101 protein-coding genes, 3 tRNA genes, 3 rRNA genes and 1 pseudogene (2 of these 108 running past the window's edge) are annotated in these 113,564 nt (G+C 65.6%); 38 read left to right on the forward strand and 70 right to left on the reverse strand.

Annotation, left to right across the window (positions count from 1 at the left end; all coding sequences use genetic code 11):
- Positions 1–1,487, reverse strand: partial view of a thymidine phosphorylase family protein gene (locus I4484_RS14250; protein ID WP_234283451.1) — the 5' portion only. The gene continues 106 nt to the left of window position 1, outside the view; 1,487 of the gene's 1,593 nt are visible here — the first part of the coding sequence; the start codon lies at positions 1,485–1,487; its stop codon lies beyond the left edge, outside the window.
- Between the two features lie 206 nt (positions 1,488–1,693).
- Here I4484_RS14250 and I4484_RS14255 point away from each other — a divergent pair, with 206 nt between their 5' ends.
- The gene (locus I4484_RS14255) at positions 1,694–2,638 is read left to right on the forward strand and encodes a 2-dehydropantoate 2-reductase (protein ID WP_197447918.1); all 945 of its coding nucleotides are present in this window, start codon (positions 1,694–1,696) and stop codon (positions 2,636–2,638) included.
- A 90-nt stretch (positions 2,639–2,728) separates the two neighbouring features.
- Entirely contained in the window at positions 2,729–3,496 is a 768-nt protein-coding gene (locus tag I4484_RS14260) for a class I SAM-dependent methyltransferase (protein ID WP_197447919.1), read from the forward strand.
- Positions 3,497–3,583: 87 nt separating this feature from the next.
- On the opposite strand, the gene thpD is transcribed toward I4484_RS14260, so the two are convergent.
- The 3 genes from thpD to I4484_RS14275 all read right to left on the reverse strand — a co-directional run bounded on the left by thpD (position 3,584) and on the right by I4484_RS14275 (position 5,885).
- Positions 3,584–4,495, reverse strand: a complete 912-nt coding sequence (thpD, locus tag I4484_RS14265) for an ectoine hydroxylase (RefSeq protein WP_267956279.1) — start codon at positions 4,493–4,495, stop codon at positions 3,584–3,586.
- A 163-nt stretch (positions 4,496–4,658) separates the two neighbouring features.
- Positions 4,659–5,369 carry a hypothetical protein gene (locus I4484_RS14270; RefSeq protein WP_197447920.1) on the reverse strand — a complete coding sequence of 237 codons (711 nt, stop codon included), beginning with the start codon at positions 5,367–5,369 and terminating at the stop codon, positions 4,659–4,661.
- 39 nt (positions 5,370–5,408) lie between these two features.
- A complete protein-coding gene (locus I4484_RS14275; protein WP_197447921.1) occupies positions 5,409–5,885 on the reverse strand; it encodes a YbhB/YbcL family Raf kinase inhibitor-like protein in 477 nt (158 codons plus the stop codon).
- A 75-nt stretch (positions 5,886–5,960) separates the two neighbouring features.
- On the opposite strand from I4484_RS14275, the gene I4484_RS14280 reads away from it, so the two are divergent.
- Positions 5,961–6,422, forward strand: coding sequence for a flavodoxin family protein (locus tag I4484_RS14280; RefSeq protein WP_197447922.1), 462 nt, complete (start codon positions 5,961–5,963; stop codon positions 6,420–6,422).
- A 72-nt stretch (positions 6,423–6,494) separates the two neighbouring features.
- Here I4484_RS14280 and I4484_RS21065 read toward each other — a convergent pair whose 3' ends face one another.
- The 3 genes from I4484_RS21065 to fadB all read right to left on the reverse strand — a co-directional run bounded on the left by I4484_RS21065 (position 6,495) and on the right by fadB (position 10,201).
- Entirely contained in the window at positions 6,495–6,680 is a 186-nt protein-coding gene (locus tag I4484_RS21065) for a CCGSCS motif protein (protein ID WP_197447923.1), read from the reverse strand.
- A gap of 143 nt (positions 6,681–6,823) precedes the next feature.
- On the reverse strand, positions 6,824–8,002 hold the full coding sequence (gene fadA, locus I4484_RS14290; protein WP_197447924.1) for an acetyl-CoA C-acyltransferase FadA: 1,179 nt from the start codon (positions 8,000–8,002) through the stop codon (positions 6,824–6,826).
- Between the two features lie 24 nt (positions 8,003–8,026).
- A complete protein-coding gene (gene fadB, locus I4484_RS14295; RefSeq protein WP_197447925.1) occupies positions 8,027–10,201 on the reverse strand; it encodes a fatty acid oxidation complex subunit alpha FadB in 2,175 nt (724 codons plus the stop codon).
- Between the two features lie 256 nt (positions 10,202–10,457).
- On the opposite strand from fadB, the gene slyA reads away from it, so the two are divergent.
- Positions 10,458–10,901 (forward strand): transcriptional regulator SlyA, encoded by a 444-nt coding sequence (gene slyA, locus I4484_RS14300; RefSeq protein ID WP_197447926.1) that lies wholly within the window; start codon positions 10,458–10,460, stop codon positions 10,899–10,901.
- A gap of 6 nt (positions 10,902–10,907) precedes the next feature.
- Here slyA and I4484_RS14305 read toward each other — a convergent pair whose 3' ends face one another.
- Positions 10,908–11,444, reverse strand: a complete 537-nt coding sequence (locus tag I4484_RS14305) for a preprotein translocase subunit YajC (RefSeq protein WP_197447927.1) — start codon at positions 11,442–11,444, stop codon at positions 10,908–10,910.
- A gap of 100 nt (positions 11,445–11,544) precedes the next feature.
- Between I4484_RS14305 and I4484_RS14310 the strand changes: the two genes are divergently transcribed.
- Positions 11,545–11,997: a universal stress protein gene (locus I4484_RS14310; protein ID WP_197447928.1), complete on the forward strand. Its 453-nt coding sequence runs from the start codon at positions 11,545–11,547 to the stop codon at positions 11,995–11,997.
- A gap of 3 nt (positions 11,998–12,000) precedes the next feature.
- Here the strand turns inward: I4484_RS14310 and I4484_RS14315 are convergent, their stop codons facing one another.
- Positions 12,001–13,926 (reverse strand): ATP-binding cassette domain-containing protein, encoded by a 1,926-nt coding sequence (locus tag I4484_RS14315; protein ID WP_197447929.1) that lies wholly within the window; start codon positions 13,924–13,926, stop codon positions 12,001–12,003.
- A 100-nt stretch (positions 13,927–14,026) separates the two neighbouring features.
- Between I4484_RS14315 and I4484_RS14320 the strand changes: the two genes are divergently transcribed.
- Entirely contained in the window at positions 14,027–14,920 is an 894-nt protein-coding gene (locus tag I4484_RS14320) for a TatD family hydrolase (RefSeq protein ID WP_234283450.1), read from the forward strand.
- A 1-nt stretch (position 14,921) separates the two neighbouring features.
- Positions 14,922–15,398, forward strand: coding sequence for a hypothetical protein (locus I4484_RS14325; protein ID WP_197447931.1), 477 nt, complete (start codon positions 14,922–14,924; stop codon positions 15,396–15,398).
- Here I4484_RS14325 and I4484_RS14330 read toward each other — a convergent pair.
- Together I4484_RS14330 and I4484_RS14335 are read right to left on the reverse strand one after the other, a co-directional pair.
- Positions 15,384–16,475, reverse strand: a complete 1,092-nt coding sequence (locus tag I4484_RS14330) for an ACP S-malonyltransferase (protein WP_197447932.1) — start codon at positions 16,473–16,475, stop codon at positions 15,384–15,386. The two genes, I4484_RS14325 and I4484_RS14330, sit on opposite strands and share 15 nt — an antisense overlap.
- A complete protein-coding gene (locus I4484_RS14335; protein ID WP_234283449.1) occupies positions 16,472–18,697 on the reverse strand; it encodes an alpha-ketoacid dehydrogenase subunit alpha/beta in 2,226 nt (741 codons plus the stop codon). Before I4484_RS14335 ends, I4484_RS14330 begins: the two co-directional genes overlap by 4 nt.
- Positions 18,698–18,797: 100 nt before the next feature.
- Here I4484_RS14335 and I4484_RS14340 point away from each other — a divergent pair, with 100 nt between their 5' ends.
- Entirely contained in the window at positions 18,798–19,649 is an 852-nt protein-coding gene (locus I4484_RS14340; protein WP_197447933.1) for a LysR family transcriptional regulator, read from the forward strand.
- On the opposite strand, the gene I4484_RS14345 is transcribed toward I4484_RS14340, so the two are convergent.
- Positions 19,607–20,191 (reverse strand): elongation factor P hydroxylase, encoded by a 585-nt coding sequence (locus I4484_RS14345; protein WP_234283448.1) that lies wholly within the window; start codon positions 20,189–20,191, stop codon positions 19,607–19,609. The two genes, I4484_RS14340 and I4484_RS14345, sit on opposite strands and share 43 nt — an antisense overlap.
- A 131-nt stretch (positions 20,192–20,322) precedes the next feature.
- Here I4484_RS14345 and I4484_RS14350 point away from each other — a divergent pair, with 131 nt between their 5' ends.
- The 3 genes from I4484_RS14350 to I4484_RS14360 all read left to right on the forward strand — a co-directional run bounded on the left by I4484_RS14350 (position 20,323) and on the right by I4484_RS14360 (position 23,644).
- Positions 20,323–21,771: an MATE family efflux transporter gene (locus I4484_RS14350; protein WP_197447935.1), complete on the forward strand. Its 1,449-nt coding sequence runs from the start codon at positions 20,323–20,325 to the stop codon at positions 21,769–21,771.
- A complete protein-coding gene (locus I4484_RS14355) occupies positions 21,743–22,795 on the forward strand; it encodes a DUF3080 family protein (RefSeq protein WP_197447936.1) in 1,053 nt (350 codons plus the stop codon). Before I4484_RS14350 ends, I4484_RS14355 begins: the two co-directional genes overlap by 29 nt.
- 135 nt (positions 22,796–22,930) lie before the next feature.
- Positions 22,931–23,644 (forward strand): hypothetical protein, encoded by a 714-nt coding sequence (locus I4484_RS14360; RefSeq protein ID WP_197447937.1) that lies wholly within the window; start codon positions 22,931–22,933, stop codon positions 23,642–23,644.
- 33 nt (positions 23,645–23,677) lie between these two features.
- Here I4484_RS14360 and tusA read toward each other — a convergent pair whose 3' ends face one another.
- The gene (gene tusA / locus I4484_RS14365; protein WP_197447938.1) at positions 23,678–23,935 is read right to left on the reverse strand and encodes a sulfurtransferase TusA; all 258 of its coding nucleotides are present in this window, start codon (positions 23,933–23,935) and stop codon (positions 23,678–23,680) included.
- 29 nt (positions 23,936–23,964) lie between these two features.
- Between tusA and I4484_RS14370 the strand changes: the two genes are divergently transcribed.
- Positions 23,965–24,252 (forward strand): antibiotic biosynthesis monooxygenase, encoded by a 288-nt coding sequence (locus I4484_RS14370; protein ID WP_197447939.1) that lies wholly within the window; start codon positions 23,965–23,967, stop codon positions 24,250–24,252.
- 15 nt (positions 24,253–24,267) lie between these two features.
- Here I4484_RS14370 and rlmM read toward each other — a convergent pair whose 3' ends face one another.
- Positions 24,268–25,353, reverse strand: a complete 1,086-nt coding sequence (rlmM, locus tag I4484_RS14375; RefSeq protein ID WP_197447940.1) for a 23S rRNA (cytidine(2498)-2'-O)-methyltransferase RlmM — start codon at positions 25,351–25,353, stop codon at positions 24,268–24,270.
- A gap of 250 nt (positions 25,354–25,603) precedes the next feature.
- On the opposite strand from rlmM, the gene gdhA reads away from it, so the two are divergent.
- Complete coding sequence (gene gdhA / locus I4484_RS14380; RefSeq protein ID WP_197447941.1) at positions 25,604–26,956, forward strand: NADP-specific glutamate dehydrogenase; 1,353 nt, start codon at positions 25,604–25,606, stop codon at positions 26,954–26,956.
- A gap of 101 nt (positions 26,957–27,057) precedes the next feature.
- Here the strand turns inward: gdhA and sugE are convergent, their stop codons facing one another.
- The 13 genes from sugE to I4484_RS14445 form a co-directional block, all read right to left on the reverse strand.
- On the reverse strand, positions 27,058–27,372 hold the full coding sequence (gene sugE / locus I4484_RS14385; RefSeq protein WP_197447942.1) for a quaternary ammonium compound efflux SMR transporter SugE: 315 nt from the start codon (positions 27,370–27,372) through the stop codon (positions 27,058–27,060).
- Positions 27,373–27,513: 141 nt separating this feature from the next.
- Positions 27,514–27,629, reverse strand: a 5S ribosomal RNA gene (gene rrf, locus I4484_RS14390).
- A gap of 101 nt (positions 27,630–27,730) precedes the next feature.
- Positions 27,731–30,711, reverse strand: a 23S ribosomal RNA gene (locus I4484_RS14395).
- A gap of 214 nt (positions 30,712–30,925) precedes the next feature.
- A tRNA-Ala gene (locus I4484_RS14400) sits at positions 30,926–31,014 on the reverse strand.
- Between the two features lie 17 nt (positions 31,015–31,031).
- Positions 31,032–31,107 (reverse strand) — tRNA-Ala (locus I4484_RS14405).
- Positions 31,108–31,216: 109 nt separating this feature from the next.
- Positions 31,217–31,293: transfer RNA gene (locus tag I4484_RS14410), tRNA-Ile, on the reverse strand.
- Between the two features lie 96 nt (positions 31,294–31,389).
- Positions 31,390–32,929 (reverse strand): 16S ribosomal RNA (locus tag I4484_RS14415).
- Together the 16S, 23S and 5S rRNA genes with 3 tRNA genes alongside form the textbook arrangement of a ribosomal RNA operon.
- A gap of 635 nt (positions 32,930–33,564) precedes the next feature.
- Positions 33,565–35,049, reverse strand: a complete 1,485-nt coding sequence (gene prpD, locus I4484_RS14420) for a 2-methylcitrate dehydratase (protein ID WP_197447943.1) — start codon at positions 35,047–35,049, stop codon at positions 33,565–33,567.
- A 94-nt stretch (positions 35,050–35,143) separates the two neighbouring features.
- Positions 35,144–36,322: a 2-methylaconitate cis-trans isomerase PrpF gene (gene prpF, locus I4484_RS14425; RefSeq protein ID WP_197447944.1), complete on the reverse strand. Its 1,179-nt coding sequence runs from the start codon at positions 36,320–36,322 to the stop codon at positions 35,144–35,146.
- 67 nt (positions 36,323–36,389) lie between these two features.
- Positions 36,390–38,999: a Fe/S-dependent 2-methylisocitrate dehydratase AcnD gene (gene acnD, locus I4484_RS14430; RefSeq protein WP_197447945.1), complete on the reverse strand. Its 2,610-nt coding sequence runs from the start codon at positions 38,997–38,999 to the stop codon at positions 36,390–36,392.
- Positions 39,000–39,073: 74 nt separating this feature from the next.
- On the reverse strand, positions 39,074–40,201 hold the full coding sequence (gene prpC, locus I4484_RS14435; protein WP_197447946.1) for a 2-methylcitrate synthase: 1,128 nt from the start codon (positions 40,199–40,201) through the stop codon (positions 39,074–39,076).
- Positions 40,202–40,250: 49 nt separating this feature from the next.
- On the reverse strand, positions 40,251–41,141 hold the full coding sequence (gene prpB / locus I4484_RS14440; protein ID WP_197447947.1) for a methylisocitrate lyase: 891 nt from the start codon (positions 41,139–41,141) through the stop codon (positions 40,251–40,253).
- Positions 41,142–41,174: 33 nt separating this feature from the next.
- Entirely contained in the window at positions 41,175–41,885 is a 711-nt protein-coding gene (locus I4484_RS14445) for a GntR family transcriptional regulator (RefSeq protein ID WP_197447948.1), read from the reverse strand.
- A gap of 234 nt (positions 41,886–42,119) precedes the next feature.
- Between I4484_RS14445 and pabB the strand changes: the two genes are divergently transcribed.
- Entirely contained in the window at positions 42,120–43,490 is a 1,371-nt protein-coding gene (gene pabB, locus I4484_RS14450) for an aminodeoxychorismate synthase component I (protein WP_197447949.1), read from the forward strand.
- 125 nt (positions 43,491–43,615) lie between these two features.
- The gene (locus tag I4484_RS14455) at positions 43,616–44,233 is read left to right on the forward strand and encodes a phosphoadenosine phosphosulfate reductase family protein (protein WP_197447950.1); all 618 of its coding nucleotides are present in this window, start codon (positions 43,616–43,618) and stop codon (positions 44,231–44,233) included.
- Positions 44,234–44,288: 55 nt separating this feature from the next.
- Here the strand turns inward: I4484_RS14455 and cysB are convergent, their stop codons facing one another.
- From cysB to fdhF, 3 genes are all read right to left on the reverse strand, one after another.
- Positions 44,289–45,260 carry an HTH-type transcriptional regulator CysB gene (cysB, locus tag I4484_RS14460; protein WP_197447951.1) on the reverse strand — a complete coding sequence of 324 codons (972 nt, stop codon included), beginning with the start codon at positions 45,258–45,260 and terminating at the stop codon, positions 44,289–44,291.
- A gap of 147 nt (positions 45,261–45,407) precedes the next feature.
- Positions 45,408–45,893, reverse strand: a complete 486-nt coding sequence (locus tag I4484_RS14465; protein ID WP_197447952.1) for a DUF1641 domain-containing protein — start codon at positions 45,891–45,893, stop codon at positions 45,408–45,410.
- On the reverse strand, positions 45,893–48,856 hold the full coding sequence (gene fdhF / locus I4484_RS14470) for a formate dehydrogenase subunit alpha (protein WP_197447953.1): 2,964 nt from the start codon (positions 48,854–48,856) through the stop codon (positions 45,893–45,895). Before fdhF ends, I4484_RS14465 begins: the two co-directional genes overlap by 1 nt.
- 398 nt (positions 48,857–49,254) lie before the next feature.
- On the opposite strand from fdhF, the gene trxA reads away from it, so the two are divergent.
- A complete protein-coding gene (gene trxA, locus I4484_RS14475; protein ID WP_197447954.1) occupies positions 49,255–49,578 on the forward strand; it encodes a thioredoxin in 324 nt (107 codons plus the stop codon).
- Positions 49,579–49,592: 14 nt separating this feature from the next.
- On the opposite strand, the gene I4484_RS14480 is transcribed toward trxA, so the two are convergent.
- A complete protein-coding gene (locus I4484_RS14480; RefSeq protein WP_111413743.1) occupies positions 49,593–50,753 on the reverse strand; it encodes an AI-2E family transporter in 1,161 nt (386 codons plus the stop codon).
- 177 nt (positions 50,754–50,930) lie between these two features.
- On the opposite strand from I4484_RS14480, the gene I4484_RS14485 reads away from it, so the two are divergent.
- Positions 50,931–51,704 (forward strand): SIMPL domain-containing protein, encoded by a 774-nt coding sequence (locus I4484_RS14485; protein ID WP_330932873.1) that lies wholly within the window; start codon positions 50,931–50,933, stop codon positions 51,702–51,704.
- Here I4484_RS14485 and serS read toward each other — a convergent pair.
- Positions 51,682–52,971, reverse strand: a complete 1,290-nt coding sequence (gene serS, locus I4484_RS14490) for a serine--tRNA ligase (RefSeq protein ID WP_197447955.1) — start codon at positions 52,969–52,971, stop codon at positions 51,682–51,684. The two genes, I4484_RS14485 and serS, sit on opposite strands and share 23 nt — an antisense overlap.
- Positions 52,972–53,161: 190 nt before the next feature.
- On the opposite strand from serS, the gene I4484_RS14495 reads away from it, so the two are divergent.
- Complete coding sequence (locus I4484_RS14495) at positions 53,162–56,398, forward strand: FAD-binding and (Fe-S)-binding domain-containing protein (RefSeq protein ID WP_197447956.1); 3,237 nt, start codon at positions 53,162–53,164, stop codon at positions 56,396–56,398.
- Positions 56,399–56,482: 84 nt separating this feature from the next.
- On the opposite strand, the gene I4484_RS21070 is transcribed toward I4484_RS14495, so the two are convergent.
- Both I4484_RS21070 and I4484_RS21075 read right to left on the reverse strand, forming a co-directional pair.
- Complete coding sequence (locus tag I4484_RS21070; protein WP_368408052.1) at positions 56,483–56,665, reverse strand: ATP-binding protein; 183 nt, start codon at positions 56,663–56,665, stop codon at positions 56,483–56,485.
- Positions 56,604–56,855, reverse strand: a pseudogene (locus tag I4484_RS21075) (ATP-binding protein); the annotation flags it as partial. The pseudogene I4484_RS21075 and the gene I4484_RS21070, both read right to left, overlap by 62 nt.
- Before the next feature lie 105 nt (positions 56,856–56,960).
- Between I4484_RS21075 and I4484_RS14510 the strand changes: the two are divergent.
- The gene (locus I4484_RS14510; protein ID WP_197447958.1) at positions 56,961–58,211 is read left to right on the forward strand and encodes a sorbosone dehydrogenase family protein; all 1,251 of its coding nucleotides are present in this window, start codon (positions 56,961–56,963) and stop codon (positions 58,209–58,211) included.
- Positions 58,212–58,215: 4 nt separating this feature from the next.
- Complete coding sequence (locus tag I4484_RS14515; RefSeq protein WP_197447959.1) at positions 58,216–58,839, forward strand: cytochrome c; 624 nt, start codon at positions 58,216–58,218, stop codon at positions 58,837–58,839.
- Positions 58,840–58,919: 80 nt separating this feature from the next.
- Here the strand turns inward: I4484_RS14515 and trpC are convergent, their stop codons facing one another.
- Genes trpC through I4484_RS14530 form a run of 3 tightly spaced genes read right to left on the reverse strand, consistent with a single transcriptional unit; the run spans position 58,920 to position 61,400 of the window.
- Positions 58,920–59,726, reverse strand: a complete 807-nt coding sequence (gene trpC / locus I4484_RS14520) for an indole-3-glycerol phosphate synthase TrpC (protein WP_197447960.1) — start codon at positions 59,724–59,726, stop codon at positions 58,920–58,922.
- Between the two features lie 43 nt (positions 59,727–59,769).
- Positions 59,770–60,789 carry an anthranilate phosphoribosyltransferase gene (gene trpD, locus I4484_RS14525; RefSeq protein ID WP_197447961.1) on the reverse strand — a complete coding sequence of 340 codons (1,020 nt, stop codon included), beginning with the start codon at positions 60,787–60,789 and terminating at the stop codon, positions 59,770–59,772.
- A 26-nt stretch (positions 60,790–60,815) separates the two neighbouring features.
- Positions 60,816–61,400 (reverse strand): aminodeoxychorismate/anthranilate synthase component II, encoded by a 585-nt coding sequence (locus I4484_RS14530; RefSeq protein ID WP_197447962.1) that lies wholly within the window; start codon positions 61,398–61,400, stop codon positions 60,816–60,818.
- Between the two features lie 357 nt (positions 61,401–61,757).
- Here I4484_RS14530 and I4484_RS14535 point away from each other — a divergent pair, with 357 nt between their 5' ends.
- Positions 61,758–62,744 (forward strand): metal ABC transporter solute-binding protein, Zn/Mn family, encoded by a 987-nt coding sequence (locus I4484_RS14535; RefSeq protein WP_197447963.1) that lies wholly within the window; start codon positions 61,758–61,760, stop codon positions 62,742–62,744.
- An 83-nt stretch (positions 62,745–62,827) separates the two neighbouring features.
- Here the strand turns inward: I4484_RS14535 and trpE are convergent, their stop codons facing one another.
- The 6 genes from trpE to I4484_RS14565 all read right to left on the reverse strand — a co-directional run bounded on the left by trpE (position 62,828) and on the right by I4484_RS14565 (position 68,321).
- Complete coding sequence (gene trpE, locus I4484_RS14540) at positions 62,828–64,312, reverse strand: anthranilate synthase component I (RefSeq protein ID WP_197451059.1); 1,485 nt, start codon at positions 64,310–64,312, stop codon at positions 62,828–62,830.
- A gap of 238 nt (positions 64,313–64,550) precedes the next feature.
- Positions 64,551–65,216: a phosphoglycolate phosphatase gene (locus tag I4484_RS14545; RefSeq protein ID WP_197447964.1), complete on the reverse strand. Its 666-nt coding sequence runs from the start codon at positions 65,214–65,216 to the stop codon at positions 64,551–64,553.
- A gap of 181 nt (positions 65,217–65,397) precedes the next feature.
- The gene (locus tag I4484_RS14550; RefSeq protein WP_197447965.1) at positions 65,398–66,681 is read right to left on the reverse strand and encodes a sorbosone dehydrogenase family protein; all 1,284 of its coding nucleotides are present in this window, start codon (positions 66,679–66,681) and stop codon (positions 65,398–65,400) included.
- Positions 66,682–66,757: 76 nt separating this feature from the next.
- A complete protein-coding gene (locus I4484_RS14555; protein ID WP_197447966.1) occupies positions 66,758–67,087 on the reverse strand; it encodes a GIY-YIG nuclease family protein in 330 nt (109 codons plus the stop codon).
- A 43-nt stretch (positions 67,088–67,130) separates the two neighbouring features.
- Positions 67,131–67,829, reverse strand: a complete 699-nt coding sequence (gene rpe, locus I4484_RS14560; protein WP_197447967.1) for a ribulose-phosphate 3-epimerase — start codon at positions 67,827–67,829, stop codon at positions 67,131–67,133.
- A gap of 33 nt (positions 67,830–67,862) precedes the next feature.
- Positions 67,863–68,321 (reverse strand): GNAT family N-acetyltransferase, encoded by a 459-nt coding sequence (locus tag I4484_RS14565; protein ID WP_197447968.1) that lies wholly within the window; start codon positions 68,319–68,321, stop codon positions 67,863–67,865.
- A 164-nt stretch (positions 68,322–68,485) separates the two neighbouring features.
- Between I4484_RS14565 and I4484_RS14570 the strand changes: the two genes are divergently transcribed.
- Positions 68,486–69,076, forward strand: a complete 591-nt coding sequence (locus tag I4484_RS14570) for a YajG family lipoprotein (protein WP_197447969.1) — start codon at positions 68,486–68,488, stop codon at positions 69,074–69,076.
- Between the two features lie 86 nt (positions 69,077–69,162).
- Here I4484_RS14570 and I4484_RS14575 read toward each other — a convergent pair whose 3' ends face one another.
- The 3 genes from I4484_RS14575 to I4484_RS14585 all read right to left on the reverse strand — a co-directional run bounded on the left by I4484_RS14575 (position 69,163) and on the right by I4484_RS14585 (position 70,939).
- Complete coding sequence (locus tag I4484_RS14575) at positions 69,163–69,804, reverse strand: thiopurine S-methyltransferase (RefSeq protein ID WP_197447970.1); 642 nt, start codon at positions 69,802–69,804, stop codon at positions 69,163–69,165.
- Between the two features lie 14 nt (positions 69,805–69,818).
- Positions 69,819–70,397 (reverse strand): TIGR04211 family SH3 domain-containing protein, encoded by a 579-nt coding sequence (locus tag I4484_RS14580; RefSeq protein ID WP_234283747.1) that lies wholly within the window; start codon positions 70,395–70,397, stop codon positions 69,819–69,821.
- 212 nt (positions 70,398–70,609) lie between these two features.
- Complete coding sequence (locus tag I4484_RS14585) at positions 70,610–70,939, reverse strand: DUF1820 family protein (protein ID WP_197447972.1); 330 nt, start codon at positions 70,937–70,939, stop codon at positions 70,610–70,612.
- 225 nt (positions 70,940–71,164) lie between these two features.
- On the opposite strand from I4484_RS14585, the gene miaB reads away from it, so the two are divergent.
- The 5 genes from miaB (at position 71,165) to lnt (ending at position 76,603) form a co-directional block, all read left to right on the forward strand.
- A complete protein-coding gene (gene miaB, locus I4484_RS14590) occupies positions 71,165–72,508 on the forward strand; it encodes a tRNA (N6-isopentenyl adenosine(37)-C2)-methylthiotransferase MiaB (protein ID WP_197447973.1) in 1,344 nt (447 codons plus the stop codon).
- A 126-nt stretch (positions 72,509–72,634) separates the two neighbouring features.
- Positions 72,635–73,711, forward strand: a complete 1,077-nt coding sequence (locus I4484_RS14595) for a PhoH family protein (RefSeq protein WP_197447974.1) — start codon at positions 72,635–72,637, stop codon at positions 73,709–73,711.
- The gene (ybeY, locus tag I4484_RS14600; protein WP_197447975.1) at positions 73,708–74,223 is read left to right on the forward strand and encodes an rRNA maturation RNase YbeY; all 516 of its coding nucleotides are present in this window, start codon (positions 73,708–73,710) and stop codon (positions 74,221–74,223) included. The genes I4484_RS14595 and ybeY overlap by 4 nt, the downstream gene beginning before the upstream one ends.
- Positions 74,220–75,095: an HlyC/CorC family transporter gene (locus I4484_RS14605; protein WP_197447976.1), complete on the forward strand. Its 876-nt coding sequence runs from the start codon at positions 74,220–74,222 to the stop codon at positions 75,093–75,095. Before ybeY ends, I4484_RS14605 begins: the two co-directional genes overlap by 4 nt.
- A 29-nt stretch (positions 75,096–75,124) precedes the next feature.
- Entirely contained in the window at positions 75,125–76,603 is a 1,479-nt protein-coding gene (gene lnt / locus I4484_RS14610; protein ID WP_197447977.1) for an apolipoprotein N-acyltransferase, read from the forward strand.
- A gap of 77 nt (positions 76,604–76,680) precedes the next feature.
- Here the strand turns inward: lnt and phaC are convergent, their stop codons facing one another.
- From phaC to prmB, 5 genes are all read right to left on the reverse strand, one after another.
- Positions 76,681–78,519, reverse strand: a complete 1,839-nt coding sequence (phaC, locus tag I4484_RS14615; RefSeq protein WP_197447978.1) for a class I poly(R)-hydroxyalkanoic acid synthase — start codon at positions 78,517–78,519, stop codon at positions 76,681–76,683.
- A gap of 169 nt (positions 78,520–78,688) precedes the next feature.
- Positions 78,689–79,147 (reverse strand): phasin family protein, encoded by a 459-nt coding sequence (locus I4484_RS14620; protein ID WP_197447979.1) that lies wholly within the window; start codon positions 79,145–79,147, stop codon positions 78,689–78,691.
- A gap of 201 nt (positions 79,148–79,348) precedes the next feature.
- Positions 79,349–79,732, reverse strand: coding sequence for a DUF6489 family protein (locus I4484_RS14625; RefSeq protein ID WP_197447980.1), 384 nt, complete (start codon positions 79,730–79,732; stop codon positions 79,349–79,351).
- Positions 79,733–79,801: 69 nt separating this feature from the next.
- Entirely contained in the window at positions 79,802–80,887 is a 1,086-nt protein-coding gene (gene aroC / locus I4484_RS14630) for a chorismate synthase (RefSeq protein ID WP_197447981.1), read from the reverse strand.
- 30 nt (positions 80,888–80,917) lie between these two features.
- A complete protein-coding gene (gene prmB / locus I4484_RS14635) occupies positions 80,918–81,871 on the reverse strand; it encodes a 50S ribosomal protein L3 N(5)-glutamine methyltransferase (RefSeq protein WP_197447982.1) in 954 nt (317 codons plus the stop codon).
- 117 nt (positions 81,872–81,988) lie between these two features.
- Between prmB and I4484_RS14640 the strand changes: the two genes are divergently transcribed.
- Positions 81,989–82,567 carry a Smr/MutS family protein gene (locus I4484_RS14640; protein ID WP_197447983.1) on the forward strand — a complete coding sequence of 193 codons (579 nt, stop codon included), beginning with the start codon at positions 81,989–81,991 and terminating at the stop codon, positions 82,565–82,567.
- Here I4484_RS14640 and I4484_RS14645 read toward each other — a convergent pair.
- Genes I4484_RS14645 through I4484_RS14655 form a run of 3 tightly spaced genes read right to left on the reverse strand, consistent with a single transcriptional unit; the run spans position 82,564 to position 85,325 of the window.
- Positions 82,564–83,628, reverse strand: a complete 1,065-nt coding sequence (locus I4484_RS14645; RefSeq protein ID WP_197447984.1) for a patatin-like phospholipase family protein — start codon at positions 83,626–83,628, stop codon at positions 82,564–82,566. The genes I4484_RS14640 and I4484_RS14645 overlap by 4 nt on opposite strands.
- A 15-nt stretch (positions 83,629–83,643) precedes the next feature.
- Positions 83,644–84,513 (reverse strand): alpha/beta fold hydrolase, encoded by an 870-nt coding sequence (locus I4484_RS14650; RefSeq protein WP_197447985.1) that lies wholly within the window; start codon positions 84,511–84,513, stop codon positions 83,644–83,646.
- Entirely contained in the window at positions 84,510–85,325 is an 816-nt protein-coding gene (locus tag I4484_RS14655) for an alpha/beta fold hydrolase (RefSeq protein ID WP_197447986.1), read from the reverse strand. Before I4484_RS14655 ends, I4484_RS14650 begins: the two co-directional genes overlap by 4 nt.
- Before the next feature lie 219 nt (positions 85,326–85,544).
- Between I4484_RS14655 and I4484_RS14660 the strand changes: the two genes are divergently transcribed.
- Positions 85,545–86,492, forward strand: coding sequence for an AEC family transporter (locus I4484_RS14660; RefSeq protein WP_197447987.1), 948 nt, complete (start codon positions 85,545–85,547; stop codon positions 86,490–86,492).
- Between the two features lie 31 nt (positions 86,493–86,523).
- On the opposite strand, the gene sixA is transcribed toward I4484_RS14660, so the two are convergent.
- The 7 genes from sixA to I4484_RS14695 form a co-directional block, all read right to left on the reverse strand.
- Entirely contained in the window at positions 86,524–86,997 is a 474-nt protein-coding gene (gene sixA / locus I4484_RS14665) for a phosphohistidine phosphatase SixA (protein WP_234283741.1), read from the reverse strand.
- Positions 86,994–88,067: an NAD(P)H-dependent glycerol-3-phosphate dehydrogenase gene (locus I4484_RS14670; protein ID WP_197447988.1), complete on the reverse strand. Its 1,074-nt coding sequence runs from the start codon at positions 88,065–88,067 to the stop codon at positions 86,994–86,996. Before I4484_RS14670 ends, sixA begins: the two co-directional genes overlap by 4 nt.
- A 116-nt stretch (positions 88,068–88,183) precedes the next feature.
- Entirely contained in the window at positions 88,184–89,626 is a 1,443-nt protein-coding gene (locus tag I4484_RS14675; protein WP_197447989.1) for an NAD(P)(+) transhydrogenase (Re/Si-specific) subunit beta, read from the reverse strand.
- Between the two features lie 16 nt (positions 89,627–89,642).
- Positions 89,643–91,214: a Re/Si-specific NAD(P)(+) transhydrogenase subunit alpha gene (locus I4484_RS14680; RefSeq protein ID WP_197447990.1), complete on the reverse strand. Its 1,572-nt coding sequence runs from the start codon at positions 91,212–91,214 to the stop codon at positions 89,643–89,645.
- Between the two features lie 281 nt (positions 91,215–91,495).
- A complete protein-coding gene (gene htpG, locus I4484_RS14685; RefSeq protein WP_197447991.1) occupies positions 91,496–93,400 on the reverse strand; it encodes a molecular chaperone HtpG in 1,905 nt (634 codons plus the stop codon).
- Between the two features lie 92 nt (positions 93,401–93,492).
- Positions 93,493–93,963 carry a PaaI family thioesterase gene (locus tag I4484_RS14690; RefSeq protein ID WP_197447992.1) on the reverse strand — a complete coding sequence of 157 codons (471 nt, stop codon included), beginning with the start codon at positions 93,961–93,963 and terminating at the stop codon, positions 93,493–93,495.
- Complete coding sequence (locus tag I4484_RS14695) at positions 93,956–94,477, reverse strand: PaaI family thioesterase (RefSeq protein WP_197447993.1); 522 nt, start codon at positions 94,475–94,477, stop codon at positions 93,956–93,958. The genes I4484_RS14690 and I4484_RS14695 overlap by 8 nt, the downstream gene beginning before the upstream one ends.
- A 195-nt stretch (positions 94,478–94,672) precedes the next feature.
- Here I4484_RS14695 and I4484_RS14700 point away from each other — a divergent pair, with 195 nt between their 5' ends.
- Positions 94,673–96,625: a transglycosylase SLT domain-containing protein gene (locus tag I4484_RS14700; protein ID WP_197447994.1), complete on the forward strand. Its 1,953-nt coding sequence runs from the start codon at positions 94,673–94,675 to the stop codon at positions 96,623–96,625.
- A 14-nt stretch (positions 96,626–96,639) separates the two neighbouring features.
- Here the strand turns inward: I4484_RS14700 and I4484_RS14705 are convergent, their stop codons facing one another.
- Positions 96,640–97,281, reverse strand: a complete 642-nt coding sequence (locus I4484_RS14705; protein ID WP_197447995.1) for a LysE family translocator — start codon at positions 97,279–97,281, stop codon at positions 96,640–96,642.
- A gap of 329 nt (positions 97,282–97,610) precedes the next feature.
- Between I4484_RS14705 and I4484_RS14710 the strand changes: the two genes are divergently transcribed.
- Positions 97,611–97,817, forward strand: a complete 207-nt coding sequence (locus I4484_RS14710) for a cold-shock protein (RefSeq protein WP_111413787.1) — start codon at positions 97,611–97,613, stop codon at positions 97,815–97,817.
- 120 nt (positions 97,818–97,937) lie between these two features.
- Here the strand turns inward: I4484_RS14710 and I4484_RS14715 are convergent, their stop codons facing one another.
- The 3 genes from I4484_RS14715 to I4484_RS14725 form a co-directional block, all read right to left on the reverse strand.
- Positions 97,938–98,738 (reverse strand): hypothetical protein, encoded by an 801-nt coding sequence (locus tag I4484_RS14715; RefSeq protein WP_197447996.1) that lies wholly within the window; start codon positions 98,736–98,738, stop codon positions 97,938–97,940.
- A 132-nt stretch (positions 98,739–98,870) separates the two neighbouring features.
- Positions 98,871–100,778: a M48 family metallopeptidase gene (locus I4484_RS14720; RefSeq protein WP_197447997.1), complete on the reverse strand. Its 1,908-nt coding sequence runs from the start codon at positions 100,776–100,778 to the stop codon at positions 98,871–98,873.
- Between the two features lie 12 nt (positions 100,779–100,790).
- Positions 100,791–101,387: a LemA family protein gene (locus tag I4484_RS14725; RefSeq protein ID WP_197447998.1), complete on the reverse strand. Its 597-nt coding sequence runs from the start codon at positions 101,385–101,387 to the stop codon at positions 100,791–100,793.
- A 179-nt stretch (positions 101,388–101,566) separates the two neighbouring features.
- Here I4484_RS14725 and I4484_RS21080 point away from each other — a divergent pair, with 179 nt between their 5' ends.
- The 4 genes from I4484_RS21080 to I4484_RS14750 are packed head-to-tail and all read left to right on the forward strand — an operon-like array spanning position 101,567 to position 104,128.
- Positions 101,567–103,063 carry a DUF1538 domain-containing protein gene (locus I4484_RS21080; RefSeq protein ID WP_330932872.1) on the forward strand — a complete coding sequence of 499 codons (1,497 nt, stop codon included), beginning with the start codon at positions 101,567–101,569 and terminating at the stop codon, positions 103,061–103,063.
- Positions 103,060–103,410: a transcriptional regulator gene (locus I4484_RS14740; protein ID WP_111413792.1), complete on the forward strand. Its 351-nt coding sequence runs from the start codon at positions 103,060–103,062 to the stop codon at positions 103,408–103,410. Before I4484_RS21080 ends, I4484_RS14740 begins: the two co-directional genes overlap by 4 nt.
- 26 nt (positions 103,411–103,436) lie before the next feature.
- The gene (locus I4484_RS14745) at positions 103,437–103,823 is read left to right on the forward strand and encodes a CBS domain-containing protein (RefSeq protein WP_010627336.1); all 387 of its coding nucleotides are present in this window, start codon (positions 103,437–103,439) and stop codon (positions 103,821–103,823) included.
- Positions 103,824–103,840: 17 nt separating this feature from the next.
- Complete coding sequence (locus I4484_RS14750; RefSeq protein WP_197447999.1) at positions 103,841–104,128, forward strand: hypothetical protein; 288 nt, start codon at positions 103,841–103,843, stop codon at positions 104,126–104,128.
- Positions 104,129–104,205: 77 nt separating this feature from the next.
- Here I4484_RS14750 and pepN read toward each other — a convergent pair whose 3' ends face one another.
- The 5 genes from pepN to I4484_RS14775 all read right to left on the reverse strand — a co-directional run bounded on the left by pepN (position 104,206) and on the right by I4484_RS14775 (position 109,192).
- Entirely contained in the window at positions 104,206–106,839 is a 2,634-nt protein-coding gene (gene pepN / locus I4484_RS14755; RefSeq protein WP_197448000.1) for an aminopeptidase N, read from the reverse strand.
- A 72-nt stretch (positions 106,840–106,911) separates the two neighbouring features.
- A complete protein-coding gene (locus I4484_RS14760; RefSeq protein WP_197448001.1) occupies positions 106,912–107,322 on the reverse strand; it encodes a YbaN family protein in 411 nt (136 codons plus the stop codon).
- 137 nt (positions 107,323–107,459) lie between these two features.
- Positions 107,460–107,990 carry an Hsp20/alpha crystallin family protein gene (locus I4484_RS14765; RefSeq protein ID WP_197448002.1) on the reverse strand — a complete coding sequence of 177 codons (531 nt, stop codon included), beginning with the start codon at positions 107,988–107,990 and terminating at the stop codon, positions 107,460–107,462.
- Between the two features lie 173 nt (positions 107,991–108,163).
- Complete coding sequence (locus I4484_RS14770; protein WP_197448003.1) at positions 108,164–108,649, reverse strand: YajQ family cyclic di-GMP-binding protein; 486 nt, start codon at positions 108,647–108,649, stop codon at positions 108,164–108,166.
- An 84-nt stretch (positions 108,650–108,733) separates the two neighbouring features.
- Positions 108,734–109,192: a GNAT family N-acetyltransferase gene (locus tag I4484_RS14775; protein WP_197448004.1), complete on the reverse strand. Its 459-nt coding sequence runs from the start codon at positions 109,190–109,192 to the stop codon at positions 108,734–108,736.
- Between the two features lie 187 nt (positions 109,193–109,379).
- Here I4484_RS14775 and I4484_RS14780 point away from each other — a divergent pair, with 187 nt between their 5' ends.
- The 3 genes from I4484_RS14780 to I4484_RS14790 form a co-directional block, all read left to right on the forward strand.
- Positions 109,380–110,885 (forward strand): RimK family protein, encoded by a 1,506-nt coding sequence (locus I4484_RS14780; protein WP_197448005.1) that lies wholly within the window; start codon positions 109,380–109,382, stop codon positions 110,883–110,885.
- 367 nt (positions 110,886–111,252) lie between these two features.
- The gene (locus I4484_RS14785) at positions 111,253–112,599 is read left to right on the forward strand and encodes a UDP-glucose/GDP-mannose dehydrogenase family protein (protein ID WP_197448006.1); all 1,347 of its coding nucleotides are present in this window, start codon (positions 111,253–111,255) and stop codon (positions 112,597–112,599) included.
- Between the two features lie 9 nt (positions 112,600–112,608).
- Positions 112,609–113,564, forward strand: partial view of a glycosyltransferase gene (locus tag I4484_RS14790; protein ID WP_197448007.1) — the beginning only. It continues 973 nt past the right edge of the window; 956 of the gene's 1,929 nt are visible here — the first part of the coding sequence; the start codon lies at positions 112,609–112,611; its stop codon lies beyond the right edge, outside the window.

Genomic DNA, 113,564 nt, shown 5'->3' on the forward strand with positions numbered 1-113,564 from the left:
GCATATACCCGGTACAGCGGCTGGCCCCGTTCGACCCGATCGCCGATCTGAGCCAGCAGATCGACCCCGGCCCCCTTGGCCTTGGGCGCCCCGGCCAGGCGCGCGATGCGGGCCAGGCGCAGGTTGTCGATGGCGGTGACGACCCCCGCCTGCGGCGCCAGCACCTCGAAGCGATGCGGTGCCAGCTCGGGGGCGTCGAGGTCGAAGGGCTTCTCGCCCTGGGCACGAATGATCGCCTGCATCTTCTCCAGCGCCCGGCCGGAGTCGAGGATGTCCCGGGCGATGCCGAAGCCGTCACCACCGCGGATGTCGGGGTCGAACTCCAGCATTCGCCCCGCCAGGCGCAGCGATTTCTGGCGCAGGTCCATGGGAGCGTGGGGATGGTTGGTGAGGACTCGCATCACGTCGCGAGCCTCCAGCACGGGGCCGATGCCGCGTCCCACCGGTTGGCTGCCGTCGGTGATCACCACATCCAGCACCAGCCCCATGCGGCCGGCCACGAACTCGAACAGCTTGCGCAGCCGGCGGGCCTCCGGCATGGAGCGGACCTTGGCATGCGGCCCGACGGGAATGTCGAGCAGCAGGTGTGTCGAGCCGGCCGCCACCTTCTTCGACAGAATGGAGGCGACCATCTGTCCCGGCGAATCGATGGAGAGCGGTCGCTCCACCGCGATCAACACGTCGTCGGCCGGGGAAAGCTCGCTGGTGCCGCCCCAGGCCACACAGCCACGGTGAGTACGCACCAACTCACCCAGCTCGTCGAAGGGCACGTCCACCTTGGCCAGCACCTCCATGGTATCGGCGGTGCCCGACGGGGAGGTGATCGCGCGCGACGAGGTCTTGGGGCACAGCAGGCCGTGGGCCGCCACGATGGGCACCACCAGCATGGAGGTACGGTTGCCGGGAATGCCGCCGATGCAGTGCTTGTCGACTACCGGATGCTCGTGCCAGTCGAGTCGACGCCCCACCCGCCCCATGGCGTCGCTGAGGTAGAAGATCTCCTCGCGATCGAGTTCGCCCAGTTCGCAGGCCACCACGAAGGCCGTCAGCTCGATCTTCGAATAGCGCAGCTCGGCGATGTCCTGGACGATCTCGCGGAAATCCCGGCGCGTGAGACGCTCACCGGCGATCTTGCGACGCAGGGCCGGAATCGAAGCGGGCGGCTCTGCCTGCGATACGCTGACCGGGTGCCCTTCTTCCACGCCGAGCAGGGCAAAGGCGTCTTCGGAAAGCCCCAACTGGGTGTGGCCGACGATGGCAACGTCGTCGACCACATTCAGGGTCGCCAGGATGCGTCGGCCATTGGCACGCACCTCGACCTTCGACAGCGCCTGGAAACCCTCGGCACGATAGAGGTCGCACTCGCGATGCAGATAGGCGACGTTCTCGCGGTACGTATCGATGGCCACGCGACACAGCGCGAGCGGTATCCCCGCTTCATCGCTGGGCTTGGCCTTGTTCGAGGCGTGCGGTCGGGTCCTGTTCATGCGGCGAATCGTCTCCCTCGGGGCATGCGCTTCAGTCTGCCGCATTTCTTTCGCCCGGGGCAGCACCAAGGACACCCGACATGACCTAGGGCAAGCGTGTCGATATGCCGGACGCCCGTGTGCGTTCCCGACAAGGAGAGAGGACACACGAATGCCATCTTGCCGCTATGCTCCGAGAGACGAGAGTGAAATCGACAGGAGGCAGCATGAAGTTCGCCATCATGGGTAGCGGCGGTGTCGGCGGCTACTTCGGCGCACGCCTGGCCGAGGCCGGCGAAGACGTCACCTTCATCGCCCGCGGCGAGCACCTCGCCGCCATGTCGAGCCAGGGATTGCGTGTGAGCAGCATCAAGGGAGACGTCATGCTGCCCCGGGTCACGGCCACGGACGACCCCGCCACGCTGGGCGAGGTGGATTGCGTCATCGTGGCGGTCAAGGCATGGCAGGTGAGGGAGGCCGCCGAGTCGATTCGCCCCCTGGTCGGCCCTGACACCCTGGTGCTGCCGTTGGAGAACGGCGTCGAAGCTGCCGACATCCTGGCCGAGGTGTTGGGCGAAGCGCCGGTGCTCGAGGGGCTGTGCGGCATCCTGGCCTGGCGGGAAGCGCCGGGGCACATCCGCCACGCCGGCGTGGACCCGTTCATCCGCTTCGGTGAGCGTGACAATCACAGCAGTGCACGTACGGCACGCCTCAAGGCCGTCTTCGACAAGGTACACGGCGTCAGCGCCGAGATTCCCGACGACATACGCGTCGCCCAGTGGAGCAAGTTCCTGTTCATCTGCGCCATGAGCGGCATTGGCAGCATCACCAGGGCTCCCATCGGGGTCACGCGACAGCTACCCGAGACGCGTGCGCTGATCCAGGCCATGCTCGAGGAGATCGACCAGGTCGCCCGTGGCCATGGCGTCGCGTTTCCTGCCGATGCCGTCGCCCGCGCCATGCAGTTCATCGACGCCATGCCGGCCGAGAGCACCTCCTCCATGCAGCGCAACATCATGGCCGGAGAGCCCTCCGAGCTGGAGTCGCAGAATGGCGCCGTGGTGCGCCTGGGCCGCGCCGTTGGCGTGACGACACCGGTTCACGCCCTGGTCTATGCGGCCCTGCTGCCCCAGGAGCTGGCGGCCCGCGGCGAAACGCCCTCCTACGAGTGAATTCCTTGCGTCGGCAGACGGTGGCATGGTTCGGTTTGGAGTATTCTGATTGAACAGGCCGTGAAGCGCCGATCCGCTGGAGCACCGATTATGAACGACGCCTCCCACCATCCTCGGGGACAGCACTGGAATGCCGCCTCCTACGCCCACAACGCCGATTTCGTCGCCGAGCTGGGCAGTGCAGCGGCCAGGCTGCTGGACCCTCGCCCCGGCGAACGCATTCTCGACCTGGGCTGCGGCGACGGCACCCTGACCGAGGTGCTGGCGAAGTCCGGGGCCACCGTCGTGGGCGTGGACGCCGCCATCGACATGGTCGAAGCCGCCCGGGCACGGGGGCTCGACGCTCGCGTCCTGGACGCTCACAACCTGCCCTTCGAACACGAGTTCGATGCGGTGTTCAGCAACGCCGCCCTGCACTGGATGCTCAACCATGAAGCCGTCGTCGCCAGCATCCATCGCTCGCTGAAGCCGGGCGGGCGTTTCGTGGCCGAGTTCGGCGGTCACGGCAACGTGGCGGCGATCTGCACCGCCCTGCTGGCGGCGCTTCAGGCGCGTGGCATCAGCGGCAAGGCCCGCTTTCCGTGGTTCTTTCCCACTCCCGATGAGTATCGTGAATGCCTCGAAGCGGCCGGGTTCGCGGTCGAGTCCATCGAATCGATCCCACGCCCGACCCGCCTGCCTACGGGCATGACCGGCTGGCTCGCCACCTTTGCCAACCCCTTCGTGCATGGCCTGGACGAAGAGATACGCGAGGCGGTACTGGACGACGCCTTGGCGCTGCTGGCGCCAAGCCTGCGCGACAGCCACGGCAACTGGACGGCCGACTATGTGCGCTTGCGCGTGAAGGCGCATCGCTGAAGCGTCAAGCCCGAGCGGTCAGGTAGTGATACGCCCGGGCCAGCTGCGCCTGGCACGGCAAGCTGTCGCGCCCCGTCGCCCCGCGCTTCAGCCGACCGGCTCGAGCGGGTTCCAGTCCGTGCGATTGGCCAGGAACTCCGGACGCGGACGATTGCCGCAGAATGGGTTCAGCAACCCATTGTCGACGCTGTTGTAGACGAAAAAGAGATTGCTGCGCGGCCAGCAGGACATGTTGGTGTTGGAGCCGTGCATGGTGTTGCATTCGAACATCACCAGGGTGCCGGCCGGCCCCTTCGGCGCCTCGATATCCCCGTCGAGCATCAGCTGGCGCAGGCTGGCATTGTCGGGCACGCCCACGTACTGGCTCTTGAGCGACTCCTTGTAGTTGTCGGTCGGCGTGCGCCCCACGCAGGGGACGAAATACTTGTGCGACCCGGGGATCAGCATCAGCGGGCCGTTGAACTCGCCATTGTCGGTCAGCACGATCGAGCAGCTCAGCGAGCGCATGCGTGGCATACCGTCCTCGCTGTGCCAGGTCTCGAAGTCGGAATGCCAGTCGAAGCCCTTGCCCTTGAAGCCGGGCTTGTAGTTGATACGCGACTGGTGGATGTACACGCCCTTGCCGAGCAACTGCTCGACCATGGCCAGCAGCCGCGGATCGCGGGTCAAGCGGCTGAAGCGCTCGGAAATCTCGTGAATGCCGAAGATCGAGCGGATCTCCTCGCGGCCCGGCTCGAGAATGGTGCCTTCCGAGAGCTTGAGGTCCTCGTCCTCTTCGTAGTCACGCAGTTCCTGGATGAAGGCTTCCATCTCTTCTCGGTCGAAAAAACCCTCAAACGAAAGAAACCCCTTCTCCTCGTATTCGCGTATCTGCTCCTCGCTCAGCGGCCCGTCCCCGCGCTCGGCCCCTTCGGCGTAGACCACGGGGTCGATGCGCTCGAACATGCCGAGCTTGCGCTCCAGTCGCGTAGGGAACAGATCCTGCACGTCATTCTTCATCGCATGCTCCTCCTTGAATCCAAGCGAAACACCAATCCTCCGACTGGTAACAACTCAACTTAGCCCTGGAAACCTTTGCCTGCAAAGCGACTTTGTATCGGCCTATTGCGCCAAGAAAAGTAACCGTAATCATCGGGGTAACGACGACCGCCACGAGACCGGCTCACGCACCGGGCGACACGGAGGAGAACTCATCCTTGCTGTTCAACTGCCGGATCTCACGGCACAACCGGCGGCGCTGCCAGTGCGAGGAGAGCCGCTTGGTGTCCCAGGTTGCCGGTACCAGCCCGCAGTCCGGCTGCTGGTCGATGAACTCGAAGCACCGCTCGGCACCGACCGGCAGATCCTCCGAGCCGTAGATGCAGATGATGCGAATGGTGAGCGAGCGAAACACGACGTCGTTCAGCGGACGATACCCCGCCATCTCGAAGCCGCCATCGTGGGCCAGGCGCCGCGTCAGGGCACCGAAGCTGTCGATATGCACGAAGTGACCCGATCCCAGCGGCCCTTGGTGCGAGCCATCACGCACGATGGGAGACGAATCGGCAGCGAGTTTCGGATCGCTCTCCTGACGACTGTCGTCCCCGTCGCCATAGCTCTCGGTGCGATCGGTCACGTCGACGCGAACCACGCCATGCGAGGTTGCCAGTTCCGCCACGACGTGCTGGATGAAGACCGGCTCGGCGCTCATGTTGCTGATGATGCACAGGGCATCGATGTCCTTCTTGCGCCCCCGGTTGATCAGCAGGCGCGGCCGACGCTGGCGGCGAAAGCTGAAATAGAGCAGCTGGGCGTAGACGACCCAGACGATCAGGGTCCCGACATCCGTCAGCACGGAGACATTGTCCCCGTGCTGGCTGACCCAGTCGAACATGGCAATCCTCCCTGACTGCGACGAAAGCGACGCCAGCGATCAGCCGCGCCGGTAGGTGCCGATCAGCCGGTTCATGCCGAGCAGGTGCGGCTCGAGCTGCTTGAGCAGCTCCTCCAACCCAAGCCCCTCGGGCAGGTCGGTCGGCTTGTCGAGCGCCAGCACCCAGAAGTAATAGTGGTGCACGCCGTGCCCTTCCGGCGGCATCGGGCCACCGTAGCCGAGCTTGCCGAAATCGTTCTTGCCCCTCGTGCCGTCGCTGGTGCCTTCGGCCAGGGTCGTGGTGGAGCCTGGCAGGTTGTAGAGCAACCAATGCACGAAGCCATAGCTGCCATGCTGCACGAGGGGAGCATCGGGATCGTGGCAGATGATCGCATACCCCTTGGTGCCCTCGGGAGCATCGCGCCAGCTCAGCGCCGGCGAGGTATCGTCACCCTCACCGGTATGTCGGGTCGGAATCGCACCATGTGCCTGAAAGGCGGAACTCTCCAGTTGCATGTTCGAAAGTGCAAAGGCCATGAGCGGATTTCCTCCTGTGTGACAAAGCGGATAGGTGCCGAAACAGCGTCGGAAAAAGCCGTTAGACTGTCAAACATGAAACGTCTGCTGATCGTGGCCCATGCGCCCTCGCCCAATACCCGAACCCTGCGAGACGCCGCCGAACGCGGCGCCAGGCATCCCGATGTCGAAACCGTCGAGGTGGTGGTCAAGGCCCCTCTCGAGGCGGGCCCCGAGGACATACGCGCCAGCGATGCCATCCTGCTCGGCACCACCGAGAACCTGGGCTACATGAGCGGTGCACTGAAGGACTTCTTCGACCGCAGCTATTACGCGGTGCTGGAGGAGAAACAGGGCCTACCCTGCGCGCTCTACGTGCGCGCCGGCCACGACGGTACCGGCACGCGCCGTGCGGTGGAGAGTATCGTGACCGGGCTGCGCTGGCGCTGGGTGCAGGAGCCGCTGATCCTGCGCGGGGAGTGGCAGGCAGAGTTCGAGGAACAGATAGAGGAGCTGGGCCTCTATCTGGCGGCAGGACTCGAGGCCGGGGTGCTGTAGCATCTCACCAAAGCAAGGGAGCGGGCATGCCCGGATGAGCATGCCCATTGCTCACCGCCATGTGAAGGCGGGTCAGTGGCTGCACGAGCCGCAGCAGACTCCGGGTTCGCCATGCCTTTTCTTCCCGGCAGCCTCGGCGCTGGCAGGCTCGCCGGCGCTGGCGGCCGCTGCTTCCGGCGCTGGCGCTTCCGGCTCGAACGTGCTGACGGGTTGCTTGTCTTCTGCCTTGTCTCGCTTGAACAGATTCCTGAGCCCCATAGCAGAGCACTCCTCACTGTGGATTTAAAAGAAGCAAAACAAATGCATCTTATTGCCCAGCGATTCGGGCGTCAACGCCCAGACGAAACGGCCCCGCCTGAAAAAGGCGAGGCCGCTGGCCGTGCAGGTTCCTGCTGCTGCGCTCAGTTCAAGCGCTCGAACACCGTCGCCACGCCCTGCCCCATGCCGATACACATGGTGGCCAGCCCCAGGGTGGTGTCCTGCTGGCGCATCACGTTGAGCAGCGTGGTGCAGATGCGTGCGCCGGAGCAGCCCAGCGGGTGGCCCAGCGCAATGGCGCCGCCGTTGAGGTTGACCTTCTCGTCCAGGGCATCGAGGAAGCCGAGGTCCTTGAGCACCGGAATCGCCTGGGCGGCGAAGGCTTCGTTGAGCTCGACGGTCTGGATATCCTCGGACGACAGGCCGGCGGCCTTTAGCGCCTTCTTCGAGGCCGGCACCGGGCCGTAGCCCATGATCGAGGCGTCACAGCCCGCCACGCCGGTGGAGAGCACCCGGGCAATGGGCTCGAGCCCCAGCGCACGTGCGCGCTCATAGCTCATGATCGCCATGGCGGAAGCGCCGACCGAGAGCGCCGAAGACGTCCCGGCCGATACGGTGCCGCCGCGCGGATCGAACACCGGCTTGAGCTTGGCCATCTCCTCGAGGCTGGCGTCGATACGCACCACCTCGTCGTGCTTGAACAGCGTGCGGAAGCCGCGCTCGTCGTGCCCTTCGACCCCCACGATCTCGTTGTCGAAGTGGCCTTGCTGGTTCGCCGCGTAGGCACGCTGGTGCGAGCGCACGCCGAACTTGTCCTGCTCCTCGCGGGTGACGCCGTGCATCTTGCCCAGCAGCTCGGCGGTCAGGCCCATCATCATCGCCGCCTTGGCGGCGTACTTGCTGGCCGCCGGGTTGACGTCGACGCCATGGGTCATGGGGACATGCTCCATGTGCTCGACGCCGCCGATGACGTAGAAGTCGCCCATGCCGGCCTTGATATTGGCCGCGGCGATGTGCAGCGCGGTCATCGAAGAACCGCACAGGCGGTTGACCGTCTGGGCCGGTACCGTGCGAGGGATGCCGGTCATGATCGCCGCATTACGGGCGATGTTCATCGACTGCTCGAGGGTCTGGTTGACGCAGCCCCAGATCACGTCGTCGACCTCGGCCGGGTCGAGCGCCGTATTGCGCTCGAACAGCGCCTGCATCACCGCAGCGGAAAGATTCTCGGCACGCACGTGGCGAAAGGCGCCGTTCTTGGCCTTGGCCATGGCGGTGCGGACGCCGTCGACCACCACGATGTCTCTCGGGTTCAAGCTCATTTCAATACTCCTGTTCGTGGTGGTTCAGCCCTGGGCCTTGGGATAGAAGCGCTCGCCGGCCTCGGCCATCTGGCGCAGCTTGTCGGTGGGGGCGTAGAGTGCGCCCAGCTCCTCGGCCAGGCCGTCGGCCAGCTTGACGAACTCAGCCACGCCCATGGCGTCGATGTAGCGCAACGCGCCGCCGCGGAACGGCGGGAAACCGATGCCGTAGATCAGCGCCATGTCGGCTTCGGCCGGGGTCTCGACGATGCCGTCTTCCAGGCAGCGCACGGTCTCCAGGCACAGCGGCACCATCATGCGGGCGATGATGTCCTCATCGGAGAACGCCTTCTCCTGCTGGACGACCTGCTTGACCAGTTCGTAGGCCTTCTCGTCGCTGACCTTCTTCGGCTTGCCCTTCTTGTCTTCCTCGTAGGCATAGAAGCCCTTGGCGTTCTTCTGGCCCAGGCGCTCGTTCTCGAACATGACCTGGATCGCCGTCTTGCCGTCCCGCGCCATGCGCTCGGGGAAGCCTTCGGCCATCACCTCGTTGGCATGCACGGCGGTGTCCATGCCCACCACGTCGAGCAGGTAGGCCGGGCCCATGGGCCAACCGAACTTCTCCATCACCTTGTCGACGCGCTGGAAGTCGGCGCCCTGCTCGACCAGCAGGCTGAAGCCGCCGAAATAGGGGAACAGCACGCGGTTGACCAGGAAGCCGGGGCAGTCGTTGACCACGATCGGCGTCTTGCCCATGGCCCGGGCATAGGCCACGGTAGCCGCCACCGCGGCGTCGCCGGTCTTCTCGCCGCGAATGACTTCGACCAGCGGCATGCGGTGCACCGGATTGAAGAAGTGCATGCCGCAGAAGTTCTCGGGGCGCTTGAGGTTCTGGGCCAGGCGGGTGATCGAGATGGTCGAGGTGTTGGAAGTGAGGATGGTGTCCTCGCTGACCAGGCCTTCCACCTCGGTCAGCACCGCGTCCTTGACCTTGGGGTTCTCGACCACCGCCTCGACCACCAGGTCGACATGACCGAAATCGCCGTAGGAGAGTGTCGGGCGGATGTGGGTCAGCTTCTCGGCCATCTGCTCGGTGCTGAGCTTGCCGCGCTCCACCTGCTTGGCAAACAGCTTGCGCGACTCCTTGAGGCCCAGCTCGATGGCGTCCTCCTTGATGTCCTTCATCAGGATCGGCGTGCCCTTGGAGGCACTCTGGTAGGCGATGCCGCCACCCATGATGCCGGCCCCCAGCACCGCCGCCTGCTTGACCGCCTTGGCCTGCTTCTCGTACTTGCCGGCCTTCTTCTTGACCACCTGATCGTTGAGGAACAGCCCCACCAGGTTGTAGCAGACGTCGGTCAGCGCCAGCTTGGCGAAGGCCTTGGCCTCGATGGCCTGGGCGCGGGCGCGCTCCTCGCCGGCGCCCTTCTGGATCACCTTGATCGCCTCGACCGGCGCCGGGTAGTGCGGCCCCGCCTTGCCGGCCACGTAGCCCTTGGCGGTCTCGAAGGCCATCATCTGCTCGATGGCGTTGAGCTTGAGCGGCCCGGTCTTCTCGGCACGACGCGCCTGGTAGTCGAGCTCACCGGCGTTGGCTCGCGCGAGGATGTCCAGGGCCGCCGCCTCGAGCTGCTCGTTCGGCACCACGGCATCCACCGCGCCCACCTTGAGAGCGGCATCTGCACGGTTCTCGCCGCCGCCGGCGATCCACTCCACGGCGTTGTCCGAACCGATCAGGCGTGGCAAGCGTACGCAGCCCCCCCAGCCGGGCAGGATACCGAGCTTGGTTTCGGGCAGGCCGATCTTGGCCTTCTCGCTCATCACCCGGAAATCGGTGGTCAGCGTCACTTCGCAACCGCCACCCAGCGCCAGCCCGTTGATGGCGGTGACCGTGGGGAACGGCAGATCCTCGATGGCGTTGAAGATCTCGTGCACCTTGAGGTTCATCTCGACCAGGTACTCCTCGCCCTTCTCGAAGATGCCGTGGAATTCGGTGATGTCGGCCCCGACGATGAAGACTTCCTTGGCGCTGCCGATGACCAGTCCCTTGAGGCCGCTCTGGGCACGGATGGCGTGGACGGCCTCGTCCAGTTCGGCCACCACCGCGCTCGACAGCTTGTTGATGGACTCGTCCTTCAGATCGAAGGTGAGCATGGCGATGTCGTCGCCCCCGCTACTGGTACCGCGTGCCACCGTGATGGCGTTGCCTTGATAGATCATCCACGAATCTCCACACAGAGGTTGGCGTTGGAGGAGTGCCAGTTTCATACGGCCGTTTGATTCCGAAAGCTTGGTGCACTCCGGGCGGCGCGTCAAGCCCCAGAATCGCTTTGTGGAGAATGGGAGGCGAACTCCCGGGGAACCTATCCATTAGCGCGATAATCAAAATGCCAATGGCCGTTACTTGACGAGACAAGTTGCATTACACGCAAGGGGTCCGGACAATTCGGCAAATTCAACGTTTAAGCGGAGTCCCATGCACCAGAACATCGGCTTCCGACTGTCGCGCCTGCCACGCCTGTGGCGTGCCATCATCGACCGGCGCCTCGCTCCGCTGGGCCTGACACAGACGCGCTGGATCACGCTGTATCATCTCTGGCGGCTCGGCGATGGGCAGCCACAGTGCGACCTGGCCCGGGCGATCGGCGTCGAGGCGCCCTCCCTGGTCCGCACCCTCGATCAACTCTCGGAGCAGGGGCTGATCGAACGCTGTCCCTGCGAACAGGACCGGCGCACCAAGCGGGTTTTCCTGACCGCGGCGGCGGACCCGCTGCTCGAGCAGATCGACGAGGTGGTGACCCAGGCCCGGCGCGAGATGCTGGCAGGGCTCAGCGAGGCGGATATCCGTCAGCTCGACGCCCTGCTGGAGCATATCGAGAACAATGGCCTGGCAATCCAGGCCAGGGAGAGCGAAGGCTGAGCGCTGTCAGTCGCCCGACGCGCCTTCACCGAAGCCAGTCCCGACCCGGCGCTGATCGGCACGGCCGGCCAAGGCATCGCGCAACTGGCGGAAATCCTCGACGTAGGTGAGGAAGCGCTCCGCCGTCTGCGACTCCCACCACCACAGGGTGATCGAGGTCTCGCTGGACTCGACCACCAGTGCATCCTGCGGCAGGCGTGTCAAGAGCGCTTCGAGCGGTTCGCGCGCCGATGGCGGCAGGGGGCGGAGCGGCTCGATCCGCCAGCGCCAGTCGGCCACGCAGGGCTTGAGCAGATCGCTGGCTTCACTTGCCCGCACCAGCAGGAAGCGTGGCCCGGGGGCAACGGCCGGATAGCTCCAGCGATACCCCGGCATGGCGGTCTCGATACCGTGCAGAGGGGGCTTTTCCAACACCACCTTGACCCCTGCCTTGGCCGCCGCATTGCGCAGCGGCACGATGCGACGCTGCCGAGGGCTGGGCTTGAGCCACATCACCGGTGAGATCATCAGCAGCAGTGCCGCCAGAATGACTAGCCAGACCATCCCGTTTCTCCCGATTCTTGACGCAAGTCGTTGTCTTGATTCATCAGCCGTCCTAGAGTGAAGGCATATCGATCACAAGCCGTTACGCTGGAGCCCTGCCATGAGCAATGAATACCGCCACATCCTGGTCGCCGTCGATTTGACCAAGGACTCCCACAAGGTGCTTGAGCGCGCCCTGCAGATCGCCGAGCGCAACCAGGCCAAGCTGTCGATCATGCACACGCTGGAGCCGCTGGGCTTCGCCTATGGCGGCGACATCCCCATGGACCTCACCAGCATCCAGGATCAGTTGGATGAACATGCCAAGCAGCGCCTGGCCGAGATCGCCGACCCTCACGTGGCCAAGGAGAACCAGCACGTGCTGGTCGGCATGCCCGACACCGAGATCCATCGCTTTGCCGCCGAGAACGGCGTCGACCTGATCGTGGTCGGCTCCCATGGCCGGCACGGCTTCGCCCTGCTACTCGGCTCCACCTCCACCGGCGTACTGCACGGCGCCCAATGCGACGTACTCGCGGTGCGAGTGGGGAAGAAGGGCGAAACCGCCGAGTAGCGCTTACTCCCCCGCCGCCATGGACTCCAGTTCCATCCACCGCTCCATGGCGGCATCGAGTTCGGCCTGCTTGTCGCTCATGGCCTGCAATGTCTCGGACACGCTTCCCGCGTCCTGTTGGTAGAACGCCGGATCGCCAACCCGGGACTCGAACTCGGCCACCTCGGCTTCGAGCCTCTCGATCTCGGCCGGCAGGGCGTCGAGTTCCCGCTGCAGCTTGTAGGAGAGCTTGGCGGGCTTTTTCGCTGCCGGCGCTGAGGGCGCCGCACTGGCCGGCGCTTTCTCTACCGGCTTCGCCGTAGGCTCCACCTGCTGACGCGCCGCCCCCTCCCAGGGCGCCGGTGGCAGTTTCCCGCCCTGGCGCACCCAGTCGCTGTAGCCACCCACGTATTCACGCACCACGCCGTCGCCCTCGAAGGCCAGCACCCCGGTCACCACGTTGTCCATGAAGGCACGGTCGTGGGAGACCAGCAGCAAGGTGCCGTCGAAGTCGAGCAGCAACTCCTCGAGCAGCTCCAGGGTCTCGACGTCGAGGTCGTTGGTCGGTTCGTCGAGCACCAGCACGTTGGCCGGCTGGGTGAACAGCTTGGCCAGCAGCAGACGGTTGGACTCGCCGCCGGAGAGCGCCTTGACCGGCTGGCGCGCCCGTTCCGGGGTGAACAGGAAATCCTGCAGGTAGCTGATGACGTGCTTGTCCTTGCCGCCCACGTTGACCCTGTCGCTGCCCTGGGCGACGTTGTCGTAGACGCTCTTCTCCGGCTCCAGCCCCGCGCGCAGCTGGTCGAAGTAGGCCACCTTGAGGTTGGTACCCAGCCGCACCTTGCCCTCGCTGGGCTCGAGTTCGCCGAGCAGGATCTTGAGCAGCGTGGTCTTGCCGGCACCGTTGCGTCCGATCAGGCCGATGCGGTCGCCGCGCTGAATCTCGAGCGACAGGTCGCGAACGATCGTCTCGTCGCCGAAACGGTGGGTCACGCCGACGAGCTCGACCACCCGCTTGCCGCTGCGTTCGCCGCTGTCGATGCCGAAGCTGGCACGGCCCTGGACCTCGCGCCGCTGGCTGCGCTCGCGCCGCAGTTGCTCGAGCGCGCGCACCCGGCCCTCGTTACGGGTTCGCCGCGCCTTGATGCCCTGCCGGATCCAGGCTTCCTCCTGGGCCAGCTTCCTGTCGAATTCGGCGTGCTCCCGCGCCTCCACCTCGAGCTCGTGGGCCTTCTGCTGCTGATACTTGGCGTAATCCCCGGGATAGCGCCCCAGCCGGCCGCGATCGAGTTCGAGGATGGTCGTCGCCAGCTTCGACAGGAAGGCCCGGTCGTGGGTGATGAACAGCACCGCGCCGTTGAAATCGAGCAGCTGCTCCTCGAGCCAGGCGATGGTGTCGAGATCGAGGTGGTTGGTAGGTTCGTCGAGCAGCAGCAGGTCGGGCTCGGCCACCAGCGCCCGGGCCAGCGCCACGCGCCGGCGCCAGCCCCCCGAGAGCGAGCTCATCGAATCGTCGGCCGGCAGTCCCAGGCGCGTCAGCACCACGTCGATGCGCTGATGGAAGGACCAGCCGTCGATGGCTTCGAGCCGGCTCTGCAGGGTCGCCATGCGCTTCATGTCGGGCTCGGCCGCCTGCACCAGGCGGTGGTACTCGGCCAGCAGCTCGCCCGCCTGGGGCAGCCCCTGGGCCACCACGTCGAAAATGGTCTGGCCGGAAGCGGCCGGCAGGTCCTGCTCCAGCACGCCGATCTTCAGTCCCGGCGCGCGCCAGATGCTGCCGTCGTCGGGCAGGATCTCCCCCGCCACCAGCTTGAGCAGAGTCGACTTGCCGGTACCGTTGCGCCCGACCAGCGCCAGACGTTCGCCCTTCTCCAGCACCAGGTCGGCGCCGTCGAGCAGCACATGGGTACCATAGGCCAGTTGCAGGCCTTCCAGACGTAGCAGGGTCACGCGCTCACCTCATCGTTCATCAAGGCGGCTAGTGTAACGCATGGCTGGCCCGCCGTGGCTTTGGTTACAATGCGCGAAAGCTGCAAAGGAGCGCTCCCCATTGGCTGATACCGACGCCGCCTTCAACGACGTTCTGCCCGAGGCACTGCGCTTTCGTTCGCCCGCCCCGCTGGTGGACATCGGCGCCAACCTGACCCACGACAGCTTCGGCCGCGATCTCGAGGCGGTAGTGAGGCGGGCGCGGGCGGCCAACGTGACGACCCTGATCGTGACCGGCACCGATCGCACCCATGCCGAGCAGGCCGTGGCGCTGGCCCAGCGCTATTCCGGGTTGTTCGCCACGGCCGGCGTACACCCCCACGATGCCAGTCGCTGGGACGCCTCCCTGGCCGCCGCCATGCGGGAGCTGCACCAACGCCCCGAGGTGCTGGCCGTGGGCGAGTGCGGCCTCGATTTCAACCGCAACTTCTCCACGCCGGCCGAGCAGGAGCGCGCCTTCGAGGCCCAGTTGGGGCTTGCCGCGGAGAGCGGCAAGCCACTGTTCCTCCACGAGCGCGACGCCGGCCCACGCCTGCGCGAGATGCTCAAGGCCTGGCGCGACGACCTCGCCGATGCGGTGGTGCACTGTTTCACCGCCGATCGCGATACCCTCTACGGCTACCTCGACCTGGATCTACACATCGGCCTGACGGGGTGGATCTGCGACGAGCGACGCGGTCATCATCTGCGCGAGCTGGTGCGCGAGATCCCGTCCGACCGACTGATGGTGGAAACCGACTGCCCCTATCTGCTGCCGCGCGATTTACCTGCCAGACTCAAGGGCAGGCGCAACGAGCCTGCACTGCTACCCTGGATCGTACGCGAGATCGCTCACTGGCGAGGCAGCGATGAAGCGGAGCTGGCCCGTGCCACCACGAAGACCGCCCAACGCTTCTTCCGCCTGAACGAGGCAGGCGAAGCCCAGGAGACAGGCCGTGCCCAACAGGAGTCGTGATATGGCCGAAATACCCGGATTCATCGCCGTGGAGACCGGCGACGACAGCGATCTGCCCCTGGCCATTGCCTGGGCACTGCCCGACGGGCGTATCAAGCACACCCTGATACAGCCCGACGAGGACTGGCTCGACGATGAGTTCAACGAGCTCAACGGGTATAGCCTGGAGGAGTTGCACAGCTTCGGCGCGAGCCCCCTGGACGTGATCCGGGAGCTGGAGAGCGACCACTTCAGCGCCACCCTGTTCACCGCCGGCATCAGCGGCGATGAAGCCGCCCTGGCGCGCCTGTTCGACACCTACGGCATCGACCCCTTCGTCGAGCTGGCTCCCGCCGACAGTCTCTATCCCGAGCTGTCCGCCGGCGAATGGAGCCGAGCGCGCAACGAGCTGTTCGGTGAAATGGGGCTCGAGCCGCTACGCCCCGATCACGAGGTCGAGGTGATGCTGCATCTTCACCAGCGTCTAGCCGAGGGCTGATGCTTCCTCGGCCGTCAGCAATCGGTCACGCTGCTCGACAATGCCCATGCACAACAGGCGTGGCTCCTGCTGCTGGCCGGTCTGAAAGGCAGCCTTGTCGCTCCAACCCTGCCAGCCGAGCTGGATCAGCGCCTGGGCCGTGGCGCCACCCAGCGTCGCCCCGGGGCCGGGTATGACGATGCGGTCGGGGGCGAACTCACGCACGCCGACCTTGACGGCCGTGGTGAAGTCGTAGGGGGCGATCAGCTGCTCGCCCAGGGTGTAATCCCAGAGCGCCTGCGGGTCAGTACTCCACGGCGTCCAGATATGGCCGCGGCCGTCGATCATCGGCACTTCGGGAGCACGGAACGGCCCGGCACCAAGCCGCCGACGCGCCTCGCGTTTCACTCCCTCCTGAAGGGGCGTATGGAAGGCGGCGTGCTGATGCAGCCGCAGCGGGAAGCGCTCGCGCGCCGGCAGCCGCTCGGTCAGGCGCGCAAGCCCCGTCTCGTTGCCGCCGAACACCAACATGCCCCCAAGCTCGATCGAGAGATAGAGTTCGGCCCCCGAGCTACCGTGAATACGCCCGATCAGCTCCAGTAGTTCCTGACGCAGCGCCCAGTCCGGCCGCCATGTTTCATCGACCCAAGGATAGATGACCTGGCCGCCGGCCAGGCTCTCCTGCATCAGCCATCCCATGGTGCCGATCAGGTGCATCGTCTCATCGGGCCCCAGGGCGCCGGCCGCCGCAAGGGCAATGTACCAGCCCATGGAGTTGCCGGTGACCGCCACGATCTCGTAGCGCTCACGATCGATCGCCAGCAGGTCGGCCCAGGCGCAGGCATAGATCAGCGGCGAGGCGTGCTCGCCCCGCCCGTGCAGGCTCTGGCGGAAAGGTGTCTCGCCGTCCAACTCGGAGAGCGTCGGCAGATCGGCCTCACGGCGCATGGCATCGAAGCGCCCCAGCCACTCGCTGCCGCCCGCCAGTCGGTTGAGGGTGCCCCACTCCGCGGCATTGTAGGTGCCGCGGCCGGGACAGACGACCAATATGCGCTCGCGGATCGGTTCGCCGTTCATTTTGCTGTCGCTGCGGTTCATGCTTCACCACTCCCTGCCGTGACCTTACCCACCGCCTTCGCGGCCACTTCACCGTGCAGCCCAGGCGCCACGAGGCAACGTCCCTGCGCCACGATCGCTTCCACCGAGGGCAACGTGACCGTGGCTGCCCGCCCCAGGGGAATGAAGCTGTCCTCGGCGGTGAGCCGGTGCAGCCTGTCGCTCGCCATACCGCGCTCCACCAGGCCCGCGATCAGCTCCTCGCTGGGCGAACCGCTGCGCCGACACTCATCGACGACCAGTATCTGGGCGCAGTCGGCGACCCGACGATGCACGGCGTCATGATCGATGGCGGTCAGCCAGCGCAGATCGACGATGCGCAGCGCCACGCCGTCGGCTTCCAACCTGGCGGCAGCCTGGCGCGACAGATAGACACCGTTGCCGTAGGTGACGATGGCAAGCTCACGGCCCTCGCCCCAGACACCAAGCTCGCCCACAGCCAATCGATGCTCGGGCCCGGGATCGGCAAAACACCACCGCTGGTCTCCCTCCTCGAGCAGGTCGCGGGTGTGGTAGAGCGCGATCGGTTCGATCATGACCACCACGCGCTGCTCCTCGTCGGCCAGGCGCACGGCCTCCTGCAGCAAGCCCACGGCGTCGGCGGCGTTCGATGGGCAGGCCACCAGCAGTCCCGGGATGTCGCGTAGCACGGCGATGGCGTTGTCGTTGTGGAAATGCCCGCCGAAGCCCTTCTGGTAGCCGAGCCCGGCGATACGTACCACCATGGGGTTGGTGTACTGGCCGTTGGAGAAGAAGCTGAGCGTGGCCGCCTCGCCACGCAGCTGATCCTCGGCGTTGTGCAGATAGGCCAGGAACTGGATCTCGAGGATCGGCACCAGGCCGTTCTGACCCAGGCCGATGCCGAGCCCGAGGATGCTCTGCTCGTCAAGCAGGGTGTCGATCACCCGATGCGGCCCGAACTGCGCCTGCAGGCGCTGGGTCACGCCGTAGACGCCGCCCTTGCGACCGATATCCTCACCCGCCATCACCAGGTGCGGATAGCGGGTCATCGAGCGCTGCAGCGCCTGGTTGAGCAACTTGGCCATGGGTGCCGGGGTCGCGTCCACCTCGCCCTGCCAGGGTCGCGCACGCCCCGGCCTTGACGGCGGCACGATGCTTGCCATGACCTCGCTGGCCCCCTCCAGCTTGGGCCGGCGAATCGCCTCCTCGGCGACATGCGCGACCCGCTCGGCCACCGAGCGGTAGAGCGCTTCGATGGCAGCGGTATCGAGCACCCCATGGCGCTGGAGCAGACCGGCCGTGACCAGCAGCGGATCGCGCGCCTCATCGGCCTTGATGCGGGCAGGCGTCATATAGGCCTGCTGGGCATCGGAGCCGGCATGACCGTAGAGCCGCACGCAGCGCATGTGCAGGAAGACCGGCTGCTTGCGGCAGCGCGCGATGCGCTCGGCTTCTCTGGCCGCCCGCCAGGTATCGAGCAGGTCGAGACCGTCGCAGGCGAGGTAGTGGAAGCCGGGGCGCGAACGCATGCTGGCTTCGATCCAGCCATCCGGCGTGGGCGTGGAAATGCCGATGCCGTTGTCCTCGCACACCATCACCAAGGGCATCGGCGCCCCCTGGTAGGCGGCCCAGCCGGCAGCGTTGAGCGCCCCCTGGGCGGTGGAGTGATTGAACGAAGCGTCGCCGAAACTGCAGATCGCCACGCTGTCGGCGGGCCACTCGCCAGCGCCGCCCAGCCGCCGCCACAATCCAAAGCTGTAGGCGGCTCCCACGGCCTTGGGCAGGTGCGAGGCGATGGTGCTGGTCTGTGGCGGGATGTGCAGCGCCTTCGAGCCCAGCACCTTGTGCCGGCCGCCGGAGATCGGATCCTCCGCCGAGGCGGCAAAGCTCAGCAGCAGGTCCCACAGCGGCGTCTGCCCCGGCACCGCCCGGCTGCGCTGGATCAGAAAGGCCGCATCGCGATAGTGCAGGAAGGCGGGGTCGGTAGCACGAAAGGCACGCGCAATGGCGGCGTTGCCTTCGTGGCCCGCGCTGCCAATGGTGTAGAAGGCCTCGCCCCGAGCCTGCAGGCGTCGGGCGTGCAGGTCCAGGTGACGGCTCATCAGTTGGGTTTCGAACAGCTCGGCCAGACCGGAAGAAGTGAGCCCGACCTCGTCGAGCTGCCACTCCCGTTGTGGCGCTGGCCAGTCGCCGCTGCGTAGCGCAGCGTAGAATCGCTGCTCCTGTGGAAGAGGTTCGAGCACGGTGCAGACTCCGGGGCTGCCAAGGTAATGGTTACAGCCTAGCGTGCCCGACAGGCAAAGCGATAATATCGATATCCTGCCCCAGATATAGGCTTAGTTTATGGATGTGCGAAGCCTGCGCTACTTCATCGCCGCCTACGAGGGCGGCTCGATCAGCGCCGCCGCACGGCGCTGCCACGTGGCGCAACCCTCCATCTCGACCGCGCTGGTACAGCTGGAGGAGCGGCTGGGCACGCCGCTGTTCGAACGCCACCGTCGCGGCATCACGCCCACCGAAGAGGGACACCGACTCTATCCACTGGCGCGCCAGGTCAGCGAGGACCTCGATGCCATCAGCCGGCTGTTTCGCACCCCGGCACCGCCGACACCGGTTCGTCTGGGGTTGATGCGTTCCCTTGGCGCCAACCGCATGACCGCCCTGCTCAAGGAGTACATCGGCCAGGGCGACAACCTGGCCCTGACCCTGGTCAATCCGGAGGAGCGCTGCGATGCGCGCATCATCGGCGAACAGGACCTGTCGCCAGGCGAGGCCTTCCAACCGATCTGGCACGACAGCTACCGCCTCGCGCTGCCCAGCGGGCACCCGCTGGGCCTGAAGGGCACTGTCTCGCTGTCCGATCTAGACGGATTGCCGTTCATCTGGCGCCACCCTTGCGCCGCCATGCAGCAGCTGGCCACGGCGCTCAGCGATGCCGGCGTGCGCTGCCAGGTCCGTGCGCGCCTGCGTACCATCGAATACACCCTGGGGCTGGTGGCGGCCGGGGTCGGTGCCTCGCTGGTGCCGGCCTGGCCGGAGATCCTCAGTCATCCGGACGTGCAGAGCCGCCCCCTTGCCGAGCTCGATATTCGCCAGACCATCGGCGTCGCCTACCCGGCGCGACAGGCCATGCCTGCTCTCGAGCCGCTGCTTCAGCTCGGCAGAGCGGCGTGGGAGACTCGCGAGCGCAGCTGATCGAATACAGCCAGCCCCGCTGACAGGGCGCTCTGCATGGGCTCGCCCCGTTGGTAGAAGGCCAGCAGCGCAGCGTTGAATGCGGCAGCCCGGCATGGCAGCCCCTCCCGCTCGTAGCGGGCCGCGCGCAGCGCGACGCGGTCATGGAAGGCCTCGCGGTCGACCTCGACCTCACCGCCCAGATTGTCGACGCTGATATGAAAGCGCAGCCCGCAAGCTCGGGAGAAGAGCATTTCCAGTGCCTGCGGCGCCACTTCGGCCTGCTCGAAGCGGCGTTGCTGCTCTGCGTTGCGTCCGTCGGGCAGGTACCAGTAGCCGTAATCCTCCCGCAGACGCCGCTGCTCACCGGCGATGCACCAATGGCTGATCTCGTGCAAGGCGCTCGAGTAGAAGCCTCGCGCGAAGATCACTCGATGCCAGGGAACGACATCGTCGGCGGGCAGGTAGAGCGGCTCGTCGCCGCCACGTACCAGCCGGGTATTGAAACGCTGCTGAAAGAGGCCGTCGAACAAGGCGATCACGTCATCGAGGTGATGCGTCACGGGTTCTCCATGCATGACGAATGGCCCGCCAGTATAGGCGAGTCGTTTGCGCAGCGAAATTCACCGGGAATTGCTAACATATTCGGTTTCCTTGGCATGTGGCCAAGGCCTGAGATGCATGGAGCACCCCCTTGGCAACGTTCTTCACCGACCTGCTGAGCGTCAGCCGCACGGAAACGCGGCCCCTGCTGCGGCTGACCTTGCCGATCTGCGGCGCCCAGCTGGCTCAGGCAGGCATGAGCGTCACCGACGTGATGATGACGGGCCGTGTCAGCGCCACTGACCTGGCGGCGGTCTCCGTGGGCTCCAGCCTGTGGCTGCCGTTGATGCTGTTCATGACCGGCACGCTGATGGGGCTGACGCCTATCGTCGCCCATCTGCTGGGAGGTGGAGCCACCAAGCATATCCGCCCTAACGTCCACCAGGCGCTATGGCTCGCGCTGGCCCTGGGGCTGTCGTCGGCGGCACTGCTGTGGCTCTTGGTGGCCCCTATCTTTCGCCTGTTGGAAGTTCCCCCCGAGGTTGCCCATCGCTCCTCGGCCTATCTCGCCGCCGTCGCCTTCGGCATGCCGGGCGTCGCCCTGTTCCAGGCGTTGCGCGCCTTCTCCGACGGCATGAACCATACCCGTCCCTCGCTGTGGATCAGCCTGGTGGGACTCGGCGTGAACATCCCCAGCAACTTCGTGCTGATCTACGGCGGCGATGGACTCACCGGTTTATTCGGCAGTTGGCTGCCGACCTGGCTACAGGAACTGCCGGCCCTGGGGGCACTGGGCTGCGGCATCGCCACCGCCCTTTCCATGTGGACCATGTGCCTGGCCATGGCAGCGTATACACGTCGCTCCAGGGCCTATGGCGACGTCTCGCTATGGCACTCCCCAACACTGCCCCGCTGGCGCCTGATCGGCGAACTGCTCTATGTGGGCGTTCCCATCGGCGTGGCGATCTTCGTCGAAGTGACGCTGTTCACGCTGATCTCGCTGTTCATCGCCAGCCTGGGAGAAGTGACGGTGGCAGCGCACCAGGTCGCCCTGAACTACACCTCGATCCTGTTCATGCTGCCGCTGGCGCTGAGCATGGCACTTACCGTCAGGGTCGGTAATACGCTCGGCCAGGGCAAGCCCATGCAAGCTCGGATGGTGGCTTGGAACGGGGTGCTGGTCTCGGTGCTGATCGCCCTGTTCAACAGTGCGCTGCTGTGGTTCACGGCAGAGCCTGTCATGGCCCTCTACACTCATGATACGGCCGTCCAGCGCCTGGCCTTGTCGCTGATCCTGCTGGCCATGCTGTATCAGATCTCCGACTCGCTCCAGGTCAACCTGGCCGGCGCCCTGCGAGGCTACAAGGATACAAGGGTCATCATGCTGATCACCCTGCTCGCCTACTGGGCGGTGGGACTAGGCGGCGGTCATTGGCTGGGAACCCGCGGCCTGCCCGGCGGGAGCGGCCCGCTCGGCGTGCATGGTTATTGGATTGGCCTGATCGCCGGGCTCACCGTGGCCGCGGCCCTGCTTGGCGCACGCTTACGGTGCAAGGCCAAGGGAGTCGCGAATGGCAAGCTGGATATCGCTCGGGATTGAAGCGAAACGCTACCTGGCCCCTCTCATGCTCGTACTGTCACTGGTTGGCTGCCGCAGCGAGGAAGAGGCTGAAACCAGACTCGTACGATACCAGCAGGCTCTGGCCGAGGGGTTGGGCCAACCAGCCCCGCAAGCAAGCGCCCCACCCAATATTGGCGCTTTCCCCGACCGCAACGAACGCCTTCACGAAATCCCCGAGACCCGTGAGAGCATTCTCAAGGTCTATGCCCTGCGCGAGTGCCGGATCACCTCCCTAGTCGCCGCACGCAACAATCAGCTCGGTCGGGTGGCGCCACCCAGCCAGCAATGGATCTACGAGCTCGAACTCTGGCGCCGGCTGCACGCCTGCTGGCAAAGCAGCGTGCCGGAGACGCTCGCCGAGGCCGACCGTGAGCGACTCGGGCGGCTCACGCGGACCAAGACCGAGCAGTTACCCATGGTGAGCTGGAACAGTCTGTTCGATTCCGAGGAGTGGGTACGCAACTTCTCCCGCGCAAGCTCACCGCTGGCGCCAGACGACACCCATGGCATCGAGGCCCAGTTCGAGGCGCTGACTTGGCTGCACCAAGCCACCCTCAACCAGTTCAACCCCACCTGGCGTCATGAGTCGTCCACCCTGGAGCACCACCTCAAGTCGCTGCGCAGCCGTCCGCTGACGGCTGAGTTGTTGCGTGCCCTGCTGCTCGCCGAGCAGCGACTGGCAGAAGCTACCGCCATGCTGGCCGACACTCTCACTGCCGATGACACCTGCAGCAGGCTCTCGGCGACGCCCGACGAACTGGGTCGGCGCCAGGCCGCCAGGCAGGCCTTGGACTGGCTGGAACGACTCGAAGCCTTGGCCACCCGCTGGCTGACGATGCTCGACAACCTGATCGAGAGCCACATCCCTCCTCCCGAGACGGTCAGCGCCTATCGGGAACGCTGGCTATCGCTGGAGAACCCCGACGCCCCGCTGCCCGCTCTGCGCCAGGCACGCCGCGAACATCGCCAGCATTGGCATGCCCTGGTCGAGCGCTGTTCATGAAAAGGCGTCGCCGGACTTAACTTGTACGGCGACTCTGTGATATTGGTGATTCGTAAGAGGTAGGAGTCGATCCCGTCAGCCTTGCCGCAGCCGTGACCTTTCCGCTCGGCCCATGCAGAATCTGGAGGGAGAAACATGGGTATGCCACTGTCACCCCGCCCTGCCCGGGTCATCGACCTGGAAACGATGCGCCAGAAACTCCAGGCCAGGCGACGCCTGGTCCGCCTCTCCCCCGAACTCGACGGACTCGAGATGGTCTACAGCCTGTCCTCGGAGCCGGACGCCCTCTACGGCATGCCTATACTCGCCTGGGGGCTGCGTGAGGACGGCGACGTGGTCGGCCTGGTGCCCTGGATGGAAACCTTGACCCCCTGCCACCAGCTCGACGACGCCGAACACGGCTGCTTCGTCGGCTATCGCGATCCCGAAACCGAGGAGCTGCTGGAGTCCCCGCCACCTCACAAGGCCTGCGAGCTGGAGCATGCCGCCGCCTATTTCGACTACGAGGAAACTCGCGAGGTGACGCTGATTCAGCAGATTCCCGATACACAGGGCACTCACGCCTTGTGCATCGACGACGACAGTCACCCCTGGCAGCTCAAGCAAGTGTTCGGCTGGCGCCTGTATAGCGACGGCAACGTGGAGGCACTCCTGGCAGACGAATCCCTCGTCGAATCAACGCCGATCCTGCCCGGCGATGCCTGCCTCTATCCCGGAAAGAGCCGTCACAGGATGGTCTATTTCTTTCAGCGCAGTATCGCCAACCGCATCCGTGAGCAGGACCCCAGCACGCTCGAAGCGTTGGCCCTGATGGTGGTGCCTAGCGCCGCGAAGGAAGCCGATGATTGAGGGGAGGCCCCAGACCAGCGGACTGGCAGTACATCAGCCCAACCGGATAAAGTAGAGGTATTGCCCGTCCGACTCCTGCTGCGAGATCAGCTCATGGCCGAGAAAGCTGCAGAACTTGGGCACGTCACGAGTGGTCGCCGGATCCGTGGCGATTACCTTCAGAATCTCGCCAGGCTGCATGTCGCGCACCTTGTTGTGCATCAACATGATGGGCTCCGGGCAGTAGAGTCCGGTCGTATCCAGCTCAGCCTGATGGGTGGAGGTGGGCTGTGAGTCGGCGGTATTCGTCATCGATCGACCTCGGCGTAGGGAGCTGCTAGATGATCAAGATCATTATCGAACGTCGTATCATGCCTGGCCTGGAGGAGGAATACGAGGAGGCCGCACGTGAAGCCATGCGTCACTCCCTCGGTGCCAGGGGATTCGTTGGCGGTGAAACCCTGGTTGAACGAGGCCATAGCGACCGGCGCCTGATGATCGTGAAGTGGCGGGATTTGCGCACTTGGAACGAGTGGTACGCCAGCGAGGCGCGTGCGCGGGCCATGCAACGCATCCTGCCGCTGCTGACCGAGGACGAGACCATCCGCATCTACGAACCCTCCTACTGAGAGAGCCCGCCCGCGTCAGTCCCGCAGCCGGACGTGCACCGTGACCTCTTCGCGGTCGTGATAGAGATGCCGGCAACGCAACGTGGCGCGCACGCCGGCATCCGCCACTGCATCTTCCAACTGGGCCAGGCAGCGTTCGACCTCTTCCCAGCGCCGCCTCATCGGCAGCTTCAGGTTGAACACTGCCTCCCGGCACCAGCGCCGGGTCAACCAGCGCTGCACCATCGCCGTCACGCGAGCCGGCTTGTCGACGATGTCGCATACCAGCCAATCCAGCCGATACGGCGGCTCCCAGACGAAACCGTCCTCGCGTAGATGCTCGACCATGCCCGTGGCCATCAGGTCGCCTTTCATAGGGCCATTGTCGATGGCATAGACATGCATGCCCCGAGCCACCAGTTGCCAGGTCCACCCGCCAGGTGCCGCCCCCAGATCCGCCGCCTGCATTCCCTCAGAAAGGCGCACGTCCCACTCTTCGCGCGGAATGAACTCGTGCCAGGCCTCCTCGAGCTTTAGCGTCGAACGGCTGGGCGCCGCCGCGGGGAAGCGCAGCCGGCGAATACCGCCAGGCAGTTCGCTGCGGTTACCCGGAAAGCTCATGCCCAACTGCACGAGATCGCCACCCATCCAGAACAAGTGCAAGCGGCGCCCGCCGGCCTTGCGACGAAGGGCACCCCGCTTACGCAGGGCCGACTCTATAGGACGTGTCAGCGCCTTGATCAAACCTGCTAGCGCCTTGCCCTCGTTGGTATCGGGCGTCTCATGCCAGATCGAATCGAAACTCCAGCCGCTCTCCATCACCTGCTTGAGGATGGGAGACAGCCTGTCGTCACGCTTCAGCTGTAGTGACGGCAGCGCCACCAGACTCTGGCGCGCGAAGATGAGCCGCTCGAACGCCAACTGACGATGCAGCTCATTGGCCGGCCGCTCATCGCCGACGACCAAGTTCACGAACCCGGACTGATCGATGAACTCGGCTTTGCCCTGCCAGCCGAGTCGCTCGACGTTTGCCGCCACTTCGGCTGCCACATCGGCCTCGAAACCAGGGCGACAGTAGAAGAGCAGCTGATCGGGCACCATGCGTTCTGCCAGGCTGGACATCGACGTTTCTCTCACGGATTCGTTGGTGCCGCATGGTACCAGCCCCGGCCTTCGCTGTCGGCCCTCTCGGCATCGTTAAAAAATCGTATTTTAAAATTTCCTAATGCTCGATATTGGTGCGCAAAAAACGGCAATTTGAAAGCGATTTCGGCTCATATCAATGTCTAATTCCGACATAGCCTATGCGATTGCTGCATAATGGTGCATTGAATTATAGTGAGCGCACCTAATTAAACTCAGGATGCTCTCAATGACCTACATCCACGACACTCTCGAAGGGCTGCGCAGGAGCAGTCCGGCCCAGGGCGAGTTCTACCAGGCCGCCGAGGAAGTGCTCGAATGCCTGCGTCCCCTGCTGGAGGCCGCGCCACGTTACCACCAACACAGCATCATCGAACGCATCGTCGAGCCGGAACGTCAGATCATGTTCCGCGTCAGTTGGGTCGACGATGCCGGCAAGGTTCAGGTCAACAAGGGCTATCGCATCCAGTTCAACTCGGCACTCGGCCCTTACAAGGGCGGCCTGCGCTTTCATCCCAGCGTCAACGCCAGCATCATCAAGTTCCTGGGCTTCGAGCAGATCTTCAAGAACGCCCTGACCGGGCTACCCATCGGTGGCGGCAAGGGAGGCTCCAACTTCGACCCGAAGGGCAAGTCCGACGGCGAGATCATGCGCTTCTGTCAGTCGTTCATGAACGAGCTGTACCGCCATATCGGGCCGACCATCGACGTTCCCGCTGGCGACATCGGCGTGGGCGCCCGGGAAATCGGCTACCTGTATGGCCAGTACAAGCGTCTCACGGGCCGCTACGAAGGAGTGTTCACTGGCAAAGGGCTGAACTGGGGCGGCTCTCTCGGCCGAAAGGAAGCCACCGGCTACGGTGCGGTCTACTTTGCCCAGAACATGCTCGAAGCGCACGGCGATAGCATTACCGGAAAGACCTGTCTGGTATCCGGTGCCGGCAATGTGGCCATCTACACGATCGAGAAGCTCTACCAACTCGGCGCCCGGCCCATTACCTGCTCGGATTCCCGCGGCACGATCCATCACCCAGATGGGATCGACCTCGACACGCTGAAGCTGCTCAAGGAGGTCAAGCGAACCTCGCTGCGCGAGTACGTCGAGCACCACCCTGAAGCAACGTATATCGATGCCCAAGACTACCCGAGCGACGGCCATGCCGTATGGCGCATCAAGGGAGAAGTTGCCTTCCCCAGCGCCACGCAGAACGAGGTGACCGAGGCCGATGCCAACGCCCTGCTTAACAACGGCGTGCACTGCATCAGCGAAGGCTCGAACATGGCCGCCACCGCCACCGCCGTCGACCGCTTCCTCGAGGCCAGGATCGCCTACGGCCCCGGCAAGGCCGCCAATGCCGGCGGCGTGGCCACCAGCCAGCTCGAGATGGCGCAGAACAGCAGCATGCAGCAGTGGACCCTGGAGAAAGTCGATACCAAGCTGCAGGCAATCATGGCAGATATTCATCGGCAGTGTGCCAGCACCGCCGAGGAGTTCGGCGAACCAACCAACTTGGTACTTGGCGCCAACATCGCCGGCTTCCGCAAGGTGGCGGATGCCATGATCGATCAAGGCGTCGTATAAGCCACCCCATCCTTGCCGCCGAGATTTTCGGCACTACTGATGCAAAAGCCCCTGACCTCGCGGCCGGGGCTTTCATCATATAGATATTTTCTCGCGCCCCGCTACGCAGCCACCTTCAACCCCACCAGGCCGGCAAGGATGAGCACCAGGCTGAGCAGCCGCAGCGGCGAAGCGCTATCGCCATAGATCAGAATACCCAGCAAGACCGTACCCACCGCACCAATCCCCACCCAGATCGCGTACGCGGTACCCACGGGCAGCACCTTCATTGCCTGTGCCAGCAGATAGAAACTGGCCACCATCGCCAGAAGCGTGAGCAGACTGGGAAGCGGTCGGGTAAAGCCGGCCGACGCCTTCAGGCCCAGCGCCCACGCCACTTCGAGAAGACCGGCAACGACCAACATCAGCCAGGCCATTGGAGATTTCCTTCTTGAGGGTCCGAGGCCGTCCCCGGGTTGCAGCACACCATCGGGTCGTCCCGCTGGCGATCAGAGTCGTTTTGGAGCCCCTGAAACGACGAAACCCAGCCTCATTCGAAGCTGGGTTTCTGAAGAGATGCCTGACGATGACCTACTCTCGCATGGGGAGACCCCACACTACCATCGGCGCTGAGCGGTTTCACTGCTGAGTTCGGCATGGGATCAGGTGGTTCCCACTCGCTATGGTCGTCAGGCGAAAACGGTTGGAATCATGCTGCGTGATCGTCTCGCCCGCGCCTACCGGCGCGCTGCGTATCCGTCAATCGTGCGCGATGCGCAGACCCCTTGGGGTTATATGGTCAAGCCTCACGGGCCATTAGTATCGGTTAGCTCAACGCCTTGCAGCGCTTCCACACCCGACCTATCAACCAGCTGGTCTCGCTGGGCCCTTCAGGAGGCTCGAGGCCTCGGGGATGTCTCATCTTGAAGGGGGCTTCCCGCTTAGATGCCTTCAGCGGTTATCCCGTCCGCACGTAGCTACCCGGCAATGCCACTGGCGTGACAACCGGAACACCAGAGGTGCGTCCACTCCGGTCCTCTCGTACTAGGAGCAGCTCTTCTCAAACATCCAACGCCCACGGCAGATAGGGACCGAACTGTCTCACGACGTTCTAAACCCAGCTCGCGTACCACTTTAAATGGCGAACAGCCATACCCTTGGGACCGACTTCAGCCCCAGGATGTGATGAGCCGACATCGAGGTGCCAAACACCGCCGTCGATGTGAACTCTTGGGCGGTATCAGCCTGTTATCCCCGGAGTACCTTTTATCCGTTGAGCGATGGCCCTTCCATACAGAACCACCGGATCACTAGAACCTACTTTCGTACCTGCTCGACGTGTCTGTCTCGCAGTCAAGCACCCTTATGCTCTTGCACTCAATGCACGATTTCCGACCGTGCTGAGGGTACCTTCGTGCTCCTCCGTTACGCTTTGGGAGGAGACCGCCCCAGTCAAACTACCCACCACACACTGTCCTCGATCCGGATCACGGACCTGAGTTAGAACGCCAATGATGCCAGGCTGGTATTTCAAGGTTGGCTCCACCCGAACTGGCGTCCGGGGTTCCTAGCCTCCCAGCTATCCTACACAAGCAACATCAGCGTCCAGTGTGAAGCTATAGTAAAGGTTCACGGGGTCTTTCCGTCTAGCCGCGGGTACACAGCATCTTCACTGCGATTTCAATTTCACTGAGTCTCGGGTGGAGACAGCGTGGCCATCATTACGCCATTCGTGCAGGTCGGAACTTACCCGACAAGGAATTTCGCTACCTTAGGACCGTTATAGTTACGGCCGCCGTTTACCGGGGCTTCGATCAGGAGCTTCGCCCGAGGGCTAACACCATCACTTAACCTTCCGGCACCGGGCAGGCGTCACACCCTATACGTCCGCTTGCGCGTTTGCAGAGTGCTGTGTTTTTAATAAACAGTTGCAGCCACCTGGTATCTTCGACCGCCTCGTGCTCCAGCCGCGAGGGCCTTCACACTAACGCGGCGTGCCTTCTCCCGAAGTTACGGCACCATTTTGCCTAGTTCCTTCACCCGAGTTCTCTCAAGCGCCTGGGTATTCTCTACCTGACCACCTGTGTCGGTTTGGGGTACGGTCCCACTGTATCTGAAGCTTAGAGGCTTTTCCTGGAAGCGTGGCATCGATGACTTCCACCCCGTGGGGTGTTCGTCTCGCCTCTCGGCCTTGGGATCCCGGATTTGCCTAAGATCCCAGCCTACTGGCTTTCACCAGGACAACCAACGCCTGGCCCACCTAGCCTTCTTCGTCCCCCCATCGCAATACAGTGAGGTACGGGAATATTGACCCGTTTCCCATCGACTACGCCTTTCGGCCTCGCCTTAGGGGCCGACTCACTCTGCTCCGATTAGCGTCGAACAGAAACCCTTGGTCTTCCGGCGGGGGAGTTTTTCACTCCCCTTGTCGTTACTCATGTCAGCATTCGCACTCGTGATACCTCCAGCAGACTTCTCAATCCACCTTCATCGGCTTACACGACGCTCCTCTACCGCGAGCATGCATCCTTGATACCACTCTTCCCCTCCCGACTCGACGTTCGGGACGGCTTGGACGTCGCTTCGCGACGCCAATCGAATAGCATCAAGTGATGCATGCTCACCCGTAGCTTCGGTACCTGGTTTAGCCCCGTTACATCTTCCGCGCAGGCCGACTCGACTAGTGAGCTATTACGCTTTCTTTAAAGGATGGCTGCTTCTAAGCCAACCTCCTAGCTGTCTGAGCCTTCCCACATCGTTTCCCACTTAACCAGGATTTCGGGACCTTAGCTGACGGTCTGGGTTGTTTCCCTTTTCACGACGGACGTTAGCACCCGCCGTGTGTCTCCCACGCTTGCACTCACCGGTATTCGGAGTTTGCCTCGGGTTGGTAAGCCGGGATGGCCCCCTAGCCGAAACAGTGCTCTACCCCCGGTGGTGATACGTGAGGCGCTACCTAAATAGCTTTCGAGGAGAACCAGCTATCTCCGAGCTTGATTAGCCTTTCACTCCGATCCACAAGTCATCCAAATCTTTTTCAACAGATCCTGGTTCGGTCCTCCAGTTGATGTTACTCAACCTTCAACCTGCTCATGGATAGATCGCCCGGTTTCGGGTCTATTCCCAGCGACTGGTCGCCCAGTTAAGACTCGGTTTCCCTACGCCTCCCCTATTCGGTTAAGCTCGCCACTGAAAATAAGTCGCTGACCCATTATACAAAAGGTACGCGGTCACCCCACGAAGGGGCTCCCACTGCTTGTACGCATACGGTTTCAGGATCTATTTCACTCCCCTCTCCGGGGTTCTTTTCGCCTTTCCCTCACGGTACTGGTTCACTATCGGTCAGCCAGGAGTATTTAGCCTTGGAGGATGGTCCCCCCGTCTTCAGTCAAGGTTTCACGTGCCCCGACCTACTCGATTTCACGACACTCAGGTTTCGGCTACGGGACTATCACCCCCTATGGTCGAGCTTCCCAGCTCGTTCGCCTACCAGTCGTGCCGCTTAAGGGCTACTCCCCGTTCGCTCGCCGCTACTGGGGGAATCTCGGTTGATTTCTTTTCCTCGGGGTACTTAGATGTTTCAGTTCCCCCGGTTCGCCTCCCAACACCTATGGATTCAGTGTGGGATACCCAGCTGGTGCTGGGTGGGTTTCCCCATTCGGAAATGCCCGGGTCACAGGTTGTTTGCCACCTCACCGAGCCTTATCGCAGGCTACCACGTCCTTCATCGCCTCTGGCTGCCAAGGCATCCACCGTATGCGCTTAATCGCTTGACCATATAACCCGAAGGGGTCTGGTCTGCGATCACGTACGACAATTGCCGGATACGCTTGAAACGTATCACTTTTGCTTTCTCCTTGCGGAGAAAACGTGTCAGCATGATTCACATTGTTAAAGAGCAGACTGTCAATCGACAGTCATAAACCCGACATCGCAAGGTGCGACGATGGCTTATGACTGCAGATCCGATCAGGGTAGACTGCGGGGAAGTGGTGGAGCCAAGCGGGATCGAAGTCGTGCGCGACCCCGGCGCGACCACCTGACGTGCAAGGCAGGCGCTCTCCCAGCTGAGCTCTTCCGGACTTTCCGAAGAAAGTGGTGGAGCCAAGCGGGATCGAACCGCTGACCTCCTGCGTGCAAGGCAGGCGCTCTCCCAGCTGAGCTATGGCCCCACTGATCACCGCATTGCAACTGGCGATGAATTTCGTCGGAGACAAGGCGCTTTGGGCCGACGCATAGCTCGCTATGCGAGGTTCAAAGCAACGCCGTATCCGGCGAAATTGGTGGGTCTGGGCAGATTTGAACTGCCGACCTCACCCTTATCAGGGGTGCGCTCTAACCAACTGAGCTACAGACCCGGCTTACAACCACTGGGTCGTCGACCCAAACAGTCTTTGCTCTGGCCGATCAGGTAATTCATTGTGAGCACTTGCCGCGAGGCGTGATACGTCGTTTAAGGAGGTGATCCAGCCGCAGGTTCCCCTACGGCTACCTTGTTACGACTTCACCCCAGTCATGAACCACACCGTGGTGATCGCCCTCCCGAAGGTTAGGCTAACCACTTCTGGTGCAGTCCACTCCCATGGTGTGACGGGCGGTGTGTACAAGGCCCGGGAACGTATTCACCGTGACATTCTGATTCACGATTACTAGCGATTCCGACTTCACGGAGTCGAGTTGCAGACTCCGATCCGGACTGAGATCAGCTTTCTGGGATTAGCTCACTCTCGCAAGTTCGCAACCCTTTGTACTGACCATTGTAGCACGTGTGTAGCCCTACCCGTAAGGGCCATGATGACTTGACGTCGTCCCCACCTTCCTCCGGTTTGTCACCGGCAGTCTCCCTAGAGTTCCCGACCGAATCGCTGGCAAATAGGGACAAGGGTTGCGCTCGTTACGGGACTTAACCCAACATTTCACAACACGAGCTGACGACAGCCATGCAGCACCTGTCTCTGCGTTCCCGAAGGCACCCCTTCGTCTCCGAAGGGTTCGCAGGATGTCAAGGGTAGGTAAGGTTCTTCGCGTTGCATCGAATTAAACCACATGCTCCACCGCTTGTGCGGGCCCCCGTCAATTCATTTGAGTTTTAACCTTGCGGCCGTACTCCCCAGGCGGTCGACTTATCGCGTTAACTGCGCCACAAAGTCCGCGAAGGACCCAACGGCTAGTCGACATCGTTTACGGCGTGGACTACCAGGGTATCTAATCCTGTTTGCTACCCACGCTTTCGCACCTCAGCGTCAGTGTCAGTCCAGAAGGCCGCCTTCGCCACTGGTATTCCTCCCGATCTCTACGCATTTCACCGCTACACCGGGAATTCTACCTTCCTCTCCTGCACTCTAGCCTGACAGTTCCGGATGCCGTTCCCAGGTTGAGCCCGGGGCTTTCACAACCGGCTTATCAAGCCGCCTACGCGCGCTTTACGCCCAGTAATTCCGATTAACGCTCGCACCCTCCGTATTACCGCGGCTGCTGGCACGGAGTTAGCCGGTGCTTCTTCTGTGGGTGATGTCTTTCCTCCCGGGTATTAGCCGGAAGGCGTTCTTCCCCACTGAAAGTGCTTTACAACCCGAGGGCCTTCTTCACACACGCGGCATGGCTGGATCAGGCTTGCGCCCATTGTCCAATATTCCCCACTGCTGCCTCCCGTAGGAGTTCGGGCCGTGTCTCAGTCCCGATGTGGCTGATCATCCTCTCAGACCAGCTACGGATCGTCGCCTTGGTGAGCCGTTACCTCACCAACCAGCTAATCCGACATAGGCTCATCCGATAGCGCAAGGCCCGAAGGTCCCCTGCTTTCTCCCGTAGGACGTATGCGGTATTAGCCTGGGTTTCCCCAGGTTATCCCCCACTACCGGGCAGATTCCTATGCATTACTCACCCGTCCGCCGCTCGCCACCAGGGAGCAAGCTCCCCGTGCTGCCGCTCGACTTGCATGTGTTAGGCCTGCCGCCAGCGTTCAATCTGAGCCATGATCAAACTCTTCAGTTTCAAATCATTGCGGTTCTTGCTCGCCCCTTCCCGAAGAAACGGACGAAAGCGAACCAAACTCGGCTCAAGGTCAAAGCTTCTCAAAAGACCCGAAGGTCTCGACGAGTCGCTTGCCTTGAAATGGTGTGACTTCTCACCACCTCATCGACAAGCGCCCACATGAATTACCTGATCGATTGTTAAAGAGCAGCTCGCTTGCTGTCGTGGCCGTCGATCCCGTGACCGAGGGGCCTCGCCAGCGCCCTGCGAGGAAGGCGTATTCTACTGAAGCGTCGGAGTTTGTCAACTCTCTTCGAGGCCGTCACCGAGGTGATCCTGACCGCGAAGACCCGCCTGAGCCGGCGACCGCAAGCCCGCTTGCGGACTTGCTTTCGAGTGGGGCGCATTCTACCGAATCCACCGTGGGCGTCAAGCGCGAATCTTGCGAAGCGAGTCGAAAAATTCAAAGCATGACAACCACTTACCACTCCTCCCACCGCTGGCCACGTTGCCCGTCGCCGGCAGCGGATGCGTACTTTAAGGGGTGCCGACCGATGACGCAACCCTCCGCGTCAAAAAAATATAGCTCAGGATTCAGACGTCAGCCATGACGGCGATCAATTTTCTCATGCTCGTACACGCCGTACCACGCGACATCAAATGACGAAGAGGTCGACGAATCGATGTACCGGCGTGGCTTCCAGCTGCGCCCGATCGCTGCACAACGAGAATATTCGCTCGCAGCGCCCGGCGGGGAAGCGCGTGGCCAAGTTGCGCCGAAACTTCTCCTCGAGGATGGGAATGCCTTCGTCGCGACGTCGGCGGTGGCCAAGCGGATACTCCACTTCGATGCACTCCGTGGCGCTGCCGTCGCCGAAGTAAACCTGGATGGCGTTGGCGATTGAGCGCTTGTCGGCGGCAAGATACTCCTGGGTGTAGCGGGGCTCCTCTCTCACCTCCATCTTGTCGCGCAGCGTATCGATCAGCGGATGCTGGCGATGAAAGTCATCCTCGTAGTGTTCGGCGGTCAGATCGCCGAAGATCAACGGCACGGCCACCATGTACTGCAGGCAGTGGTCACGGTCCGCCGGGTTGGCCAACTCGCCCTCCTTGGAGATGATGCGAATCGCCGATTCATGAGTGGTGATGACGATACGCTCGATCTCCTCGAGGCGGCCCTTGACCTGAGGGTGTAAACGCACGGCGGCCTCGCAGGCCGTCTGCGCATGGAACTCTGCCGGGAAGGCGATCTTGAACAGGATGTTTTCCATCACGTAGGTGCCGAATTCGCGCTGGAAGCGAAGCTTCCTCTCCCCTTCCGGCTTGAGCGCCTGGTCCTTGTTGGTCTTGGAGAAGAGCACGTCGTAGAAGCCCCACTGCGGTGCGCTGAGCACCCCGGGGATCCCCATCTCGCCACGCAGGGCAATATCAGCCAGGCGCACGCCGCGAGACGTGGCGTCTCCCGCGGCCCAGCTCTTGCGCGAGCCGGCGTTGGGTGCATGGCGATAGGTACGCAGACTCTGCCCGTCGGCCCAGGCATGCGACAACGCCGACAGCAGTTGCTCCCGGCTCGCCCCCATCAGGTGGGCGGCTACCGCCGTGGATGCCACCTTGACCAGCACCACATGATCCAGCCCGACCCGGTTGAAGGAGTTTTCCAGCGCCAGCACGCCCTGAATCTCGTGCGCCTTGACCATCGCCTCGAGCACGTCGCGCAGGGTCAGCGGTGCCTCGCCCTGGGCGACTCGCTTTTGCGAGAGGTAATCCGCCACGGCGAGAATGGCACCCAGGTTGTCAGAGGGATGCCCCCACTCGGCGGCAAGCCAGGTGTCGTTGTAGTCGAGCCAGCGCACGATGCAGCCGATGTCCCAGGCGGCCTTGACCGGATCCAGGCGAAAAGAGGTGCCGGGCACACGCGCGCCATGAGGCACCACCGTACCCTCGACGAGAGGGCCCAGATGCTTGGTGCATTCCGGAAAGCGCAGCGCCAAGAGGCCGCAGCCCAGGGTATCGATGAGACAGTTGCGTGCGGTATCCAGCGCCTCCTCGCTCTCGATCCGATAGTCGAGAACGTAGTCGGCGATCATCTGCAGTTCAGGGTCGTAATCGGGACGGACGTTGCGTTCGACGGTGGTGCTCATGCTCCCTCCTGTCTCAGGCTCGATGTCGTCTCCTCTCACTATAGAAAACGCCCCAAGCCTTGCGACCCGGGGCGATACCTGGCACGGCGAATGCCTAGAACGAATCGCCGGGCACTCGCACCCACCCTTCCATCAACACCCGGGCGCTGCGGCTCATCACCGCCTTGGTTGCCGTCCACTGGCCATTGGACTGGGAGGCTTCCGCTCCCACTCGCAGGGTGCCGGAGGGATGGCCGAAGTGCACAGAGTTGCGCTCGCCGCCGCCTGCCGCCAGGTTGACCAGGGTGCCGGGCACCGCCGCCGCCGTGGCGATGGCCACGGCTGCCGTGCCCATCATGGCATGGTGCAGCTTGCCCATGGAGAGCGCGCGCACGACAAGGTCGATGTCCGAGGCCATGATCGCCTTGCCGCTCGAGGCGACATAGTCGGCCGGCGGGGCGACGAAGGCCACCTTGGGCGTGTGCTGGCGCTCGGCCGCCTCGCTGACCTCCTTGATCAGCCCCATGCGCACCGCGGCATGGGCGCGAATCGACTCGAACATCGTCAGCGCCCGGGTATCGCCGTTGATCGCCTCCTGCAGCTCGGTGCCGCTATAGCCGATCGCCGCGGCATTGACGAACACTGTCGGAATACCGGCATTGATCATGGTGGCCTCGAGAGTCCCCACCCCCGGCACCTCGAGTTCGTCGACCAGGTTGCCGGTGGGGAACATGGCGCCCTCGCCGTCGGCCGGGTCCATGAACTCGACCGCCACCTCGGCGGCCGGGAAGGTCACGCCGTCGAGCTCGAAGTCGCCGGTCTCCTGCACCTCGCCGTTAGTGATCGGGACTCGTGAGACGATGGTCTTGCCGATATTGGCCTGCCAGATACGCACCGTGGCGATGCCGTTCTCGGGGATGCGCGAGGGATCCACCAGGCCGTTGCTGATGGCGAAGGGACCGACGGCGGCGGAGAGATTGCCGCAGTTGCCGCTCCAGTCGACGAAGGGCTTGTCGATGGAGACCTGGCCGAACAGATAGTCGACGTCGTGATCCGGACTTTCGCTCTTCGACAGGATCACCGTCTTGCTGGTGCTGGAGGTGGCTGCACCCATGCCGTCGATCTGCTTCTGGTAGGGATCGGGGCTGCCGATCACCCGCAGCAACAAGGCGTCACGGGCCGGGCCGGGCCGGCGCGCCGCCTCGGGCAGATCCTCCAGACGAAAGAAGACGCCCTTACTGGTACCGCCACGCATGTAGGTGGCAGGAATCTTGATTTGAGGAACGTGGGCCATGGCACTCGCTTCGTGAAATGACGGAGAACCCCGGCGATGACGCCGGGGCGTTCACGTGATGTGTGGATCAGGCCACCGCTTCGGACTCGAGAAAGTCCTGGGCGAAGCGCTGCAGCACGCCACCGGCGGAGTAGACCGTAACCTCCTCGGCGGTATCCAGACGGCAGATCACCGGTACCCGCTCGACGTCACCGGACTTGCGGTGAATGACCAGTTCGAGCGTTGCCCGAGGCGCCGGCTTGCCTTCGACGTCATAGGTCTCGGTGCCGTCGAGCTTGAGCGTGTGGCGCGTGGTGCCCTCCTGGAACTGCAGCGGCATCACACCCATGCCCACCAGGTTGGTGCGGTGGATGCGCTCGAAGCCCTCGGCGACGATGGCCTCCACGCCGGCCAGCGCCACGCCCTTGGCCGCCCAGTCGCGCGAGCTGCCCTGGCCGTAGTCGGCCCCGGCGATGACGATCAGCGGCTGTCCGCGCTCCATGTAGGTCTCGATGGCCTCCCACATGCGGGTGACCTTGCCTTCCGGCTCGATGCGCGCCAGCGAACCCTGGATCACCTCGCCCTTCTCGTCCCGCACCATCTCGTTGAACAGCTTGGGGTTGGCCAGCGTGGCGCGCTGGGCGGTGAGGTGGTCGCCGCGGTGGGTGGCGTAGGAGTTGAAGTCCTCCTCCGGCAAGCCCATCTTGGCCAGGTACTCGCCCGCCGCGCTGTCCAGGAGAATGGCGTTGGAGGGCGACAGGTGGTCGGTGGTGATGTTGTCGGGCAGGATTGCCAGCGGCCGCATGCCCTTCAGCGCACGCTCACGCGCCATGTTGCCCTCCCAATAGGGCGGACGACGAATATAGGTACTCTGCGGACGCCATTCGTAGAGCGGGCTCTTGGCCTGTTCTACCTCGTCGAGGTTGAACATGGGGATGTAGACCTGCTTGAACTGCTCCGGCTTCACGTACTCGTCGACAATGGCATCGATCTCTTCGTCGCTGGGCCACAGCTCCTTGAGGGTGACGGGGTTACCGGCCTTGTCGTAGCCCAGTGCGTCCTTCTCGATGTCGAAGCGCACGGTGCCGGCAATGGCGTAGGCCACCACCAGCGGCGGCGAGGCCAGGAAGGCCTGCTTGGCGTAGGGGTGGATGCGCCCGTCGAAGTTGCGGTTGCCGGAGAGCACTGCGGTGGCATAGAGGTCGCGGTCGATGATCTCCTGCTGGATCTCCGGGCGCAGCGCGCCGGACATGCCGTTGCAGGTGGTGCAGGCGTAGGCGACGATGCCGAAGCCGAGCTTCTCGAGTTCGGGCAGCAGGCCGGCCTCCTCCAGATAAAGGCGCGCGACCTTGGACCCGGGGGCGAAGGAGGATTTTACCCAGGGCTTGCGTACCAGGCCCAGTTCGTTGGCCTTCTTGGCCAGCAGCCCCGCCGCCACGACGTTGCGCGGGTTGGAGGTATTGGTACAGCTGGTGATGGCGGCGATGATCACCGCGCCGTCGGGCATCCTGCCGGCCCTCTCCTCGGCCAGGGCCTGCTCCAGGTTCACGGCGATGCCGCGCTCGGCCAGCGCCGAAGTCGGCAGGCGACGATGGGGGTTGGAAGGCCCGGCCAGGTTGCGCTCGACGCTGGAGAGATCGAAGGTGAGCACGCGCTCGTACTCGGCATTCTTCAGGCTGTCGGCCCACAGCCCCACGGTCTTGGCATAGTTCTCGACCAACGCCACCTGCTCCGGCTCACGGCCAGTGATGGTCAGGTAGTCGAGGGTCTGCTGGTCGATGTAGAACATCGCCGCGGTGGCGCCGTACTCCGGCGTCATGTTGGAGATGGTAGCGCGGTCGCCGATGGTGAGGCTATCGGCGCCTTCGCCGAAGAACTCCAGGTAGGCGCCCACCACCCGCTCCTGGCGTAGGAACTCGGTGATCGCCAGCACGATGTCGGTGGCGGTGATGCCGGGCTGGCGCTTGCCGGTCAGCTCGACGCCGATGATGTCGGGCAGGCGCATCATCGAGGGACGCCCGAGCATCACGGTCTCGGCCTCGAGCCCGCCCACGCCGATGGCGATGACGCCCAGGCAGTCGATATGCGGGGTGTGGCTGTCGGTGCCCACGCAGGTATCGGGATAAGCCACACCATCGCGGGCCTGGATCACCGGCGACATCTTTTCCAGGTTGATCTGGTGCATGATGCCGTTGCCGGCGGGGATCACGTCGACGTTCTCGAACGCGGTGCGGGTCCAGTCGATGAAATGGAAGCGATCCTCGTTACGGCGATCCTCAATGGCCCGGTTCTTGGCGAAGGCATCGGGGTCGTCGCCGCCGCACTCCACGGCCAGGGAGTGGTCGACGATCAGCTGGGTCGGCACCACCGGGTTGACCTTGGCCGGGTCACCACCCTTCTCGGCGATGGCGTCGCGCAGGCCGGCCAGGTCGACCAGCGCCGTCTGGCCGAGGATGTCATGGCACACCACCCGCGCCGGGTACCAGGGGAAATCCAGGTCGCGCTTGCGCTCGATCAGCTGCTTGAGCGCATCGGTGAGCAGTTCCGGCTCGCAGCGGCGGACCAGCTGCTCGGCCAGTACGCGAGAGGTATATGGAAGGGTGTCGTAAGCTCCGGGCTGGATCGCCTCGACGGCCTCACGCACGTCGAAGTAGTCCAGCGCGGTGCCGGGAAGCGGTTTGCGATATTGAGTATTCATGGGTCGACGGTCTTCGCGTGGTGTGAGATCGGGCGAGGAAGAAGGCGGCCCGAAGGCCGCCTGTACGTGCAGGTTCAGTCACGCTCCTCGATCGGTACCCACTGGCTCTTCTCGGGGCCGATGTAGTCGGCACTGGGACGAATGATACGGTTGTTGGCGCGCTGCTCGAAGACATGGGCACACCAGCCGGTGACGCGCGAACAGACGAAGATCGGCGTGAACAGCTTGGTGGGAATGTCCATGAAGTGATAGGCGCTGGCGTGGAAGAAGTCGGCGTTGCAGAACAGCTTCTTCTCGCGCCACATCACCGCCTCGACGCGCTCGGAAACCGGATAGAGCACGGTGTCGCCCACGTCCTCGGCGAGTTTTTTCGACCACTCCTTGATGATGGCGTTGCGCGGGTCGGACTCGCGATAGATCGCGTGGCCGAAGCCCATGATCTTCTCCTTGCGCTCGAGCATGCCCATGATCTTTTGCTCGGCCTCTTCCGGCGACGTCCAGTTCTCGATCATGGCCATGGCCGCTTCGTTGGCGCCGCCATGCAGCGGGCCGCGCAGCGAACCGATCGCACCGGTCACGCAGGAGTGCATGTCGGAGAGCGTCGATGCACACACCCGGGCGGTAAAGGTCGAGGCGTTGAACTCGTGCTCGGCATACAGGATCAACGAGACATTCATCACCCGGGCATGCAGCTCGGAGGGGGCCTTGCCACGTAGCAGGTGCAGGAAGTGAGCGCCTACCGACTCGTCGTCGGTCTCGGTCTCGATGCGCACGCCGTCATGGCTGTAGCGATACCAGTAGCAGATGATCGACGGCAGCACCGCCAGCAGGCGGTCGGAGACGTCTTGCTGCTGCTCGAAGTTCTCCTCGGTCTCGAGGTTGCCGAGCATCGAGGCACCGGTACGCATCACATCCATCGGGTGCGCGTCCTTGGGGATCTGTTCGAGCACGGCCTTGAGCGCTGCCGGCAGGCCGCGCAGTCCCTTGAGCTTGCTGACGTAGGCGTCAAGCTCGGCCTGGCTGGGCAGCTTGCCCTTGAGCAGCAGATAGGCCACTTCCTCGAAGCGCGCCTTCTCGGCCAGTTCCTTGATGTCGAAGCCGCGATAGGTCAGGCCGGAACCGGTCTTGCCGACGGTACACAGGGCCGTGCTGCCGGCGCTCTGGCCGCGCAGGCCGGCACCACCGATGGGTTTGTCTGACATGTCGTGTCTCCTTGATATGGCGTGTTGTTATCGGCGTAACGGGTCGGACTCAGGTGTCCGCGCCTTTCTCGGCAAACAGCGCATCGAGCTTCTGCTCGAAGGCGTGGTAATTGAGGAAGTCGTAGAGTTCGTCGCGGGTCTGCATCAGCTCGACCACGTCGCGCTGATGGCCGTTTTCCAGGATGCTGCGATAGACCTTCAGCGCGGCCGCATTCATGGCGCGGAAGGCCGACAGCGGATAGAGCACCATGCGACAGCCCACCTCGGCGAGCTCCTCCTGGCTGAACAGCGGGGTGGCACCGAACTCGGTGATGTTGGCCAGGATCGGCGCCTCGACCCGCTCACAGAAGGCGCGGTAATCGTCCAGGGTATGCACCGCCTCGGCGAAGATCGCATCGGCGCCCGCCTCGATGCAGGCGTTGGCACGATCGATGGCGGCGTCGAGCCCCTCTTTCTGGAAGGCGTCTGTACGCGCGATCAGGGCGAAGTCCGGGTCGATGCGTGCGTCGGCGGCGGCCTTGATGCGATCGACCATCTCCTGACTGGAGACGATCTCCTTGTTGGGACGGTGCCCGCAGCGCTTCTGCGCCACCTGATCCTCCAGGTGAACCGCCGCCACGCCGGCACGCTGCATCTCCTTGACGGTGCGCGCGATATTGAACGCACCGCCCCAGCCGGTATCGATGTCCACCAGCAACGGCAGGTCGGTGGCGCCGCAGATGCGATGAGCGTCCTCGACCACATCGTTCATGGTGGTCATGCCCAGGTCGGGCAGGCCGAAGGAAGCATTGGCCACCCCACCGCCGGAAAGATAGATGGCCTGATGGCCGACCCGCTCGGCCATCATCGCGGTATAGGCATTGATGGTACCGACGATGGGCAGCGGCCGGTTGGCGTCGAGGGCGGCACGAAAGCGAGCGCCGGGCGTGGGTTGCGTCATGGATAGGCTCCTGTGTGATCGTTCGAGCCGGCCTCAGGCAGTGGCCTCGGCCTGCTCCTTGAGAATCTCGGCGTAGCGGTCGGCCACGTTGGCCCGCGAGGCGCTGACGTGACGGCGCATCAACAGCTCGGCCAGCTCGGCATCCCCCGCCTCGATGGCATCGACGATGCGGTGGTGTTCGACAAAGGCGCGCTGGGGCCGGGTGCCGCTGGCACTGAACTGGGTGCGATAGAGCCGCACCAGGTAATAGAGGTCGTCGCACAGCATCGTCATCAGCATGCGGTTATGGCTGCCCTGCACGATGCGATAATGGAAATCCAGATCGCCTTCGCGCTGGTAGTAGGCCTCACCGCTCTGGAGATCCGATTGACGCTCATGCAGCGCCAGCACCTCGCGCAGGCCGGCGATCTCCTCGCGGGTCATGTGCTCGGCGGCCAGGCGTGCGGCCATGCTCTCGAGCGCCTCGCGCACGTCGAACAGCTCGAGCAGTTCCTTCATCGACAGCTTGATCACCCGCGCCCCGACGTGAGGCACGCGCTCGATCAGGCGATGAGCCTCCAGGCGACGCATCGCCTCGCGCAGCGGGCCGCGAGAGATGCCGTAGGTCTTCGACAGGCCCGGCTCGGTGATCTTGCTGCCCGGCGCCAGCTCACCGCGGACGATGGCATCCTGAAGCTGGTGAAAGACGCGTTCGGCCAGGGTGCGAACTTCCGGAGAGGTTTGTTCTGGAGCGGCTGAGTTCATGGCAATTGTCGACAATTAGTGAATGAAGTGACTTTAGACACTGCCTCATCTCTGGTCAACCTCCCTGACGGAGCGATATCCTACGCCTTTGGTTGTAATGCGAGAAACTGTCACTGCACTTGATGTCGACAATCTTGCCAGCGTTGACGCGAGGATCGTTAACAAAGCAACGACTCTCACGACAAAACGCACACTGCCCCCTAGAATGGTTGGCCCGTTCCGGAAGGCCCCCTGATGACTGAAAGACTGCAAATCAGCTCGCTTCCCTATCGGGAGGACCCGCGCGCCTACTTCGCTTCCCTGCGCCAGCGCCCGGGAGCCGTCCTGCTCGATAGCGGCAGGCCCGCCGCCTTCGGCGGTCGTTACGACATTATCTCGAGCGACCCCGTGTCGCTGCTGAGCGTCGACGGGCAGGGCAACGTCAGGGTGGACGGCGCCCTATGCGAGCAGCGCAACCCCTTCGTCGCCCAGCAGGCGCTACTGGAGAGTCTCTCGCTCGAGTTCCCCGCCAGCCACCTGCCCTTCCTCGGCGGCCTGATCGGCTACTGGGGCTACGACCTGGGGCGGGCGCTCGAGCCGGTGGGGGACGCCTCGGCCCCCGTGGTGGCGCTACCGACCAGCCGCACCGGGCTCTACGACTGGGCCTTGATCCAGGACCATCGCGAGAAAGCGAGCTGGCTGGTAGCCACGCACGCGAGGCGCGAGCAGGTCCTGGGCTGGTTGCATCAGCCCGCTCCGCCAGGCGCCGATTTTCAGTTGCTCTCTCCCTTCGCCGGCGAAATGGATCGTGCCGGCTATGCCCGGCGCTTCGCCGCCGTCCAGGCATACATTCGCGCCGGCGACTGCTACCAGATCAACCTGGCGCAGCGCTTCAGCGCGCCCTACCGTGGCGACCTCTGGTCGGCCTACCTGCGCTTGCGCCAGGCGACACCGACCCCGTTTGCCGGCTACATGGCCTGGCCGACCGAGCGGGGCGAGCAGGCCATCCTGTCGCTCTCGCCCGAGCGTTTCCTGCACTGCCGAGCCGATGGACACGTCGAGACCCGACCGATCAAGGGCACGCGACCGCGCGGCGCCACGCCCGAGCAGGACCGACGCCTGGCCGATGAACTGAAAGCCAGCCACAAGGATCGTGCCGAGAACGTGATGATCGTCGACCTTCTGCGCAACGACCTGGGCCGCGTGTGCCGCCCAGGCAGTGTACGGGTACCCCAACTGTGCGGCCTGGAGAGCTACGCCAACGTGCATCACCTGGTCAGCATCGTATGCGGCGAACTGGAGGCGGGGCGGCGCCCGCTGGACCTGCTCGCGGCCGCCTTTCCCGGCGGCTCGATCACCGGCGCCCCAAAAGTGCGGGCAATGCAGATCATCGACGAGCTGGAACCGAGCCGACGCAGTGTCTACTGCGGCAGCCTGGGCTTCGTCGACGTGCGCGGCAACATGGACACCTCGATCGCCATTCGCACCGCGGTGGCCGATGGCGAACGCCTCCACCTATGGGGCGGCGGAGGGCTGGTAGCCGACTCCGATGTCGAGGCGGAGTACGTCGAGACGCTGGACAAGATTCGCCACCTCATGGCCGCTTTGGAAGGAGGCAAAGCATGAAATGGAATAAAGCCCGCAACTTTTTTGCCTTTCGGCTATATGCATCCAATGAAACGATATTGGGGAGCGATTCGCTGCCTTTGGTAGGGTAGGGCCAAGATGCCATCAACGACCCTGGAGCCCCCATGGCTGAACTCGACGCTATCAATCAGGAACTTGGCAACGACCCGGATGCGCTGATCCGGTGGGCCCTGGCGCAAGGCCGCAAGCCCATCATCACGACCAACTTTCGCCCCTTCGAAGCCGTACTGCTGCACATGGTGACGCGCCATCTGCCTTCCATCCCGGTGGTGTGGATGGATCATGGCTACAACACGGAGGCGACGTATCGCTTCGCCGATGCACTGGTCGAGCGCCTCGACCTCAACCTGATCACCTATCTGCCGAAGCGCACCCGGGCTCACCGCGAGGCGGTGGAGGGCCCCATGCCGGGCATCGACGATCCGCGCCACGAGGCGTTCACACGTGAGGTCAAGCTGGAGCCGTTCGAACGGGCGCTGCGCGAGATGGCACCGGACGTCTGGTTCACCGCCCTGCGCGCCGAGGACACCCCCGAGCGATCACGCATGCAGCCGGTCAGCAAGAATGCCGATGGCCTGCTGAAGGTGTCCCCGGTTCTCCACTGGAGCGCCAAGCAGATGTACCAGTACCTGCAGCAGCATGACCTGCCCAACGAGTTCGATTACTTCGATCCCACCAAGGTGGAAGAGAAACGCGAGTGCGGGCTGCACCTGCAGCACTGACCCCCTCCGGACCTGGCCCAAGGCGGGACCGAGCAGAGCTCGGCCCGCCTTTTTTCTAGCGCACCGGCAGCTCCACGTGCTGAAACAGCTCGGCCTCGTGACGCGGCCCGGCAGCCAGCGCCGCATCGACCAGGTCCCGCTCGAGATGGCCGGCGAAGCCCTTGACGAAGTCGTACATGTAACCGCGCATGAAGGTGCCGCGGCGAATGCCGATCTTGGTCACCGAACTCTCGAACAGGTGGCCCGCCTCGAGCGCCACCAGATCGTCGTCGAGCATGGGATCGTAGGCCATGTGCGCCACGATGCCGACCCCCAGGCCGAGCCTGACATAGGTCTTGATCACGTCGGCATCGGCAGCGGTAAGCACCACGTTGGGGGTGAGCCCCTTGGCCCGGAAGGCATCATCGAGCTGGGAGCGCCCGGTAAAACCGAACACATAGGTCACGATCGGCTGCTCGGCCAGACGCTCGAGGGTCACCCCCCCCTCACCGGCCAGTGGGTGGCCGCGAGGCACCAGCACGCAGCGGTTCCAGCGATAGCAGGGCAACAATATCAGGTCGGTGAACAGCTCCAGCGACTCGGTGCAAATGGCGAAATCGGCCATGCCGTCGCTGACCATCTGCGCGATCTGCTTGGGAGTGCCCTGCTGCATGTGCAGGGCGACATCCGGATACTTGCGGGTGAACTCGCCGATCACCGGCGGCAGGGCGTAGCGAGCCTGGGTATGGGTGGTGGCGATCGACAGGCTGCCGCGACGCTCGTCGCTGTGCTCCTGCGCCACTTGCTTGATGTTGTCGGTAAGCCGCAGCACCTGCCCGGCCAGCTCCACGATGGCCTCGCCGGCCGGTGTGACGCGGGTCAGATGCTTGCCACTGCGGGCGAAGATTTCCACCCCCAGCTCGTCTTCCAGCAAACGGATCTGCTTGGAGATACCGGGCTGCGAAGTGAACAGGCTCTGGGCCGTTGCCGACACGTTGAGGTTGTGGCGGGTCACTTCCCAGACGTAGCGCAGCTGCTGTAGTTTCATGGTCGACTTTGGCTCCCTGACGCCCGGCAAGACAGATGCAATGGTGATTAGACATCGCTGCCTAATCACCAAATAGCATATCGTCAAAAGAGTATTCCGGCCATGGGAGCGACGCGACCCTGCTCAGGATCTCACCACGAATGTTGCTCAAGGGCCGCTGGTCGGCTTGCCGAAGTAATCGCTGACCGGCTTGTCGACCGGTTTGTCGAGACGCTCGGCGAACGCCTTGAGCCCCTCCACCAGCGGCGCCACCGCCCGCCACAGCTCATCGTCGTTGAGCATGCGGTAGGCCCCGCTGACGCCCGGGGCATCGCCGCCCTCCTCGCCGGGCTGGTGCTGGCCGATCCGGTCCAGCGCCTCCCTGAGGGCGAACGTCACACGATAGAAGCGCTCCGGCGGGATGTCCGAAAGCATCATGCCAAGAATGGCCAGGTTCTGAATGGCATTGAGGGTGGACTCCTTGCCCAGACCATCCATCACGACACTGGCAATCGAGGTATTGGCCCCTACCAGGTCCTTGGCCAGGCGCAGCACGCCATGCTCATGCAGCACCTGCAGTAGCTGCTCGAGCTCCTCGTGGGCATCGGGGCCGATCCTGGGCGGCGTCACGTCATGCGAGATTCGTTCGGCCATTACATGTTCCTCGGGTTGGATTGCCGGGCGGGCGGCAGCGTGTAGTCTCCCCGCGCCCACTTCACCTCGACCTCGACGCCCGTCGTCGGCGTCGGGCGCCCATGGCGGTAGTTGTGGGCGGGAAGCGGCGGATCGCCGCGCTTGTCGAGCACCTCGAGCTTCACCGCGGTTTCCTTGTAGGCCGGGGTCTGCACGTCGGGGTCGTTGTGCTCGCCGGTCAGCGCATTGACCCCCGGCTTGCCGAAGTGAATGGGCATGAACAGCGTCTTGCCGGCGACCCGGTCGGTGATGACCGCCGGGAATTCGATGCTGTCGCGCCGCGATGTGATTCGCACCCAGGTACCCTCCTCGATGCCCCGTTCGGCGGCGAGCTCAGGGCTGACTTCGACATAACCGTGCGGCACCTGGTCCCAGATGCCCGCCGAGCGCCCCGTCTGGTTGGCTCCCTGGAACTGCTCGAGCAGGCGGCCATTGTCGAGGGAGAGGTCGTACTCCGCGTCGGGGGTCTCCTCGGGCTCCTGCCATTCAAGGGGGTAGAGGTTGGCCCTGCCGTCGGGGTTGGGAAAGCCATCGGTGTAGAGCAGTGGCGAGTCGGTACCGTCGGCTGCTACCGGCCACTGCTGTGATTTCCACCCCTCCAGCCGCTCGTAGGAAACCCCCGCGAACATCGGCGAGATCCGCGCGCATTCGGCCATGATCTGGGCGGGATGGGTATAGCCCCAGTCGTGCCCCATGCGTGCTGCCAGCTCGGTGAGGATCCGCCAGTCGGGGCGGCTGTCGCCGAGGGGCTCGAGTACCTGGTAGGCACGCTGGATACGACGTTCCGTGTTCACGTAGGTGCCGTCCTGCTCGACGCTCGGGCAGGCGGGCAACACCACGTCGGCGAACTCGGCGGTGCGGCTAAGGAACACGTCCTGTACCACCATGAAATCGAGCGCTTCGAACGCCGAATGCACGTTATGCGTGTTGGCGTCGGAGAACGCCGTCTCTTCGCCGATGACGTACATCGCCTTGATGCTGCCCTTTTCGGCCGACTGCACCATCAGGAAGTTGCCCTCGCCGACCTTGTCGGAGAGCCGTTCGGGGGGGACCCCCCAACCCTCGGCCCAGCGCTTGCGCGCTGCGGGGTCGGTGACCTTTTCATAACCGGGATACATGTTGCGCAGGCAGCCGAAGTCACTGGCGCCCTGCACGTTGTTGTGGCCGCGCATCGGATAGCCGCCGGTTCCCGGCTTGCCGTAGTTGCCCGTGACCAGCAGCAGGTTGGACAGCGAGGTGCTGATGTCCGACCCGTGGCTGTGTTGGGTAATGCCCATCGCCCAGAGCAGACAGACGCTGTCGGCGCGGCCAATCATCTCGGCGGTCTCGATCAGGGACTGGCGCGAAATGCCGGTGATGTGCTCGGCATATTCCAGGCTGTAAGGGGCTAGCGAGTCACGATATTCTTCGACGTTATTGACCCATTTTTCCAGGAATTCCGTGTCGGCCAGGCCATGGTCGAACATGTAGCGCGACAAGGCCGAGGCCCAGACCAGATCGGTGCTGGCATTGGGGCGCAGGAAGATGTCGGCGCGTTCGGCCATCTCGTGCTTGCGCGGGTCGATCACGATCAGCTTCTGCCCGTGCAACTTGTGGGCCGCCTTGATCTTCGAAGCGATGACCGGATGATTCTCGGCGGTATTGCTGCCGACGATCACCACGACCTCGGCCTGCTCGATATCCGCGATCGAGCCTGCGTCACCGCCATAGCCGACGGTCCGGAACAGCCCCTTGGTGGCGGGGTTCTGGCAGTAGCGTGACGAGTTGTCGACGCTGTTGGTGCCGATGATCAGACGCGCGATCTTCTGTACCAGGTAGGCCTGCTCGTTGCTGCCCTTGCTCGAACCGATGAAGCCCAGGCTGTCCGGGCCGTGGGCGTCGCGCACCTCGAGCAGGCGGCGTGCCACCAGGTCGAGCGCCTCGTCCCAGCCGGCCTCACGGAAGCGGCCGTTCTCACGGATCAACGGCATGGTCAGGCGCTTCTCGCTGTTGACGAAATCCCAGGCGAACTTACCCTTGATGCAGGTGGAGATGCCGTTGGCCGGTGCCTCGGGCACCGGCTGCACCTTGAGGATGTGGCGGTCGCGGGTCCACATCTCGAACGAGCAGCCGACGCCGCAGTAGGTGCACACCGTCTTGGTGCGCTTGGTCTCGGGCTGACGCAGGCGCATGTCGATTTCCGACAGCCCCGATACCGGCACCGCCCCCGTGGTCGTCTCGAGCTTCTTGACGATTTCGATCATCGGCCGCTTGAGCGACCACGGCATGGCGGAGAACGGCCCCGCCTTGCCGTTCATGCTGTTCTCCATCAGCGCGTTGCAGGGACAGACCGTTACGCAGTGACCGCAGTGGACGCAGCTGGAGTCATTGATCTGCTTGCCGCCGTCCCACAGCACACGCGGATTGTCGCTGGCGAAGTCGATGGAGAGCGTTTCGTTGACCTCGACGTTCTGGCACGCCTCCACGCAACGCCCGCACAGGATGCACTGGTCGGGGTCGTAGGTGTAGAAAGGACTGGAGGTGTCCTTCGCGTGGGGCTTGCGCTGGAATTCGTAGCGCTGGATGGGAATCCGCATGTCCACCATGGCGTTGTGGAGCGTGCAGTCGCCGTTGTTGTTCTCGCATACCGTGCAGTAGAGCTCGTGCTTGGCCAGCAGGCGATCCATGCCCTCCTCGCGGGCCGCCCTGGCATGTTCGCCACGGGTCTCGACCTTCAGGCCATCGGCGCTCCTCAGCGTGCAGCCGCGCTTGAGTTCACCCTCGACCTCGACCCAGCAGGCATCGCAGGTCTCGAGTGCCCCCAGCGAAGGGTGGTAACAGACATGCGGCAGGTCGAGGCCGCGCTGCTTGAGGAAATCGATCAATGGCTCGTCGGCGCGGCCGCGCAGACGTTCGCCGTCGAACACAATGGTGCAGTACGTCATGAGCCGGCTCTCCCTATCGCGGCCCGACGACAAGGTCTGCCTGTCTGGTTCGCCTCGTTCTGCCCAGGCCGCTTGGCGTCTTGCACTGTCTCCTCAGCGCCTTCTGCCGACCGGGTCGCGACGATAACCATCAGCACCAGGAGCCGAGCCATATCCGTATAACTTTCACTCCGTGCTAGGCACGTTAGTCAACTTCCCCCGGCTTGTCTAAGCTGACGAACTACTCCCGGTCATGGATGGCTCGGCGCTCACCCGGCTGCCTCATAAAACGAGGCTCGGCGGGGAACGCCACCGGCCATTTGCCAGACACCCGGCCGACCGCTAACATCTGCCGACCGGACATGCCGACGCATGTCACCCGACCCGCTCGATGTAGCGCAACGTAACTGGAGATTCACATGGCCAATAACGTCGATGTCACCAATGCCAACTTCGAGCAGGAAGTCCTGAAGGCAGAGCAACCCGTGCTGCTGAAGTTCTGGGCGCCTTGGTGCGGCCCCTGCAAGGTCATGGCCCCGGTGATCGACGAGGTTGCCGAAGAGCGTTCCGACAGCCTCAAGGTGGTCAGCATCAACGTCGACGATGCGCCCGAAATCGCTGCCGAGCAGGGCGTTCGTGGCGTTCCCACCGTCATGCTGTTCAAGTCGGGCTCAAAGGTCGCCTCCCTGGTCGGCGCGCAGTCCAAGTCACAACTGGTGCAGTTCATCGACCAGAACGCCTGAACGCGGCCAAGTCGTCAACGTTCGTCCCGCCCCGGCTTCGGCCGGGGCGTTTGCGTTTCCGGCGACGACAGGCCCGGCTCGACTTCGATCCGAAACGACGTTCTCTCGTCGATCACGTCACTGACGAACGGGCGCTTTCCCGGCCCCAGCAGGTAGGCGATCCAGCGCGTCTGGGGATGGCTGTCCAGGGCGATCTTCAGGGTCATGGTCAGCACCACCGAGAGCAACATGCCGACCACGCCCAGCAGCCAGCCCCAGACCACCAGCGAGAGGAAAGCGACGAAGGCGGATAACCCCAGCGCTCGGCCCATCAGGCGTGGCTCGACCAGGTTGCCGAGCACGAAGTTGATGGCCAGGTAGGCCATGGCCAGGCCGAAGGCCGGCAACAGCCCGCCGTCCTGGGCCACCAGCAGCAGCAGTACCGGCGGCACGGCCGCGATGGCAGAGCCGATGTTGGGGATGTAATTGAGCGCGAAGGCCAGCACGCCCCACAGCAGGGGGAAGCCTACCCCGGCAAGGAGGCAGGCCAGCCACGCCATGACACCGGTGAGCAGGCTGACGAACGTCTTGACCGCGAGATAACGCTTGAGCGTCTGGCTGAATTCCTGGAAGCGCTGCAGGCTGGCTTCCGGATTGTCGAGCGCGCGGGCCACCTTGCGCCGGAAGCTGAGCGTCTCGAACAGCATGAAGATGACCAGCAGCGCCACTACCACGCTCTGCATCAGCAGGTTGCCAAGCCCCCCCAGCAGGGCCGTGAGCCAGCCGCTCTCGTCTTCGGGTTCGACCAGGCCGGCCAGCGTATCGGGGTCGATGGCCAGGCCCATGGCGGCCAGGCTGTCGAGCAGGTTGAGGTAGTGTTCGTAGAGCCGACCCTCGATGCCGGGCAGCGCTTCGATGAAGGTGCCGAAGGCATTGACCGCAAGCAGCCCCACCAGGGAAAGAAAGCCACCGATCACCAGCAGGGTCACCACTACCGCCAGGCGCAGGCCCAGGCCCAGGCGGTGGAGCCAGTTCACCGGCGACGTGCAGATCACGGCGATGAACAGTCCCAGCAGGATGGGGATGATCAGGTCGGCGCCGGCACGTATGCCCGCAATGATCACCACCAGCGCCGCCAGGGCCAGCGTCAAGGTGAGCGGGCGACCGTATCGCACGTTGTCGTCGCGGTGAAGCATGCCATCTATCCCTGTCCGGCTCGTCCTGCTTATCATGACCGTTACCGGGCGCGTGCACAAACCTGCCCGTCCCGGTGACGGTGGGACGAGGTGCCATACCGCTCCGGGCTGGCCCCTCTATCCCGTCCGGCGCGATCCCGCGCGATTTCGCATGCTTACTGCAAGGAGGCCTACTCGATGTCCTCGATGTCTTCGTTACGCTTACGCTACCTGCTGCTGGGCGGCCTGCTGGCTGTCATCCCGCTGACGGGAACCACCGCACAGGCCGAGGAACCGCGCGCCCGCCTGGACGTCCAGGCCGAAGCCCAGCTCGACGTGGTACCGGATCGCGCCACGCTCAACGCCCGGCTATGGGAGCGCACCCCAGCCGTGGCGCGTCACGATGACGACACCGGTGCCGATGCCCTGCGCCAGGCCCGTGATCGGCTGGAGGAGCGTGCCTCGGCCCTGATCCGTACGCTGGAAGCAGCGGGCGTGGAACGCGACGACATCAGCGCCGGCTCACTCAGCGTGCAGCCCGAGTATGTTCCCGCTCCACGGCAGAGCGACAGCGACAATGGCACGCTGATGCGCACGCGCCTGGACCGCCCCTTCCAGGTTCATGTCGATGACCTCGACCGTCTGCCGCAACTGCTCGATGCCCTGACCGCGGCCGGGGTCAACGCCATGGATGGCATCAGCTACGATCTTGCCGATCGCGATGCCGCGCTCGACGAGGCGCTGGTGAAGGCTCTGGAGAAGGCTCGCCACAAGGCCGAGCTGATGGCGCGCGCCATGAGCGTCTCGCTGGGGGCGGTGGCCTCGATCAGCGAGACGCGCCCTCCCATCTACATGCCGCGCATGATGGCGATGAGCGCCGATGCCCGCGAGAGCGCCGGCCAGGCCGACTACCGCCCCGGGACGATCGTCATCGAGGCGGGGGTCAGCGTCAGCTGGGAGATCGAGAATTGAGCGTGGCGATACCGCCCAGGTAGGGGCGCAGCGCCTCAGGCACGGTGATGGAGCCATCGGCGTTCTGGTGGTTCTCCATCACCGCGATCAGGCAGCGCCCTACCGCCAGCCCCGACCCGTTGAGCGTGTGCAGCAGCTGCGGTTTCTTCTGCTCGGGATGGCGGAAGCGCGCCTGCATGCGCCGTGCCTGGAAGTCCTCGCAGTTGGACACCGAGGAGATCTCGCGGTAGGTCTGCTGGCTTGGCAGCCACACTTCCAGGTCGTAGGTCTTGGCCGCGCCGAAGCCCATGTCGCCGGTGCACAGCGTCACCACCCGATACGGCAGCTCGAGCGCCTGCAGGATCGCCTCGGCGTGGCCGCGCATCTCCTCCAATGCCGCATAGCTCGTCTCGGGCTCCACCAGTTGTACCATCTCGACCTTGTCGAACTGGTGCTGGCGGATCATGCCGCGGGTGTCGCGACCGTGGGAGCCCGCCTCGCTGCGGAAGCAAGGCGTATGGGCGGTGAGCCTGAGCGGCAGCGCCTTGAAGTCGAGGATCTCGTCGCGGGCGAAGTTGGTCAGCGGCACCTCGGCGGTGGGAATGAGGTGATAGCTGCGCTCATCGTCCAGCCGGAACAGGTCCTCGCCGAACTTGGGCAGCTGGCCGGTGCCGAACAGCGAGGCCTCGTTGACCATGTAGGGCACGTAGCACTCCTCGTAGCCGTGCTCAAGGGTCTGCTTGTCGAGCATGAACTGGGTCAGCGCCCGGTGCAGGCGGGCGATCTGGCCACGCATCACGGCAAAGCGCGAACCGGTCAGCTTGGCCGCCAGCTCGAAGTCCAGTTCCCCCTTGAGCGCGCCGAGGTCGACATGGTCGCGTACCTCGAAGTCGAATTCACGCGGCACGCCCCAGCGGTGCAGCTCGACGTTCTCCTCCTCGCTCTCCCCCACCGGTACGCTGTCGTGGGGCAGGTTGGGAATTCCGCTGACCAGCGCCTCCCACTCCTCCTGCACATCGGCCAATCGACGCTTGGCGGCGTCGAGGCGGTCACCGAGGTCGCTCACCTCGTCGAGCAGCGGCTGGATGTCCTCGCCGGCGGCCTTGGCCTTGCCGATCGCCTTGGAGCGGGTGTTGCGCTCGTTCTGCAGATTCTCGGTCTCGGTCTGCAGTTCGCGACGGCGGGACTCCAGCGCCTCGAGACGGCCGGTATCGAGCGTGAAGCCGCGCTTGGCCAGTCGTTGGGCGACCGCATCGAGGTCGCTGCGCAGCAGTTTGGGATCGAGCATGGCATCCAGCCCCTGAGTGAAAGCGAAACGGAAATAGAGGATAAACGGCGAAACATTGTAGGCAAAAGGCTTCCTGGGTGCCACGCTGCAACGTCCGACGGGATGCGCACAGCCTCTCTCTCGCGGTAAAGTAGCGCCATTCCCCTGCCGTCCGACGCATCGGGCAGCGTCACATGACCGAATCGATACCATGATCGCACGACTGGACACCACCGAATCGAGCGCCACCGCCGCGCTCGGCGCCCATTACCTGCGCTTCATCGAGGCACTCGCGGCCGCCGGCTTCGAGGGCGAGATCGCCCCGGACTACGCCAGCCGCACAGTGCTGGCCACCGACAACTCGATCTATCAGCGCTTGCCCCAGGCGGCACTGTTCCCGCGCCACGCCGAGGATCTCGAGCGCATCGCGCGGCTCGCCGCCGAACCTGCGCATCGTCGGGTGGTGCTCACGCCCCGCGGCGGCGGCACCGGCACCAACGGCCAGTCGCTCACCGACGGCCTGGTGGTGGACGTCTCCCGTCACATGAACGCGATTCTCGAGATCGACGTCGAACGCCGCCGGGTGCGCGTACAGGCCGGCGTGGTCAAGGATCAGCTCAATGCGGCGCTGAAGCCCCACGGACTGTTCTTCGCCCCCGACCTGTCCACCTCCAACCGCGCCACCATCGGCGGCATGATCTCCACCGATGCCAGCGGTCAGGGCAGCTGCGAGTACGGCAAGACCCGCGATCACGTGCTCGAACTCGACACCGTGCTGCTCGGCGGCGAGCGCCTGGTCAGCCGCCCGCTGGACGATGCCGAACTGGAGACGCTGTGTCATCGCCACGGCGTGATCGGCGACGCCTACCGCACCGCCCGCGAGATCACCGACACCCAGCGCGAACTGATCGCGGCCAAGTTTCCACCGCTCAACCGCTGCCTGACCGGCTACGACCTGGCGCACCTCAGGGACGCGGAGGGCCGCCTCGATATCAACAGCCTGCTGTGCGGCTCCGAGGGCTCGCTCGGACTGCTCAACGAGGCCGTGCTCAACGTGCTGCCGATTCCCCGCCACTCTACCCTGGTCAACGTCCGCTATGCCGGCTTCATGGACGCCCTGCGCGACGCCAAGGCGCTGATGGCGTCCGCCGCCAGGCCCACCTCCATCGAGACGGTGGACGACAGGGTGCTGCTGCTGGCCATGGAAGATTTCGTCTGGGATAGCGTGGCGGAATTCTTCCCCAGCGAGGCGGCCTCGGACGGCTCCGAGGGCGATACCGCCACGGCCGAGCGTCAGGCGGTGGCCATTCGCGGCATCAACCTCGTCGAGTTCAACGACGACGACCCCGAGCGGCTCGCCGAGCGCGTCGCCGCCTTCTGCCGTCACCTGGAAGCCGACGACAGCGTCGCGCGCCTGGGCTACACCCTGGCCGAGGGCCGCCCCCAGATCCAGCAGGTTTACGGCATGCGCAAGCGCGCCGTGGGGCTGCTGGGCAATGCCCGGGTCGATGCCAAGGGCGAGAAGCGCCCGATCCCCTTCGTCGAGGACACCGCGGTGCCGCCCGAACACCTCGCCGACTTCATCCGCGAATTCCGCGCCGCGCTGGACGCCCGCGGCCTCGCCTACGGCATGTTCGGCCACGTCGACGCCGGCGTGCTCCACGTGCGCCCCGCCATCGACATGAAGGACCCCGAGCAGGAGCGGCTGATCCGCGAGGTCTCCGACGAAGTCGCCGAGCTGACCCACAAGTACGGCGGGCTGCTGTGGGGCGAGCACGGCAAGGGCGTGCGTTCCGAGTATGCACCGAAGTTCTTCGGCGAGCTCTACCCCAGCCTGCAGCGGATCAAGGCCGCCTTCGACCCGCACAATCAGCTGAACCCGGGCAAGATCGCCACGCCGCTTTCACTTTCCACCCCACCCGAAACCGTGGAGAATCCGCCCGAAGCCGCTGAGACCGGCTCGCAGGAAGAAGCCGTCAAGTGGGTCGACCCGGGCCTGCTGACCATCGACGGCGTGCCCACCCGTGGCCAGTTCGACCGCCAGATCGACGAGCGCGCGTGGCAGGCCCACGCCGCGACGGTGTACTGCAACGGCAACGGCGCCTGCTACAACTACGACCCCAACGACGCCATGTGCCCGTCGTGGAAGGCGACCCGCGACCGCATTCACTCGCCCAAGGGCCGCGCCAGCCTCGTCCGCGAATGGCTACGCCTGCAGGGCAACGCCGGAGTCGATCCGGTGGAAGAAGCACGACGGCAGCGCCATGAGGGTGCCTGGGGCTTCCTCAAGCGCCTGCCGGCGCGGGTGCGCAATACCTGGCGCCGTCGCGACGAGCCCGACTTCTCCCACCAGGTCTACGACGCCATGGCGGGCTGCCTGGCCTGCAAATCCTGCGCCGGCCAGTGCCCGGTGAAGGTCAACGTACCTGACTCGCGCTCGCAGTTCCTCGAGATCTACCATGGCCGCTATCTGCGCCCCGTAAGGGACTACCTGATCGGCGGCACGGAGTTTTTCGTCCCCTATCTCGCCCGCGTCGCCCCGCTGTACAACGCCGCGCTGGGCAATCGTCTGGTGAACCGGCTGCTGTCGCAGCACGTCGGCCTGGTCGACAGTCCGCTTCTCTCTCGGGCGCGACTGGCCAGGCAGCTACACGCCTGGGGCGTGGCCGAAGCCACGCCGGTTTCGCTGGGCCTGCTCAGCGAGGCGCAGAAGGCCCGGAGCGTGGTCATCGTGCAGGATGCCTTCACCAGCCACTTCGAGGCAGAACGGGTAAGGGACATCGTCGAGTTGCTCTCGCGGTTGGACGTGAAAGTGTTCGTCGCCCCCTACTCGGCCAACGGCAAGCCGCTGCACGTGCAGGGCTTCCTCGGCGCCTTTGCCCGCACTGCGGAAAAGCAGGCGCGGCGGCTGCGCGCCCTGGCCGAGTTCGGCGTGCCGCTGGTGGGCATCGATCCGGCCATGACCCTCACCTACCGCCAGGAGTACGTGAAGACGCTGGGCCCCGACAGCGTGCCCGAGGTGCTGATGCTGCAGGAGTGGCTGGTGGCCCAGGGCAAGCGCCTGGTGCCGCCCGCCCTGGCCCGGAAGCTGGAAAGCCTCGACGATCCGGGCTTCCGGCTACTCTCCCACTGCACCGAGGCGACCAATGCTCCGGGCAGCCCCAAGGCGTGGCAGCAGATCTTTGCCGCCTTCGGCTTCGAGCTCGAGCTCGTCGCCACCGGCTGCTGCGGCATGTCCGGCACCTACGGCCACGAGGCACGCAATCTCGAGACTTCGAGAACCATCTACGCCCAGTCATGGCAGCCGGTGGTCGAGGACGAGGCCAACCGGGGCCGGCTGCTGGCCACCGGCTACTCCTGCCGCAGCCAGGCCAAGCGCCTTTCCGACCGGGACCTGCCGCACCCGCTGCAGGGGCTGCTGGCCCAACTGCGCCCGCTGAGCTGGTGATGACAGCCAGGCCATGCGGCTTGGCACTCAGTCGGTGACCGTGGCCGCTGGCGCGCTTTCGTCCGCGGCACGCCGGACTGACAATCACAGGGTGAAGGTCGTGCCCTCGCTGGGCCGACTGTCGACCTCGATGCGGCCTCCATGCTTCTGCACGATGCCATAGGAGAGCGACAGGCCGAAGCCGGTCCCCTGGCCCACCGGCTTGGTGGTTAAAGAAGGGGTCGAAGATCCGCGACCGCAGCTCGGCTGGGATGCCGACGCCGTCATCGGCAAAGGCGAGCCAGACCTGGTCGTCCTCGCACACGGTGCGCAGAGTGATGGTGCCGTGCTCCTCGATCGCCTGGGCCGCATCGACCAGCAGGTTGAGGAAGGCCTGGTTGAGCTGCGCCGGTATGCACTCGACTGCAGGCAGCTGGCCGTATTCGCGCACGATCGTGCACCGATAGAGAGAATTCATCGACCCGCCCCGAGGCGAGCTCCTAGGCTGATGTGGCAGGCCTCGCTTGACTTGAGAACACGCCGGCGAGGAAACGAAAACCTGAACAAGAACAAGGAGCCAATGATGTCTCCCTCTCCCCTGCCACGCCGCATCCTGAGCGTTTCCGCCACGGGCCTTCTCGCCGCCGCCTCGCTCGCTGCGCTGGGTGACGAGCACGAGCCCGCCTGGGCCCAGGGCCGTGCCGCCGAGCTCGGCAATTCGCCTCTCTCACCGCACGCCACCCCGCTGACGGTCACCCCGGAGGAGGACATCCCTCTCGACCGTCTGCGCCTGCCGGATGGCTTCAGCGCCGAGCTGTGGGCGCACGGCATGCCGGGGGCACGCATGATGGCACTTGGCGACGAAGGTACGTTGTTCGTCGGTACCCGCGGCATCGGGCGAGTCTATGCGGTGCAGGACAACGGCGACGAGCGCGAACACGTCATCGTCGCCGAGGGCCTGACCCAGCCCAACGGCGTCGCCTTCAAGGATGGCAGCCTCTACGTGGCGGCCATCAACCGCATCTTCCGCTACGACGATATCGAATCGCACCTGGCCGACGGCGACGACATCCCCGAGCCCGAGGAGTTGACCGACGCCTTCGGCCTGCCCGACGATGAGCACCACGGCTGGAAGTTCCTCGCCTTCGGCCCGGACGGGCGGCTCTACGTTCCCGTCGGGGCGCCCTGCAACGGCTGCGAAGTCGACCCCGATACCCATGCCACCATTCACAGCTTCGAGCCGGACGGCAGCGACATGCGCATCGAGGCGCGCGGCGTGCGCAACACAGTAGGCTTCGATTTTCATCCCGACACCGATGAGCTGTGGTTCACCGACAACAACCAGGACTGGATCGGCGAGCACGGTCCCGGCGACGAGCTCAACCGTCTCGGCGAGCCGGGCGAGCACTTCGGCTTTCCCGTGTGTCACAGCGTCGGCATCATCGACCCTGAGCTTGGCAGCGCCGATGCCTGCAATGACAAGACGCTGCCTGCCGCGGTCACCGATCCGCACAGCGCCCCGCTGGGCATGCGCTTCTACACCGGAGAGATGTTCCCCGAGGAGTATCGCAACGCGATCTTCATCGCTCGTCGCGGCTCCTGGAACCGCACCCTGAGCGTGGGCTATGACCTACTGGTGGCGAAACTCTCCGAGGATGGGAGGCGCGCCGACCTGTCGCCTTTCATGGTGGGCCTGCTCGACCCAAGCGAGAACGCTTTCTTCGGACGGCCGGTGGACGTGCTGCAGATGCCGGACGGCGCCCTGCTGGTCTCCGACGAGCAAAACGGCGCGATCTATCGGATCAGCTACGAGACCCCCGACTATGTGGAATGAGGCCGTGCGATGCCTTGCGTGCGCGACGCCCGGACGGCGCGCGCTCGCGCTGTCACTGGTCGGGGGCGGCCTGCTGGCCACGGAGGTGCGTTCGCAGGAAGGGCCGGCGGCGGGGCTGCCTCTGGAGGAGCAGCTGCAAGTATGCGCAGGCTGCCATGGCGAGGATGGCAACGCCGTCGAGTCAGGCGTTCCCTCCCTGGCCGGGCAGCCCGCGCTCGCCCTCACCAACCAACTGATCTACTTCCGTGAGCGCCTGAGGCGTAACGAGGTCATGACGCCCCAGGCCCAAGGGCTATCGGACGAGGAGATACAGGCGCTTGCCGCGCACTATGCCGAGCAGGCCCTGGAACCGCCCGAGGGCGAGCCGGACGAGGCGATGATGGAACGAGGCCGCGAGCTCGCCCGCCAGCACCGCTGCGCCAGCTGTCACCGCACTGACTTCTCGGGCCACGAACAGATGCCGCGCCTCGCGCATCAGCGCGAGGACTATCTCGTGCAGGCCATGCGCGCCTACCGGGAACGCACGCGCGGCGGGCCGGATACCACCATGGTCGACATTCTGCGCAATGTCGATGACGCCGAGATCGAGGCGCTGGCCCACTTCCTCGCCCATTACGAGCGCGGCTAGCCCGACGGGTATCGCGAGAAGCGGAGACACCGCCGGCAGCCCGGGGCTGTCGGCGGTGCTGACGTCCGGCCGGGGATCGCTCAGTAGAACAGTCGCCGCAACGCCTCGCCCGGCTCCTGCTCGCGCATGAAGGCCTCGCCGACGAGGAAGCCGTGCACGTCGTGCTCGCGCATGCGCAGCACGTCGCTGCGGGTGTGAATGCCGGACTCCGTCACCACCGTGACCCCCGCCGGAATGCGCGACAGCAGCTCCAGCGTGGTCTCCAGGCGGGTCTCGAAAGTGTGCAGGTTGCGGTTGTTGATGCCCACCAGGCCGATTCCCAGCTTCAGCGCACGCTCGAGCTCCAGGGCATCGTGCACCTCGACCAGCACGTCCATGCCCAGCGCCGTCGCCTGCTGGTGGAGATCGGCCATGCGCGCATCGTCCAGAGCAGCGACGATCAACAGGATACAGTCGGCGCCGATGGCACGGGCTTCGCTGACCTGGTAGCCGTGCACGATGAAATCCTTGCGAATGACAGGCAGCTCGCACGCCTCGCGGGCCGCGACGAGGAAGTCCTCGTGGCCCTGGAAGAAGTCGGCATCGGTCAGCACCGAGAGGCAGGCGGCACCGCCGGCGGCGTAGCTCGCGGCGATCTCGGCGGGGCGAAAGTCTTCACGGATCACACCCCGGGAGGGGGATGCCTTCTTGATCTCGGCGATCACCGCCGGGTCTCCCTCGGCGATGCGCTGGTCAAGTGCGGCAATGAAGCCGCGCGGTGCACTCTGCCGCTCGGCACGTTGCAACAACTCGCTCTCGGACACGGCGCGGCGGCGCTCGGCCACTTCCTCGTCCTTGCGCGCGAGGATGCGGGTCAGAATGGTCGGGGCGTCCTGGGTGGGGCTCATGATCTCGGCTCTCGATACGGGCGGCAACGGCCGCGAATGGGCGTCAGGAAACCAGTACGCGAGTGAAGTCGGCCAGTTCCTTCATCTTCTCCAGCGGCAGCTTGGAGGCTTGCGCGTCCTGGGCCATCATGACTCCTTCCTTCAGCGTATCGGCAATGCCGGCGCAGTAGAGCGCCGCTCCGGCGTTGAGGGAGACGATGTCCGCCGCGGGCCCGTCGCCTACCAATGCCTCGCGCACCAGCCGCAGGCTATCTTCGGCGCTGACCACCTTCAGCGGCGCCAGCTCCTGACGCTCGATGCCGAAGTCCTCGGGCGCGATGGTGTAGCGGTGGATCTCGCCATCCTTGAGTTCGGCAACCTGGGTCGGCGCGGCCAGGGAGATCTCGTCCAGCCCATCCTCGGCGTGCACCACCATGACGTGGCGACTGCCGAGGTTCTTCAACACCTCGGCCATCAGCGGTACCAGCTCCGCGGCGTAGACCCCCAGCACCTGGTTCGGCGCGGCGGCGGGATTGGTCAACGGGCCGAGGATATTGAACAGGGTGCGGACGCCCATCTCGCGGCGCGGGCCGATGGCGAAGCGCATGGCGGGATGGTGGTTGGGGGCGAACATGAAGCCGACGCCCACCTGCTCGATGCAGCGTGCCACCTGCTCCGGCCTGAGGTCCAGGTGGATACCGGCCATGTCGAACAGGTCGGCGCTGCCGGAGGAGGACGAGACGCTGCGGTTGCCGTGCTTGGCCACATGGGCGCCGGCCGCCGCGGCCACGAAGCTCGAGGCGGTCGAGACATTGAACAGGTTGGCGCCGTCACCACCGGTTCCGACGATGTCCACCACGTTCTCGGCCACCACATGCACCCGCTTCATCAGTTCACGCATGACCTGCGCCGCGGCGCCGATCTCCTCGGCGCTCTCCCCCTTCATCGCCAGGCCCACCAATAGCCCGCCGATCTGGGCGTCGGTGGCCTCCCCGGTCATGATCTGGTGCATCACCGAATGGGTGGCGTCGAAACTCAGGTTCTCGTGGCGCATCACCGCGGCGATGGCGTCTCGCATCTGCATGGGCAGGCACTCCTCTTTCGGGCGGGTCAGCGACGCTTCAGGAAATTGGCCAGCAGCTCGTGCCCCTGACGGGTCAGGATCGATTCCGGGTGGAACTGCACGCCTTCGATGTCCAGCTCGCGATGACGCAGCCCCATGATCAAGCCAGGCGTCACGTCATCGTCGTCGGTCCAGGCCGTGACCTCCAGGCAATCGGGCAGCGTGTCGGCCTCGACCACCAGTGAATGATAGCGGGTCACCTCGAGCGGGTCCTCGAGGCCGGCGAACACTCCCTGGCCATGGTGGCGAATCCGCGAGGTCTTGCCGTGCATCACCTGGGGAGCGCGCACCACCCTGCCGCCATAGACCTGGCCGATCGCCTGGTGCCCGAGGCAGATGCCGAGGATCGGCAGCCGCCCGGCGAAATGCGCGATGGCGGCAAGCGAAATGCCGGCCTCGTTGGGCGTGCAGGGGCCGGGCGAGATCACCAGATGGCTCGGCGCCAGCGCCTCGATCCGCTCCAGCGAGATGGCATCGTTGCGATGGGTGACCACCTCGGCCCCCAGTTCGCCCAGATACTGCACGACGTTGAAGGTGAAGCTGTCGTAATTGTCGATCATCAGCACGGACATGGCGTAAAGTCCTGTTAAAGCGAATCTTTTTTTGGTGTTGCGTATTGCTCGGCCAGCCGTGCAGGGTCTGCTTCGGACACAAAAAAGCCGCCCCGACGGCGGCATTCTCTTCAGTCGTCAGCGTGCCGCCCCTCGCTCAGGAGCGCCACCACTGGATCGACGTTGGCATATGGGCGTTTGCGTTCATGACGCAATAGTGCCGTCGTCGCGGCGGGGCTGTCAACGCAAGATGGCGGCTTGGCGCAACGCCGGCCGATGCGCAGCGCGAGTATGGCAGGGATCGACGGCACCGCTGGCAAGCCTATTGCCCAGTCTCTATCATCGGGGCACGTGCGCTGCGTAAAAAGGAGATTCACGATGCGCTTTACCCGCCGAGCCTGTACTTGGCTGGCTCCCTTCATTGCCGCCATGCTCGGTGGCGCTTCAGCGGCAGCAGCCAATCCCAAGGTGGTCGCCAGCTTCTCGCTCCTTGGCGACCTGGTCAGTCAGGTCGGCGGCAATGATATCGAACTGGTGGTCCTGGCGCCGGCAGGGGCCGAAGTGCATGAATGGGAGCTGACGCCAGACAGCTTCATCGCCCTGGAGGATGCCGACCTCATCTTCTACAACGGCTACCAGCTCGAGCAATGGATGCGCCAGGTCCACGCCACGGTGGGCAACCGTGCGCCGCTGGTGGCAGTCGCCGAGGCGTCGGAATATCCGACCCAGCCGGTCGTGACGGGAGAGTACACCGGCGAACCCGACCCCCACCTGTGGATGGACCCGCGCGCGGTCGCGGCCTACCTGCAGGTCATTGCCGACCAGTTGGCCGAGTTGCACCCTCCGGCCGCCGATAGTTTCCAGGCCAGGGCCAGCGCCGCCAAGGAGAAGCTCGCCGCGCTGCACGATGAGGTGAGCGAGCGGCTGGCGTCGATTCCCGAGGAGCGGCGGATCCTGATCACCACCGAGACGGCGTTCGTCTACTTCGCCGACGCCTATGGTTTTCGCCATGACGGCGCCTGGGGCAGCAATGCCGAGACCGAAGGCTCGCCACCGCAGGCCAAGCGCCTCATCGACCTGATCGAGGAGATCCAGCCGGCTGCCCTGTTCTGGGAAAGCACCCTGTCGGACCGCGATATTCAGGCGATTTCCGCCAACACGGGCGTACCCACGGCCGGCCCGCTGTTCGTCGATTCACTCAGCGAGCCCGACGGCGACGCCTCGAACTACGTGGCCATGATGCGCCACAATGCCAACCTGATCCGCCACGCCCTGATGCAGGAAGAGAGCAAGGAGAGCGAAGCGTGCGCAGAGGGCGAGAAGGAAACGGAACAGGCAGCGGAAGGCGCCAACGTTAGCGAGTGAGCGCTCGCCTGCTTCGATGACCGAGCCCGCTACGTTGAGAGCACGGCCGCCCGCGCCATGGAGGCGCCAGCGGCCGGAGTCGTCTAGAGGTTGTCCAGCCCCTTCTCCGCCATCGCCACGGCGCGGAAAATGGCGCGCCCCTTGTTGAGGGTCTCCTGCCACTCGAGTTCGGGCACGGAGTCGGCGACCACGCCGGCTCCCGCCTGCACGTGCAGCTCGCCGTCCTTGATCACCGCGGTGCGGATGGCGATCGCGGTGTCCATGTTGCCGTGCCAGGAGAGATACCCCACCGCACCGGAATAGATACCGCGCTTGACCGGCTCCAGCTCGTCGATGATCTCCAGCGCGCGGATCTTGGGGGCACCGGAAAGCGTGCCCGCCGGGAAAGTGGCGCGCAGCACGTCCATGGCGGACAGCCCCGGCTTCAGCCTACCGGTGACGTTGGAGACGATGTGCATGACGTGGGAGTAGCGTTCGACGGCCATCTGGTCGGTCACCTGCACCGACCCCGTCTCGCTGATGCGCCCCACGTCGTTGCGCCCCAGGTCGATCAGCATGAGGTGCTCGGCGATCTCCTTGGGGTCGGCCAGCAGCTCGGCCTCGAGCGCGCGGTCCTCCTCCTCGGTCTTGCCGCGCACCCGGGTGCCGGCGATCGGGCGCACGGTGACCTCGCCCTCCTCCAGCCGCGTGAGGATCTCGGGAGAGGAGCCCACCACATGATGATCGTCCAGGTTGAAGAAGAACATGTAGGGCGAGGGGTTGAGGCTGCGCAGCGCGCGGTAGAGGTCGAGCGGCGAGGCCTGGTAGGGGATCGACATGCGCTGCGAAGGCACGCACTGCATGACGTCGCCGGCCAGCACGTACGCCTTGATCTTCTCTACCGCCGCCTTGAAACCGGCCTCGGTGAAGCCCGAGGTGAAGTGCCCCTCCTCCACCGCGCTGCGCCCGGTACCGGGACTGGCGGCCTGCACGCCGGCGCTGCGCAGGCGCCGCTCCAGGCTCTCGAGGCGCGCCACCGCCGTGGCAAAGGCGTCCGGGATGGCCGGATCGGCATGGGTCCACAGCGTCAGCCGCCCCGAGAGGTTGTCGAAGACCACCAGCTCGTCGCAGACCATCAGCAGAATGTCCGGCACGCCGAGCGGGTCGGGTTTCTCGACGCCCCGCAGGCGCGGTTCAATGTAGCGGATGGTGTCGTAGCCGAAGTAGCCCACCAGGCCACCATCGAAGCGCGGCTGGTCGTCGAGGTCGGGCACGCGGAAACGCGCCTGGAACTGCTCGATCCAGGTCAGCGGATCCTCCACCTCCACGCGTTCGAGGCATTCACCTTGGCGCATGTGGCTGACGGTGAAGCCGCGCACTTCGATGCGCTCCTGGCATGGCAGCCCGATGATCGAGTAGCGCCCCCACTTCTCGCCGCCCTGCACCGATTCGAGCAGGAAGGTCCAGGGTTCGTCGGCCAGCTTCAGGTAGGTCGACAGCGGCGTATCGAGATCGGCCAACACCTCGCGGGTGACAGGGATACGGTTGTAGCCGGCGTCGGCCAGCGCACGGAAACGTTCGGGAGTCATCATGACGGGTCCTCGATGATCGGACGGTGACAGCAGGTGATCGGGGCGATGCGTCGGCGAGCGTCACCATCGCCAGCCGGCGGGCTGGGCGGAAAATGGCACCGTCGGGATGACAGCCGGACGCAGGCCGCCACGGGCAGAGGAGTCGTCATGCAGCATCATGCTGTCCATCGAGCGTTCCCGCAGGAATAGGCAAACGGAAGGATTCCGAGGTCATTGATAAGGATCGAAAATCACCCTAAACGAGTTCCGCCAGTGAATCAACCAGCGCATCCGGGCGGCTGTCGCGCACCGGTTCGCCGTGGTTGTAGCCGTAGGGTACGGCCAGCGTACGGAAGCCGGCGGCCCGACCGGCGGCGACATCGTGGCGGGAGTCGCCGACCATCAGGCAGGCCGACGGCGACAGGCCGAATTGAGCGGCCACATGCAGCAACGGAGCCGGATCGGGCTTCTTCTGCGGCAGGCTGTCGCCGCCCAGGCACAGCGCGAAGTGGTCCTCGAGCCCGAACTGCGCCAGGATCGGCCGGATGAACGCGAACGGCTTGTTGGTCACCAGCGTCAGGACCCAGCCGCCCCCGCGCAGGCCATCCAGCGCTTCGCGCACGCCAGGATAGAGCCGCGTGCGCGAGCCGGGGTCGCGGCCGTAGTGTTCGAGAAAGTCCGCGTGGGCGCGGGCCAGCAGCGCCTCGCCGGGTAGGCCGCCCGCAGCATGGGCCAGCGCCCTTTCCATCAACTTGAGCGAGCCGTTGCCCACCCAGTCGCGCACCCGCGCCTCGCCGGCCGGTGGCAGACCGAGCGCGTCGAGGGCGGCATCCACGGCCACGGCGAGGTCGGGTACCGAATCGACCAGGGTGCCGTCGAGGTCGAAGGTGACCAGACGAATATCGGTGAGGATCGGGTGCATGAGAATGCCGGACGGGCCCTCGCGGTGGGTAGCGGAAAGATGCCGGCATGGTACCCGGCCGCGAGGGCGATGCCTACTTCGCCGCCGTGGGGGCCGCGACGAGAAGCCCCCCCTCGCCCGGCCCCCGCCTGACAATCCCCGCGCTGGCAAGCGCACTTCCTGCCCGGGCCATGCGTCGATCTCACTCCTCGTCGGGCTGGGCGGGCTCCCGGTAGGAGATACGGTAGAGCGCCCCCGCCAGGTCGTCGGAGACCAGCAGCGAGCCGTCGCGCAGTTGGGCGACGTCCACCGGGCGTCCCAGATACTCTCCATTCTCGTCGAGCCAGCCCTCGGCGAAGGGCACGGTGTCGCCGGTCACATTGCCCTCGGCATCGACCGGGGTGAACATGACGCGGGCACCGATGGGCTCGGTGCGGTTCCAGGAGCCATGCTGGGCGGAGAAGATGCCGCCCCGATACTCCTCGGGGAACATCCTGCCGGTGTAGAACATCATCCCCAAGTCGGCCGCATGGGCGTCGGTCTCCACCACCGGGAAGACGACGTCTTCCGGCACCTCATCGTTCTTGTACTCGTTGGTGCGCACGTCGCCGCCGCCATACCAGGGGAAGCCGAAGTTCTGGCCGGCAGCGGTCTGGCGATTGATCTCTCCCGGCGGAATGTCGTCGCCCATGCCGTCCACCTGGTTGTCGGTGAACCACAGCTCGCCGGTCTCGGGGTGGAAGTCCTGGCCCACCGAGTTGCGGATGCCGTAGCTGTAGACCTCGCGACCGCTGCCGTCCTGCCCGACACGGATGATGCCGCCGATGCCGACCTCGTTGAACGTTTCCATGTGCTCTTCGGGCGGCACGTTGTAAGGCTGGCCCAGGGAGATATAGAGCTTGCCGTCCGGACCGACGTCGCAGACGCGCGCCGTGTGGTTGTAGCTGACGAACTCCTCGGGGATGAGTTCGCCACCGGCGATGACCGGCACGGCCACCACGTCGGGGCTCTCGTAGAAGAATTCCGCCGCCGGGTAGGCCAGCACGCGATTCTGCTCGGCAATGTAGAGCACGCCGTCCTGCGAGAAGCAGGGCCCGTTGGGGATCGCCTTGGCCAGCGACGGGGCGAAGTTCTTCACCTCGTCGGCGACCCGGTTCTTGCTGCGATCCGTCACCGCCCACACCTCCTTCTTGCGGGTGCCGACGAAGGTGACCACCCCCTGGGGGCCGACCGCCATGTGGCGGGCATCGGGCACCAGGGCGTAGAGCTCGATGGAGAAGCCTTCCGGCAGGCGAATGCGCTGCAGCGTCTGGCGGATCGCCTCGGCGGCCGGGCCATTCTGCTCGACGGTGATGAAGTCGGTGGTGCCGGTCGTCTGGAAGGCGCCGAGACGCTCGAGGGTATCGTCGTCGGCGGCCAGGGCAGGGGCGAGGGAGAGTGCCACCGCCGCGGCGGCGACACCCGCAGAGAGGGCGTTCTTGTGCATTGTTGTGGCCTCCGGTTACGGGTCGGGATCGACCTGTAACAGTGAGTAAAGCAGGTCCCGAAGAAGCGTCAAGTCGTCACTCTGCCCCTTCGCGGGAGCCGCTCACTCGGCGAAGGCCGCACTGATCGAGCGCTTCCTCCGGCCGTCCCTCAAGCGGCATGGCCCCGCCGTTACGGGCTGCGCGGCGGGACAGCCAGGCCCGCTTGTCCGTGGCGGAGAGCCGCTTCACCACTGCCTCGAGGCGCAGCGCCTCGCTGCGGCTGCCCACCGGCTCATGATGTACCAGAGCCAACGGCCCGTGCCCACGCAGGGCCTTGGCACCTCGCCCGGCCTCGTGCTGTGCCAGGCGCCGCGCGACGTCGGTGGTGATGCCGGTATAGAGCCTCCCTTGCCGGGTTTCGATCATGTAGAGGTACCACACAGGCGCCGGATCTCTCATCGCGCGGCGGCTATACCGCTGCCAGCTGCTCGCGGAAGGCGCGGATGACGCTGTCGTAGCGATTCGGGTCGCTGTCGCGGCCGGCATTGAACACCGCCGACCCGGCGACGAAGGTGTCGGCACCGGCTCGGGCGATCTCGGCGATATTGTCGGCCTTCACCCCGCCATCGATCTCGAGGCGAATGTCTCGGCCCGAGGCATCGATGCGACGGCGCACCTCGCGCAGCTTGTCGAGCGTGCCGGGAATGAAGGCCTGGCCGCCGAAACCCGGGTTGACGCTCATCAGCAGGACCATGTCGACCTTGTCCATGACGTAGTCGAGGTAGGACAACGGCGTCGCCGGGTTGAACACCAGCCCCGCCTTGCAGCCGCCGTCGCGAATCAGCTGCAGCGAGCGGTCGATATGCTCCGACGCCTCCGGGTGAAAGGTGATGTAGCTGGCGCCGGCATCGATGAAGTCGCCGATCAGCCGGTCCACCGGCTTGACCATCAGGTGGGCGTCGATGGGGGCGGTAACGCCGTGCTTGCGCAGCGCCTGGCACACCATGGGGCCGATGGTCAGGTTGGGGACGTAGTGGTTGTCCATCACGTCGAAGTGGACGATATCCGCTCCGGCGGCCAGCACGTTGTCCACTTCCTCACCCAGCCGGGCAAAATCGGCGGAGAGGATGGAGGGGGCAATCAGGAAGTCGCGGTTCGCGTCGCTCATCGAAGTATCAGCCATCGCACGTTTGAAGAGGCGTCATGTTACCAGACCCTCCGGCGGCCGGGGCAGTCGACGCTCCCAGGCCATCAGGGTTTCGTTCTCGCCGCTGAGCGGTTCGCGACGCTCCTCGACGACCTGGAAGCCCAGCCGACGGTAGAAGGAGACGGCTCGCACGTTGCGCGAATAGACACACAGGGTGAGACGCTCCCGCTGGCCCATGGCATGCGCCATCAAGCGGGAGCCGTGGCCGAAGTTCTGCACCTCGGGGTCGACGAACAGCGCCTCCAGATGATCGCCGTTGAGCGCGGCAAAGCCGATGGGTCGCTCGGCCGCCTCGAGCACGAAGGTTTCCGCGCCGGGCAGATAGAGGCTTGCCATGTCGTCGGCACGCGCGTGCCAGAAGTCGGCGGGTATGAAGTCGTGGGCGAGCAACGAGGCACGCAGCCAGATATCGACGAGCTGCGGTATGTCCTCGATGATGGCCGGGCGTATCATTCAGCGTCTCCCTGCGTGCGAGTCGTGACACGTGAAAAACCCAGTGTAACCGCTTCCCTCCGCCACGGCGCCATGCTGTTGTCGTCAAGCACCTGACGATATACTGCGCCTGTGCCGCCATCGCCGGCCATGTCCATGGCCTCGTACGACTTCCGGGAGGGAAAATGAACCGACGTCATGCCCTGCGTGCCGCAGCCGCTCTGCTGGCGACTGCCCTGTTGGCCGGCTGCGCCAGCCCCCATTATCTGCAGTTGAATCCTCAGCGCAGCGTCTCGGTGCCGCAGTCCGGCAGCGGCCAGGCCGTGACGGTGGCTGCCGTGGACGAACGCGAAGACGACGTGGTCGGCACCCGCACCGGTAGCGCCATGTCCACCGCGGTGATCACGGTCAGCGCCCACGAACTGGTTCCGCACCTGCAGCGCGAAGCCGAGCGCGCCGTGCGCGACATGGGCTTCTCCCCGACTACCCAGCCCGGCAACGACCGCCCCAGCCTGACGCTGACGCTGCAGCACCTCGGCTACGAACGCGGCGACAGCCGGCCGGTCATCGACGAGGCCCGCCTGGAAGCCGTCCTCGAGGTCAAGGTAACCAACCAGGGCACCACCTATACCGGCACCTATACTTCGCGGCGCACACAGAGCTACGCCGTGCGCCCGGGCCGCGATGCCAACCGCCGCATGCTCAACGACCTGATCGGCGACGCCCTGGATCGCGCCTTCAGCGACCCGGAGCTGGCCCAGCTGCTGGCCCGCTGAGGCAACCAGACCACGATATACCGAAGGGCCGCCCATGGGCGGCCCTTCGCTGTTTCCCTACGCATCGGCAATGCTAATCGCACCGCTCAAGTCATGGGGCCGCGCCGGGTCAACGCCCATACGCTTTCGCGAAAGCCGCTCTCCGCTTCCGGCTCCCCCTCCCCGAGGTGGGTGACCAGGAAGTTGGGCTCGAACAGCTCGCGGACCTCCTCGCCGGGAACGTGATAGGGAGGCCCCGCCGCTTCGTCCCCGGCTGCCCGCGACAGCGTGATCAAGAGCCCACGGGCACCCGGGGGAATGAGCTGCGCCAGGTGAAACGCGTAGCGTTGGCGAGTGGCCGCAGGCAGGGCGATCAATGCCGCCCGGTCGTAGAAGGCCCCGATCTCGGCGGCCTGGTCGATGTGGAAGTGAAAGAAGTCGCCACACCACAGCTCGACGCTGCCTTGACGGCAGATCGCGAACGGCGCCTGCTGGTAGCGCGAAACGTCCCCCGTTCCCTCGGCGACGAATTGCTCGATGGCTTCCTCGGCCAGCTCGATGCCCAGCACGGGATGATCCTGCTGGGCCAGCCAGCGCATGTCGAGGCTCTTGCCGCAGAGCGGTACCAGCACCTTGGTGCCGGGCCGCACGCCAAGCCGCGGCCAGTGGCGCACCAGTGCCGGGTGAGTCTCGGGGCGATGGAAGCCGATGCGCCCCTCGCGCCAGCGATCGAGCCAGTCGTGCGCCATGTCATCCCCTCTCGCTAGAACCAGCGGTCGCGCTTGCGCCGCTTGCGTGGCAGGTGCGGAACGATCAAGCCCACCAGCAGGCCGGCCCCGGCCACGCCGCCGCCGTACATGAAGTAGCGCATCAGCAGATCCTCCTCCTGGGTATCCAGGCGCGCCTGGAGCTGGCGAACGGTGCGGCGCGACTGCTCGACCTCGCTGTCGAGCTGCTGATTGCGCGTCTCTAGCTCGGCAATGCGCCGCTCGCGCGCCTCGAGCGTCTCGGTCATGGCCGAGACGCGCCCTTCCCAGGTTTCGTTGATATTGCCAAGCTGCGCCTCGAGCTGTGCGACCTGCTCCTCCATGTGCGGCAACCGCTCGCGGGCGCTGGGCGTTTCCTGCAGCTCGTCGCTGAGCACCCAGACCCGCTCGCCTTCGGCGCTCTCCACGCGGCTGTAGTCGCCGCTGGTCTCGAGTACCGTGACCGGCTCGCCTGAGGTCAGCGTACCGACGATACGATAGCCGTCGGTCGGTCCGCTGCGCACATAGGTCGTCAGCTCGTCGGAAACCCAGTGGGTGGCGTCATCTGATTGCTGGGCATGCAGCGGCGAGGCCATGAGGCCCAGCGCCACCCCCGCAAGCAAAAACTTGAATCGATGCTTCATGCCGTCGTCCTGGCTTGTGTCGTTCAGCGGCCTATCCACAGAATCTGTGGATAGGCCGCGGGAAAACCGCTGGAAAGGCAGCGTCAAGGCGCACTGGCACGGGCTCGGTCACGGCTGATGGTTTGCTGAGCAGCCCCTGCCGCGGCCGGTATCGGCAACGCCGGTCAAGATTCACGCCTCGGGGGTGGCACGGGGCCACGCGGGAATTCGGCGATGCGCCCTTCACTCTTGACTGCCCTGGCCGGCCCTTCGCGCTCCACCTCGTCGATGCGCACGATGGCGTTCAACGGCAGATAGCTGCGCTTGACACCGTCGAAGGTGTGTCGCAGTCGGTCGGCCGAGGGATCCACCACCAGCTTCGAGCCATCCTCGAAGACGAATTCCTCGACCTCGATGAAGCCCCAAAGTTCGCTCTGGTAGATCTCCCTGGCGTAGAGTTCCCAGATTTCGCCCTGCTGATGAAATACCACCCGGTAGATCGGCTTGGCCGCCATATGGCCGTCTGTCCTCAACGTTGGGTTGTGCCTCGAGCCCCGCGCTGCGGGGCCTGCCAAGGCGCAAGCGTACCACAGTCGCACGCCGCCGCGGTGTCCCCCACTGGTCCCGGTGGGCGGGCTTACGTATAATGCGGCCACCTTCGAGAACGGCTTGAACAAGCCCATTCCCGCGACACTCCACTCACCGGTGACGCACGCGTCGGATAACCGACCCCAATTCTTATGGCGAAGAAACTCTTCATCAAGACCCACGGCTGCCAGATGAACGAGTACGACTCCGCCCGCATGGCGGACCTGCTCGGCGAATCGCACCAGCTCGAGTTGACCGACGACGAAGGCGAGGCCGACGTCATCCTGCTCAATACCTGCTCGATTCGCGAAAAGGCCCAGGAAAAGGTCTTCCACCAGCTCGGCCGCTGGAAGAAGCTCAAGGAAGCCAACCCCGACCTGGTGATCGGCGTCGGCGGCTGCGTGGCCAGCCAGGAAGGCGAAGCGTTGCGCAAGCGGGCGCCCTATGTGGATATGGTGTTCGGCCCGCAGACCCTGCATCGCGTTCCATCGATGCTCGATGCCAGGCGCAACGACCAGATCTCCGTCGTCGACGTGACGTTCCCCGAGATCGAGAAGTTCGACCACCTGCCCAAGCCGAGTTCCGACGGGGCGACGGCGTTCGTCTCGGTGATGGAGGGCTGCTCCAAGTACTGTACCTTCTGCGTGGTGCCCTACACCCGCGGCGAAGAGGTGTCGCGCCCGTTCGAGGCGGTGATGGACGAGGTGATCCACCTGGCCGACCAGGGCGTTCGCGAGATCAACCTGCTGGGACAGAACGTCAACGCCTATCGCGGCGAGAACCGGCTCGGCGATGAGATAGACCTGGCCGAACTGATCGCCTGCGTCGCAGCGGTGGAGGGCATCGATCGCATTCGCTTCACCACCTCTCACCCGGTGGAGTTCAGCGACAGCCTGATCGAGGCCTACGGCGAGATCCCCGAACTCGTCAGCCACCTGCACCTGCCGGTGCAGGCCGGCTCCGACCGGATACTCGCGGCCATGAAGCGCGGCCACACGGTCGAGGAGTACGTGGCCAAGATGGAGCGCATTCGCACGCTGCGCCCCGACATCAGCTTCTCGTCCGACTTCATCGTCGGCTTCCCCGGCGAGACCGCAGAGGACTTCGAAGCGACCATGGACCTGATCCATCGCATCGGCTTCGACCACTCCTTCAGCTTCGTCTACTCCGCCCGCCCCGGCACACCCGCGGCGGCGCTGCCCGACGACACCCCCGAGAGCGTCAAGAAGCAGCGCCTGGCGATCCTGCAGGAGCGCATCAATCAGCAGGCGATGCAGATCAGCCGCCGCATGGTGGGCTCTACCCAGCGCATCCTGGTCAGCGGCTTCTCGCCCAAGGACCCGGGGCAGCTGTCGGGCCGCACCGAGAACAACCGCGTGGTCAACTTCCACGCCGCCAACCCCACCGACCTGATCGGCTACTTCGTCGACGTGACGATCACCGAGGCACTGCCCAATTCTCTACGCGGCGAGCTGGCCTCCCCGGCGCTACACTGACCACAGGAGAGCGTCGTGGCGAGCCGCGGAGCGCGGCTCGGGCCATCGTTTCCACAAGGATTGCCCTGCCCGGAGGCGGGGCAGTAAGCTGGGTGCCAAACCACGCAACGCAGGAACTTCGCCACCTTGAGTCAACACGCCGCACAGGCCAACCGCATCATCACATTGAGCCTCGAGCCCAATGATCCCCAGCGTCTCGCCAACCTCTGCGGCCAGCGGGACGAGCATTTGAAGCTGGTCGAATCGCGCCTCGGCGTCACCCTGCGCAATCGCGGCAACGTCTTTCAGCTGGCGGGACCGGGTCATCGGGTCAAGGCCGCCGCCAACGTGCTCGAGCACCTCTATCGCGAAGCCGAGGCCAGCGACCTGTCGCCGGATACCGTCCACCTGTTCCTGCAGGAGTCGGGGCGCGAGGCGCTCGACGAGGAAGAGGGCCCCGGCGAGGACGAGGTGCTGCTGCGTACCCCCAAGGTGCTGATCAAGCCGCGTGGCCTGAACCAGCAGAACTACGTCGCGAGCATTCGTCAGCACGACATCAACTTCGGCATCGGCCCGGCCGGCACCGGCAAGACCTACCTGGCCGTGGCGGCAGCGGTGGAAGCACTCAACCAGCAGGAGGTGCGTCGCATCCTGCTGGTGCGCCCCGCGGTAGAGGCCGGCGAGAAGCTCGGCTTCCTGCCCGGTGACCTGGCGCAGAAGATCGACCCCTACCTGCGCCCGCTCTACGACGCGCTCTACGAGATGCTCGGCTTCGAGCAGGTGGGCAAGCTGATCGAGCGCCAGGTGATCGAGATCGCCCCGCTGGCCTACATGCGCGGGCGCACGCTCAACAACGCCTTCATCATTCTCGACGAGAGCCAGAACACCACCCGCGAGCAGATGAAGATGTTCCTGACCCGTATCGGCTTCGGCTCCACCGCTGTGATCACCGGCGACGTGACCCAGGTCGACCTGCCGCGGGGCCAGAGTTCCGGCCTGATCCAGGTGCTCGAGGTACTCAGGGACACCGCCGGCATCGGCGTCACCCATTTCGCCGCCAAGGACGTGGTACGCCATCCGCTGGTACAGCGCATCATCGAGGCCTACGAGAGCTTCGAGGCCGAGCAGGAGGTCCAGGAGCGCGCCCGCCGTGAGGCGCGAGATCGCGAGCGCGAAGCGCTGCGCCAGGAGCGCGAGCGCAACCGGGAAGATGACAGGAAATGAGTGCGCCACCGATCGTCGACCTCCAGCTCGCCATCTCGAGCGAGGAGCTACCCGCCCAGGCCGAGCTGGAGGCCTGGACCCGCGCCGTGCTGGCGCGCTTCCCGCGGGAGACGCGTCACGAGGTCACCGTGCGCATCGTCGACGCCGAGGAGGGCCAGGCGCTGAACCGCGACTATCGTGGTCGCGACAAGCCCACCAACGTGCTCTCCTTTCCCTTCGAGGGCCCGCCCGGGGTCAGTCTGCCGCTGCTCGGCGACCTGGTTCTCTGCCATCCGGTGGTGCTGAAGGAAGCCCATGAGCAGGCCAAGCGGCTCGTCGATCACTACGCCCATTTGGTGATACACGGTATGCTGCACCTGCTCGGGCACGATCACCTCGAGGAGAACGAGGCGGAGGTGATGGAGGGGCTCGAGCGTGAGATTCTGGCGGACTTCGCCATCGCCGATCCCTACGCGCCGCTCCCGGGCAGTGACGAACAACAAGACATGGACGAGAGAGACGCAAATCGATGAGTGACGACCGAACGACCGGCCAGGGCGGAAGGTCCTGGCTCGATAAGCTGCTCGGTGCCCTCTCGGGTGACAGCGAAGGCCCCAGTTCGCGGGAAGAGCTCATGGAGTTCCTGCGTGAGGCCGCCGCCCGCCTCAAGCTGGACCAGGACGCCATGATGATCATCGAAGGCGCCTTGCAGATCAGCGACCAGCAGGTACGCGAAGTCCTGATACCACGCTCCCAGGTCGCCGCCATCGCCGTCGATCAGCCCGCCGAGGAGTACCTCTCCCTGATTCACGAGACCGGCCACTCGCGCTACCCGGTGATCGGCGAAAACCTCGACGAGGTCAAGGGTCTGCTGCTGGTCAAGGACCTCTTGCAGCTGCTCAACCGTCCCGTGGAGGAGCGCGAACGCTTCCGCCTCGAGGACGTCCTGCGCCCCGCCATGTTCGTGCCGGAATCCAAGCGCCTCAACAGTCTGCTCAAGGAGTTCCGCGACACCCACAACCACATGGCGGTGGTGGTCGACGAGTACGGCGGCACCGCCGGCATCGTCACCATCGAGGACATTCTCGAGCAGATCGTCGGCGACATCGAGGACGAGCACGATACCGAGGAGGATGACGATATCCGCGAACTCGGCGACGGCCGCTACGCCATTCGCGCACTGACCCCCATCGAGGACTTCAACGAACGCTTCGGCACCCGCTTCTCCGACGACGAATTCGATACCGTGGGCGGGCTGGTGATGCAGCGCTTCGGCCACCTCCCCGGTCGCGGCGAACACGCCGAGCTGGGCGGCTGGCGCTTTACCGTGCTCAATGCCGATAATCGCCGCATTCGCCTGCTCGAGGCCGTGCTGCAGGATGAATCGGCACTGTCCCAGGACTGACCCACCGCCGTCTCAGGAAACGACACGCCATGACCCACTCCCGCCTGTCGCCGACGCTCGGCTACCTGGCTGCGCTCGTCGCCGGGGTATTGACCACCCTGACCGCCTCGCCCTATGAACTCTGGTGGCTCGGCCCGCTGGCGGCGGGTCTCGTCTACTGGGCCCTTCAGCCGCTGCGCCCGCGCCAGGCGGCGCTGCTGGGGTGGTGCTACGGCGTCGGCCTGTTCGGTTCGGGGGCCTCCTGGGTCTACGTCTCGATCCACGACTACGGCTACACCGGCGTCCCGCTGGCGCTGTTCCTGACCGGCCTGTTCGTCGCCGCCATGGCGCTGTTCATCGCCGTGACGCTATGGCTCTACCGCCTGCTGTGCGGCCCGCGCCTGGCCTTCCTCACCTTCGCCGGCGCCTGGGTACTGGGCGAGTGGCTACGCACCTGGCTGTTCACCGGCTTCCCCTGGCTGCTGCTGGGCAGCTCCCACGTCGATTCGCCGCTGGCGCCCTGGGCCCCCATCGGCGGGGTCTACCTGCTGTCGCTGATCACCGCTCTCTCCGGCAGCCTGGGGGTGGAGTTCCTGCGCCGCCGCTGGTGGGCGGCCCTGCCCGTCGCGGCGCTGTGGCTCGCGCCGCTGGCCCTGCCCGTGCAGTGGACCGAGCCCGCCGGGGAGCCGCTGCGCGTGGCACTGCTGCAGGGCAATCTGGACCAGCTGATCAAGTGGACGCCGGAAGGCCAGCGCAGCGCTGCCAATACCTACCTGGAGATGACCCGCGAGCATGCCGACGCCGCCGACCTCATCGTCTGGCCCGAGGCGGCGCTGCCGATGTTCGAGGACGAGGCCGAGCCGCTGCTGGCCCGCGCCCAGGCACACCTGGTGCCGGGCAGCGCCCTGCTCACCGGCATCCTTCAGCGCGAGGGGCGCGGGCGCTACTACAACAGCGTGATCGGCGTGGGCAATGCCGAAGGCGAGTACCGCAAGGAGCACCTCGTGCCCTTCGGCGAGTACCTGCCGCTGGAGCGCTGGCTGCGCGGCACTATCGCCTTCTTCGACCTGCCGATGCCCGCCATGACCCCGGGGGCTTCGGGTCAGGCGCCGATCCGCGCCGCCGGCAGCGTGATCGGCAACGCCATCTGCTACGAGATCATCTACGCCGACCTGGTCGCCGAACGCGCCCGCAATGCCGAGCTGCTGCTGACGGTGTCCAACGACACCTGGTTCGGCGAGTCGATCGGCCCGCTGCAGCACTTGCAGATGGCCCGCCTGCGCGCACTGGAGAACGGCCGCTACGTGATTCGCGCCACCAGCAACGGGGTCACGGCCGTGATCGACCCTCTCGGGAGAGTCGTCGCCAGGGCACCCCGGTTCGAGACCGTGACGCTGCTCGCCGAGGCCGTGCCGATGCAGGGCCTGACGCCCTTCACCCGCAGCGGCAGCTGGCCGGTGTGGCTGCTCGGCGTGCTGCTGGTCGTTCCCGGCCTGCGGCTGCCACGACGCCGGCGGCACCATTTCTAGAACTTCCCGACCCAACGCAACGAGGCCCGCTCATGCGGGCCTCGTCGTTCCATTCGGCGTTGCAGGCGACCACGGGCTCAATCGGCCTTGGCGGGCACCTCGCCCAGCACCTCGGGGATGGTCATGCGCACGTAGCGTCCCGGCGCCTCCTCGAGCAGCTTGAGCTCCCCCTCGCCCGGCTGCCGGGCGGGCACCCGCTTGTCGGGATCGGCGTAGCCGTTCTCGGTCATCCACTGCTGCCAGTGCGGCCACCAGGAGCCCTCGTGGAACTCGGCTCCCTCCAGCCACGCTTCGTGATCGTCCGGCAGGACGTCGTTGGTCCAGTAGCCGTACTTGTTGCGAGCGGGAGGGTTGACGATCCCGGCGATGTGGCCGGACCCGCCCAGCACGAAGGTCACCGGCCCCTTGGGCAGCAGCGCCCCGTAGTAGGTGCTGTTCCACTTGGCGATGTGATCCTCGCGCGTGGAGACGAAGTAGCTCGGCGTCGATATCTTGCGCAGGTCGATCCTGACCCCATCCAGCTCGATGCCGCCCGGCTCCACCAGCCGATTCTCCAGGTACATGTGGCGCAGGTACCAGCCGTGGGTGCCGGCCGGCAGGTTGGTGCCGTCGGTGTTCCAGTAGAGCAGGTCGAATGGTGCCGGGTTCTCGCCCTTCAGGTAGTTGCTGACGTAGAAGGACCAGAACAGGTCGTTCTCGCGCAGCAGGTTGAAGGTGTAGGCCATGGAGCGGCCGTCCAGGTAGCCGTCCTCTTCCATGCGCGCCTCGATCCCTTGCAGGATCGGCTCGCTGAGCAGCACACCGAGCTCGCCGGGATCGCGGAAATCCTGCAGCGTGGCCATGTAGGTCACCGACTTCACCTTGCGCCCGCGCCGGGTGCTGGTGAGATAGGCCACGGTGGAAGCCGCCAGCGTCCCGCCGATGCAGTAGCTGAGCAGGTTGACGGATTTCTCGCCGCAGGCTTGCTCGATGGCCTCCATGGCGGCGATCGGCCCCATCTGCATGTAGTCGGCCCAGGTCAGATCGCGCTGCTCGGGCCCCGGGTTGCGCCACGAGATCAGGAACACGGTATGCCCCTGGTCCACCAGCCACTTGACCAGCGAGTTGTCCTGACGCAGGTCGAGGATGTAGTACTTGTTGATCCACGGCGGCACGACCAGCAGCGGGGTCTTGAATGCGGTCTCGGTGGTCGGCGTGTACTGGATCAGCTGGATCAACTCGTTCTCGTAGACCACATAGCCGGGCGTGACGGCGATGTTGCGTCCGATCTCGAAGGCGCTGCGGTCGGTCATGGCCACGTTGAGACCGTCGGAGGAGTTGGCCAGGTCGCGGCGCAGCTGAGCGAGCCCCTCGACCAGGTTCTGTCCCTTGGTCTCGAGGGTACGGCGCATCACCTCGGGGTTGGTGGTGACGAAGTTGGTCGGCGCCATGGCGTTAACCAGCTGACGGGCATAAAACGCCAGATTGCGCTTCTGCCGCTCGGGCAGGCCGTCGAGCTGCTCGACCAGCTCCTCGACCGCCCCCGAGAACAGCAGGTACTGCTGCATGATGGCGCGGTAGTAGGGTTCCTGCTGCCAGGCTTCGTCCTTGAAGCGCCGATCGCCCTTGGGCGGGGAGACCAACGGCTCGCCCAGTTCGCCGGCCAGGGCCTGCAACCCCTGCTGCCACAGCTGGTACTGATCCTGGACGAGGCGAGCCTGGGTCTGCCACAGCAGCTGCGGGTTGCGCATCAGCGACTCGGCGCCGGCCTGGAAGGCCTCGCGCATGTCGGTCTGGATCGAGTCGGCGGCCGCATCAGGCGCCATCCGTTCGAGCAGGTCCTGCAACAGGGCCTGGTAATGCTGGCCCATCTCCTGTAGCTGTTCCTTCCACTCTTCCAGTTCAACCTGGGAGAACACCGCATCCCCTGACTGCATCGCCCTCTCCTGTTCTCGGACCCTGTCTGCGTTCTCTGCGGGCAGCGAGCCATGTGCCGGACATGTTCGCTCGACACCACCTGGGTACGGCCCGGGCCGGCAACCTGCCGGTCGGGCCGTGCGTCGACCTGTCTACCAAGGCCGCCCTGGTGCGGGCAGCCGCAAGGCGTCAGCTCTTGCGTGAGGCCTGGCTGCTGGCCTTGGCCGGAGCATCGGACTTGCTCGATGCGGCCGGCTTGGCACTCGTGTCGCTCTGCTGGGCCTGTTGCTGGGCCTGCTTGGTCTGGTCGCTCAGCTCCTGGCTGACTTCGCCGAACAGCTGCTCCAGCTCGGCACGGAACTGCTGGCTCATCTCACCGAGGGCCTGGGCGTCCTCCATCATCTGGCGCGAGAGCTCGCTCATCATCTCGGCCTGCCGCGCCCCGAAGGCCTGCAGGTCCTGGGCATCGCTGATCTCGGAAGCGCTGCGCATGCGCTCGGTGCCCATCTGGCTGTAGCGCTTCATCGCCTCGAGCTGGTACTCGGTCATCTTCTCCATATTGCCAAGCATCAGCGAGTTCAGCTTGCGCATGGGTTCGAAGAAACGCCGCGTCTGCTGGTTGAATTCATCGAGCATCTTGTCCTGCATGGGGTTGACCTCCTGTGACCGGAAACATGCGGGGCCGTCGACTTTCCTGGCGACTTTCCCTGCGCCTTTGGTGCAGGCCACGCGCAACGACGCGGCCCGGTGGCATGCCATTCATGCTGCACCGCACAAAGCGTAGCCCGCCAGGGCTCCCGCTGCAATACCCATCCACCTCTACAGAGATCGCTGCGTGCCGGACGCCGACTATTCCGAACGCCGGGAACGCGAGCGGGCACTCGCCGTGCCGGCCTTGCCCGAAGCCTTCGGCGCGGCCTCCGGCTGGTCAGCCTCGGCAGGCTCGCGCGCCTTGCCCATGGAGCTTCCGGCCTGGCGCAGCATGTCCAGCATCATCTGCTGGTAGGTGCCGAAGCTGGCCAGCCCCTGGGAGAGTCCCTGGCTCATGTCCTGGGTGAATCCCTGCTGCAGGAAGGGCTTCATCAGGCTCATGGGATCATAGCCCTCGACGCCGGACTCCATCTGCTTCTGGATCCGGTTCAACAGCTCCTGCTGGAAGGCTTCGACGTCCGGCAGGCCGAGGGCGCGACGGAACTCCTCGGGGGTCAGGTCAAACTCGACGTTTATCTTCATGACATATCCCTGCTTCAGTGTGCTTTCAGTGTAGCAACCCCGCATCGGACGCAACCGGCCGGGCCAAACTCAACGCAGCACCGGCGTCTCGACTCTCACCGCGGCATTCTGCGCACGGTGGCGCAGCAGGTGATCCATCAGCGTGAGCGCCATCATCGCCTCGGCGATGGGCGTGGCACGGATGCCCACGCAGGGGTCATGACGCCCTTTGGTCACCACCTCGACCGGATTGCCGTGAACATCGATGCTGCGTCCGGGGATGGTGATGCTGGAGGTGGGCTTGAGCGCCAGGTGGGCGATCAGCGGCTGCCCGGAGGAGATGCCGCCGAGCACGCCACCGGCGTGGTTGGAGAGAAAGCCCTCGGGTGTCATCTCGTCGCGGTGCTCGCTGCCGCGGCTGGCTACCGCGGCGAAGCCGTCACCGATCTCCACGCCCTTCACCGCATTGATGCTCATCAGACCATGGGCGAGCTCGGCATCCAGACGGTCGAAGACCGGTTCGCCCAGCCCCGGGGGCAGCCCCTCGGCGACCACGGTGATCTTCGCTCCCACCGAATCCTGGTCGCGGCGCAGCTGGTCCATGAACGCCTCGAGTTCGGGCACGCGCTCGGGGTCGGGGCAGAAGAAGGGGTTGTCGTCGACCGCCTCCCATTGCTTGAAGGCGATCTCGAGCGGGCCGAGCTGGCTCATGTAGCCGCGCACGGTGATGCCCTGGGTTGCCAGGAATTTCTTGGCAATGGCCCCGGCGGCCACCCGCATGGCGGTTTCCCTGGCGCTGGAGCGGCCGCCGCCGCGGTAGTCGCGCACCCCGTACTTGTGATGGTAGGTGTAGTCGGCGTGGGCGGGGCGAAACTGGTCCTTGATGTTGCCGTAGTCCTTGGAGCGCTGGTCGGTGTTCTCGATCAACAGGCCGATGGCGGTGCCGGTGGTCACGCCTTCGAACACGCCAGAAAGGATGCGCACCCGGTCGGGCTCGCGGCGCTGGGTGGTATGCCGCGAGGTGCCGGGGCGGCGGCGGTCGAGGTCGCGCTGCAGGTCGGCCTCGCTGAGCGGCAGCCCCGGGGGGCAGCCGTCGACGATGGCGCCCAGCGCCGGGCCGTGGCTCTCGCCGAAGGTGGTGACGGTGAACAGCTTGCCGAAGGTGTTGCCGGACATGGACGTGCCTCCCGATATCGTGGTGGTGGATCAGGCGAAGGACGCCGCATGGGCGTCGAGTTCCGCGGCGGTGAGAGCGAACACGCCCTGGCCGCCGCGCTCGAAGTCGAGCCACAGGAAGGGCACCTCGGGGAAGGCCGCCTCCAGGTGACGATCGGAGTTGCCGACCTCGACGATCAGCACGCCGTCGTCGCTGAGGTGATCGCGCGCCTCGCGCAGGATGCGCCTCACAATGTCGAGCCCGTCGGCCCCGGCCCCCAGCGCCAGCTCGGGCTCGTGGCGGTACTCGGCGGGCATGGTGGCGAGATCGCGGGCGTCGACGTAGGGCGGGTTGGAGACGATCAGGTCGTAGCGCTGCCCGGCCAGCCCTGTGAACAGGTCCGAGAGCACCGCCCGCACCCGCGCGCCGACGTCATGGCGCCGGATGTTCTGCTTGGCGACGGCCAGGGCATCGACGCTGACGTCGGAGAGATCGACCTCGCAGGCCGGCAGGTAGAGCGCGGTGGCGATGCCGATGCAGCCCGAGCCGGCGCACAGGTCGAGCACCCGGGCCGGCGGTTCCTCGGGGAACCAGGCGGCGAAGCCGGTCTCGATCAGCTCGGCGATGGGCGAGCGCGGAATCAGCACGCGCTCGTCGACGTCGAAGGCGAAGCCGGCATAGAACGCCTCCCCGAGCAGGTAGGGCAGCGGCCGGCGCGAGGAGACGCGTTCGCGCACCAGGCCGACGATGCGCGCACGCTCCATGGGCAGCAGCCTGGCCTCGAGCACTGCCGGATCGACGTTCCAGGGCAGGTGCAGCGCACCCAGCGTCAGGGCGACGGCTTCGTCCCAGGGCGAGTCGGTGCCGTGGCCGTGATGCAGCCCGGCCAGGTGGAATTCGCTGGCCGCCCAGCGCAGGTAGTCGCGCAGGGTGACGAGGTCGCGACACAGCGCCTCGTCGTCCAGGGTGAGGGTCGAGTGGGAAACGGTGGGGGAGTTGGCCACGAAAGGTCCTGCGGGTCGATGATGAGCGATGTCCCGATTGTACCCCGTGGCGGCAGGCGGTTCACAGCCACGCTCAGGTCGCTATACTGGCCGCTCGACGACACCACACGAGTCCCCATGAGCCAACGCCGCCCCCCCGACGACGATGACGACGACACTCATGCCTTTCGCCGGGCACTGCGCGAGGCCGGCGTGCGCCGCATCGCCGTCAACCGCGCCGACCCGGGGCGGCCCAGGCGGCGGGATCCTGCGGCGGCCGAACGACGCGCCGCCGCAGTAGCGGCCGATTCCCAGGAGAGCGCCAGTCGCACCAGCGACGGCCGCGTGGAGGCGGTGCGGCCCTCGGAATTCCTCGACTTCGCCCTGCCCGACCTGCCCTATCGCACCCGCAGCCAGCTCAAGCGCGGCCAGTTCGCCTGGGAGGCGGGGCTGGACCTGCACGGCTACAGCCTCGATGAGGCACGCCTCGAGCTCGAGAGCTTCCTCAAGGAGGCCGCCAGCAGCCATATGCGCTGCGTGCTGGTGGTGCACGGCAAGGCATGGGGCAGCACGGCGAATTACCCGGTGATCAAGAGCCACGTCAACGCCTGGCTGCGCGAGTGGCCGACGGTACTGGCGTTCTGCTCGGCGCGTGAGCTCGACGGCGGCACCGGTGCCGTCTATGTCCTGCTACGTCGCCGAGGCCAGACCTTCTAGCCGCCCCCCGACTCGCGGTCCGCCGGCATCTGCGGCGGCTCGACGATGATGCCGCCACCTCCGCCATGGCCACTGTGGCTGCGTCCCTCGTAGCGGTCCAGCGCCTCCATGGCCAGGTGGCGGCCCAGGCGGACCAGCGCCTCGGCACGGTGGAACTCGAAGGCGCCGCACACCGTCTTGGGTACCTCGATCAGCACGTCGGGCGGATACCCCGCGACCTTGTACTTGGCCAGCGAGGCCTGGGTGATGTCGAAGGAGGCCAGGATCATGTCCAGACGGCCCCAGGCCCGCCTGCCGCTGGCCACGCGCCCCGCCTTGCCGTTCGCCTCGCCGGCCTCGCCCTCGGGGCCGCCGAACCCTTCGAACAGCCAACGGGTCGCACCGCGCACATCCATCCACTTGCGCGCCGCAGCCTCCTCCTCGGCCTTCACCTCCGCTTCCCCCTGCTCCTCGGCAGGCAGCAGATCGTCGAGCGATACCGGACGGGCGCTGTGGGCGGTCACGTTGACGGCCAGCATCATGTCGGCATGGGCCGACACGGTGGGCGTGATCGGCAGGGGATTGAGCAGGCCGCCATCGACCAGGGTGTTCTCGCCGATGTGCACCGGTGTGATGACGCCCGGAATGGCAATGGAGGCACGGATCGCCCGCAGCAGCGGGCCCGACTGGAACCATACCTCGCGCTGACGCACCAGGTCGGTGGCGACCGTGGTCAGCGGGATGGGCAGGTCCTCGATCTGGATGTCGCCGACCAGCTCCTCGAGCTTGCTCATCACCTTGCTGGCACGCATCGCCCCCATCGGGCTCCAGGTGACGTCGACCAGCTTGAGCACGTCGAAGTAGTCGAGCTGGCATACCCAGTCCCGATAGGCCTCGAGCTGCCCCGCGGCATAGACCCCGGCGATGACCGAGCCCATCGAACAACCGGAGATGGCGACGATCTCGTAGCCGCGCGCCTCGAGCACCTCGATCACGCCAATGTGGGCATAGCCACGTGCCCCGCCGCTGCCCAGCGTCAGCGCCACTCGCTTGCCCATCTCCACCGCCGCACTGCTGGTCATCGCTCCCCCTTTCCCTTATGCCGGCTCGGCCGCCACCAGCCATGTCTCGATCGCATCTGCCACGCAGGATACCCAGCCGGGCTCGAGATGCAGATGATGCCCGCCCGGCAATACCCGGCGCACCAGCTGCGGCACGGCTTCCCGTGCCGCCCGGGCCATCTCGCGCTCGCCGAGGATGCCGCTCTCGCCCTCGATCAGCAAGACCGGCGCCTGGATCGCGCCCAGCAGCGCCAGTGCCTGCTCGGGGCTCAGCCGCACCGGCGAGGGCCATAGCAGCCTGCCATCGGTACGCAGGCGAACATGGCCATCGGGCTCCCGCACCAGATTGCGCTCGACGAGCGGCGTGGCCGTTGCGCTGTCGATTGGCGTCACGCCTCCTGCTACGCGCGCGGCAATGGCGGTCCTGCTATCAGGATAGCGCGGCGCCACCGAACGCGGGCGTCGGGCCGCACGCAACCCCTTGCGCAGCTGGGCGGCACTCTCGCCGACCGGGGTGGTCACGGCGCCCAGACCGTCGATCAACACCAGCCGTTCGACCCGCTCCGGCAGCGCCGCCGCGGTCAGGCAGGCCACCCCGGCTCCCATGGAGTGGGCCAGCAGCGGCACCCGCTCCAGGCCCAGTTCGTCGGTGGCGTCGAGCAGGTCGTGGCAGTAGTCCCACAGCGCATAGTCACCCTCGCGATGGGCCGAGTGGCCATGACCGGCGAAGTCCAGCGCCACAATGCGAATGCCGAGGCGCTCCACCAGCCGGGGCGCCAGCCGGCTGAAGCTGGCGGCGTTGTCCAGCCAGCCGTGCAATGCCAGCCAGGTCGGGGCGTCCTCCCTGCCCCAGACCAGCGCCGCCAGGCGCCCCCCGGCCAGGCTCCACTGCTGCGCCTCGCTCATGCCTCGCCCTCCAGCAACGCGTCGAGCATGCCCAGCAGGGCGCGGCGGGTCTCCTCGGGGTGCTCCATGGGAAACATGTGGGTGCCCGGTACCAGGGCCAGCGGAATGCCGTGGGCGGCCAGGCGCCGGCGGCGCCTGGGCGTGATCAGGTCGGAGTCACCCCCCACCAGGACCCCGAAGGGAATGCGCAACCGGCGCGGCAGGCGGGCCAGATGGTCGGGCAGGTTGCGGAAGATCTCGGTCTCGATGGCCGGGTCATAGATCAGTTCGGCGCTGCCATCGTCCTGCAGCCGGGTACCGCCCTCGACGTAGTCGTGCAGGGCATCCGGCGTAAAGCGCCGGAACAACCCCCGGCGGCGCAGGTGGTTGGCCATCGCCTCGCGGTCGGGCCAGGAGGCACGGCGGCCCCGGCTCTTGCCGGCAGGCGTCACCCGGTCGACGAAGCCGAAGCGCTTGGCCACCTTCATGCTCCAGGCATCGAGGCCCAACATCAGCGGCGGGTCGAGCATCACCACGCAGCGGAAGCGTTGCGGCGCACGCTCCGCGGCCATGGCCATCAGCACTCCGCCCATGGAGTGGCCGACACCGATGACGGGTCCGTCGGCATCGGGCACATGCTCGAGGAGTTCGTCGCGCAGCGCCAGCCAGTTGGCCCCCACCGGATAGTCTGGGTGATGTCCGAGGCGATCGACGGGATGGATGTCGAAGCGCTCACGCAGCGGGGCCAGCAAGCTGCGATAACTCATGCCCGGGAAGCCGTTGGCGTGGGCGAAGACCAGCCGCGGCAGCGTTGGGGGGTGACGTTCGTTCATGGCGGGGTCCAATGTCAGTCAGGCAAGCCGCTAGTGGCGATAGCAGGCTAACGGGTTTACTCTATCTCGCCAAGTCGACCTCCGGTTCATGCCGTCCGCTTCCTTGGAGTCCACCATGCCTCGCCCCACCCGGCCCCGGCGCGACACCCGCTTGCGCAATCGCCTGTTCTGGATCACCGTGGCCGCCGCCATCGTCTTCGGCCTGTGGCTGGTGCGTCGATGAGCCTGTTCGAGCTCTTCTTCGCCACCCTCGAAATCACCCTGCCGGTCTTCGCCATGGTCTTCCTGGGCCTGGGCCTCAAGCGCCTGGGCTGGATCGATCATGCCTTCGTGACGACCGCCTCGCAGCTGGTATTCCGCGGCACCATGCCGACCCTGATCTTCCTCAGCATCATCAGGGCCGACCTGAACGCCACGCTGAACCCGGGCATGCTCGCGTACTTCGCCCTGGCCACGCTGGCCAGCTTCCTGCTCAGTTGGGGCTGGGCCATCCTGCGCGTGCCCCATGCCGAGCGGGGCGTCTACGTCCAGGGCGCCTTTCGCGGCAATTGCGGCATCGTCGGGCTGGCACTGGCCGCCGGCATGTACGGCGACTACGGCCTCTCCGCCGGCGGGCTGCTGCTCGGCGTGGTGATCCTCACCTACAACGCCTTCTCGGTGATCGTGCTGGCCACCTACCAGGAGGGCCGACACACCGACTGGCGCAGCATCGCCAGCCACATCCTGCGCAACCCGCTGATCCTGGCGGTGGTGGCCGCCGTGCCGGTGGCCGCCCTGGAGCTGCGCCTGCCCGGCTGGCTGATGACCTCGGGCCAGTACTTCGCCTCGCTGACCCTGCCTTTGGCGCTGATCTGCATCGGCGCCACCCTGTCGCTGGGCTCGATTCGCTCCTCGGGCCGACTGGCAACCGGCGCCAGCCTGGTCAAGATGGTCAGCCTGCCGCTGGGTGCCACCCTGGGTGCCTGGCTGTGCGGCTTCGAGGGACGCGAGCTGGGCGTGCTGTTCCTGTTCTTCGCCAGCCCCACGGCAGCGGCCAGCTTCGTGATGGTCAAGGCGATGGGCGGCAACGCCGCGCTGGCGGCCAACATCATTGCCCTGACCACGCTGATGGCCAGCCTGACCATTACCGTCGGCGTGTTTGCCCTGAAAGTGGTCGGCTGGATCTAGGGCGCGACCCGGTTTTACACGTCGTCCTGTCTCAGCGGATATCGGCGGGTGCCGTGAAACGCACCAGCCTGGCGCAGCCCGCCGCCCAGACCTCGCTCTCGAGTTCGGCCACGGCGGCGGTGGGAAAGGCGAGCCCACGGTCGCCGCGCCCCTCCACCAGCAGCCCGGTGAGCAGCCCCACCAGCGGCATGTGGCTGACCAGCACGAGGGGAGCCTCGTCTGTGTTGGCAAGCAGCCATTCGATCACTGCGGTCGGCGCATCGTCGGGCGTGACGAACGGCAGCACTTCGGGCTCGACGCCCAGCGCACGCCCGACATGCCCCGCCGTCTGCCGGGCCCGTACGAAGGGGCTCACCAGCACTCGCGCCCCCGCCAGCGGCTGCCGACCGAACCAGCCGGCCATGCGCTCGGCCTCGACCTGGCCCTGCGCGCTCAGCTCCCGCTCGCTGTCGGGGCGCCCCGCGATCGCCTCGCCGTGGCGCATGATAAAAAGCCGTCCGGTCACGCCCCGCCCTCATTCGCCTCGACCCGGCGGTGGGCCTGCTGAACGGCCTCGCGCGGCAGCACGAACTCGACGTCGCTGCTCTGTTCCCCGCGCATCAGCATGCGCGCCATCTCACGCGCCGGCACACCTTCGAATAGCACCTGGTAGAGCCCCTCGGCCAGCGGCATGTAGACCCCGTCCGCGCGCGCCTTGTCGCGCACCAGGCGCACCGTGTTGACCCCCTCGGCGACCTGGCCCAGCGCCTCGACCGCCTCGTCGAGACCCTTGCCCTGGCCCAGGGCGTAGCCGACACGGTAGTTGCGCGACAGCTGCGACGAGCAGGTCACGATCAGGTCGCCCACCCCGGCCAGCCCGAGGAAGGTCATGGGATTGGCGCCCAGGCTGACGGCGAAGCGCCCCATCTCGGCCAGCGCCCGGGTCATAAGCATGCTGCGGGTGTTCTCGCCCATGCCCAGCGCCGCGGCCATGCCGGCGGCGATGGCGTAGATGTTCTTCAGCGCCCCACCCAGCTCGACGCCGTAGCGGTCGTTGCTGGCGTAGACGCGGAAATAGTCACAGCCCAGCGCCTGCTGCACGCGGGTGCGTGTCAGCGCATCATCGCTGGCCACCACGGTGGCGGTGAGCTGCTTCTGGGCGATCTCGGTGGCCAGGTTGGGCCCCGAGATCACGCCGATATGGCGGAAGCCCGTCTCCTCCTCGAGGATCTGGCTCATCAGCTTGAAGCCCTCCTCCTGGATCCCCTTGGTGGTACTGACCAGGATCTGGTCGGGGTGGAGCCAGGGCCGGGCCTGGCGCACCACGTCACGAAAGGCCTTGGAGGGGATCGCCACCAGCACCAGCTCGGCGCCGTCGAGCGCCGCCTGCATGTCGCTGCAAGCGCGCACCGCCGGGTTGATGGCATAGTCCGGCAGGTAGCGCGGGTTGCGGTGCTCGCGGTCGATCTGCGCCGCGAGCTCGGGGTCGCGCAGCCACTGGCACACCTTGGCCCCGTTGTCGGCGGCGATGCTCGCCAGCGCGGTGCCGAAGCTGCCGCCGCCCAGTACTGCCACCCGCATGGGATCGTCTGACATGTCTGCCCCGTGAATCGATCGATGAATCAGGAGAACCCGTCAAGAGTGTAACGAAGAATGCCCCCTTGCGGGGGCATGTCTCATCAAAGGAAGGCGGGCCGGGAGCCCGCGACGGCTCAATCGATCTGCGACAGCAGCGAGTCGATGCTGGACCGGGCGTCGCCGTAGAACATGCGCGTGTTCTCCTTGAAGAACAGCGGATTCTCGATGCCCGAGTAGCCGGTACCCTGGCCGCGCTTGCAGACGAACACCTGCTTGGCCTCCCACACCTTGAGCACCGGCATGCCAGCGATGGGGCTGTTGGGATCCTCTTGGGCGGCAGGATTGACGATATCGTTGGAGCCGATGACGATCACCACGTCGGTGCTGGCGAAGTCGTCGTTGATCTCGTCCATCTCGAGCACGATGTCGTACGGCACCCTCGCCTCGGCCAGCAGCACGTTCATATGGCCCGGCAGACGCCCGGCGACCGGGTGGATGCCGAAGCGAACCTCCTTGCCCGCCGAGCGCAGCTTGCGCACCAGCTCGCTCACCGCGTTCTGGGCCTGGGCCACGGCCATGCCGTAGCCCGGCACGATGATCACGCTGTCGGCGTCGTTGAGCGCGCTCGCCACCCCACCGGCATCAATCGCCACCTGCTCGCCCTCGATCTCGGCCGCCGGCCCCTGGCTACCGCCGAAGCCACCAAGGATGACGTTGACGAAGTTGCGGTTCATCGCCTTGCACATGATGTACGACAGGATGGCACCGGAGGAGCCCACCAGGGCGCCGGTGACGATCAGCAGATCGTTGGACAGCGTGAAGCCGATGGCCGCCGCGGCCCAGCCCGAGTAGCTATTGAGCATCGACACCACCACCGGCATGTCGGCGCCGCCGATGCCCATGATCAGGTGGTAGCCGATGAAGAAGGCCAGCGCGGCGATCAGCAGCAGCGTCCAGAAGCCGGCGCCGTTGAGGTAGAGGATCGCCAGCAGCAGTGACAGCGCGGCCGCACCGGCATTGAGCAGGTGCCCGCCGGGCAGTTGCCTCGGCTTGCCGTCCACCTTGCCGGCCAACTTGCCGAAGGCGATCACCGAACCGGTGAAGGTCACCGCACCGATGAACACGCCCAGCACCACCTCGATCTGCAGGAACATCAGCTCGTCCGGGGCCTTGGTCGCGACCAGGGCGGCGAAGGCCGAGAACTGCTCGGCGCCCGCATCGAGGGCCCGGGCCGCCAGCACGCGGCGCCGCTCGAGGTCGGCGCTCCAGGCCACGAACACCGCGGCCAGACCGACGAAGCTGTGCAGCGCCGCCACCAGCTGCGGCATCTCGGTCATCTCGACCTTCTTGGCCACGTAGGCGCCGGCCACCGCGCCGACAATGACCATCGGGATCATCAGCCAGTAGGCACCGATGCCCGGCCCGAAGGCGGTGAAGAAGACCGCCACGGCCATGCCGACGATGCCGTACCACACCGCCCGCTTGGCCTTCTCCTGGTTGCTCAGCCCTCCCAGGGAGAGGACGAACAGTACGCTTGCCGCAATCGCCGCGGCAGACACGAATCCTTGACTCAGCATGTGTAGTCTCCGCCGCTTACGATTTCTGGAACATGGCGAGCATCCGGCGTGTCACCAGGAAGCCGCCCACGATGTTGATGGTGGCGATCAGCACCGAGATGGCTGCCATCAGCACGACGAGCCAGTTACCCGAACCGATCTGCAGGATCGCCCCGAGGATGATGATCCCCGAAATAGCGTTGGTGACCGCCATCAGCGGCGTGTGCAGCGAGTGGCTGACGTTCCAGATCACCTGGAAACCGACGAAGCAGGCCAGCACGAAGACGATGAAGTGCTGCATGAAGGAGGCGGGCGCCACCTGGCCGAGCAGCAGCATCAACAGGCCGCCGGCCCCCAGCAGGGTCGCCTGGCGCTTGGTCTGGGCCTTGAACGCGGCGTGCTCGGCGGCGCGCCGCTCCTCGGGCGTGGGCTCCTTCTCCCTGGGCTTGGGCTTCGCCGCGGCGATCGCCTTCACCTTGGGCGGCGGCGGCGGGAAGGTGATCTCGCCCTGGTGCGTCACCGTGGCGCCACGGATGACGTCGTCCTCCATGTCGTGGACGATCGCGCCGTCCTTCTCCGGCGTGAGGTCGGTGAGCATGTGGCGGATATTGGTGGCGTAGAGCAGCGAGGCCTGCGTCGCCATGCGCGAGGGGAAGTCGGTGTAGCCGACCACCACCACGCCGTTGTCGGTGACGATGCGCTCGTCCGGCACGGTCAGGTCGCAGTTGCCGCCCTTCTCGGCCGCCAGGTCGACGATCACCGAGCCGGGCTTCATCGCCTTGACCATGTCCTCGAGCCACAGCTTGGGCGCCGGACGCCCCGGAATCAGGGCGGTGGTGATGACGATATCGACCTCGGGCGCCTGCTCGCGGAACAGCGCCAGCTGCTTCTCGCGGAATTCCGGGCTGGAAGGCGCGGCATAGCCGCCGGTGCCGGAGCCGTCCTGGTTCTCCTCGAAGTCGAGAAACAGGAACTCGGCGCCCATGGACTCGATCTGCTCGGCGACCTCGGGGCGCACGTCGAAGGCGCGTACCACCGCACCGAGGCTCGTCGCGGTGCCGATGGCGGCAAGCCCCGCCACGCCGGCACCGACGATGAGCACCTTGGCCGGCGGCACCTTGCCGGCGGCGGTGACCTGACCGGTGAAGAAGCGGCCGAACTGGTTGCCCGCCTCGATCACCGCCCGATAGCCGGCGATGTTGGCCATCGAGGAGAGTGCGTCCATCTTCTGCGCTCGCGAAATGCGCGGCACCATGTCCATGGCGACGACGGTCGCCCCCTGGGCCCGGCACTTCTCCAGCAGCGCCTCGTTCTGCGCCGGCCAAAAGAAGGCGATCAGGGTCTGGCCTTCGCGCAGGCGCTCGGCCTCCTCGTCGCTCGGCTCGCGCACCTTGATCACCACTTCAGCCTCGCGCCACAACGCCTCGGCGCTCTCCACCACCGTGACACCGGCGGCGCGATAGGCATCGTCGTCGAAGCCGGCGGCGATACCGGCCCCGGATTCGATCAGGCATTCGTGTCCAAGCTTCTTGATGAACTGCGCACTGTCAGGGGTCAGCGCGACACGCGCCTCTCCTTTGGCGAGCTCCTTGGGTGCACCAATCTTCACGTTGGATCTCCCTTATGGTTATAGAAAGGTCGAATAGGGCAAACGGTTATTCATACCTGACCCTACCGCAATGCACAACCGCTGCGAGGCCTTTCGATGGCACGTCAATGTAACACTATGCAGCTGAAATATCGGAAAAAAGCGAGCATGACGTTGACGTCAAGGAGAGCGACGCAGGCGCAAATGGACATGAACAAGCCGCCCGAAGGCGGCTTGAAAATGGGGGGTGGCACGCTGCCATGAAGCGACGGGCCTCGCGGTCGCGACGCCCATCGTACGACCTAGGCCGTCAACAGTGCATTGAGCCGCTTGACGTAGGCCGCCGGGTCGTCGAGATGCCCGCCCTCGGCGATGATCGCCTGGTCGAGCAGCACCTGGGCCAGGTCGTCGAAGCGCTCGCCCTCGGCTTCCTCAAGCCGCGCCACCAGCGCATGAGTCGGGTTGAGTTCGAGGATCGGCTTGACCTCCGGCATCTTCTGGCCGGCAGCCTCCATGATGCGGCGCATCTGGAAGCCCATCTCGTGCTCGGGCAATACCACGCAGGCCGGCGAGTCGATCAGGCGGTGGGTCACCTTGACCTCCTGCACCGCATCGCCCAGCGTTACCTTGACCCGCTTGACCAGCTCCTCCTTGGCCTTGGCGGTCTCCTCCTGGGCCTTCTTCTCCTCCTCGCCCTCGATCTCGCCGAGGTCGAGCTCACCCTTGGCCACGTCGACAAAGCGCTTGCCGTCGAATTCGTGCAGGTGGCTCATCAGCCACTCGTCGATGCGGTCGTGGAGCAGCAGCACCTCGATGCCCTTCTTGCGGAAGATCTCCAGGTGCGGGCTCGACTTCGCCGCGTTGAAGCCGTCGGCGACGATGTAGTAGATCTTCTCCTGGCCCTCCTTCATGCGCGATACGTAGTCGGCCAGCGACTGGTCCTGGGTGGCGCTGTCGGTGTGGGTGGTGGAGAAGCGCAGCAGCGCGGCGATCTTCTCGCGGTTGGCGAAGTCCTCGGCCGGGCCCTCCTTCAGCACGCTGCCGAAGGTGTTCCAGAAGGTCTGGTAGGCTTCCTGGTCCTTGGCCAGCTTCTTGAGCATGTCCAGCGCCCGCTTGGTCAGCGCGCCCTTGATCTTCTCGACCTTGGGGTCCTGCTGCAGCAGTTCGCGGGAGACGTTGAGCGATAGCTCGCGGGTATCGAGCACGCCCTTGATGAAGCGCAGGTAGAGCGGCAGGAACTGCTCGGCGTCGTCCATGATGAAGACGCGCTGGACGTAGAGCTTGACGCCGCGGGCGCCGTCGCGCTCATAGAGGTCGAAGGGCGCGCGCCCCGGCACGTAGAGCAGACTGGTGTACTCGAGCTTGCCCTCGACCTTGTTGTGGCTCCAGGCCAGCGGATCGCTGAAGTCATGGGCCACGTGCTTGTAGAAGGCCTTGTACTCGTCGTCCGAGATCTCGCTCTTGGGGCGAACCCACAGCGCGGTGGCCTCGTTGACGGTCTCCCAGGTGGTGACCTCGCTGCCCTCGATCTCGTTGCCCTCGTCGTCCTTGGCCGTCTCGACCTTGGGCATGCGCACCGGCACCTCGATATGGTCGGAGTACTTGCGCACCAGGCTACGCAGACGGAAGTCGTCGGCGAACTCCTTGGCCTCCTTCTTCAGGTGCAGGACGATCTCGGTGCCGTGCGCCTCGCGCTCGATGTCGGCGACGGTGAATTCACCTTCTCCCTTCGAGCGCCATTCGACGCCCTCGGCCTTGTCGCTGCCCGCCTTGCGGGTGCGCACCGTGACCTCGTCGGCAACGATGAAGCTGGAATAGAATCCCACGCCGAACTGGCCGATCAGCCGCGCGTCCTTCTGCTGCTCGCCGCTGAGCTGCTTGAGGAACTCCGCGGTGCCGCTGCGGGCGATGGTACCCAGGTTTTTGATCACCTCCTCGCGGTCCATGCCGATGCCGTTGTCGCGCACGGTAACGGTACGGCCCTTCTCGTCGTGCTCGATCTCGATGCGCAGCTCGCTGTCGCCCTCGTACAGCGCATCGTTGTCGAGCGCCGCGTAGCGCAGCTTGTCGCAGGCGTCGGCGGCGTTGGAAATCAGCTCGCGCAGGAAGATCTCCCGGTTGGAGTACAGGGAGTGGATCATCAGGTGCAGCAGCTGCTTCACCTCGGTCTGGAAGCCGAGGGTTTCCTCGTGAGCGGTCGTGGACATGGATCGGTTACCTCATGGCTTGAACCCACGGCGGCGCATGGCGCGCCGCCGTTTCTGAACTGTTCAGCGATATGGGGGCCGTGTCCGCGTTTTCAAGCGTCGCTCGGTTCCGGCACGCCCAGGACCAGATGCAGGCGCGCCGTGGCCACCGGCTGCGATTCCGACGCCTGCCAGGCGGTGACCTGGACGTTGGCCAGGCGCCGCCCTTCGCGCAGGAGACGGCAACGGGCGTGGGTGGGCACCACCCGAGCCGTGCGCAGGTAGTCGATGGAGAAGTCGACAATGCGCGGCAGCCGCGGCTCGCGCGCCGACAACATCAGGTCGAGGGTCCCGGCGGTTTCCATGAACGCCGCCACCACGCCACCGTGCAGCGCCGGCAGCAGAATGTTACCGACGTTGTGCTCGCGTGGTTCGAGGTGATAGATCAAGCCGTCGCCCTCGGCGTCGGATGTGACGCTGACGCCAATGTGACGGGCGTAGGGTAGCCGCTCGATCCAGGCGGCGACGTCGCCCCGGGCGCGGGTCCTGGCCAGCCAGGCCACGTCGTGAAAGCCTTCAGGCATGATCGGCCTCCCCGAACAACGCCTCGGCGAAGCCTTCCGGCGTATTGCGCTCGCCCAGGCGCACGAAGTTGCCGATCCCGCGCGCGATGGGCCGGTCCGGCACCTGCCACAGCGTGCCCTCGGTGAAGACCATGGCGCGGGTCACGCGCAGCACCCGGGCCTCGGCCCAGATCGGCATGCCCGCGACCGCCGGCCGGTAGTGATCGACGCGCAGATCGAGGGTCGGGCACACCTCCGGCGCCGGCAGCCCGCACAGCACCGCCGATCCGCACACGGTATCCAGCAGCATGGACAGCACCCCGCCGTGCACCAGGCCGCGCTCGGCATCGCCCAGCAGCGCGTCGCGCCAGGGCAAACGCATGCGTACCCGTGGCGGCGCGACCTCCTCCACCTCGAGGCCGAGTTCGCGCGTGTGCGGGATGACGTTGACGAAGCGGCCGAGGCCGGCTCGCCAGGCCTCGGGACTTCGGCCTGCTGCGGCAGGCCCACGGTACGGCGCTTGGCGTTCGTTCACCCTGCCCTCCAACAAGCGTTTGATCGATCTTGCAAGACTAGTCGGCGGACGCCGGTGAGACAAGTCCGAGACAGCCGAAAGCCTGCAGGAAAAACTTTGCTGAAGCGGCGCGAAAACGCCTTGACGGTCTACTCAAATCCGCTGCAATAGGCGAGGATACAGGAGTTCGCCAACGCCCTCCGGAGGCCATTTCCCATGCGCCATTCCCTATCGTTTCGCCGCGCGTCCGGTTGGCTCGCCGCGGCGGCCTTCAGTCTCTCCATCACCGCGCATGCCCAGCCCAGCGACAGCGCCATGCGCGCAGCCCTCGAAGCCGCCCGCAACCACCAGTGGACACAAATCGACGAGGCGGCCATACGCGGCCACGTGCTGGAGGGCTACGTGGAGTACCACCGCCTGCGCAGCCGCCTGCCCCAGGCCGAGCCGGGCCAGATCCTGGATTTCATCGAGCGCCACCAGGGTTCGCCCGTTGCCGACTGGATGCGCGGCCAGGCGATCAGCCGCTACGGCGCCGCCGGGCGCTACGGCAGCCTGCTGGCCGTGGCCGACGGCGTGCCCAGCGGCACCGAGCGCCAGTGCCACTACTACACGGCCCTGCTCGGCAGCGACCCGCAGGCGGCGGCCGAGGGCGGCCGCGAACTCTGGCACGTGGGCCGCTCGCAACCCTCGGCCTGCGACACCCTGTTCGACCACCTGCGCGACAGCGGTGAGATCAGCGAGTTCGATATCTGGGAGCGCATGATGCTGGCCTGGGAGCAGGGCGAGACCGGGCTGGTCAGCTACCTGGGGCGGCAGCTCGGCAGCCGCTGGCAGGAGGGGCGCGACGCCGTGGAGCGGCTGCAGCGAAGCTACGCCGACATCACCCGGGTGCCTACCTGTATCGGCCCCGAATGCCGCGGCAGCGGACCGCTCTTCGCCGCCGCCATGCATGGCTTCACCCGTGCCGATACCGAAGCCGCCATGGAGGCCTGGCGCAAGATTGCGTCCCACCTGCCGATCGAGGAGACACACCGCCATGCCATCGAGGAGGACCTTGCCTTCTATTCGCTGGTGCGCGGTATCGAACACAACCTGGGCTGGGTTGACGACGCCCTGCCACGGATCGGCACCACCCGCGTGCTGGAACTGCGCATTCGTCACGCCCTGGCCCAGCGCGACTGGGCCGATGCGCTGGACTGGCTCGAGAGGCTTCCCGACGACAGCCGCGAGGACAGCCGCTGGCAGTACTGGAAGGCGCGCGCGCATGAGCAACTGGGGGACGCGGAGCGGGCCGAGGTGGCCTATGCACGCGCCGCCCGTGAACGCGACTTCTTCGGCTTTGCCGCCGCCGATCGCATCGGCCGCCCCTACTCCCTGAACCTCGAGCGCAGTACCTTCAATGCCGATTTCCGCGACCAGGTGGACCAGTGGCCGACGGTACAGCGCACCGAGGCGCTGCTGCGGATCGGCGAGGAGGGGCTGGCCAACAGCGAATGGCTGCATGCCGCGGCCAATGCCACGCCGCGTGAGGTGCGGGCGCTGGCCGACTATGCCGCACGACGTGGCTGGCACGCGCGACTGGTCCAGACCACCATTGCCGCCCAGCTCTGGGATGCATTGGATTGGCGTTTTCCCGAGGCCTACCGCGAGCATTTCCTGCACTGGGGCCAGCAGACCGGCGTCGACCCCTACCTGCTGATGGGCATCGCCCGCCGCGAGAGCGCCTACAACCCGGAGGCGCTCTCGCCGGCCGGCGCCCGCGGCCTGATGCAGCTCATGCCGGGCACCGCCTCCCTGCTCAGCCGGCAGCTCGGCATCAGCGACCCGGGCCCCTATGGCGTGCTGGACCCGGAGCTCAACATTCGCCTGGGCAGCACCTACATTCGCGACATGACCGACCGCTACCGCGGCAACCGCCTCGCCGCGGCGGCGGCCTACAACGCCGGCCCCGGCCGAGTCGACCGCTGGCTGCGCGACGCTCCGGAGGAGTTCGACCTGTTCGTCGAGTCGATTCCCTTCCGCGAAACCCGCGACTACGTCCAGGCGGTGCTCTCCTACCGGGTCATCTTCGAGAGCCTGGCCAACGGCGGCAGCAGCGAGGGCGTGTCGATGCTCACCCGGGCGGAGAAGACGGTGCGCTACGACGCCTCGATGCTCGCCAGGAACTGACGTTCACCTTCCGCTCAGGCAGGCTGGCGTTCCAGCGCCAGCCTGACGCCGAACAGGATCAGCACCGCGCCGGTCGCCCCGTTCAATGCACGCGCGAAGAGCCGGCTGCCGAGCCAGCGCCCGGCACTGCCCACCATGAGCACGATGGCGATCTGCCACAGATTGGCAATCACAAAGTGCACCCCGGCAAGCCACAACGACTTGAGCAGCGCCGGGTCTGACGGGGCGATAAACTGCGGCAGGAAGGCCATATAGAAGACCACTGTCTTGGGGTTGAGCACGTTCGAGAGCAGCCCTTCGCGCAGCGGGCGCCATACCGGCACGGGCTGCCGTTCGCCCTGCACCGCCCCCAGCGGCAACCCCCTGCCGCGCCAAGCGGCCATCAGACCGTTGATGCCCAGCCAGATCAGGTAGGCCGCCCCCGCCAGCTTGAGCGCGCTGAAGGCCCAGGCCGACTGGAGCAGGATCAGCGAGATGCCCAGCGCCGAGATCGTGGCGTGGACGAACAGGCCACAGCAGATCGCCAGGCTGGTGAGCACTCCATCGCGCACCCCGCCGCGGGCGGTATTGCGGATGACCAGCAGGGTATCGACTCCCGGGCTCATCGACAGCAGGGTGATGGCGATCAGGAAGGGCCAGAATTGGGCGTCCAGCATGACAGGGCTCCGGTTCGGCAATGACGTGAACGACGGGGCTGGCGTCGCAAGTGGCTGATGACGCCAGGGTTGGTTGTACTCGTATGCAGTATTACCAATTTAAGGTAGCGGATTCGCTGGACGCTCGGATTTTTTCTAACTACAGTGGATTGAGCGGCGGCACGGGAGAAGCGTGCTTTCGCGGCGTTGGCCTGCAAGTGGAAAGTCGTCCCGTCGTATGTCGAGCCTATCGATGCACCCGAAGCGCACTTTTCGCCTTTGCCCACGCAGTTTGGGTCCGGTTTCGCCGGTGCCCAGCAAGATCAATCTGTAAGTAAGGAAAATCGACAATGGCAACTGGCACTGTCAAGTGGTTCAACGATACCAAGGGCTACGGCTTCATCTCTCCGGACGACGGCGGTGATGACCTGTTCGCGCATTTCTCCGAGATTCAGGCTGAAGGCTTCAAGACCCTGCAGGACGGTCAGAAGGTGACCTTCGACGTGACCCAGGGCAAGAAAGGCCTTCAGGCCTCCAACATTCGGGTTTCCAACTGAGGCATCCCCTCCGTTGACCCGCGCCGGTCTTCGCAAGACGGCCCGGCGAATCGACGAAAGGCCCGCTCGACAGAGCGGGCCTTTTTCGTGCTTTCCATCGCACCGGCCAGCCGGTACGGCTCAGGTCTCGGGGGAAGGTTCGGCCTGAGACCGGCTATCGGGCCGGGACTCCGCCTCGGCCTCGGCCTCGGAAGCTGACGCAGCCTCGCCGCTCGACTCGGCTTGCGGCTCAGGTTCGATCTTCGGGAGGTCTCTGGCCGGCTCGCTCTGCTCCGCCTCTTCGAACTGCCTGTCGAGCTCACGCTGCGCCTCCTCGAAGCGGCGCTCGGTCTCTTCGAGCCAGGCGTCGACGTCTGACTGCGAGACCTCGCCGGTTCGCTCCGCCTCGCGCTCGATGGCCGAAGCGGCCTCGCTCTCCTCGCCCTCCATCGGCTCGAGTGTCGGCTCGAAATCGGTGCCGCCCTCCATGGGCTCCAGGCCGGGCTCCCTGCGCTCCACCTCCTCGAACTGCTGCTCGATCTTGCGCTGCGCCTCCTCGAAGCGACGCTCGGTATCCTCGATGATCGCGTCCACGTCGGAACGGGTCGGCTCCCCCGGGAGCGCACCGCCCTCGTCCAGCGTCTCGGCGGGAGATTCGCCCAGCGTCTCGCCTTCGGCATCGATCTCCTCGTCCGCCCCGGCTGACGTCTCTTCGTCCGCACCGGCTGACGTCTCCTCATCCGATTCGGCAGGCGCCGGCTCGCTCCCGGTCTCTCCCTCCTCCTGCGCGGGGGGCGGGGTCGACGGCTCCTCTTCCGTGGCCTCGGGTGCAGGCTCGCCGTTCTGGGCTGGAGCGGCCGCCTCGTCGCCGTCGTCGCCACAGCCACCCAGCAGCAGGGCAAGGGTCAAGGCGGCGACCGGAATCCAGGGTGTCTTGGCCATCGGTTTTCTCCCATCCATATGAGACCCGCAAAGGGGGCTATTCCAGCAGAGCCCGGCGAACGCTGCAAGCCGCTAGCGAGCGGGCCACCCTACTGCTTGGACAGTGACAAGACAAAACGATCCGCTCTCGTCTCAGCCCAGGCCGGCCATGGGCAGCGGGCAGTCGAGCGACCAGGCCACGGCGCGCAGCAGTTCGGCCTCCTCGGCGTGGATACGTCCATCCTGCGCAACGCACTGGACCATGGCGTCGAGCAGCCTGAGCCGATCGTCATCGCTCAGCTGGCGGCAACGATCCAGGGCCCAGTCGAGTTCCTGCGGGGTTGCGGGCCGGGGCTCAAAGGTGAGGCCCAGGCCCAGCGCATCGGCCGCCTGGCGGAACGCTTCCACTGCCTGCGCCTCGCCTTGGCTGCCTGCCTGCGCCAGGCTCGACAGCAGGCGGGCCAGTGGCGCTTCGATCCGCTCCAGGGGCAGCCGGCGCCCGCGTCGAGGCGCTCCCCCCTCACTGCCGGCGACGATCAAGCGATGCAGCGCCCACTGCAGCGCACCGGGCTCGTCCTCGGCCGCCATCAGGCGTTCGAGGCAGTCACGAAAGCGGGCATGCTGTGCGACCGACAGCTGCCGCAGCAGGGGCAGGCAAAGCTCGATCAGCGGCAGCCGCGGGCCCGGCCTTATCCCGGCAAGCGACGGCTCGAGCCGCGTCAGTTCCGCCAGCACGCCAGGCAGCGCGGCTTCATCCAGGACCCGGCGCTGACGGTTCCGGCTGGCCGGGTGTGCCCCCATGAGGACACCATAGATCACGGCGCGGGCCGCATAGGGATCGTGCGCGGCCTCGAGCAGCACCGGGGCGATGCCCGCCAGCGCCCCGCGAGCCTGCTGCAGGTCCTGTTCACGCGGCTGGCCGACTCGCTGCATCAGCGCTGCCGGCCCCAGCACAGCACCTTCCCAGGCTTCCGTCTCGGTCGGTCGCGCCTGGGTCGGCTCCGCACTGGCGTCGGTCGTGCCAGCCGGCTCACGCTCGACGCTCGGCTCAGGCAGCTTCCCGTCCCACCCGGGCTCGAGGCGGCGGATGCGGGTGGACAAGGGCGGGTGCGTGGCGGTCAGGCCGCGCAACCCCGGCAGCCCGCGGCTGAAGTAGAAATGGCTGAACTCCTCGGCACGACTGGCACGCAGCTCGGAGCCATGGGCGTGCGCGGCCACGCGCTTCAGCGCATCGGCCAGGCCGGCGGGGTTGCGGGTGTACTGCACCGCGCTGGCATCGGCCAGGAATTCGCGCTGGCGGCTCACCGCCGCCTTGATCAGGTTGCCGCACAGGGTGCCGACGAAGCCCACCAGCATCAGCGCCAGCCCGGCACCGAGCAGCACCGCGTGGCCGCTGCCGCGGCGCGAGCTCCGGACCACGCGCCGGGCAGCCATGCCCCGCAGCAGCAGGCGACCGACGAGGCCGATCACCAGGATGCCGTAAAGCAGCGCGACGAGGCGCAGGTTGAGGCGCATGTCGCCATGCAGGACATGGCTGAACTCGTGGGCGACTACCCCCTGCAGCTCATCCCGCGAGAGGCAACGAATGGCGCCACGTGTCACGCCGATCACGGCGTCCTGCGGCGTATGGCCGGCGGCGAAGGCATTGATGCCGGGCTCGTCGAGCAGGTAGACCGCCGGCACCGGCAGCCCCGAGGCGATGGCCATCTCCTCCACCACGTTGAGCAGCCGGCGCTCGTCGGCATCGTGCGTAGCGGCATTGATGATGCGACCACCCAGCGCCTCGGCCACCGCCGCCCCACCGGAGCGCAGCTGCAGGTGTCGCGCCAGGCTCCCCGCAGCGACCACCAGCAGCACGCCCAGGGCGACCGCGCCCAGCAGCCGCGGGTCGAGCGCACGGGCCAACGGCTCTGCCCCGGGCGGGCCGCCGTCGAGCAGCAGCATGGCCAGCGCAATCACCGCAACGGCGGCTACGATCATGCCCAGCACGGCGACGACGAGCAGCACGACCAGCCAGGCCGTCAGGCGTTTCGCGCGCGCCTGGGCGCCGAAGAAATCCATCGCCGTGTTCCGTCAGAACCGCACGCTGGGGGCGGCCTGGATCTCGGCGCTGTCGTCGAACTCCAGCAGCGCCGCGTCATCGCGATGCCCCAGCGGCCCCGCCAGCAGCACCGGCGGAAAGCTCTGCTTGTAGGTGTTGTACTGCATGACCGCGTCGTTGAAGGCCTGGCGGGCGAAGGCGACGCGGTTCTCGGTGCTGGTGAGGGTCTCGGAGAGCTGGCGCATGTTGTCGGAGGCCTTCAGGTCCGGGTAGGCCTCCATCACCACGTTGAGCCGCCCCAGGGCGGCACCGAGCGCCCCCTCGGCGCCGGCCAGCTCGGCCATGGCACTGGGTTCGCCCGGCCGCGCGGCGGCCGACTGCAGGCCGGCCAGGGCGGCATTGCGCGCCTCGGTCACGGCGGTCAGGGTGTCGCGCTCATGAGCCATGTAGGCCTTGGCGGTCTCGACCAGGTTGGGAATCAGGTCGTAGCGGCGCTTGAGCTGCACCTCGATCTGGGCAAAGGCATTCTGGTAGCGGTTCTTCAGCGCCACCAGCCGGTTGTAGATGCTGACGCCGTAGATCACCAGCAGGGCCAGCACCACCAGTACGACGATCACTGTCACGCTCATTGCTCTCTCCCGTGTGCCGCCAGCGACCCGCTTGATGTGAGTCAATGCCCGAGCCTGCATTAGCGTCTGCTCAATGTCATATACCGATGGTATAGTGTGGCGGCCGAGCGGGCCAGCCACTCATGCCTGCGCTCGCAGCGTCACGTCTCGCCCAACCGATCATTGCCAGGGAGTCGGTCTTGGTAGCGCAACTCAAGGATTTCCTCCACGCACTGGTCCATGCCCTGCGCAACCTGCTGCCCATCATCGTGGTGGTGGTAGCCTTCCAGGCGCTGTTGCTGCGCGAGTGGCCGGAGGGCGGGCTGAGCATGGCGGCGGGCCTGCTGGTGGTCGCCGTTGGCGTCGCCCTGTTCCTGCAGGGACTCGAATTGAGCATTTTTCCGGTGGGCAAGCGGCTCGCCAACCAGTTTACCCGCCGTGGTTCCATGCCGCTGCTGATGCTGTTCGGTTTCGCCATGGGTTTTTCAGCCGTCGTGGCGGAACCGGCACTGATTGCCGTGGCCGAACAGGCCGCCACGATCAGCCAGGGGCGTATCGACGCCCTCACCCTGCGCCTGATCGTGGCGAGCTCGGTGGGTCTGGTGATGGCACTGGGCGTGTTTCGCGTGATCCTCGGCCACCCCCTTCACTGGTACATGATCGCCGGCTACGCACTGGTGGTTCTCGTCACCTTCTTCGCCCCCGCGGAGATCGTCGGGCTGGCCTACGATTCCGGCGGCGTCACCACCAACATCGTTACCGTGCCGCTGATCGCAGCGCTGGGGATCGGTCTTGCCTCCTCGATCCGCGGGCGCAACCCACTGATCGACGGTTTCGGCCTGGTGGCACTGGCGGTGATGGTGCCAATGATCAGCGTTCAGCTCTACGGCATCCTGGTCTATGCCGAGCCCGACGCGTTCGAGGCAGGCGCGGAGTTGCTGCTTGCCGGGAAAGACGTCTCCCCGCCGTCCGGCCCGCTGACGATCCTCCTCGATCTGTTCGCCATGCTACGCGACGTGCTGCCGATCATCCTGGTCGTGCTGTTCTTCCAGTACGCCGTGCTGCGCCATCCCCTGGCCAATCCGCTCAAGGTCGGTGTGGGTTTCGTGTTGGTGATCGTCGGTCTCTACGCTTTCGTGGTGGGGCTCAAGCTCGGCCTGTTTCCGATCGGGCAGCGCATGGCCGAGCAGCTGATCGGCTTCGACACCTGGCTGTGGGTCTACCTGTTCGCCTTCTGTATCGGCTTTGCCACTACCATGGCCGAACCGGCACTGATCGCCATCGGCCAGCAGGCCGAGGAAGCGGCTGCCGGCAAGATTCAGGGCAACGTCATTCGCCTGCTGGTAGCACTGGGTGTGGCCATCGGCATCACTATCGGGGTACATCGCATCATCAGCGGCGACTCGATCCACCACTACATTACCGGCGGTTATCTTCTGGTCATTCTGCTGACCGCCCTGGCGCCCCGCTACATCGTAGCCCTGGCCTTCGACTTGGGCGGCGTAACGACATCCGAGGTGACGGTGCCGCTGGTTACCGCGCTGGGGATCGGCCTGGCCAGCCAGATCGAGGGGCGTAACGTCCTGATCGACGGCTTCGGACTGATCGCCTTCGCCTCGATCTTTCCTATCGTGACCGTAATGGGCTATGCCATTCTGATGGAAAAACTAGCGCAGCCGGGAGGCAGGACGACATGAAGTTTTCGCTATTGGTTGCCATCGTGCCGGAGGATCTCGAGCAGGAGTGCATCGATGCCGCCACCGAAGCTGGCGCGGTCGGCATGACGTTGATGTCCGGCCGCGGGATCGGCGGTGAACGCAAGAAAACGTTCTTCGGGCTGACTTACGAGGGCAGCCAGAGCATCATGCTGCTGACGCTGGAGAAAAGTCTCTCGCTGAGAGTGTTGAAGACCATTCGCCAGGTACTCAACCCGACCGGCGAGGACTCCCGCGGTCTGGTCATGACGCTGCCGGTAGAACACCTCGGCGGTATCGACATGGCGCAGGTCAAGCGCTTCGAAGAACGCCTCAGGCAAGATGTCTGAACGAATGGTTTAACGGAGAGAACAAGATGCTGGTCAAGGACATCATGAACCGCGATGTGGTGACGGTATCCCCCTTCGCCACCTTGCGCGATGCGCTGAGCCTGATGAAGCGCCACAACCTCAAGAGTCTGGTGGTGGAGCAACAGGATCCCCACGATGCCTGGGGATTGATCACCTATACCAACATCCTCAAGACCATCGTCGCCGAGAATGGCGACATCGACCTGATCAACGTCTACGACGTCTGCGCCAAACCCGCCATCGGTGTCGGCGAGTCGCTCGACGTGCGCCATGTCGCCAGCTTGATGACCGACAGCGTGGTCAAGCGAGTGCTGGTACTCGACGACAACAAGTTGCTGGGCCTAGTCACCATGGATGATATCGTAGGCACCGTGCTCGACATGATCGAGTAGGCCGACCGGACCCTGATATGCAAGATTTCTTTTCCTGGCTGGGCAAGACCCTGGGCGAGATCATTCGCTTCGTGGTCGACCTGCTGCTCGTCTTCTTCCAGAACCTGGGCGCCTCCGCCCGCGGCTTCTTCGACGGCCTGGCGACGTCGCTGGGCATTCCCCCCACCCTGATCAGTCTGGCGGTGCTGCTGCTCGGCCTGTGGCTGCTCTATCTGGCGCTGCGCGCCCTGCTGCGCCGGCGCATCTTCGCCACGCTGATCTGGGCGGTGCTGGGGGTGACGGTGTTGAGCTGGCTCATCTATTAAGCCCAGCCAAAAAAGTGCCGCCCCAGGGGCGGCACTTTTTTGTTATCAGGAAATCGGAATTTCCGATTACCCTTTCCTCAAGCGAGGGCCTTTTCGATCACCTCATAAACATTCGGCGAGAGCTTCTCGGCGCGGATTCGTTCGAGTTCGCCCTTCATCAGTTCCTGACGCGACTCGTCGAAGCGTTGCCAGCGCGTCAGCGGCGTGACCAGGCGCGCGGCGATCTCGGGGTTGAGTCGGTTGAGCTCGATCACCACGTCGGCCAGCAGGCGGTAACCCTCGCCATCGGCGCGGTGGAAGTTGATCCGGTTCTGGTTGGCGAAGGTGCCGATCAGCGCGCGTACCTTGTTGGGGTTCTTCAGCGAGAAGGCGGGGTGCGCCATCAGGTGCTTGACCCGGTCCAGCGCATCGGCCTGGGGTCGGGTGACCTGGATCGCGAACCACTGATCCATGACCAGCGTATCGTGCGCCCACTTCTCGCCGAAGGCACGCAGGGCCGGGGCCGCCAGGTCGTCGCGGCTGCTGTGGGTCAGCAGCGTGAGCGCATGGCGCACGTCGGTCATGTTGTGATCGGCCTCGAACTGCCGGCGAACGATGTCGATACCCTGCTCGTCCTCGATCGCCATCAGGTAGGAGAGCGCCACGTTCTTCAGGCTGCGCCGCGCAATCTGCTCTGGCTCGGGGGCGTAGGGCGCGTCGCTCACGTTTTCCTCGTAGAGGCGCAGGAAGTCGTCGCGCAGGGTCGCGGCCAGCGACTGCTTGACGAAGTCGCGTGCGGCGTGGATCGCCTCGACGTCGACCAGCGGCTGCTGCTCGGCAATATAGGCCTCGGAGGGCAGCGTCAGCATCTCGGCCAGCACCGCCTTGTCGTCGCTGCCGCGCTCGAGCAGGGCGCGGAAGGCCTCGACCACGCGCGTGTCCATGACCTTTTCGACGCCATTGCGGTGGGCGGCGATGAGGTCGTCCAGCGCCAGCATCGCCAGCCGCTGGCCGGCATCCCAGCGATTGAAGCCGTCCGAGTCGTTGGCCAGCAGGAAGGCCAGGTCCTCGCGGCCGTAGGGAAAGCGCAGCTGGACCGGCGCCGAGAAGCCGCGTAGCAGCGAGGGCACGGGCGCCTCGGCCACGTCGCTGAAGACGAAGGTCTGCTCCGCCTCGCGCAGGTGGATCACGCCATCGCTGCCGAGCGACTGTCCTTCCAGCGTCAAGGGCAGGTCACGCCCCGACTTGGTGCCCACCAGCCCCAGTCGCACGGGGATGTGCAGCGGCAGCTTCTCGGGCTGGCCGGGCGTGGCCGGGGTACGCTGGCGCAGGGTGAGGCGATACTCGGCATGGGCATAATCGTATTCGCCGTAGGCGTCGATCTCCGGGGTGCCGGCCTGGGAGTACCACAGCATGAACTGCGACAGGTCCTGGCCGGAGGCTTCCGCCATGCAGTCGACGAAATCCTCGATGGTCACCGCCTGGCCGTCGAAGCGCTCGAAGTAGAGGTCGCTGCCGCGGCGGAAGGCCTCCCAGCCCACCAGGTTGCGCAGCATGCGCACTACCTCGGCGCCCTTTTCGTAGATGGTCAGGGTGTAGAAGTTGCCGATTTCGATGTAGTGGTCGGGGCGCACCGGATGGGCGGTGGGGCCGGCGTCCTCGGCAAACTGGGCGGTGCGGAAGAAGGCCACGTCCTCGATACGCTTGACTGCCGCCGAGTTGACGTCGGCGGAGAAGCACTGGTCGCGGAAAACGGTGAAGCCCTCCTTGAGCGACAGCTGGAACCAGTCGCGGCAGGTCACGCGGTTGCCCGACCAGTTGTGGAAATACTCGTGGGCGACGATGCCCTCGACCCGCTGGAAGGCGGCGTCGGTGGCGGTATGCGGATGGGTCAGCACCGCCGCCGAGTTGAAGATATTGAGGCCCTTGTTCTCCATCGCGCCCATGTTGAAGTCGTTGACCGCCACGATCATGAACAGGTCGAGGTCGTACTCGCGGCCGTAGGTCTCTTCGTCCCAGCGCATGGCGCGCTTGAGCGAGGCCATGGCGTGGTCGGTCTTGCCCAGGTTCTCCTCCTCGACCCAGATCTGCAGCGTGACCTCGCGCCCGCTCATGGTGACGAAGCGGTCCTCGACCTTATTCAGGTCACCGGCCACCAGCGCGAACAGGTAGCTGGGCTTGGGAAAGGGATCGTCCCAGGTGACGAAGTGGCGCCCCCCGGGCAGCTCGCCCCGCTCCACCGGGTTGCCGTTGGAGAGCAGCACCGGCAGGCTCGCCCTGTCGCCAATCACGGTGGTGGAGAAGGTTGCCATCACGTCCGGGCGGTCCGGATAGTAGGTGATGCGGCGAAAGCCTTCGGCCTCGCACTGGGTGCAGTACATGCCGTTGGAGAGGTAGAGCCCTTCCAGCGCCGTGTTCTCCCGGGGGGCGATCTCCACCTCGGTATCGAGGCGGAACTGGCCGGGCGGACCATGGACGACCAGTCCGGTGTCGCTGAGCGTGTATTCGTCTCCGGCCAGCGCCTGGCCGTCGATGGCGATGCGCTTGAGGGTCAGCTGCTCGCCGTCGAGCTCGAGCGGCTCATCGCCTCGACTCTGCGGATGGCGTTCCAGCTGCAGGCTCGCCTTGACCGTGGTCGCGGCGGGATCCAGTTCGAAGGTCAGCGCGACATGGGTCACACGGTAGGCGGGCGGCCGGTAGTCGTGACGATGGGTCGGCTTGGGTTCAGACATCGGGAAGACTCCTGTCCATGATCGATGCCCATTGTAAGGTTGCCGGCTCCTCAACCTCAAAGGCAGCTGACGCTAGCGCCGTACCAAGCGTGCCACCGTCCCCGCCTCGAGCCTGCCGCCGGGCTCGGGGCGCGTGACGATCCACAGCCCCAGCAGCGCCAGGCCCATCGCCAGCAGGAACTTCAGCCATACCAGGCTGAGAGTCAGGAGGAGCACCACGACCGACAGGGCGAGCATGCCACCGGCGACCCACTTGGCATGGCGCGGGATGGCGCGCTCGCCTTCCCAGGCCGCCACGGTCGGGCCGAAGCGAGGGTGCTCACGAATCCACTGGGCAAAGCGCGGCGAGCCACGGGAAGCCGCCCACACCGCCAGGAGCATGAAGCAGGTCGTCGGCATCAGCGGCACGAAGACGCCGATGACGCCAAGCGCGAAGCTGGCCCAGGCCAGGGCAATGTATACGGCACGGCGAAGCGAATGCATGCGAGTCCCCCATCCAGGTTTTCCCTGCTGACTCCATTGAAGCCCATCTCGCCGCTGCAGGCCAATCGGGCATGGCTATGGCGCCATTAGAAAAAGAAGAAGCCCGCCCGAAGGCGAGCCAATGACGTCGATAAGCTCTACTGGATCGGGATTTCGCGACGGTTCTCTTTCGCTTCACCGCTGCGCGGAACGCGAACCTTGAGCACGCCGTTCGCGAACGAGGCCGATATCGCTTCGGGGCGTGCGTCGCCGGGCAGGTCGAGCACGCGGCGGAAGCTGCCATAGGAGCGCTCGATGCGCTGGTAGCGATCCTCCTGGGTGTTGCGCTCCTGGCGCTTCTCGCCTTCGATGATCAGCCGGTCGCCATCCAGAGTGAGCTTGACGTCCTTCTCGTCCACGCCGGGCACCTCGACGCTGATCAGGTACTCCTCGTCACGCTCGGCGATGTCAAGCTGGGGCCTGAGCAGACTGGCCATGTCACCGAAGCGGCTCTCGAGCGTCGGCATGCCGAACTGACGCATGACGTCATTCATCCAGCGGTCCAGCTCCTGATGCATGCCGAGCAACGGCGAGAGTTCGCCCTGGCGAGGCTCCACGGGTACCGGCGTCGCGGCATCGCGGCGCTCACTCTTGAACCAGTTCCAGGGAGAGAATTTCTGCAGATTCATACGCCACCTCCTGTTCGTCATGAGACACGTGACGCATAGGACGGGCTTCGAGCCCGTTCCGGCATGAACAGAACTGGTGGCGCAGGGCCGGTTTTCAAGTGGCGTTCGACGCGCACTTGCGCCAGATCAACGATTCGCCATCGACCGGAGCCGATGGCGTGAGGCTGCGCCTCTCAATCGCGAAAATTGTCGAACTGCAACGCCAGGTCGGGGCCGCCTTCGCCGCGCAGCATGGCAATGACCTCCTGCAGGTCGTCGCGCTTCTTGCCGGTGACCCGCACCTTCTCGCCCTGGATCTGCGCCTGGACCTTGAGCTTGCTGTCCTTGATGCGCTTGACGATGTCCTTGGCCTCCTTCTGCTCGAGCCCCTGCTTGAGCTTGACCTCTTGGCGAGCCCGCACGCCGGAGAGCTCTGGCTCCTGCTCCTCCATGCAGCGGGCATCGATGCCGCGGGCGATGAGCCGATTGCGCAGCACGTCGAGCATCTGCTTGAGCTGGAAGTCGACCTCGGCCTCGAGCTGCACCGTATCGCCATTCAGCTCGAAGCTGGCCTTGACGCCCTTGAAGTCGAAGCGCCCCTGGATTTCTCGGTTGGCCTGGTCGACGGCATTGCTGGCCTCGTGCTTGTCGTATTCGGAAACAATGTCGAAAGAAGGCATGGCGGTGTCCTTGTTTGCCCAATCATGCCGGGAAGTCTACCAGCCCGGGCCCATCCCTGCGCGCCTGGGCTCAGCCGCGCCGGTTCATGTCGACACGCCAAGCGGCTTGCTCATCTGCCAGCCGGCGCAGCCATCCTCGTAGTAGTCGTCGAGCCAGCGCTCCAGCCTAAATCCCATGCGCCGGTAGAGCCCCAGGGCGACGCGATTGTCCGCCCTCACCTCCAGCCCCAGCGCCTCGGCGTCGTGTCCCAGGGCAACCCGCTCCAGTGCCTCGAGCAATTGGCGCCCCAACCCGCTGCCGCGCGCTTCTGGGTGCACGCAGAACGAGTAGAGCCGGGCGCGACGGCTGCCGCGCCGGAACAGCAGGGTGCCATACCCCATGAGCCGCTCTCCATCGTCGGCGACAAGCGTCTCGGCATGAGCGCGATTCAATAAGTGCCAGAGCTGTCGACGGCTGAAGCGATCTCCGCTGAAGGCTACCTGCTCCAGGCGGTAGAGAGCGCCCAGATCCTGTGGCTGGGCCTGGCGCAGAGCAACGGACATGGGCTTTCTCCAGGCTGGCGGTGGCCATGCGGGTACGCATGAAAGGGAACTTGACGGCAGCGCTCGACCCGCCTGCCATCATGAAATCATTTCACCTGTCGGGGCGCTTGTCGACAGCAAGTTGCAGCGGCATGCTGGCCGCAACCCGCGGCAAAGCCGCCCCTCCCCCAGCAGACGGATTTCGCCCATGTGCCCCTTGCGTATCGTCGTCGATCGACAGGAAGACTGGCGGCCCTACTACCCTTCCGAGGACCTGATCAGCGCCGACGACTTCCTGGCCCTGGACCGGCGCCATCGTAGCGCCGCCGACCAGGACCGCAGTACCCATGTGATCAACCTGTGCGGCGAACTCGATTATCTCGGCACTGGCTACTACGTTTCGCTGCTGGCCCAAGCACGCGGCCAGCGCGTGCTGCCCAGCGTGGAAACCCTCAACGAGCTGTCGCGCAAGGCCCTGGTCGACCTGCAGCTGGATACGCTGGCGCCGCTGCTCGGCGAGCTGGCGCGCCAGGGCAGGCTTGCCGGAGACAGCGTGACGCTGCGCGTGCTGTTCGGCGAATGCCTCGAGCCCGAGCTGGCCCGGCTCGCCCGCAAGCTCTTCGAGCGCCTGCCCTGCCCGCTGCTCGAGGCACGCCTGGTTCGGCGCCACGACCTGTGGCGGCTGGCCCGGCTCAAGCCGATCCCTCTTCGCGACCTCAACGCCGACGAGCAGGACCTGTTCGCCTCCGCCCTCAACCGGCATTCACGCAAGGTGTGGCGCACGCCCAAGGCACGCCGCCGCTACCGCTTCGACCTGGCGATACTGGTCGATCCCAAGGAGGCCATGCCGCCGAGCAACAAGAGCGCGCTCAAGGCCTTCATCCGCGCCGGGCGCAAGCTGGGCATCGACGTCTCGCTGATCACCCGGCGCGATGCGGGGCGGCTGGCCGAGTTCGACGGGCTGTTCATCCGCGAGACCACGGCGCTGGATCATCACACCTATCGCATGGCCCGGCTCGCCGAGCACGAGGGGCTGGTGGTGATCGACTCGCCGCGGGACATCCTGCGCTGCACCAACAAGGTCTACCTGCATGCGCTGCTGCGGGCCCGCGGCGTACCGGCCCCGGAGGGTGTGCTGCTGAAGCGGCGCGACCGACGCCCGTTGGCGGAACGCATCGCCGGCCTGAGCTTTCCCCTGGTGCTCAAGATACCCGACGGCTCCTTCTCCCGCGGGGTGGTGAAGGTCGAGTCGCTGGAGCAGCTCGAGCGAGAGGCCCGGCGTCTGTTCGAAGATTCCGCCCTGCTGCTGCTGCAGGAGTGGCTGCCCACCGAGTACGACTGGCGCATCGGCGTGCTGGACGGCCAGGTGCTGTTCGCCAGCCGCTACTACATGGCGCGCGGCCACTGGCAGATCTACGACCATTCCGGCGCCCGGGTGAAGAGCGGCGGCTTTACCACCCACGACCCCGCCGACGTGCCGCCCGCCGTGATCAGGGCGGCACTCAAGGCGACCCGCTTGATCGGCGATGGGCTGTACGGCGTCGACCTCAAGCAGGCCGGCGAGCGCGTGGTCGTCATCGAGGTGAACGACAACCCCAACGTCGACGCCGGTATCGAGGACAGCGTGCTGGGCCGCCAGCTCTACGAGAGCATCATGGGTGTGTTCCTGGCCCGCATGGAAGCGCGCGTCTCGGCCAGGTCGGCGGATGTCTGAGGCAGTGAACACTTGCTCTGACTGAATTAAACAAATCGATTCATTAAGTTACCTCTTCATGACCTATCCTTGTCGCTAATAAGAGACATCCCAAGCCCTTGATCTGCAAGGCTCAGGCGGCTTCGGCTCACAAATGTCTCTTATAAGCGACAGATCGTGCACGTCCTGCAAGCGTCAACTCTTCCTCGGTTGCGCCAACATTCTGATTGGAAACGGTGTTTTCTAGTTGGCGCGAATGTTGCGTACCACATGGCACGCTAACTAAATGAACACGGCCCTGCTCGCCATCGCCCGCCGGCCATTTCGGCAGCGGCGCGATGGCGTTGATTGGATGACAGGGCCACAACTGCAAGGAGCGACGACGACCATGAAGATCACCATCTTCGGATCTGGCTATGTGGGTCTTGTAACCGGCGCCTGTCTGGCCGATGTCGGCCATCGGGTCATGTGCGTAGACGTCGATGAGGAGAAAGTCGCCCGCCTCAATGCCGGAGAAGTGCCCATCTACGAGCCCGGCCTGGAGGAACTGATCAGCAAGAACAAGGGCGCGGGACGCCTCGAGTTCACCACCGATGCGGCCAAGGCGGTGGAGTTCGGCCTGCTCCAATTCATTGCCGTGGGGACCCCTTCCGACGAGGATGGCAGCGCCGACCTCAAGTATGTGCTGAAGGTCGCCGAGACCATCGGTCAGCACATGAACGACTACAAGGTCATCGTCGACAAGTCGACCGTGCCCGTGGGCACCGCCAGCAAGGTGGAGCGCACCGTGGCCGCCGAGCTGGAGAAGCGCGGTCTCGACCAGGCGTTCGATGTCTGCTCCAACCCCGAGTTCCTTAAGGAAGGCGCCGCCATCGAGGACTTCTCGCGCGGCTCTCGCATCATCATCGGCACCGATTCCGAGCGCGTGAGGAAGGCCATGTCGGAGTGCTACGGCCCCTACAACCGCCAGCGCGACAAGATGATGTTCATGGGCATACGCAGCGCCGAGCTGACCAAGTACGCCGCGAACGCCATGTTGGCCACCAAGATCAGCTTCATCAACGAGATCGCCAATCTCGCCGAGCGCCTCGGCGCCGACGTCGAGGAGGTGCGCCACGGTATCGGCTCCGATCCGCGTATCGGCTACAGCTTCATCTACCCGGGCTGCGGCTATGGCGGCTCCTGCTTCCCCAAGGACGTCAAGGCCTTGGCCCATACCGCCGAGGAGATCGGCCACCCCGCCGAGATGATCAAGGCCGTGGAGCGCGTCAACGCCCGGCAGAAGAACAAGCTGTTCGAGAAGCTCTGCCAGGCCTTCGATGGCCAGCTCGCGGGCAAGACCATCGCCGTCTGGGGGCTCGCCTTCAAGCCCAACACCGACGACATGCGCGAGGCGCCCAGCCGCGCCTTGATGGAGGCGCTATGGGATGCCGGCGCCCGGGTCCAGGCCTACGATCCGGAGGCCGCCGACGAGTGCCGTCGGATCTATGGTGAGCGCGATGACCTGGTGCTGGCCGAGCAGCGTGACGACGCCTTGGAAGGGGCTCACGCTCTGGTCATCTGCACCGAATGGAAGGCCTTCCGCACCATCGACTTCCCCGAGCTCTACGAGAAGCTCGCGGAGCCGGTGCTGGTTGACGGCCGCAACCTGTTCCAACCCGATACCGTCAAGGCCGCCGGCCTCGCCTACTACGGCATCGGACGAGGTGATTCCGTGCGGCCGGTACTGGCCTGAGGAGTGACCATGTCCGCGACGCCCCCAGACCCGTCCACTGCCAGCCGGATCACGGAACTCACCACCTTCCTGTTCGGCCTGGCATTGATGGTGGTCATCCTCAGCGAGCTGCCCTCGAACGTGTTCTCGCCGGAGTCGGAGAGCTTCATCTTCGTCATCGGGTGGATCGCCATATGGCGCTACTCCTGGTGGGCCGTACAGGCCGTGCGCTCGGTGTGGTACAACCGGCGAGTCTTCCCGCAGATGCGGGCCGAGGCGGACGCGATCGGCGAGGAGGAGAAGCCGCCCGAGCTGTTCGTGCTGTGCACCTCGTTCCGGATCGAGGCGACGGTGAACTTTCAGGTCTATGACGCCCTGATTCGCGAGGCGCGCGACTACGGCGTGCCGACCACCATCTTCGCCTCCGTCTCGGATCGTACCGACGTGGACGTCATTACCCACGTCATGGACGAGCACGATTGGCCGCGGAACGTCGAAGTGCGCTACATGTTCCAGAAGGGGGACGGCAAGCGCTCGGCCATGGCCGAGGTGCTGCGGGCGATCTCCCGGCGTCTGCCGGCGCCGGGCTCGCTGCTGGTGTCGATGGACGGCGATATCCGGCTCGAGCCGGGTACGCTGTCTCGTTCGCTCTCCTTCTTCCAGTCGCAGGACGACCTGGGCGCCCTGACCACCAACAACCGCGCCGAAGTGACGGGCAACGATGCCACCCGCGAGTGGTATGACCTGCGCTATGCGCAGCGCCATCTGATGATGAGCTCGATGTCGGTCTCGCGACGCCTGCTGGTGTTGACCGGCCGCTACAGCGTGTTCCGCGCCGATCTGGCCACCCAGCCGGATTTCATCGAGCTGATCGAGAGCGACCACGTCGACCATTGGCGCTTCGGCAACTTCAAGTTCCTCTCGGGCGACGACAAGTCCTCGTGGTACTGGCTGCTGAAGAACGGCTGGCGCATGCTCTACATTCC

Origin of the sequence: Halomonas sp. SS10-MC5 (assembly GCF_015992245.1) — a bacterium.
Classification (GTDB): Bacteria; Pseudomonadota; Gammaproteobacteria; order Pseudomonadales; family Halomonadaceae; genus Halomonas; species Halomonas sulfidoxydans.

Bases quoted from the DNA above. Each gene is read 5' to 3' on its own strand.
- I4484_RS14255 (WP_197447918.1), top strand. From the start codon at position 1,694: ATGAAGTTCGCCATCATGGGTAGCGGCGGTGTCGGCGGCTACTTCGGC.
- I4484_RS14260 (WP_197447919.1), top strand. From the start codon at position 2,729: ATGAACGACGCCTCCCACCATCCTCGGGGACAGCACTGGAATGCCGCC.
- thpD (WP_267956279.1), bottom strand. From the start codon at position 4,495: ATGAAGAATGACGTGCAGGATCTGTTCCCTACGCGACTGGAGCGCAAG.
- I4484_RS14270 (WP_197447920.1), bottom strand. From the start codon at position 5,369: ATGTTCGACTGGGTCAGCCAGCACGGGGACAATGTCTCCGTGCTGACG.
- I4484_RS14275 (WP_197447921.1), bottom strand. From the start codon at position 5,885: ATGGCCTTTGCACTTTCGAACATGCAACTGGAGAGTTCCGCCTTTCAG.
- I4484_RS14280 (WP_197447922.1), top strand. From the start codon at position 5,961: ATGAAACGTCTGCTGATCGTGGCCCATGCGCCCTCGCCCAATACCCGA.
- I4484_RS21065 (WP_197447923.1), bottom strand. From the start codon at position 6,680: ATGGGGCTCAGGAATCTGTTCAAGCGAGACAAGGCAGAAGACAAGCAA.
- fadA (WP_197447924.1), bottom strand. From the start codon at position 8,002: ATGAGCTTGAACCCGAGAGACATCGTGGTGGTCGACGGCGTCCGCACC.
- fadB (WP_197447925.1), bottom strand. From the start codon at position 10,201: ATGATCTATCAAGGCAACGCCATCACGGTGGCACGCGGTACCAGTAGC.
- slyA (WP_197447926.1), top strand. From the start codon at position 10,458: ATGCACCAGAACATCGGCTTCCGACTGTCGCGCCTGCCACGCCTGTGG.
- I4484_RS14305 (WP_197447927.1), bottom strand. From the start codon at position 11,444: ATGGTCTGGCTAGTCATTCTGGCGGCACTGCTGCTGATGATCTCACCG.
- I4484_RS14310 (WP_197447928.1), top strand. From the start codon at position 11,545: ATGAGCAATGAATACCGCCACATCCTGGTCGCCGTCGATTTGACCAAG.
- I4484_RS14325 (WP_197447931.1), top strand. From the start codon at position 14,922: ATGGCCGAAATACCCGGATTCATCGCCGTGGAGACCGGCGACGACAGC.
- I4484_RS14330 (WP_197447932.1), bottom strand. From the start codon at position 16,475: ATGAACCGCAGCGACAGCAAAATGAACGGCGAACCGATCCGCGAGCGC.
- I4484_RS14340 (WP_197447933.1), top strand. From the start codon at position 18,798: ATGGATGTGCGAAGCCTGCGCTACTTCATCGCCGCCTACGAGGGCGGC.
- I4484_RS14355 (WP_197447936.1), top strand. From the start codon at position 21,743: ATGGCAAGCTGGATATCGCTCGGGATTGAAGCGAAACGCTACCTGGCC.
- I4484_RS14360 (WP_197447937.1), top strand. From the start codon at position 22,931: ATGGGTATGCCACTGTCACCCCGCCCTGCCCGGGTCATCGACCTGGAA.
- tusA (WP_197447938.1), bottom strand. From the start codon at position 23,935: ATGACGAATACCGCCGACTCACAGCCCACCTCCACCCATCAGGCTGAG.
- I4484_RS14370 (WP_197447939.1), top strand. From the start codon at position 23,965: ATGATCAAGATCATTATCGAACGTCGTATCATGCCTGGCCTGGAGGAG.
- rlmM (WP_197447940.1), bottom strand. From the start codon at position 25,353: ATGTCCAGCCTGGCAGAACGCATGGTGCCCGATCAGCTGCTCTTCTAC.
- gdhA (WP_197447941.1), top strand. From the start codon at position 25,604: ATGACCTACATCCACGACACTCTCGAAGGGCTGCGCAGGAGCAGTCCG.
- sugE (WP_197447942.1), bottom strand. From the start codon at position 27,372: ATGGCCTGGCTGATGTTGGTCGTTGCCGGTCTTCTCGAAGTGGCGTGG.
- prpD (WP_197447943.1), bottom strand. From the start codon at position 35,049: ATGAGCACCACCGTCGAACGCAACGTCCGTCCCGATTACGACCCTGAA.
- prpF (WP_197447944.1), bottom strand. From the start codon at position 36,322: ATGGCCCACGTTCCTCAAATCAAGATTCCTGCCACCTACATGCGTGGC.
- acnD (WP_197447945.1), bottom strand. From the start codon at position 38,999: ATGAATACTCAATATCGCAAACCGCTTCCCGGCACCGCGCTGGACTAC.
- prpC (WP_197447946.1), bottom strand. From the start codon at position 40,201: ATGTCAGACAAACCCATCGGTGGTGCCGGCCTGCGCGGCCAGAGCGCC.
- prpB (WP_197447947.1), bottom strand. From the start codon at position 41,141: ATGACGCAACCCACGCCCGGCGCTCGCTTTCGTGCCGCCCTCGACGCC.
- I4484_RS14445 (WP_197447948.1), bottom strand. From the start codon at position 41,885: ATGAACTCAGCCGCTCCAGAACAAACCTCTCCGGAAGTTCGCACCCTG.
- pabB (WP_197447949.1), top strand. From the start codon at position 42,120: ATGACTGAAAGACTGCAAATCAGCTCGCTTCCCTATCGGGAGGACCCG.
- I4484_RS14455 (WP_197447950.1), top strand. From the start codon at position 43,616: ATGGCTGAACTCGACGCTATCAATCAGGAACTTGGCAACGACCCGGAT.
- cysB (WP_197447951.1), bottom strand. From the start codon at position 45,260: ATGAAACTACAGCAGCTGCGCTACGTCTGGGAAGTGACCCGCCACAAC.
- I4484_RS14465 (WP_197447952.1), bottom strand. From the start codon at position 45,893: ATGGCCGAACGAATCTCGCATGACGTGACGCCGCCCAGGATCGGCCCC.
- fdhF (WP_197447953.1), bottom strand. From the start codon at position 48,856: ATGACGTACTGCACCATTGTGTTCGACGGCGAACGTCTGCGCGGCCGC.
- trxA (WP_197447954.1), top strand. From the start codon at position 49,255: ATGGCCAATAACGTCGATGTCACCAATGCCAACTTCGAGCAGGAAGTC.
- I4484_RS14480 (WP_111413743.1), bottom strand. From the start codon at position 50,753: ATGCTTCACCGCGACGACAACGTGCGATACGGTCGCCCGCTCACCTTG.
- I4484_RS14485 (WP_330932873.1), top strand. From the start codon at position 50,931: ATGTCCTCGATGTCTTCGTTACGCTTACGCTACCTGCTGCTGGGCGGC.
- serS (WP_197447955.1), bottom strand. From the start codon at position 52,971: ATGCTCGATCCCAAACTGCTGCGCAGCGACCTCGATGCGGTCGCCCAA.
- I4484_RS14495 (WP_197447956.1), top strand. From the start codon at position 53,162: ATGATCGCACGACTGGACACCACCGAATCGAGCGCCACCGCCGCGCTC.
- I4484_RS21070 (WP_368408052.1), bottom strand. From the start codon at position 56,665: ATGACGGCGTCGGCATCCCAGCCGAGCTGCGGTCGCGGATCTTCGACC.
- I4484_RS14510 (WP_197447958.1), top strand. From the start codon at position 56,961: ATGTCTCCCTCTCCCCTGCCACGCCGCATCCTGAGCGTTTCCGCCACG.
- trpC (WP_197447960.1), bottom strand. From the start codon at position 59,726: ATGAGCCCCACCCAGGACGCCCCGACCATTCTGACCCGCATCCTCGCG.
- trpD (WP_197447961.1), bottom strand. From the start codon at position 60,789: ATGCAGATGCGAGACGCCATCGCCGCGGTGATGCGCCACGAGAACCTG.
- I4484_RS14530 (WP_197447962.1), bottom strand. From the start codon at position 61,400: ATGTCCGTGCTGATGATCGACAATTACGACAGCTTCACCTTCAACGTC.
- I4484_RS14535 (WP_197447963.1), top strand. From the start codon at position 61,758: ATGCGCTTTACCCGCCGAGCCTGTACTTGGCTGGCTCCCTTCATTGCC.
- trpE (WP_197451059.1), bottom strand. From the start codon at position 64,312: ATGACTCCCGAACGTTTCCGTGCGCTGGCCGACGCCGGCTACAACCGT.
- I4484_RS14545 (WP_197447964.1), bottom strand. From the start codon at position 65,216: ATGCACCCGATCCTCACCGATATTCGTCTGGTCACCTTCGACCTCGAC.
- I4484_RS14550 (WP_197447965.1), bottom strand. From the start codon at position 66,681: ATGCACAAGAACGCCCTCTCTGCGGGTGTCGCCGCCGCGGCGGTGGCA.
- I4484_RS14555 (WP_197447966.1), bottom strand. From the start codon at position 67,087: ATGATCGAAACCCGGCAAGGGAGGCTCTATACCGGCATCACCACCGAC.
- rpe (WP_197447967.1), bottom strand. From the start codon at position 67,829: ATGAGCGACGCGAACCGCGACTTCCTGATTGCCCCCTCCATCCTCTCC.
- I4484_RS14565 (WP_197447968.1), bottom strand. From the start codon at position 68,321: ATGATACGCCCGGCCATCATCGAGGACATACCGCAGCTCGTCGATATC.
- I4484_RS14570 (WP_197447969.1), top strand. From the start codon at position 68,486: ATGAACCGACGTCATGCCCTGCGTGCCGCAGCCGCTCTGCTGGCGACT.
- I4484_RS14575 (WP_197447970.1), bottom strand. From the start codon at position 69,804: ATGGCGCACGACTGGCTCGATCGCTGGCGCGAGGGGCGCATCGGCTTC.
- I4484_RS14580 (WP_234283747.1), bottom strand. From the start codon at position 70,397: ATGGCCTCGCCGCTGCATGCCCAGCAATCAGATGACGCCACCCACTGG.
- I4484_RS14585 (WP_197447972.1), bottom strand. From the start codon at position 70,939: ATGGCGGCCAAGCCGATCTACCGGGTGGTATTTCATCAGCAGGGCGAA.
- miaB (WP_197447973.1), top strand. From the start codon at position 71,165: ATGGCGAAGAAACTCTTCATCAAGACCCACGGCTGCCAGATGAACGAG.
- ybeY (WP_197447975.1), top strand. From the start codon at position 73,708: ATGAGTGCGCCACCGATCGTCGACCTCCAGCTCGCCATCTCGAGCGAG.
- I4484_RS14605 (WP_197447976.1), top strand. From the start codon at position 74,220: ATGAGTGACGACCGAACGACCGGCCAGGGCGGAAGGTCCTGGCTCGAT.
- lnt (WP_197447977.1), top strand. From the start codon at position 75,125: ATGACCCACTCCCGCCTGTCGCCGACGCTCGGCTACCTGGCTGCGCTC.
- phaC (WP_197447978.1), bottom strand. From the start codon at position 78,519: ATGCAGTCAGGGGATGCGGTGTTCTCCCAGGTTGAACTGGAAGAGTGG.
- I4484_RS14620 (WP_197447979.1), bottom strand. From the start codon at position 79,147: ATGCAGGACAAGATGCTCGATGAATTCAACCAGCAGACGCGGCGTTTC.
- I4484_RS14625 (WP_197447980.1), bottom strand. From the start codon at position 79,732: ATGAAGATAAACGTCGAGTTTGACCTGACCCCCGAGGAGTTCCGTCGC.
- aroC (WP_197447981.1), bottom strand. From the start codon at position 80,887: ATGTCCGGCAACACCTTCGGCAAGCTGTTCACCGTCACCACCTTCGGC.
- I4484_RS14640 (WP_197447983.1), top strand. From the start codon at position 81,989: ATGAGCCAACGCCGCCCCCCCGACGACGATGACGACGACACTCATGCC.
- I4484_RS14645 (WP_197447984.1), bottom strand. From the start codon at position 83,628: ATGACCAGCAGTGCGGCGGTGGAGATGGGCAAGCGAGTGGCGCTGACG.
- I4484_RS14650 (WP_197447985.1), bottom strand. From the start codon at position 84,513: ATGAGCGAGGCGCAGCAGTGGAGCCTGGCCGGGGGGCGCCTGGCGGCG.
- I4484_RS14655 (WP_197447986.1), bottom strand. From the start codon at position 85,325: ATGAACGAACGTCACCCCCCAACGCTGCCGCGGCTGGTCTTCGCCCAC.
- I4484_RS14660 (WP_197447987.1), top strand. From the start codon at position 85,545: ATGAGCCTGTTCGAGCTCTTCTTCGCCACCCTCGAAATCACCCTGCCG.
- I4484_RS14670 (WP_197447988.1), bottom strand. From the start codon at position 88,067: ATGTCAGACGATCCCATGCGGGTGGCAGTACTGGGCGGCGGCAGCTTC.
- I4484_RS14675 (WP_197447989.1), bottom strand. From the start codon at position 89,626: ATGCTGAGTCAAGGATTCGTGTCTGCCGCGGCGATTGCGGCAAGCGTA.
- htpG (WP_197447991.1), bottom strand. From the start codon at position 93,400: ATGTCCACGACCGCTCACGAGGAAACCCTCGGCTTCCAGACCGAGGTG.
- I4484_RS14690 (WP_197447992.1), bottom strand. From the start codon at position 93,963: ATGCCTGAAGGCTTTCACGACGTGGCCTGGCTGGCCAGGACCCGCGCC.
- I4484_RS14700 (WP_197447994.1), top strand. From the start codon at position 94,673: ATGCGCCATTCCCTATCGTTTCGCCGCGCGTCCGGTTGGCTCGCCGCG.
- I4484_RS14705 (WP_197447995.1), bottom strand. From the start codon at position 97,281: ATGCTGGACGCCCAATTCTGGCCCTTCCTGATCGCCATCACCCTGCTG.
- I4484_RS14710 (WP_111413787.1), top strand. From the start codon at position 97,611: ATGGCAACTGGCACTGTCAAGTGGTTCAACGATACCAAGGGCTACGGC.
- I4484_RS14715 (WP_197447996.1), bottom strand. From the start codon at position 98,738: ATGGCCAAGACACCCTGGATTCCGGTCGCCGCCTTGACCCTTGCCCTG.
- I4484_RS14720 (WP_197447997.1), bottom strand. From the start codon at position 100,778: ATGGATTTCTTCGGCGCCCAGGCGCGCGCGAAACGCCTGACGGCCTGG.
- I4484_RS14725 (WP_197447998.1), bottom strand. From the start codon at position 101,387: ATGAGCGTGACAGTGATCGTCGTACTGGTGGTGCTGGCCCTGCTGGTG.
- I4484_RS14740 (WP_111413792.1), top strand. From the start codon at position 103,060: ATGAAGTTTTCGCTATTGGTTGCCATCGTGCCGGAGGATCTCGAGCAG.
- I4484_RS14745 (WP_010627336.1), top strand. From the start codon at position 103,437: ATGCTGGTCAAGGACATCATGAACCGCGATGTGGTGACGGTATCCCCC.
- I4484_RS14750 (WP_197447999.1), top strand. From the start codon at position 103,841: ATGCAAGATTTCTTTTCCTGGCTGGGCAAGACCCTGGGCGAGATCATT.
- pepN (WP_197448000.1), bottom strand. From the start codon at position 106,839: ATGTCTGAACCCAAGCCGACCCATCGTCACGACTACCGGCCGCCCGCC.
- I4484_RS14760 (WP_197448001.1), bottom strand. From the start codon at position 107,322: ATGCATTCGCTTCGCCGTGCCGTATACATTGCCCTGGCCTGGGCCAGC.
- I4484_RS14765 (WP_197448002.1), bottom strand. From the start codon at position 107,990: ATGAATCTGCAGAAATTCTCTCCCTGGAACTGGTTCAAGAGTGAGCGC.
- I4484_RS14770 (WP_197448003.1), bottom strand. From the start codon at position 108,649: ATGCCTTCTTTCGACATTGTTTCCGAATACGACAAGCACGAGGCCAGC.
- I4484_RS14775 (WP_197448004.1), bottom strand. From the start codon at position 109,192: ATGTCCGTTGCTCTGCGCCAGGCCCAGCCACAGGATCTGGGCGCTCTC.
- I4484_RS14780 (WP_197448005.1), top strand. From the start codon at position 109,380: ATGTGCCCCTTGCGTATCGTCGTCGATCGACAGGAAGACTGGCGGCCC.
- I4484_RS14785 (WP_197448006.1), top strand. From the start codon at position 111,253: ATGAAGATCACCATCTTCGGATCTGGCTATGTGGGTCTTGTAACCGGC.